The sequence below is a fragment of the Mangrovitalea sediminis genome (assembly GCF_002514725.1).
GTDB lineage: Bacteria > Pseudomonadota > Gammaproteobacteria > Pseudomonadales > Oleiphilaceae > Mangrovitalea > Mangrovitalea sediminis.
Map to the genome: position 1 here is coordinate 403,700 of NZ_NTLB01000005.1, position 115,343 is coordinate 519,042.

85 protein-coding genes (1 of these 85 cut by a window edge) are annotated in these 115,343 nt (G+C 56.9%); 30 read left to right on the forward strand and 55 right to left on the reverse strand.

The window, feature by feature from the left end; translation table 11 throughout:
• Positions 1-233 precede the first annotated feature (233 nt).
• From CLR77_RS14390 to CLR77_RS14400, 3 genes are all read right to left on the reverse strand, one after another.
• The gene (locus CLR77_RS14390) at positions 234-848 is read right to left on the reverse strand and encodes a LysE family translocator (protein ID WP_097461353.1); all 615 of its coding nucleotides are present in this window, start codon (positions 846-848) and stop codon (positions 234-236) included.
• A gap of 44 nt (positions 849-892) precedes the next feature.
• Positions 893-1,393, reverse strand: a complete 501-nt coding sequence (locus tag CLR77_RS14395) for a DUF1579 family protein (RefSeq protein ID WP_198962774.1) — start codon at positions 1,391-1,393, stop codon at positions 893-895.
• 341 nt (positions 1,394-1,734) lie between these two features.
• Positions 1,735-2,052: a PepSY domain-containing protein gene (locus CLR77_RS14400; RefSeq protein WP_097461354.1), complete on the reverse strand. Its 318-nt coding sequence runs from the start codon at positions 2,050-2,052 to the stop codon at positions 1,735-1,737.
• Positions 2,053-2,375: 323 nt separating this feature from the next.
• Between CLR77_RS14400 and CLR77_RS14405 the strand changes: the two genes are divergently transcribed.
• From CLR77_RS14405 to CLR77_RS14415, 3 genes are all read left to right on the forward strand, one after another.
• Entirely contained in the window at positions 2,376-3,362 is a 987-nt protein-coding gene (locus CLR77_RS14405; RefSeq protein WP_097461355.1) for a YncE family protein, read from the forward strand.
• A 250-nt stretch (positions 3,363-3,612) separates the two neighbouring features.
• Positions 3,613-4,404: an enoyl-CoA hydratase/isomerase family protein gene (locus CLR77_RS14410; protein ID WP_097461356.1), complete on the forward strand. Its 792-nt coding sequence runs from the start codon at positions 3,613-3,615 to the stop codon at positions 4,402-4,404.
• Positions 4,405-4,462: 58 nt separating this feature from the next.
• The gene (locus CLR77_RS14415) at positions 4,463-5,437 is read left to right on the forward strand and encodes an alpha/beta hydrolase family protein (RefSeq protein WP_097461357.1); all 975 of its coding nucleotides are present in this window, start codon (positions 4,463-4,465) and stop codon (positions 5,435-5,437) included.
• Positions 5,438-5,458: 21 nt separating this feature from the next.
• Here CLR77_RS14415 and CLR77_RS14420 read toward each other — a convergent pair whose 3' ends face one another.
• Positions 5,459-6,094: a LysE family translocator gene (locus CLR77_RS14420; protein ID WP_097461358.1), complete on the reverse strand. Its 636-nt coding sequence runs from the start codon at positions 6,092-6,094 to the stop codon at positions 5,459-5,461.
• A 174-nt stretch (positions 6,095-6,268) separates the two neighbouring features.
• Positions 6,269-7,186: a LysR family transcriptional regulator gene (locus CLR77_RS14425; protein WP_097461359.1), complete on the reverse strand. Its 918-nt coding sequence runs from the start codon at positions 7,184-7,186 to the stop codon at positions 6,269-6,271.
• A gap of 183 nt (positions 7,187-7,369) precedes the next feature.
• Here CLR77_RS14425 and CLR77_RS14430 point away from each other — a divergent pair, with 183 nt between their 5' ends.
• Positions 7,370-8,074: an SDR family NAD(P)-dependent oxidoreductase gene (locus CLR77_RS14430; protein ID WP_097461360.1), complete on the forward strand. Its 705-nt coding sequence runs from the start codon at positions 7,370-7,372 to the stop codon at positions 8,072-8,074.
• Positions 8,075-8,199: 125 nt separating this feature from the next.
• On the opposite strand, the gene CLR77_RS14435 is transcribed toward CLR77_RS14430, so the two are convergent.
• The 5 genes from CLR77_RS14435 to CLR77_RS14455 form a co-directional block, all read right to left on the reverse strand.
• Positions 8,200-8,772: an acyl carrier protein phosphodiesterase gene (locus CLR77_RS14435; RefSeq protein WP_097461361.1), complete on the reverse strand. Its 573-nt coding sequence runs from the start codon at positions 8,770-8,772 to the stop codon at positions 8,200-8,202.
• 154 nt (positions 8,773-8,926) lie between these two features.
• On the reverse strand, positions 8,927-9,628 hold the full coding sequence (locus tag CLR77_RS14440; RefSeq protein WP_097461362.1) for a dienelactone hydrolase family protein: 702 nt from the start codon (positions 9,626-9,628) through the stop codon (positions 8,927-8,929).
• Positions 9,629-9,911: 283 nt separating this feature from the next.
• On the reverse strand, positions 9,912-10,910 hold the full coding sequence (locus CLR77_RS14445; RefSeq protein WP_097461363.1) for a dihydroorotate dehydrogenase-like protein: 999 nt from the start codon (positions 10,908-10,910) through the stop codon (positions 9,912-9,914).
• Between the two features lie 16 nt (positions 10,911-10,926).
• Entirely contained in the window at positions 10,927-14,520 is a 3,594-nt protein-coding gene (gene nifJ, locus CLR77_RS14450; RefSeq protein ID WP_198962775.1) for a pyruvate:ferredoxin (flavodoxin) oxidoreductase, read from the reverse strand.
• Positions 14,521-14,572: 52 nt separating this feature from the next.
• Entirely contained in the window at positions 14,573-16,204 is a 1,632-nt protein-coding gene (locus tag CLR77_RS14455; protein WP_097461364.1) for an NAD(P)-binding protein, read from the reverse strand.
• Positions 16,205-16,660: 456 nt separating this feature from the next.
• Here CLR77_RS14455 and CLR77_RS14460 point away from each other — a divergent pair, with 456 nt between their 5' ends.
• The 5 genes from CLR77_RS14460 to CLR77_RS14480 all read left to right on the forward strand — a co-directional run bounded on the left by CLR77_RS14460 (position 16,661) and on the right by CLR77_RS14480 (position 25,696).
• The gene (locus CLR77_RS14460; protein WP_097461365.1) at positions 16,661-19,159 is read left to right on the forward strand and encodes a plasma-membrane proton-efflux P-type ATPase; all 2,499 of its coding nucleotides are present in this window, start codon (positions 16,661-16,663) and stop codon (positions 19,157-19,159) included.
• Positions 19,160-19,231: 72 nt separating this feature from the next.
• Positions 19,232-21,634, forward strand: a complete 2,403-nt coding sequence (gene ppsA / locus CLR77_RS14465; protein WP_097461513.1) for a phosphoenolpyruvate synthase — start codon at positions 19,232-19,234, stop codon at positions 21,632-21,634.
• Positions 21,635-21,922: 288 nt separating this feature from the next.
• Positions 21,923-22,819 carry a hypothetical protein gene (locus tag CLR77_RS14470; protein WP_143269421.1) on the forward strand — a complete coding sequence of 299 codons (897 nt, stop codon included), beginning with the start codon at positions 21,923-21,925 and terminating at the stop codon, positions 22,817-22,819.
• 69 nt (positions 22,820-22,888) lie between these two features.
• Complete coding sequence (locus CLR77_RS14475) at positions 22,889-24,307, forward strand: APC family permease (RefSeq protein WP_198962776.1); 1,419 nt, start codon at positions 22,889-22,891, stop codon at positions 24,305-24,307.
• A 15-nt stretch (positions 24,308-24,322) separates the two neighbouring features.
• Positions 24,323-25,696: a glutamate decarboxylase gene (locus CLR77_RS14480; RefSeq protein WP_097461368.1), complete on the forward strand. Its 1,374-nt coding sequence runs from the start codon at positions 24,323-24,325 to the stop codon at positions 25,694-25,696.
• A gap of 3 nt (positions 25,697-25,699) precedes the next feature.
• Here CLR77_RS14480 and CLR77_RS14485 read toward each other — a convergent pair whose 3' ends face one another.
• On the reverse strand, positions 25,700-26,689 hold the full coding sequence (locus tag CLR77_RS14485; RefSeq protein ID WP_158227210.1) for an AraC family transcriptional regulator: 990 nt from the start codon (positions 26,687-26,689) through the stop codon (positions 25,700-25,702).
• A 238-nt stretch (positions 26,690-26,927) separates the two neighbouring features.
• Here CLR77_RS14485 and CLR77_RS14490 point away from each other — a divergent pair, with 238 nt between their 5' ends.
• Both CLR77_RS14490 and CLR77_RS14495 read left to right on the forward strand, forming a co-directional pair.
• A complete protein-coding gene (locus CLR77_RS14490; protein WP_097461370.1) occupies positions 26,928-28,418 on the forward strand; it encodes a flavin-containing monooxygenase in 1,491 nt (496 codons plus the stop codon).
• Between the two features lie 24 nt (positions 28,419-28,442).
• Positions 28,443-29,357, forward strand: a complete 915-nt coding sequence (locus CLR77_RS14495; protein WP_097461371.1) for an alpha/beta hydrolase — start codon at positions 28,443-28,445, stop codon at positions 29,355-29,357.
• Positions 29,358-29,622: 265 nt separating this feature from the next.
• Here the strand turns inward: CLR77_RS14495 and CLR77_RS14500 are convergent, their stop codons facing one another.
• From CLR77_RS14500 to CLR77_RS14510, 3 genes are all read right to left on the reverse strand, one after another.
• On the reverse strand, positions 29,623-30,732 hold the full coding sequence (locus CLR77_RS14500) for a TIGR01620 family protein (RefSeq protein WP_097461372.1): 1,110 nt from the start codon (positions 30,730-30,732) through the stop codon (positions 29,623-29,625).
• Positions 30,729-32,144, reverse strand: a complete 1,416-nt coding sequence (locus CLR77_RS14505) for a YcjX family GTP-binding protein (RefSeq protein ID WP_158227211.1) — start codon at positions 32,142-32,144, stop codon at positions 30,729-30,731. Before CLR77_RS14505 ends, CLR77_RS14500 begins: the two co-directional genes overlap by 4 nt.
• 218 nt (positions 32,145-32,362) lie before the next feature.
• Positions 32,363-32,716, reverse strand: coding sequence for a PilZ domain-containing protein (locus tag CLR77_RS14510; protein WP_097461374.1), 354 nt, complete (start codon positions 32,714-32,716; stop codon positions 32,363-32,365).
• Between the two features lie 412 nt (positions 32,717-33,128).
• Between CLR77_RS14510 and CLR77_RS14515 the strand changes: the two genes are divergently transcribed.
• Entirely contained in the window at positions 33,129-34,295 is a 1,167-nt protein-coding gene (locus tag CLR77_RS14515) for a phosphoglycerate dehydrogenase (RefSeq protein ID WP_097461375.1), read from the forward strand.
• Between the two features lie 30 nt (positions 34,296-34,325).
• Here the strand turns inward: CLR77_RS14515 and CLR77_RS14520 are convergent, their stop codons facing one another.
• Positions 34,326-37,580: a diguanylate cyclase domain-containing protein gene (locus tag CLR77_RS14520; protein ID WP_158227212.1), complete on the reverse strand. Its 3,255-nt coding sequence runs from the start codon at positions 37,578-37,580 to the stop codon at positions 34,326-34,328.
• A 164-nt stretch (positions 37,581-37,744) separates the two neighbouring features.
• Between CLR77_RS14520 and CLR77_RS14525 the strand changes: the two genes are divergently transcribed.
• Complete coding sequence (locus CLR77_RS14525) at positions 37,745-39,046, forward strand: HD-GYP domain-containing protein (RefSeq protein ID WP_097461377.1); 1,302 nt, start codon at positions 37,745-37,747, stop codon at positions 39,044-39,046.
• Between the two features lie 18 nt (positions 39,047-39,064).
• Here CLR77_RS14525 and CLR77_RS14530 read toward each other — a convergent pair whose 3' ends face one another.
• The 14 genes from CLR77_RS14530 to CLR77_RS14595 form a co-directional block, all read right to left on the reverse strand.
• On the reverse strand, positions 39,065-40,129 hold the full coding sequence (locus tag CLR77_RS14530; RefSeq protein WP_198962777.1) for a protein-glutamate methylesterase/protein-glutamine glutaminase: 1,065 nt from the start codon (positions 40,127-40,129) through the stop codon (positions 39,065-39,067).
• 27 nt (positions 40,130-40,156) lie between these two features.
• Positions 40,157-40,768: a chemoreceptor glutamine deamidase CheD gene (cheD, locus tag CLR77_RS14535; protein ID WP_097461379.1), complete on the reverse strand. Its 612-nt coding sequence runs from the start codon at positions 40,766-40,768 to the stop codon at positions 40,157-40,159.
• Complete coding sequence (locus CLR77_RS14540; protein WP_097461380.1) at positions 40,765-41,652, reverse strand: CheR family methyltransferase; 888 nt, start codon at positions 41,650-41,652, stop codon at positions 40,765-40,767. The genes cheD and CLR77_RS14540 overlap by 4 nt, the downstream gene beginning before the upstream one ends.
• A gap of 100 nt (positions 41,653-41,752) precedes the next feature.
• The gene (locus CLR77_RS20515) at positions 41,753-44,509 is read right to left on the reverse strand and encodes a methyl-accepting chemotaxis protein (protein WP_097461381.1); all 2,757 of its coding nucleotides are present in this window, start codon (positions 44,507-44,509) and stop codon (positions 41,753-41,755) included.
• Between the two features lie 145 nt (positions 44,510-44,654).
• Positions 44,655-45,167, reverse strand: a complete 513-nt coding sequence (locus CLR77_RS14550; RefSeq protein ID WP_097461382.1) for a chemotaxis protein CheW — start codon at positions 45,165-45,167, stop codon at positions 44,655-44,657.
• A complete protein-coding gene (locus CLR77_RS14555) occupies positions 45,164-47,197 on the reverse strand; it encodes a chemotaxis protein CheA (RefSeq protein WP_097461383.1) in 2,034 nt (677 codons plus the stop codon). The genes CLR77_RS14550 and CLR77_RS14555 overlap by 4 nt, the downstream gene beginning before the upstream one ends.
• Positions 47,198-47,260: 63 nt before the next feature.
• Positions 47,261-47,626 carry a response regulator gene (locus tag CLR77_RS14560; protein ID WP_097461384.1) on the reverse strand — a complete coding sequence of 122 codons (366 nt, stop codon included), beginning with the start codon at positions 47,624-47,626 and terminating at the stop codon, positions 47,261-47,263.
• Between the two features lie 63 nt (positions 47,627-47,689).
• The gene (locus CLR77_RS14565) at positions 47,690-49,438 is read right to left on the reverse strand and encodes a fused response regulator/phosphatase (RefSeq protein ID WP_143269422.1); all 1,749 of its coding nucleotides are present in this window, start codon (positions 49,436-49,438) and stop codon (positions 47,690-47,692) included.
• Between the two features lie 12 nt (positions 49,439-49,450).
• Positions 49,451-49,735 (reverse strand): STAS domain-containing protein, encoded by a 285-nt coding sequence (locus CLR77_RS14570; RefSeq protein WP_097461386.1) that lies wholly within the window; start codon positions 49,733-49,735, stop codon positions 49,451-49,453.
• A gap of 35 nt (positions 49,736-49,770) precedes the next feature.
• Complete coding sequence (locus CLR77_RS14575) at positions 49,771-50,937, reverse strand: methyl-accepting chemotaxis protein (protein WP_097461387.1); 1,167 nt, start codon at positions 50,935-50,937, stop codon at positions 49,771-49,773.
• Positions 50,938-51,253: 316 nt separating this feature from the next.
• A complete protein-coding gene (locus CLR77_RS14580) occupies positions 51,254-53,716 on the reverse strand; it encodes an EAL domain-containing protein (protein ID WP_097461388.1) in 2,463 nt (820 codons plus the stop codon).
• 28 nt (positions 53,717-53,744) lie between these two features.
• Positions 53,745-54,182 (reverse strand): response regulator, encoded by a 438-nt coding sequence (locus tag CLR77_RS14585; RefSeq protein ID WP_097461389.1) that lies wholly within the window; start codon positions 54,180-54,182, stop codon positions 53,745-53,747.
• Positions 54,179-56,380 (reverse strand): PAS domain S-box protein, encoded by a 2,202-nt coding sequence (locus CLR77_RS14590; protein WP_097461390.1) that lies wholly within the window; start codon positions 56,378-56,380, stop codon positions 54,179-54,181. The genes CLR77_RS14585 and CLR77_RS14590 overlap by 4 nt, the downstream gene beginning before the upstream one ends.
• Positions 56,381-56,647: 267 nt before the next feature.
• Positions 56,648-57,472 carry an amino acid ABC transporter substrate-binding protein gene (locus tag CLR77_RS14595; RefSeq protein WP_143269423.1) on the reverse strand — a complete coding sequence of 275 codons (825 nt, stop codon included), beginning with the start codon at positions 57,470-57,472 and terminating at the stop codon, positions 56,648-56,650.
• 389 nt (positions 57,473-57,861) lie between these two features.
• On the opposite strand from CLR77_RS14595, the gene CLR77_RS14600 reads away from it, so the two are divergent.
• Positions 57,862-58,737 (forward strand): MBL fold metallo-hydrolase, encoded by an 876-nt coding sequence (locus tag CLR77_RS14600; protein WP_097461392.1) that lies wholly within the window; start codon positions 57,862-57,864, stop codon positions 58,735-58,737.
• A gap of 14 nt (positions 58,738-58,751) precedes the next feature.
• On the opposite strand, the gene CLR77_RS14605 is transcribed toward CLR77_RS14600, so the two are convergent.
• The 3 genes from CLR77_RS14605 to CLR77_RS14615 are packed head-to-tail and all read right to left on the reverse strand — an operon-like array spanning position 58,752 to position 61,235.
• The gene (locus tag CLR77_RS14605) at positions 58,752-59,564 is read right to left on the reverse strand and encodes a metal ABC transporter permease (RefSeq protein ID WP_097461393.1); all 813 of its coding nucleotides are present in this window, start codon (positions 59,562-59,564) and stop codon (positions 58,752-58,754) included.
• The gene (locus CLR77_RS14610; protein WP_097461394.1) at positions 59,551-60,375 is read right to left on the reverse strand and encodes a metal ABC transporter ATP-binding protein; all 825 of its coding nucleotides are present in this window, start codon (positions 60,373-60,375) and stop codon (positions 59,551-59,553) included. Before CLR77_RS14610 ends, CLR77_RS14605 begins: the two co-directional genes overlap by 14 nt.
• A complete protein-coding gene (locus CLR77_RS14615) occupies positions 60,372-61,235 on the reverse strand; it encodes a metal ABC transporter solute-binding protein, Zn/Mn family (protein ID WP_097461395.1) in 864 nt (287 codons plus the stop codon). The genes CLR77_RS14610 and CLR77_RS14615 overlap by 4 nt, the downstream gene beginning before the upstream one ends.
• Positions 61,236-61,733: 498 nt before the next feature.
• On the opposite strand from CLR77_RS14615, the gene CLR77_RS14620 reads away from it, so the two are divergent.
• Entirely contained in the window at positions 61,734-62,915 is a 1,182-nt protein-coding gene (locus CLR77_RS14620) for an efflux RND transporter periplasmic adaptor subunit (RefSeq protein ID WP_097461396.1), read from the forward strand.
• Positions 62,916-62,925: 10 nt separating this feature from the next.
• Entirely contained in the window at positions 62,926-66,084 is a 3,159-nt protein-coding gene (locus tag CLR77_RS14625; RefSeq protein ID WP_097461397.1) for an efflux RND transporter permease subunit, read from the forward strand.
• Positions 66,085-66,156: 72 nt separating this feature from the next.
• Here the strand turns inward: CLR77_RS14625 and CLR77_RS14630 are convergent, their stop codons facing one another.
• The 10 genes from CLR77_RS14630 to CLR77_RS14670 all read right to left on the reverse strand — a co-directional run bounded on the left by CLR77_RS14630 (position 66,157) and on the right by CLR77_RS14670 (position 77,655).
• Positions 66,157-66,591, reverse strand: a complete 435-nt coding sequence (locus tag CLR77_RS14630; RefSeq protein ID WP_097461398.1) for a PGDYG domain-containing protein — start codon at positions 66,589-66,591, stop codon at positions 66,157-66,159.
• Positions 66,592-66,599: 8 nt separating this feature from the next.
• Positions 66,600-67,427, reverse strand: coding sequence for a class II glutamine amidotransferase (locus tag CLR77_RS14635; RefSeq protein ID WP_097461399.1), 828 nt, complete (start codon positions 67,425-67,427; stop codon positions 66,600-66,602).
• Between the two features lie 98 nt (positions 67,428-67,525).
• Positions 67,526-69,982 carry a plasma-membrane proton-efflux P-type ATPase gene (locus CLR77_RS14640; protein WP_097461400.1) on the reverse strand — a complete coding sequence of 819 codons (2,457 nt, stop codon included), beginning with the start codon at positions 69,980-69,982 and terminating at the stop codon, positions 67,526-67,528.
• A gap of 93 nt (positions 69,983-70,075) precedes the next feature.
• Complete coding sequence (gene pgm, locus CLR77_RS14645) at positions 70,076-71,758, reverse strand: phosphoglucomutase (alpha-D-glucose-1,6-bisphosphate-dependent) (RefSeq protein ID WP_097461401.1); 1,683 nt, start codon at positions 71,756-71,758, stop codon at positions 70,076-70,078.
• Positions 71,759-72,040: 282 nt separating this feature from the next.
• The gene (locus tag CLR77_RS14650) at positions 72,041-72,820 is read right to left on the reverse strand and encodes an amino acid ABC transporter ATP-binding protein (protein ID WP_097461402.1); all 780 of its coding nucleotides are present in this window, start codon (positions 72,818-72,820) and stop codon (positions 72,041-72,043) included.
• A gap of 39 nt (positions 72,821-72,859) precedes the next feature.
• On the reverse strand, positions 72,860-73,957 hold the full coding sequence (locus CLR77_RS14655; protein WP_097461403.1) for an amino acid ABC transporter permease: 1,098 nt from the start codon (positions 73,955-73,957) through the stop codon (positions 72,860-72,862).
• Positions 73,958-73,974: 17 nt separating this feature from the next.
• Complete coding sequence (locus CLR77_RS14660) at positions 73,975-75,165, reverse strand: amino acid ABC transporter permease (protein ID WP_097461404.1); 1,191 nt, start codon at positions 75,163-75,165, stop codon at positions 73,975-73,977.
• A 121-nt stretch (positions 75,166-75,286) separates the two neighbouring features.
• Complete coding sequence (locus CLR77_RS14665; RefSeq protein ID WP_097461405.1) at positions 75,287-76,312, reverse strand: amino acid ABC transporter substrate-binding protein; 1,026 nt, start codon at positions 76,310-76,312, stop codon at positions 75,287-75,289.
• 12 nt (positions 76,313-76,324) lie between these two features.
• Positions 76,325-76,471 (reverse strand): hypothetical protein, encoded by a 147-nt coding sequence (locus CLR77_RS20140; protein ID WP_158227214.1) that lies wholly within the window; start codon positions 76,469-76,471, stop codon positions 76,325-76,327.
• Between the two features lie 611 nt (positions 76,472-77,082).
• Positions 77,083-77,655, reverse strand: a complete 573-nt coding sequence (locus tag CLR77_RS14670) for a cytochrome b/b6 domain-containing protein (protein WP_097461406.1) — start codon at positions 77,653-77,655, stop codon at positions 77,083-77,085.
• 301 nt (positions 77,656-77,956) lie between these two features.
• Here CLR77_RS14670 and CLR77_RS14675 point away from each other — a divergent pair, with 301 nt between their 5' ends.
• Positions 77,957-79,048, forward strand: coding sequence for a calcium:proton antiporter (locus CLR77_RS14675; protein WP_097461407.1), 1,092 nt, complete (start codon positions 77,957-77,959; stop codon positions 79,046-79,048).
• A 47-nt stretch (positions 79,049-79,095) separates the two neighbouring features.
• On the forward strand, positions 79,096-80,901 hold the full coding sequence (gene recQ, locus CLR77_RS14680; protein ID WP_097461408.1) for a DNA helicase RecQ: 1,806 nt from the start codon (positions 79,096-79,098) through the stop codon (positions 80,899-80,901).
• 43 nt (positions 80,902-80,944) lie between these two features.
• Here the strand turns inward: recQ and CLR77_RS14685 are convergent, their stop codons facing one another.
• The 5 genes from CLR77_RS14685 to CLR77_RS14705 form a co-directional block, all read right to left on the reverse strand.
• On the reverse strand, positions 80,945-81,493 hold the full coding sequence (locus CLR77_RS14685; RefSeq protein ID WP_097461409.1) for a YiiD C-terminal domain-containing protein: 549 nt from the start codon (positions 81,491-81,493) through the stop codon (positions 80,945-80,947).
• Positions 81,494-81,515: 22 nt separating this feature from the next.
• Positions 81,516-82,151 carry an SCO family protein gene (locus tag CLR77_RS14690; RefSeq protein ID WP_097461410.1) on the reverse strand — a complete coding sequence of 212 codons (636 nt, stop codon included), beginning with the start codon at positions 82,149-82,151 and terminating at the stop codon, positions 81,516-81,518.
• A gap of 7 nt (positions 82,152-82,158) precedes the next feature.
• Entirely contained in the window at positions 82,159-82,623 is a 465-nt protein-coding gene (locus CLR77_RS14695; protein ID WP_097461411.1) for a copper chaperone PCu(A)C, read from the reverse strand.
• A gap of 134 nt (positions 82,624-82,757) precedes the next feature.
• Positions 82,758-83,231, reverse strand: a complete 474-nt coding sequence (locus CLR77_RS14700; protein ID WP_097461412.1) for a hypothetical protein — start codon at positions 83,229-83,231, stop codon at positions 82,758-82,760.
• A gap of 27 nt (positions 83,232-83,258) precedes the next feature.
• Positions 83,259-84,101, reverse strand: coding sequence for a DUF2914 domain-containing protein (locus CLR77_RS14705; RefSeq protein WP_097461413.1), 843 nt, complete (start codon positions 84,099-84,101; stop codon positions 83,259-83,261).
• Positions 84,102-84,315: 214 nt separating this feature from the next.
• Between CLR77_RS14705 and CLR77_RS14710 the strand changes: the two genes are divergently transcribed.
• From CLR77_RS14710 to CLR77_RS14740, 7 genes are all read left to right on the forward strand, one after another.
• A complete protein-coding gene (locus tag CLR77_RS14710; RefSeq protein WP_227519933.1) occupies positions 84,316-84,831 on the forward strand; it encodes a shikimate kinase in 516 nt (171 codons plus the stop codon).
• A 200-nt stretch (positions 84,832-85,031) separates the two neighbouring features.
• Positions 85,032-86,498, forward strand: coding sequence for a sensor domain-containing diguanylate cyclase (locus tag CLR77_RS14715; protein WP_158227215.1), 1,467 nt, complete (start codon positions 85,032-85,034; stop codon positions 86,496-86,498).
• Positions 86,499-86,683: 185 nt separating this feature from the next.
• Positions 86,684-87,874 carry a lysozyme family protein gene (locus CLR77_RS14720; protein ID WP_198962779.1) on the forward strand — a complete coding sequence of 397 codons (1,191 nt, stop codon included), beginning with the start codon at positions 86,684-86,686 and terminating at the stop codon, positions 87,872-87,874.
• A gap of 177 nt (positions 87,875-88,051) precedes the next feature.
• Entirely contained in the window at positions 88,052-89,974 is a 1,923-nt protein-coding gene (locus CLR77_RS14725) for a potassium transporter Kup (protein ID WP_097461415.1), read from the forward strand.
• Between the two features lie 143 nt (positions 89,975-90,117).
• Entirely contained in the window at positions 90,118-91,119 is a 1,002-nt protein-coding gene (locus CLR77_RS14730; protein ID WP_097461416.1) for an LOG family protein, read from the forward strand.
• 67 nt (positions 91,120-91,186) lie between these two features.
• Positions 91,187-92,584, forward strand: coding sequence for an MBL fold metallo-hydrolase RNA specificity domain-containing protein (locus CLR77_RS14735; protein WP_097461417.1), 1,398 nt, complete (start codon positions 91,187-91,189; stop codon positions 92,582-92,584).
• A 272-nt stretch (positions 92,585-92,856) separates the two neighbouring features.
• Positions 92,857-93,489: a MarC family protein gene (locus CLR77_RS14740; RefSeq protein ID WP_198962780.1), complete on the forward strand. Its 633-nt coding sequence runs from the start codon at positions 92,857-92,859 to the stop codon at positions 93,487-93,489.
• 18 nt (positions 93,490-93,507) lie between these two features.
• On the opposite strand, the gene glgP (CLR77_RS14745) is transcribed toward CLR77_RS14740, so the two are convergent.
• The 6 genes from glgP (CLR77_RS14745) to glgC all read right to left on the reverse strand — a co-directional run bounded on the left by glgP (CLR77_RS14745) (position 93,508) and on the right by glgC (position 103,501).
• Positions 93,508-96,012, reverse strand: coding sequence for an alpha-glucan family phosphorylase (gene glgP, locus CLR77_RS14745; RefSeq protein ID WP_097461418.1), 2,505 nt, complete (start codon positions 96,010-96,012; stop codon positions 93,508-93,510).
• A gap of 18 nt (positions 96,013-96,030) precedes the next feature.
• Entirely contained in the window at positions 96,031-98,433 is a 2,403-nt protein-coding gene (locus tag CLR77_RS14750) for a phosphoketolase family protein (protein WP_097461419.1), read from the reverse strand.
• 95 nt (positions 98,434-98,528) lie between these two features.
• Positions 98,529-98,870 carry a PilZ domain-containing protein gene (locus tag CLR77_RS14755; protein WP_097461420.1) on the reverse strand — a complete coding sequence of 114 codons (342 nt, stop codon included), beginning with the start codon at positions 98,868-98,870 and terminating at the stop codon, positions 98,529-98,531.
• 116 nt (positions 98,871-98,986) lie between these two features.
• Positions 98,987-100,510 (reverse strand): 4-alpha-glucanotransferase, encoded by a 1,524-nt coding sequence (malQ, locus tag CLR77_RS14760; RefSeq protein ID WP_227519934.1) that lies wholly within the window; start codon positions 100,508-100,510, stop codon positions 98,987-98,989.
• A complete protein-coding gene (locus CLR77_RS14765; RefSeq protein ID WP_097461421.1) occupies positions 100,507-102,243 on the reverse strand; it encodes a glycoside hydrolase family 57 protein in 1,737 nt (578 codons plus the stop codon). The genes malQ and CLR77_RS14765 overlap by 4 nt, the downstream gene beginning before the upstream one ends.
• Complete coding sequence (gene glgC, locus CLR77_RS14770; RefSeq protein WP_097461422.1) at positions 102,233-103,501, reverse strand: glucose-1-phosphate adenylyltransferase; 1,269 nt, start codon at positions 103,499-103,501, stop codon at positions 102,233-102,235. Before glgC ends, CLR77_RS14765 begins: the two co-directional genes overlap by 11 nt.
• 180 nt (positions 103,502-103,681) lie before the next feature.
• On the opposite strand from glgC, the gene glgB reads away from it, so the two are divergent.
• The 3 genes from glgB (at position 103,682) to glgP (CLR77_RS14785) (ending at position 109,994) form a co-directional block, all read left to right on the forward strand.
• The gene (gene glgB, locus CLR77_RS14775) at positions 103,682-105,877 is read left to right on the forward strand and encodes a 1,4-alpha-glucan branching protein GlgB (protein ID WP_097461423.1); all 2,196 of its coding nucleotides are present in this window, start codon (positions 103,682-103,684) and stop codon (positions 105,875-105,877) included.
• A gap of 8 nt (positions 105,878-105,885) precedes the next feature.
• Positions 105,886-107,364: a glycogen synthase GlgA gene (gene glgA, locus CLR77_RS14780; protein WP_097461424.1), complete on the forward strand. Its 1,479-nt coding sequence runs from the start codon at positions 105,886-105,888 to the stop codon at positions 107,362-107,364.
• A 62-nt stretch (positions 107,365-107,426) separates the two neighbouring features.
• The gene (glgP, locus tag CLR77_RS14785; protein WP_097461425.1) at positions 107,427-109,994 is read left to right on the forward strand and encodes an alpha-glucan family phosphorylase; all 2,568 of its coding nucleotides are present in this window, start codon (positions 107,427-107,429) and stop codon (positions 109,992-109,994) included.
• Here glgP (CLR77_RS14785) and CLR77_RS14790 read toward each other — a convergent pair.
• A complete protein-coding gene (locus tag CLR77_RS14790) occupies positions 109,942-110,820 on the reverse strand; it encodes a substrate-binding periplasmic protein (RefSeq protein WP_143269424.1) in 879 nt (292 codons plus the stop codon). The genes glgP (CLR77_RS14785) and CLR77_RS14790 overlap by 53 nt on opposite strands.
• A complete protein-coding gene (locus CLR77_RS14795) occupies positions 110,821-112,977 on the reverse strand; it encodes a sensor domain-containing protein (protein WP_158227216.1) in 2,157 nt (718 codons plus the stop codon).
• A gap of 378 nt (positions 112,978-113,355) precedes the next feature.
• Between CLR77_RS14795 and arcD the strand changes: the two genes are divergently transcribed.
• Together arcD and arcA are read left to right on the forward strand one after the other, a co-directional pair.
• Positions 113,356-114,807, forward strand: coding sequence for an arginine-ornithine antiporter (gene arcD, locus CLR77_RS14800; RefSeq protein WP_097461428.1), 1,452 nt, complete (start codon positions 113,356-113,358; stop codon positions 114,805-114,807).
• Between the two features lie 149 nt (positions 114,808-114,956).
• Positions 114,957-115,343 carry the 5' end (the start) of an arginine deiminase gene (gene arcA / locus CLR77_RS14805; RefSeq protein ID WP_097461429.1) on the forward strand. The gene runs 864 nt beyond the window's last position, so the window shows 387 of its 1,251 coding nt (coding positions 1-387); its start codon is at positions 114,957-114,959; the stop codon falls past the right edge of the window.

A 115,343-nucleotide genomic window follows, 5' to 3' on the forward strand; every position in this document is an offset into this window, starting at 1 on the left:
GACTAGTCAACATTCTGGCAAGCTCGAATGCCGAGGTCTCGCTGGAATCGGACCTATAATTCACTTCGTACTGAGGATCGTCAGCTGAAGCCATTTAACTGCCCTGCACAACTTCATTGCAATCTTCCACAACCGGACACGTCGCCACCGTCACTTGGATGGTGTCAGTCCGGAAACCTTCGAAAGGCCTCGTCGTGAGGACAGAATCTGTCTACCGAGCTAGGGGCACTCCATCAAGCCTTTGTGACGAGGAAAACGCCGCAACCGATCAAGATACTTCCGGAGGTTACATTTAATGCTTTAGTGCTGCCGGAACTGTTGAACAGGCGACCCGCTTTACTGGCAGCGTATGCGTAAGCAGCCATTACGGACCCCACCGCTATTGTCGCTATAATTAATATCTGAATAACCTGAGTGTGCGTTACAGATTGAATGTTAATGAATGCGGGGAAGAAACTTACATAAAAAAGAATGGCCTTCGGATTGCTTAGTGTAGTGACGAGGCCGGCTGTAAAGTTCGCAAAAAAAGAAAGCTCTGCAACAGGCTCAACTTCATTGATATGCGCTTTTTTAAAAAACAGCCTGACACCTAAATAGGCCAAGTAAGTAGCACCTAATATTTTTATGACCACAAAAAATTCACCCATTGTGCTCGCCAACGCCGACAAGCCATAAATTGACAGTGCGATAAATATGTAGTCGCCAAAAACAATACCGAACACTGTCGCCAACCCATGCCTGAAACCAGATGTCATCGATCTTGCAACTACCGAAAAAACTCCGGGCCCTGGAATCACTGCTAATATAACCAAGGCTATAAATAGCGAAAAAAAACTATCGGCTGTCATGTTGCTTTCCTTCGTGACAAAGACTGAAATCAAAGCCCTTAAAATCAGGAAGTCCTGGTGTAACTTCCATGCATGACCCGGCTCCAGGTTTTGCCGTCGTCAAAGGAGCTTTCCAATATCAATCGGTAGCTTTCATCTCCAAATTGATCGTAGGTATGTCGCGTTTTCCCTCGAGGTGACGTTCTGATAAACATCAATTTCTCACCGTCCCACTGCCCCAATGCTGGAATTTCTGGCACAAATCCAAGACTGTCAAACCAGAACAAACGATAAGTGGCATTTTGTTCATCGAACGTAAAGACCGCATGTACTTCCAGCCAGGGCTTTCCATCTCGCACCGCACGATAATCTTGGGTCAGCACATAGTGGTTGAGTCCTTTTCGGGCGGAAATACGAGAAGATGCCACGCCACCTGCCCCCCACTTCGACGGAGCAATGATTTCCTCTCCAGCCCACTCGCCAACAAAGAGACTCAGACAATCTATGGATGAGGCTGTAATCATTCCCTGCTCCTCAATATCTTTATTAAAGGATTCTGCAACCATCGACAAGATTACCAATTGTCAGAAGCCACCGGAAACCCGCAAGGCAGCTCCTGTGATACAGGACGCGTCATTCGATAGTGGCCATAAAAGGCACTTTGCTATTCCATTGGTTCGGCTAATCGATGCATGGGCATTGGCAGCGTAAAACCACCGGGCTTTGTTATCTAGAACCTTTGTGACGCCATCACTGCGTTTTAAGCAAGTGCAGGGTTAATCGTTATTAACTATCCAGGAAGACGCGGCATTTCCAGGTGCGCCCAAAGACTGGGCGTGCGATCTCTCCTCTCGAAACATCACTGTGAATACAGGCCCCACTTTCCCTCCATCTATCTTCCGAAACCTCAATCGTTGTCGACGGCTTCAGAAGCGTTTTCCAGCACCTTGCCGGTCTTTGCGTCGACGCCGACTTCGTGAGTGATGTTTCCCTGACGAATATCGAAGGAATATCTCAATCCGCTACCGCCCTCCTCCTTCTCCAGTTCTTCCTTGAGGATTTTTCCGCTATAGGCGTGCGTCGCTATCGCTCTTGCCTGGGTTAACGATACGGTTGCGCTATGGCTGTAACGAGCACTGCCGGTCAAGGCCGCGAATGCGCTGGGTGAAAGACTCCCAAACAGCAGGATGGCGAGCGCCGCGTGTCGAAGTTGCGTCTTGGTCATATCTCATCTCCTCACAAAGAACAGCCCAACACGAGCGTGTTTGCTGCGGGGCTGTATGTTAGCCGCGAGACCATTGTGGGCAACAAGCGTTAGTGGAGGATTAGACATCGGAGCACCGCAAAGGCGGCAACGATCCTAATTGTCGACTAATCAACGCTGGCCAGACTGTGCCTGCCAACTTCAACGGATGAGGCAAATTTTTTCAGGGCCTGCGACGACACTCATGCCGTCATCTCGGCGGGGAATAATTGGGTGCTGTTTTCAATCAACGATAGAGAAGTCTGGTGACACTAGGAGTTGCCGGCGTTTCAGGGAGAATGTGAATGATAGCGAAACAGGTAACGGCATTGATCCTCGCCCTCGCGGCCGTATCCTCCGCCCGGGCCAGTGCGGCTGCGGCAAAGGTGCTGACCCCGGAGGCACCGATAGAAGTCTCAGCCAAAGCCGCAAGGTTCGATCTTATGACTGTGGACGCGTCACAACGTCGATTGCTGGCGGCCCACAGCCACGCCCACACATTGACGGTTGTTGATCTAAGAAAGGACGCACTGATTGGCGAGATCCCGGTTGGCAAATCGTCCGGCGTCGCGGTTGATACGATCGACAACAAATATTTCGTTGGTACTGAACACGGTGTGGCGGTTGTCGACCGGCGCACGCTGAAAAAAGTGGGCCTCATTAAAACGCCCGGGCCTGCCGACGCGATGATTTTTGACCCCGCAAACGACGAGCTGTACGTCGGTCACGATGATGGCAAGGCGTTGTGGATCATAGACGCGCATAGCAATAAGAGGGTTGGCCATATCGCCATACCCGGCGCGCCGGAATTAATGGCCTTGGATGCAAATGCGCACCACCTTTACCTGAACATCAAACCCCGCAATGAAGTTCTCGAGATCGACACGACGACGCATAAAATCCTTCACCACTGGTCAACGCAGCCGGCGAATTCGCCCCATGGCTTGGCGCTTGATGAGGACGCGCAGCGACTGTTTGTCGGTGGTCGCTCGGAAAAAATCGCGGTACTTTCGGCCGCTACGGGGGCCCCCGAGCAATCCATCACAATTGGCCGGGGTAATCACATTGATCAGATGGCCTACGATCCCCAATATCACCGCCTGTATTGTCCCGATCACGGGCGTCTGATTGTTATCGATACCCAGCCAACCTCGAAACCGGTTTTAGCGACGCTGGAAATCCCTAAAGGAACGCACTCCGCCACGTTTGACCCAGTCACGCACAAGGTGTGGATCGCTTATGTCCGCCATGGACATAGCTATGTTCAATCCTTTAAGCCCGCGATGCCTTAGGACGCGAAGAAAGGTTGCAAGGTTTCACCTCCCCGGTGAAACCTTCGCGTCAAGGCGAGACGCGACCTTTTCTTTTGCACCGAGGACCAGATGCCTAAATCCGCCCAGACGCCACATTCATAAAAATAGGCTATGGATATCAATCTATATTATCCATTATTAGTATTCTTCGTATCACGTTAGAGTGGTCTCCAGTTCACGGGAAAAGATGATCGGAAGAACAGCCCGGTGATGTGACTGGAGGTGCTTTATGACTAAGCTGGTACTCTACGAAACCCGTCAGCGTATCGCTTACATCACGTTAAATCGACCGGATGCCCGTAATGCACTGGATGATGGCTTGAACCACGCCTTGGCGGAAGCCTGGGTGCGGTTTTCAGAAGACAGTGACGCCGATGTCGCCATCCTCTCGGCTAATGGCAAGGCGTTTTCCGCCGGTGCCGATCTCCAGTCTTTTATTCCCCGTTGGGAAAGGGCCAGCAGCGCGGATCTTCGCAACAATGCCAGGGAAGGTTTGGGCGGCGGAATCACGCGGGGCAGGCACCGCCTTTACAAGCCGATTATCGCCGCCCTGCATGGCTATGCCGTAGGCGCCGGTTTTGAGTTGGCACTGGCCTGTGATATCCGGATTGCTTCCGATGACGCCGTGCTGGGAGTCTTTGAAGTGAAAGTCGGTCTGCATCAGGGTGACGGCGGCATTGTGCGACTCGTGAATATCGCAGGTGTCGGCGTTGCGCTCGATCTCACCCTGACGGGGCGCCCCGTTCCGGCCGAAGAGGCGTTAAGGCTCGGTCTGGTGAGCAGGATTGTTCCCCGCGCCGAACTACTGGAGGTGGCTGAGGACGTGGCAAAATCCATCATCGGCAACAGCCAGTTTGCCGTTCGTTCTGCCAAGGAAACGATTATGGACGTTGTTGGCCGGCAACTGGACGACGCCCTGCATCTGGAAGCATTGCACGGCTATAGCAGTTATGGCGACTTCAACGTGGTGAAAAGCCGCATCGCTCAATTGAAGGCGTCTTCGACGCGATCGCGTGACTGACGCAGGTACCTGTGCGGGTCAACGTAGAGGTTCAACACGGCTCCATCTTGAGAATTCTATGCCCCAGGATCCACAGCAGCAGAGAGTCCATAGACCCTTCACAGTAGTCACCGACGATGGTATTTCCTTAAAAGGGCGCTATTGGCGGCAGCCAGAGCGGGCCGTCGAGCGCCCCGTCGTTATCATCAATCCCGCCACATCGGTTATCTGCCGGTATTATTTCCGGTTCGCGGATTACCTCTTTCAAAACGGCTTTGATGTCGTTACCTACGACTACCGAGGCATCGGCGAGTCAAAACCCAGCTCCCTCAGAGGCTTCAGTGCAGGTTGGATCGATTGGGGACATTTTGATTTCCAGGCCGTCATGGATTTCGTGGCGCGGGCGTTCCCGGGTCAGCCCATCCATGTTGTCGCTCACAGTGTCGGCGGATTCGTTCTCGGACTGGCTCGCTCCAACCACCGCATCCGGCGCGTTATGACCGTGGGCGCGCAGTACGCCTACTGGCGCGACTATGCGCCCGCTCACCGGTTAAAGATGCTGGTGAAATGGCATCTGATGATGCCCCTGATGAGCTTGCCGTTAGGATATTTCCCCGGGAAAAGACTGGGATGGCTCGAAGATACTCCCGGAGGGGTCGTTCGGGACTGGGTTTTCAGTCGGCCGCGTTTTGAAGACACTTGGCGCGGTTTTTCCGGCCGCCGCTATCCCGGCAAGCAGGATCTTGTGCGGCGTTTTTCCCAAATGAGCGGGTCCACGTTGGCCTTGAGTTTCACGGACGACGAATTCGGCACCGTGCCGGCTATCCATCGCCTGTTAGCCTATTACCATGGGAGTAAGCGGACCCATCTCAGAATTGAGCCGAACGCCATCGGCGAGCGTTCCATTGGCCACTTCGGCTATTTCAACAGTCGGTTTTCCGGAAAACTCTGGGACATTGCGCTTAAATGGCTGCGCGACGGAACTGTTGTCGACCATTCCCCTGGCATTGTGGCGGCCTTTGATCCGGGGGCGGATGTCCCGAAGGCCGTTTGATGTCTCCTCGGGGCCGCACCCTCAGGCGCCTTCAAGGCCGACCAACGTCACCACAACGCTGTAAACCAGTATCCCCGCAAACAGCAGATTGACGATTCTCCATAGCCTGGGTTTTTGCAGCACACTCGACAGAGAGGCTCCCAGGACCAGCCAGGCGGTTTGGGTGGTCAATATCACCGCCGCGAGGACGGCCAACTTGACCGCGGTGTCGTGCCCTGCTGCTCCGAGTCTCAGCGTCGTTCCGGTATAGACGGCACCAATGGCAAAATAGGCTTTCGGGTTGACGACGGCAAACAGGAGCGCGCCCATGAAACTGGGGGCTCTCGCATTGTCGCCGGTTCCTGTTAACGGGGAGGCGCGCGCAATTTTATAGGCCAGGTGCAACAGGTATGTCATCGCCAGCCCAACCAGAAAAGGCGCCGCCCCAGGATAGGAAAACAGGAGGGCCACCAACCCGCCCGCAACGGCGAAAAGCACCAACATCGTTCCAACGATCATTCCTGCGACATAACGCAGCGATTGCCGAAAACCGAAAGTCGCCCCCACGGCGGTAATGCCCATCGTCGCCGGACCAGGGCTTCCCATCACCACAACACCGGACAGAAACAGGGACAGAAGCGATGGCCATAGCCCATCAGCGAATAGGGATTGATGCATGAACAGATTCCGAAGGACTGATAAGTAGAGGTCCTCAGTGTCCCTCAGCCCTCAGTTTTCGTATTGAAGGGTTGTGTCACGCGCCCCAGTCTGCAACACCGTCGGCAATCGCAGGATGTCTAGACCGTTTCCAGTCCTGCCCCAGAGAGCGCCAACGAGTGGTTTTGTCCGCTATCAGAGCGACGGCTGTTGCCGGCACACCGCCAGGAATAGCTGACGTAACCATCGATGAGCGGGGTCTGCGTCCATGCGAGGATGCCACATCTGCGACACCGTAATCCTCTCGGTCGTGACAGGAAGTTCAAATGCATACATCGTGGCTGTCGAAGATTCCGACTGAGATTGAAGGAGCGACGCCGGCACCAGCGCAATCAGGTCGGAAGCGCGAGCCACCGCTAGTGCCGCCGAGAAGCCAGGGACGATGGCCGTTATCGTTCGTTTCAATCCCAAGGCCGCCAGGGCGACATCAACCGGTCCGGTCGCCGTCCCCCTGCGCGAAGCAACAATATGTTCGAACGCAACATAACGCTTGGCGGTCACAGTCTTTTCGGCTTCCAATGGATGCCCTTTCCTCACAACGCCCAGGAAGCGGTCTCGAAACAGCGCCTGCAAGCGGACTTCGGGTCCCATTTGTCCGAGCACGCCAACCTCCAGATCGACCAGACCTTCCCGTAAGGGCTCCGGTGTCTTTTCCGGCTTTGGCACAAAACGCAATCTTACCCGCGGTGCAACCGCCGCTACTGCGGCGATCAGCGAGGCGCCGAAGGCTTCCACAAAGCCTTCGTTGGTGCGAATCGTAAAGGTTCGCTCCAATGTCGGGAAATCCAATGCTGTCGTTCGGGGTTGCAGCACCGCTTGTGCAGCCTGAGCCGCAGTTCTGGCACGCTCTCGCAGTTCTTCTGCATGCGGCGTCAGCACCATGCCTCTCCCCGCCCTTACCAGCAGCGGATCATGCGTTGTCGCACGAAGACGCGCCAGCGTTCGGCTCATCGCCGAGGCACTCAAGCCCAATCGACGAGCAGCCCCTGCCACGCTGCCCTCGGCCAGCAAGGCATCCAGCGCAATGAGTAAATTTAAGTCCGGTTCAGGCATGCCGACATCGTAGCACGTCGCTCCGCTCGCCTCACATGGCGTCTGGTGCATGTATTAAGTGCTTTTGCTGCGCCTACCGCCATGACTTTGGCCTCGATATAGTCGAAGAACCATCACGTTCATTGGTCGTCTCGGTCCGCCTGTTGGTGGTTAAGGATGACCGAGAGGCCGCAGGAGATTTACATGCAAAGTACAACTTCGACGAAAACGGCGCTGATCATTGGCGCATCCCGCGGACTTGGCTTCGCCATGGTCGACGAGTACCTCAAGAGAGGCTGGCAGGTGATTGCAACGGCCCGGAGCACCTCGCTGGAGAATCTACGTCGCCTCTCGGGATGCGCTGGCGAAAGGCTTGAGATTGAAACCGTCGACATTACTCTGCCCGGGGAAGTCGCAGCACTACGCGATCGTCTCAACGACCGTAAATTCGATCTGCTCTTTGTGAACGCAGGGGTCAAAAACGATGACCGGGAAACCATTGCCGATGTTTCAACTGACGAGTTTATCCGCGTAATGGTCACCAACGCGCTGAGTCCGATGAGAGTCATCGAAGCGTTCGAGGACCTTGTCCAGCCGACCGGAACCATTGGGGTCATGTCGTCAGGTCAAGGCAGCCTCACCAACAATACCAACGGGAATTATGAGGTGTACCGCGGTAGCAAGGCTGCACTGAATATGTTTATGCGCAGCTTTGCAGCACGCCACGCTGAAGATTCGCGCCCTCTTTTGCTGATGGCTCCTGGCTGGGTTCGCACGGACATGGGCGGTCCCCAGGCACGCTTGAGCATTGAGGAAAGCATTCCCAACCTGGTCACTACCATCGAATCCCAGGCCGAGAACCCTGGATTGCATTATCTGGATTATGCCGGTCGAGCGGTGCCGTGGTGAAGGGGGTCCCAGGTCCATAAGCCGCTGGTGAAGTGGTTGCCTGGCGAGGTATCCCCTGGCTTACAGCAATGTGTGGGTCTCGAAACACTGCGCACGAACTGTCCGGAGGGTATCGAAGGTGTCAGTCAAAAACCGCGGGCGTGTTGCTGTAAATCTGCGAAAAAAGCGATGAAGCGATCTTCGAGTTCGGCATTGTGACTCTGGATTTCAATGATGATGCCCTCAAACCGGTTCGGGAACCGAATACGCTGCGCCACCCGATCAAGGGCGTAACCGATGTTTTCGAGGCGCTGGTACTGGCCGAACCAGTCTTGAGCCGCCATCCGCCGCGTGACCCTGGCCATCGGGTCCGGCATCAGGTGCTCGTATTCTGCGAACTCCGCATACACCCGTTGGATAAAGGCTTCGCGATCGAGCTCGCTGAATCTGTCCCAATGCTTCAAGAGGTAATGGTCGTAGAGAATATCCAGCGCAACGCCCGCGAAGCGGCGGCGATCCTGAGAGAAAAGCCGTTTGCTGGCTCTGACCTGCGGGTGCCGATCGGTATAGCTGTCGACCGCACGGTGGTGCTGCACACCCCTTTGGAGTTCCGGTGTCAGCTCCTCAAGCGTCAGGCCCCTGGAAAAATCGCCAAGAATACTCCCGATCCTTGCTTCCGGGGTGTCGGGGGCCAGAAATACGTGTGCCAGGTGGTTCAAACGTTCTTCACCCTGTCGTTGGCCGGAAGCATTTCAGCAACGCGGTAATTGGATCGTTAACGAGCCTTCCCTGGCCATAGGGCTCAGTGCCGTATCCGGCACTGAAGCGCGGTGTCAGCTGACATAGCGCGGTTATACCATCACCGGCAAGCCATCAACTCAGGTGCTGACCGAAGAACCGGAGGGTTCTATCCCAGGCGAGCTGTGCCCAGACCGGATCGTACTGCGTAAACGCAACTCGGCCGGGCCCGACAGCAGTTTCATTGGCAAAGGCGTGCTGTGCGAGATAGCGGTAACCTTCGTAGTCGACACCCGCCTCTTTCAGTTTCGCTTCGAACGCGTCCACACTGGCGATGGGGAATGCCTGATCCTGCTCAGCCCAGTGCCCCATCAGCGGCCGGCCGGCGCCAATCTTGGCTGCATCGACATAGTCCAGCGGCGGGACGCCATACCAGATGACTCCGGCATCTGCCTCCGGTACCATCATCATCGAAAGCACGGTCAAAGCACCGCCCATGCAGTACCCGGTGATGCCGACCTTGCCGCTACCGATGTTGCGGGATTTGAGGTAGGTCGCCGCGCCGCGGATATCGTTGCTGGCTGCATCGCCGAAATCAAGGTTATCCATGAGGTGGTGAGCCTCTTCCTGCTCGACCGTACTCTTGCCACGGTAAAGATCCGGCACCAGTGCCGTAAGACCGGCACGGGCGAAGCGGTCGGCAACACCACGAATCTGATCGTTGAGCCCCCACCACTCCTGAATCACGACGACGGAACCGATAGGATTTTCAGCTTCTGCGAGATAGCCATTGAGGCTGTTTCCGTCAGGGCGTTCGAATTGAATGACATTACCCATTCTGTTGGTCTCCTATCATTATTGTGAGCGCGATTCGCAATTATTGAATCGATTGGCCAGGTACATACGTTAGTCATTGTGGTATCAGATTGTTACCGATGACAATTTCATTGTCTCCCCTTGAAGGGGACCCGCGTCAAATCACGCCGACGATGATTCGGGACCGAGCGCCCGCTACTCAGCCGCAAATGAACCCTGACGGTCGACCAGCCGCGGGAATCCAGAATCTCCTTGGCGTTAATGGCTTCGATAATGTCGGACTTCCATGTCTCTCCTTGAGGTCTTAGCAGGTTGGACCGGGCCAGGACTCCATAATCTGTAAGTAATTGGCACGCTCATACAGGTCTGGGCTGCGCAATTTGCACTGACTCATGCTGCCCCGCATTTGGTCGAGCAACAGTCCCCGTCCCTGCAGCCAGTTCTCGAGATGCTTTCTCAGCTCTCCGATGTACGCCGGGCCATGCCGGAGTAGAGCCGAAGTGGTCATCACCACATCTGCACCGGACAGCAGGTATTTGACCACTTCATCGCCGGTCTCCACCCCTGTGCTGGCGGCCAGCGAGCAGTCGATGCGTCCTGCCAGAAGCCCAAGCCAAAGCAGGGGAAGCCGGATTTCGTCGTTGTGGCTGAGCGCAAGATCCCGGCGTAACGACAACTGCGTTAGGTCGATATCCGGTTGATAGAAGCGGTTAAACAGGATCAACCCGTCTGCCTTTTCTCCCACAAGTCGCTGGGCCATGTGGCCTGGAGCGCTGAAATAGGGATTCAGCTTGACCGCCACCGGCAGCCGGGTTGCCCGCTTGACGGCCTGAAGGATGTCCAGATACCGCTGCTCCACCGCCTGTCCGTCCAGCGACAGGTCCGCCGGGATGAAATAGATGTTCAGCTCGATAGCGCTGGCACCGGCTTCTTCCAGCAATTGGGCGTAGCGTGTCCAGGCGTGATCGGTGATGCCGTTTAGGCTGGCGATGACGGGAATATCGAGCGCCGCCCTGGCCTTTCGTACCAGCTCGAGATAAGGATCCACACCAGCGGGAAACGCTGCCGAGGACGGAAAATAACTCAGCGCCTCCGCGAAGGCGTCCGAAGGCTGGTGCACCAGCCGATCCATCATCTCCACTTCCTGCTCGATCTGTTCCTCGAACATCGAAGGCAGCACCACCGCGGCGGCGCCTGCATCTTCAAGCGTTCGGAGGTTGCCCAGATCACGGTTGAGGGGCGAGGCCGAGGCAACCAGAGGGTTTTTAAGGTCGAGGCCCAGATATCGTGTCGAAAGATCCACTGTCCCGCTCTCCCGCTTAAGGTCCATTGTTGCCGATCTGGCCAGCGGCATCAGGGTGGAAGCGCTCGGGATGCCAGTTGGCCATTTCTTCGTAGGTCCGGTATTTCTCTTCGATCACCGATTGTGCCATCGTCAGCAGCTCTGCTGCCTCTTCCGGCCGGTTGGCCGCCAGTGCCTTATAGCGAATTTCGTTGTAGGCGTAGTCCTGGAAGGGAATCGTCGGACGGGGCGAATCCAGCCTGAAAGGGCTTTCTCCGATGGCGCGCATGGCCGGGCTGTAGCGAAACAGCGGCCAGTAGCCGCTCGCGACGGCGAGATCCTGCTGACGCATGCCATATTGCATGTCGATGCCATGGGCGATGCAGTGACTGTAGGCCAGGATCAGCGAGGGACCGGGATACGCCTCCGCCTCGCGGAAAGCCTGTAACGTCTGTTGCGGATTGGCGCCCATGGCCACCTGCGCAACATAGACGTTGCCATAGGCAATGGCCTGTAACGCAAGATCCTTTCGCGCCGTACGTTTCCCGGCCGCCGCGAATTTGGCGATGGCGCCGAGCGGCGTGGCTTTTGAGGCTTGCCCTCCGGTGTTGGAGTACACCTCGGTATCCAGCACCAGCACATTGACGTCCCGCGCGCTGGCCAGCACATGATCCAGGCCGCCATAACCGATATCGTAGGCCCAGCCGTCGCCGCCCACGAGCCAGATACTGCGCCGCACCAAATGATCGACAACGGACAGCAGATCTTTCGCCGCCGGATCCTCCAGGGCTTTCAAGTGTTGTTTGAGCTTATCAACTCGCGCGCGCTGGGCTCGGATCTCCGATTCCTGGATTTGCGGCGCATGCAGAACCGCCGCCATAAGCTCTTCGCCAATTCGGGACCCCAGCTTTCGGGTCAGTTGCTCGGCAAGCTCCCGATGTTTGTCCGCGGCAAGGCGGAACCCCAGGCCGAACTCGGCATTGTCTTCGAAGAGGGAGTTAGACCATGCCGGCCCCCGCCCCTCCGCATTTTTACCCCAGGGGGTGACGGGCAGATTGCCCCCATAAATCGAGGAACATCCCGTGGCGTTGGCAATCTGCAGACGGTCGCCGAACAACTGCGAAAGCAGCTTCAGGTAGGGTGTCTCGCCACAGCCCGCACAGGCACCGGAGAACTCGAAAAGCGGCTCCAGGAACTGCACGCCGCGGACATTCGCGAAATCGACCTGAGAGCGATCATTGACCGGCAGCCCTTCGAAGAACCCGATATGCTCGCGCGCCTCTTCGACCAGAGGCAGCTTCGACTGCAGATTGATGGCTTTCGTTTGCGGATGAACGGGACTGTGCGCCGGGCAGGCTTCGACGCAGAGACCGCAACCGGTGCAGTCCTCCACATAGAACTGCAGAGAAAAGCGCACGTCCGGATATCCCCGCACGTTGATCGGTGCCGATTTGAATGTCTCTGGTGCCTGCGCGAGCTGGTCCTGATGAAAATACTTGGCACGGATCACGCTATGGGGACAGACGAAACTGCACTGCCCGCACTGGACGCAAAGATCCTCCTCCCAGACCGGCACGAAATCCGCCACATTGCGCTTTTCCCACATCGCTGTACCGGATGGAAAGGTCCCGTCGGCAGGCATCGCACTGACGGGGATTTCATCGCCACGCCCTTCGAACATCATTGCCGTCACGTCGCGAACGAAATCCGGCGCCGTAGCCGGCACTACAGGTGGACGTTCGAGAGTTCCCCTGACCTCACTGGGCACAGACACCGCATAAAGATGGGCGAGCGTCGCATCGACCGCCTCGAAGTTACGCTGGACCACCTCCTCGCCCTTGCGGGTATAGGTCTTGCGGATGGCGGCCTTGATGCGATCCAGTGCCTCCGCCTTTGGCAAAACCCCGGAAATGGCAAAGAAACAGGTTTGCAGAACCGTATTGGTCCTGTTGCGAAGACCGACTTCCTGCGCCACACGGGAAGCATCGATCACGTAAAAGTGGAGCTGCTTGTCGATGATCTGCTGTTGGACGGGACGGGGCAGTTTCTCCCAGACTTCTTTGGGCCCATAGGGGCTGTTCAGCAGGAAGGTTCCACCCGGCGCCGCCAGTTTCAGCACGTCCTGGCGCATCAGGAAGTGGAACTGGTGGCAGCCCACGAAACTGGCTTGGGATATCAGGTAAGGCGCCTGGATCGGCCTGGGTCCAAAGCGCAGATGAGACACCGTCTGCGCGCCGGATTTATGGGAATCGTAGACGAAATAGCCCTGGGCATAGCGATCGGCATCTTCCGCGATGATTTTGACGCTGTTCTTGTTGGCCCCGACGGTGCCATCCGAGCCAAGGCCGTAAAACACCGCCCGCACGACATCGTCCGGCTCGATGGAGAAACTCGGGTCGAAGGTCAGGCTGGTGTGGGTCACATCATCCACTATGCCGATGGTAAAGCCATTTTTAGGCGCTTCGGCGGCCAGTTCGTCGAACACCGCCTTGACCATTGCCGGCGTAAACTCCTTGGACGACAGGCCATAACGGCCGCCGATGACGCGAGGCATAGTGCTGCGCAGGCCACGGGCAACCGCGTCGGCGAGCGTCGCCGTCACGTCCAGGTAGAGTGGCTCGCCGCTTGCGCCCGGCTCTTTGGTCCGATCCAGTACCGCGACGGACCGGCAACTGGCGGGAAGAGCCCCCAGAAAATGGACGGCAGAGAAAGGCCGGTAGAGCCGCACCTGTAACACGCCGACCTTCTCACCCTGTTCCGCCAGTACCGCGACTGTCGTTCGCGCCGTTTCGGCGCCCGACCCCATGAGGATAATGACCCGTTCTGCGTCCGGCGCGCCTTCGTACTCGAAAAGACCATAATGGCGCCCCGTCAGCTCGCCAAAACGCGCCATGGCCTTTTCGACGATCGCTGGCGTCGCCTGATAGAAGGCATTTACGGTTTCGCGTCCCTGAAAAAAGGTATCGGGGTTTTGCGCCGTGCCGCGAACGAACGGGTTTTCGGGACTCAGGGCCCGGGAGCGGTGGGCACGGACGCATTCGTCGTCGATCATCGCCCTCACCTGTTCATCACTGACCAGCTCCAGGGTGTTGACCTCATGAGAGGTACGGAAGCCGTCAAAGAAATGCAGGAACGGAATGCGGGATTCCAAGGTAGCGGCCTGTGCGATCAACGCGCTGTCGTGCGCTTCCTGAATCGAAGCGGAGGCCATCAGCGCAAAGCCGGTTCCCCGCACGGCCATGACATCCGAATGATCGCCAAAGATGGACAGCGCCTGTGCCGCCAGGGAGCGGGCCGCCACATGGAATACCGTCGGCGTCAGTTCACCGGCGATCTTGAACATGTTGGGCAGCATGAGCATCAGGCCCTGTGAAGCGGTAAAGGTCGTGGTCAGGGCACCGGACTGCAAGGCACCGTGGATGGCCCCGGCAGCGCCCCCCTCGCTTTGCATTTCCTGGATAACCGGCACGTTGCCCCAGATGTTGCCCTGTCCTGCCGCCGACCACTGGTCTGCCAGTTCCGCCATGGGGGACGACGGCGTAATCGGGTAAATAGCGCATACCTCATTGACGCGATAGGCGATATGGGCAACAGCGGTATTGCCGTCCATGGTCGCTTTGCTGGATGCCATTCGGGGCTCCTCGATATTCGGTCAGATTGCGGGGCTGGAAGCCTCGGCGATGTCAGTCAGGCTCCGGAACCATGTCGATGGCATGGCAGGGGCACTGCTCGAAGCAGGTTCCGCAACCGGTACACTTCGCATAGTCATAACGATACCGATTGCCGGGGCCCAGCTTGATAATCGCGTCTTCGGGACAGGCTGCAAAACAGTTGTCGCACTCGAAGCAGTTGCCGCAGGACAGGCAGCGCTGCGATTCGTAGCGGGCCTGCGTTTCCGACAGCCCCGTAACGACTTCTTCAAACCCCGTCACACGCTCGGTGGCAGCCAACGCTTTTTCGGTCAGGGGACTGGCGTCGCTGAACACCGGTAAATGAAGCATCGGATAATCCACAACCCTGGCGGGTTCCGGCTCGGCATAAGGCTGCTGTCTTAACCAGGCGTCGATATGTTTCGCGGCCTTTTTGCCGTGTCCTACGGCAACGGTCACAGACCGTTCGCCCGGCACCATATCGCCACCGGCAAAGAGGCCGGGGCAACCCGTCATCAAGTCAGGCCCAACGTCGACAGTCCCATCGGGTTTACAGGAAACCCCGGGAACCTGCCGCAGAAAGCCGGTATCGGTCTGTTGACCCAGCGCGAGGACCACCGCGTCGGCTTCCAGGGTTTCCAACTGCCCTGTCGGCTGCGGGCGCCCCTGCTCGTCCAGCGCCATCACTTCCACCGTGAGCGTCGAGCCGTCGATGTCCTTGATACTGGTAAGCCATTTGATCTTTACGCCTTCGGCCGCTGCTTCGTCTGCTTCAAAGGCATGGGCAGCCATATGGCCACGATCACGGTGGTAGACGATCAGCGCCTCGTCTGCGCCCAGCCGGCGGGCTGTCCGCGCGGCATCCATAGCGGTATTACCACCACCATACACGACGACACGGCGCCCCAGACGTGGCGTGTCCCCCGTACCGACCTGATGCAACAGGGAGACGGCATCCAATACGCGGGCGGCATCGCGAGCGGGAATATCCACGTGTTTACCGATGTGGGCGCCGACGGCCACGAAGACGGCATCAAAGGCACCGGCCTCACGTTCGGCATCCAGATCCTCTACCCGGTGGTTGAACACGAACTTGACGCCCATGGCCTCGATACGCGCGACTTCCTTCTGCAAATCCGCGCGCGGTAGCCGATAGGCCGGGATACCGAACTGCATCATGCCACCTGCAACGGGCCCGGCTTCATGGATCTCGACGGCGTGGCCGAGACGGGTCAGATGATAAGCCGCAGACAGGCCACTGGGACCTGCGCCGACGATCAACACCCGCTTCCCGCTGGCCGCTGCATCGATGGGGAACGGCCAGCCTTCGGACGCCGCCAGATCCCCCAAAAAGCGTTCCACCGCATGGATGCTGACCGGCGCATCCAGCGACTGCCGATTGCAGTGACTTTCACAGGGGTGATAACAGACACGGCCATGCACGGCGGGCAACGGGTTGTCTCGCACCAGGGTTTCCCAGGCTTTTCGATAGTCGCCCGCCTGCGCCAGCGCCAGCCAGGCCTGAATGTTCTCACCGGCCGGACAGGCTTGATTGCAGGGCGGAAGCAGGTCGACATAAACGGGGCGTTGCTGGCGTATCGGTCCAGTCCCCTTTTCGCGGGTCAGGTCTACCACTGGGGTCATATCCCGGCGGTTAATCGGCATGATCGTCCTCTCCCATAATTCCCTTGCTGTCACCATACGCTCTGATGGCCAAAGCTCCCTGACCTGCGTCAAATCGCACAGGAATGGCCAACTTTTACCAAGACGGCATTCAAGGCGACCGGCATACGGCCACGGAAGTTCCACAGTCCGGGAATCTTTAAAGGGCCTATTGACCCATATCAAAGGGGACACAGAGAGGATCGACGCAGACTGTAGTGCGCTGCACTAATCCTGTAGAAATACAGACTTATTCCCGGCAGTCCGATGGTCACTGCGTGATCCGCTGCATCAGTCCCCGGTCGGCGGATCTGAAACCATCTTTCGTTTTGTAGCCCCAAGTACCGGCTCGTGGCGAATGACTCTCTTCCCGATTTTCGTGGCACCTCGACACGACGTTAACCAGCCTCAGAGTCAGTCAAACACGAAGCCGGGACAACCTCACCTAAGGAGTACGAGATGGTCGACAGCATCGAAGCTCAAGATGCGGAAAAAAGGGATCTGGAAGACCTTCTTGAAAAGCTGGACAGTTCCCAAGACGGACTCACATCCGCAGAAGCCTCGAACCGCTTATCGCAGTTTGGTCCCAACGCCCTGGTGGAAAAACATGTCAGTCCCCTGAGCCGGTTTCTCGGTTACTTCTGGGGGCCCATACCCTGGATGATCGAAGTGGCCGCCGTACTGTCGGCGCTGGTGAGGCATTGGGACGATTTCGTCATTATCCTGGCGCTTCTGGTTTTCAATGCCGGCGTCGGCTTTTGGCAGGAATTCAAGGCCGCCAATGCCCTGGACGCGCTAAAAAGCCAGCTCGCACTGAAGGCGCGCGCCCTCCGCGATGGCGCCTGGGGCGAAGTCAACGCCAGTGACCTGGTGCCCGGAGACATCATCCGTTTACGGCTGGGGGATATCATCCCGGCGGACGCCAAGTTATTCGGCGGCGACTATCTCGCCATCGACCAGTCAGCCCTCACCGGTGAATCGCTGCCAGTCAATAAAAAGGCCGGAGATGTCGCCTACTCCGGGTCTGTCGCCAAGCAGGGTGAGATGCTGGCGCTCGTCACAGCGACCGGAAGCGAGACCTTTTTTGGTCGTACCGCCAAGCTGGTGGAAGGCGCCGGCGCCGTTTCTCACTTCCAAAAGGCGGTCCTCGCCATCGGCGACTACCTCATCTATCTCAGCCTTGCCCTGGTAGCAGCATTGATCATTGTGCAGTTGTTCCGTCATGCGCCGTTACTGGATCTTGTGCAGTTCGCGCTGATCCTGACCGTCGCCTCGATACCGGTTGCCATGCCGGCCGTACTGTCGGTCACCATGGCCGTTGGCGCGCTGGCCCTATCGAAGAAAAAAGCCATCGTTTCGCGGTTGCAGTCGATAGAGGAAATGGCCGGTATCGATATCCTTTGTTCGGACAAGACCGGAACCCTCACCCAGAACAAGCTCACCCTTGGCGAGCCTGCGGTATTTGGCGCGAAGGATGCCCAGGACCTGATACTCGCCGGGGCGCTGGCGTCCAAGGCAGAGAACAAGGATGCCATCGATCTGGCGGTCATCGGCGGCCTTGGGGACAACACTGCGTTGCAGGCCTACACACAAATTAACTTTGTTCCCTTCGATCCGGTGAGCAAGCGCACTGTAGGCGAAATCCGCAGCAGTGATGCCACCACGTTCAAGGTCAGTAAAGGCGCTCCCCAAGTCATTCTGGAGTTGGCCGGTGTTGCCGGCGAAGAGTCTGAGCGGGCAAATACACTGATCGGCGAACTTGCCGCCAAAGGCTTCCGCACCCTGGGCGTTGCACGTACCGATGACGCGGGAACATGGCATTTCCTCGGTATTCTGCCGTTGTTCGATCCACCCCGGGAGGACTCCCGCGAGACCATTCGCCAAGCCGAGGAGCACGGTATCGAGGTTAAGATGGTGACGGGCGACGATACCGCCATCGCCAAGGAAATCGCCGGTCAGCTGAATCTCGGCACGGCCATTCAACCTGCTGGAAACCTGTTGACACAGGCAGCGGCTCAGGGGCACCTGTCTTCAGATGTGGGTGAACGTATCGAGGCTGCAGACGGCTTCGCACAGGTTTTCCCCGAGCATAAGTACGCCATCGTCAAAGCCCTACAGGAGCGCAACCATCTGGTCGCGATGACGGGCGATGGCGTCAACGATGCCCCGGCGTTAAAACAGGCTGATGTCGGTATTGCCGTCAGCGGTGCCACCGACGCGGCCCGCGCCGCAGCCGACCTGGTGCTGACCGCGCCGGGGTTGTCTACCATCGTCAGCGCCGTGGAAGAGGCGCGCCGCATCTTCGAACGAATGAATTCGTATGCGATTTACCGCATCGTCGAAACCATTCGCATCATGTTTTTCGTGGTACTGGCCATGATCGCGTTCAACTTTTACCCGATCAGCGCGATCATGATCATCCTGCTGGCCTTCTTCAACGACGTACCGATCATGGCGATCGCGTACGACAACACCTGGCTCGACCCCAAGCCGGTTCGCTGGAATATGCCGCGGGTCCTGACCGTTTCCACCGTACTGGGTCTGATCGGTGTGGTGGAAACCTTTGGTCTGCTGTGGATCGCCAGGGAATGGATGCACCTGTCCATCGCGCAGATCCAGACTTTCATATTCCTGAAACTGGCCGTCGCCGGCCATCTCACCCTGTTTGTCGCGCGCACTCACCGGCCCTTCTGGAGCCGGCCATTCCCGTCGCCGCTGCTGTTATGGTCAGCCATCCTGACCAAGATACTCGCAACGTTGTTCGTGGTTTTCCCGTTTGGGCTGATCACGCCGATCGGCTGGACTGACGTGGGCCTGATTTGGGCCTATTGCATCGTTTGGATCTTTATCGAGGACCTGGCCAAGCTGGCCGTCTATAACCGCTTCCGCCGCTCTTCGCCGCGCCATCGCAGTTTCTTGTCAACACTGAGTTCGCCGCTGCATGGGCATGGACGCTGAAATGTCGCTCAGTCCCCCGTTTTGCCGGGTTGGAGGTTTGAGCACAAACCTATCGAGCACGTGCAGATCATCATGACCAATTTCAAATACATTCGCTTTTTCAATGAGCTGGGCATCGACGATGTGCCCCTGGTTGGCGGCAAGAATGCGTCACTCGGGGAAATGTATCGAACCCTGACGGAACGCGGCGTAACAGTCCCCAATGGCTTCGCCATTACCGCCGACGCCTATCGATATGTCCTCGACAAGGCGGGCGCCTGGGATGCGTTGCACGCGGCGCTGGATGGTCTGGACCCTGCCAATGTCGCGGATCTCGCCAGGCGGGGCAAACGCGCACGGGAAATCGTCTACGGTGCAGGCCTGCCGGACGACCTTGCACAGGAGATCGTCGCGGCCTATCGGGTATTGCAGGAAGAGTACGGCGAAGACCTGAGCCTCGCAGTACGCAGCTCAGCCACTGCGGAAGACCTGCCAACGGCAAGTTTTGCCGGCCAGCAGGATACCTTCCTGAATATCCATGGAGACGAGAGCCTGCTCGACGCCTGCCGACGCGATTTCGCCAGCCTGTTCACGGATCGCGCCATTCATTACCGCCTCGATCAGGGCTTTGACCATTTCAAGGTTTTCCTTTCGATTGGCGTCATGAAGATGGTGCGTTCCGATATCTCGTCATCCGGTGTCATGTTTACCCTGGATACCGAATCCGGATTTCGCGACTTGGTCTTCGTGACCGGCAGTTACGGATTGGGCGAGAACGTGGTTCAAGGCGCCGTCGACCCTGACGAATTCTATGTTCACAAGCCCACCTACGCCGGGGGCCACCGGGCGGTCCTGCGCCGGAGCCTGGGCGACAAGGCCGTCAAGATGATCTATCTGGAGGGCGATACGCGCCAGACCACGCGCAATATTCCCACACCGAAGGCGGACCGCGAACGTTACTGCATCGACGATAGCGATGTGCTGGAACTCGCCGGTTATGCCATGACCATCGAGCAGCATTATCAGCGCCCAATGGATATCGAGTGGGCCAAGGACGGTACCGACGGCAAGCTCTATATCGTGCAGGCGCGCCCGGAGACCGTCGCCTCCCAACGGGTACTGACAGTGCTGGAGACCGATGTCCTCGACGGCAAAGGCGAGATTATTGCCACCGGGCGTGCCGTCGGCGAACGTATTGCCAGCGGCCGTACCCGGGTGATTACCTCCGTCGCGAAGCTGGACGAATTCCAGCCCGGCGAAATTCTTGTGGCCGATACCACCACGCCGGACTGGGAGCCGGTGATGAAGACGGCTGCCGCCATCGTTACCAACCGGGGTGGTCGCACCTGCCATGCAGCCATCATTGCCCGGGAACTGGGTATTCCTGCCGTCGTCGGCGCAGGAACCGCAACCAGCGACATCCCGGATGGCGAGATTGCTACGGTTTCCTGTGCCGAGGGCGATAGCGGACATATCTATCGGGGTGAAGTGCCGTTCCACCGCGAACAGACCGAGATTGGCGACCTGCCCCGTCCGGCTACTCACATCATGATCAACCTGGGCAATCCGGAGATTGCCTTCAAGACGTCCTTTCTGCCCAATGACGGCGTTGGCCTGGCCCGGATGGAATTCATCATCAATGAATACATCAAGATCCACCCTATGGCACTCCTGCATCCGGAAAGGGTGACCGATGCCACTGTCCGCGACACTATCGACCTCCTGACACGCGGCGCGCCGGATAAGGCGACCTTCTTTGTTCAAAGGCTCTCGGAAGGCATCGGTACCATAGCGGCTGCCTTCTGGCCAAAGCCGGTCGTGGTCCGGCTGTCGGACTTCAAATCCAACGAGTACGCCAGCCTGCTTGGGGGCAGCGCCTTCGAACCGGACGAAGCCAATCCCATGATTGGATTCCGCGGTGCTTCCCGCTATGCCCATCCAGCGTATGTCGAAGGCTTCCACCTGGAGTGCCGGGCCATGAAACGTGTCCGCGATACGATGGGGCTGACCAACGTCATCGTTATGCTGCCCTTTGTGCGCCGTGTTCAGGAGGCCGATGCGGTATTGGCCAAAATGGCGGAGTTCGGGCTGACCCGGGGTGAAAACGGCCTGCAGGTCTATGCAATGTGCGAGATACCCAACAACGTTATCCTGATCGACCAGTTCGCTAAACGGTTCGACGGTTTTTCCATCGGCTCGAACGATCTCACCCAATTAACCCTCGGTGTTGACCGGGACAGCGAAATCGTCGCCTTCGACTATGACGAGCGGGATGATGGTGTCAAAGAGATGATCCGCCTTGCCGTAGAAGGCTGCCGCCGGAACGGCATCCATTCAGGACTTTGCGGCCAGGCACCTTCCGATTATCCGGAAATGGCCGAATACCTGGTGCAGCTCGGTATCGATTCGATGAGTCTCAATCCCGATACCGTCGTTGCCACAACCCGACGGGTTCTCCAGGTGGAGGCGAATCTTAAACGCACTTCCGGCGAGTGAATTCGGCGATCCCGCGTCATCAGGGGCGGAGATACAGGCCCCCGATGACCGTCTTCGTATCAAGTTGCCTGTGCCGGGCACACAGAACTGGCCATAAATTGTTCTATTTAAACGTCATTATGTGATTCCAGATCAAGTTTTGGTGATGTCACGGGCCGGACCTCCCCCGCAAGTTGACGCGGGTCAAATGGGGCCGCGAGGCCCCCTCCTAGACTAAGAACCGACACCAATCAGATATCCATTCCAATATTGGTGGGAGGATGAATAATGGCGCTCTCAGGTCAACGTATGAGTTCCCGATCAGACCGTAATTGCCACCTCGCCGATATCGATAGCCTTGGGCTTTGGCGGTGTGTCACGCGTAAGCATTCATTACTTTCGTCGCTCCAGGATCAAACCCGGCATAGCAGCGAAACCCCGGCACGCAATACGCTGCTCGAAGCCAATCCCCACCAGGGTACCGTGGCGTTAGCCCTCGAATTTCCGTTCAAGACCATGCCGGTCTGCACAGAAACGAACAGCGAAGCGGCCGGTAACGCAATCCGCCGGTATCTGGACAACCTCCTGGACGAGGCCCGCCGGGTTGGTGAGCTATTGCAGGACGGCCCAGCTGTATCACATCTCTATCTGTTGGGAAACGTGGCCGGCTGGCTCGATGCCGCTGAACTCACCGAAGTCATGTTTCGGCTTGGCCGATATTTTCATGTGCGTCAGAGTCAGGGGCATTGCGCCGTTTTGGCGGTGGATGACTGGAACCAGGACAAGGGCGCCTATAACCTGATCAGGGGCCTGGGTTTCACCCATTTGCTGATCAATAGCACTCTGCCCTTACAAGGAAGTGCCGATTCAGAGCGGTTCGCTGCGCTTCGACAACATTGGGATAAGCTCGGTTTAACCCCCATTGTGCCCGTCGTTGACGACACCGGCGTTCATGCATTTCAACGGATTGGAGAACGCGATACGGCGATGGCCGGTATCGGCGAAAACATCGAAGCCGTCGTTGACGCCGCGCCGGACCGGCTTATCGGCTTGGGGTTGGGAGCTTGGTCCGTATTAGGTCATCAGCTCCTGCGGAACCCTACGCAACTGAACCATTATTACGGGAGCCTGTCAGAAAGACGCCTGGATGGACAGGCAGCGAATCGGAATAGGGTTTTGAAGACGCGGGAGGGGTCATCGCTCTGACGAACAAGTTTCCGCTTCCCCGGAGTTGCCGCTTTCGCGCTTAATTTTCGATATAAAGGACGCATTTCATTGAGCACGGCAACTCCGGATACGTCGGGTGGCATGCCCCATTTAGGCATAACCACCCTGACCTTCATGACAACGGCACTTTTCCTCACCCTTCGCAACATGCCGATGATGGCCGAGACCGGCCTGCAGATGGTGTTCTTTAACCTGATCACCATGTTCGCCTTCTTGATTCCCCTGGCACTGGTCTCCGCAGAATTGGCAACCACCTGGCCAAAGAATGGTGTTTTTCACTGGGTCGAGGAAGCCTTCGGGTCCCGATGGGGGCTGGTCGCCGTTTGGCTGCAGTGGATACAAAGCCTGTTTGGCATCACCTCCATCCTGTCCTATGTGGCCGCCAGTCTCGCCTATGCCATCGACCCCAGCCTATCCAGCCATAGAACCTTTATCGTGGGTGTGATTCTGGTGGTGTACTGGGTCGCGACACTGGGTAATCTCCGGGGCACCCGTGCTTCGGGATATATATCCAGCATCTGCCTGGGTGCGGGTGTGATCTTTCCGAGCCTGGTGCTGATCGTGCTGGCCGGCGTCTATGTGGCCTCCGGGCAGCCATTGCACCTGAACCTGGCGCTAACCGTCGACAACTGGCTGCCCGTGCACCATGCACAGCATTCGTTTGTCCTGTTTCTCGGTTTTATCTTTGGGGTCGTCGGTATCGAAGTGTCTGCCAACCATGCAAATGAAGTTCGTAACGTCCGGCGCACCTATCCCATCGCCGTGTTCTCTGCCGCAGCGTTGGGATTTGTGCTGACCTTATTGGGCGGCCTGGCGGTTGCCGTGGTCGTTCCCTCACAGCAGTTGGACTTGGTTTCCGGCAGCGTCCAGGCACTGCAACGATTGCTGGCGCTCGATCACCTGAGCGGGTTGATGTCTTTAACCGCCCTGCTCGTTGCCGTCGGCGCCGCAGGTCAGGTCAGCACCTGGGTCCTGGGTCCCCTCAAAGGACTCTGGGCCGCGGGAAAATCCGGTTACCTGCCGCCCCGCCTGCAGGCTGTCAATCGTCATGGCGTACCGCACCACTTACTCCTGGTACAGGCGTTGGCCATGAGCGTCGTGGCGCTGGTGTTCCTCTTCACCCGGGACATCGACGCGGCGTTTCTCCTGCTGACCTCAGCCGCCGTAGTGCTATACAGTGCCATGTATCTATTGCTGTTCGCGGCGGCGATCCGCTTGCGCTATTCCGAGCCAGCCCGAATACGTCCCTATCGGGTCCCGGGCGGCAAAAACTGGGGGCTTTGGCTCGTTGCCGGCCTTGGATTCATGACCACGGTCTTATGTCTCGCCATCGGTTTGTTCATTCCCGGGAATGACATAGTTCCAAGCCATTACATCGGCGCCATGATGGGCATATTGGTTGCGATGATACTGGTCCCCCTCATGCTCTATCGCTGGCGCCGGCCAGCCTGGACAAACGCGACGTAAAGGAGCTACATCCCCATGGTCAAGAAACTCAAGCCCGATACCAATCTCGCTCCCACCTACGGCTGCCGGGCAATGGCCCATCCGATTCCCAAATACGCATTACCCCATGAAGAACTGGACTCCCGTACCGCTTACCAACTCGTGCATGACGAACTCATGCTGGACGGCAACGCACGCCTGAACCTGGCGACCTTCGTCACGACCTGGATGGAACCCGAAGCCGAACAGTTGATGGCCGAAACCTTCAACAAGAATATGATCGACAAGGACGAGTATCCCCAAACCGCCGAGCTCGAAACCCGTTGCGTGAACATGATCGCCCGGCTGTTCAATGCACCGGAAGAACAAAGTGCCATCGGGGTTTCCGCGATCGGCTCCAGCGAAGCCATTATGCTCGCCGGCATGGCCTTAAAGTGGCGCTGGAAAGCACGGCGGCTCGTCGCCAACCAGCCCACCAATAAGCCCAATCTCATATTGGGTACCAACGTTCAGGTCGTTTGGGAAAAATTCTGCCGTTATTGGGAAGTGGAACCACGCTATGTTCCCATGACCGAAAACCGTTTTGTCATCTCTCCGGAGGAAGTCACAAGCCGCATTGACGAAAATACCATCGGGGTCGTGGCTATTCTTGGCACGACTTTTACAGGGGAATACGAACCCATTGAGGCTATCCATGATGCCGTCGTAAAGCATGCCCAGGCACATAACCTTACGGTTCCCATCCATGTCGATGCCGCCAGCGGTGGGTTTGTGGCCCCCTTCATTCAACCCCACCTGCGCTGGGACTTCCGGTTGCCGAACGTGGTGTCGATCAACGTCTCCGGCCACAAATATGGATTGGTATATCCCGGTGTGGGTTGGGCCATCTGGCGCAGCCAGGAACACCTGCCTGACGACCTGATATTCCATGTCGATTACTTGGGCGGCAATATGCCCACCTTTACGCTGAATTTTTCCCGACCGGGAAACCAGATCGTCGGCCAGTACTACAACTTTCTACGTCTAGGCCGGGCCGGTTATACCCGCATCATGACGACCCTGAGAGACACCGCGACGGGTTTATCAAAACGTATCGCACAGTTGGGTCCGTTTGCGCTGCTGAGCGATGGGAGCGACATTCCGGTCTTTGCCTTTCGCCTGAAAGATAGCCGACGCTATTCCGTCTACGATGTTTCTGATCGATTGCGCATTTACGGCTGGCAGGTCCCGGCTTATGCGATGCCGGCGAACGCCGAAGATATTCACGCGCTCAGGATCGTTGTTCGGGAGGGTTTCTCTCGCGACATGGCGGATATGTTGCTCCAGGACCTCAACCGCGTGGTGGACGAACTCGAGCAGGCGCCCCCCAATCAACCCAAGCAACCGGCGAGCGCCTTTCGCCACCTTTGAACGTTACTCCCGAGTGAGTCGTTCCGCGTGGGGCGTACGCCCAAACCAGCGTTTGTAGGCATTGATGAAGCTGGTCGGCTCGGCGTAACCCAGCCGTTCAGCGATACGTTCCACCGTCAAACGGGGCACAGAGAGGTATTCTCGCGCCAGGGCCTGCCGAACCTCCTCACGCAGCTCGATAAAGGTCGTGTCGGCAGCCTTCAGGTGGCGGCGCAGGGTGCGCGGTGTCATGTGCAACTGACCGGCGACCTTCTCCAGCGTTGGCATCTCCGCGGCGCTATCGGCGAGACGCTGGCGTACCTGGGCTGCCAGTCCCGTGCGCCGGCGGCGTTGGTCCAATAACGCCTCGCATTGCTGGCGCGCCGCCTCCCGGGCCAACTCATTGGCCTGCGGCAGCGGCAGGTCCATCAGGTCCCGTCTCAAGGCAATCCGATGCCGGGAGGCGCCAAACAGGGGTTTTTGCCCCAGAAGCGCCTCATAGACTGACGTGTTTTCTGGTTCGGGAAAGGCCAACCAGAGTTCATCCAGCAAGGGCTGACCGGCCAGAATATCGTGTTGAAGGATCAGTAATGCGCTGATGTCCCGCTCGACGATAAATCGACGCATGTTCTCGGGCATAATCGGGCGGAGTTCGTCATCGATGACATTGATACAGGTTTGGGATGCGTCAAGAGTGACAGCGAAGCGGACAAAGGCGTAGGTCAGGTTGAGATAATGAAACCCGATGTCCAGTGCTTCCTGCAGGCTACGGCTGCTGGCCAGCGCAAAACCGAGGGCACCAAAAGCCGTGAAGTGATACCGCTGCCCACATGCGATCCCGAGCCCCGGCAAGTTTGGAAGCGCCGTCATGAGGTTCCGAATCAGCCGCAACTCCTGCTGGCCGCTCACCTCAGCGGAGGGATCACAGAGCACCTCGGCAGCAACGCCCGTGCCCGCCAGAATCGTCTCGTCGTCGATCCCCTGCTCCCGGCCGACTTCCGTCATCAGGCGCATGCTGACGATGCTTCGACGGAAATCCCAGGATGCGGTTGACGGGTTCGGATACGGCGAGGACCTTGGTGGCGATGGTGGATTCTGCATAGAGCCATTCACCCATTATTGTTGTCTGTGCAGTCTAATACAGACACCCCCGAATGTCCCCAAACAACGATTTTATGTCCTTTCAGGGCATCGCCCACCATAAGTCGCCCACCTACTCTATCTCTCTGAACACCCCCCTTTTGGAGAAGATATGAGTGCCATCGACACCCCAAACTCCCAGCATATCGTGATCATCGGGTCCGGTTTTGGCGGTCTCGGCATGGCTATCCAGCTTAAAAAGGCCGGTATCGAGGCGTTCTCCATTCTGGAAAAGGCTGACAGCGTCGGCGGAACCTGGCGAGACAACACCTATCCCGGCGCTGCCTGCGACGTGCAGTCACACCTGTATTCGTTTTCGTTCGAGCCCAAGAGCGATTGGTCACGCAAGTTCGGTTTACAGCCGGAAATTCGCGCTTACATGGAGCACTGTGTCGATAAATATGGACTGCGCAATCACATCCGGTTCAATACCGAGGTTCGTTCGGCCAGCTTCGACAGGGACACCGGACTCTGGACGATTCAGACAACGCATCGCGATCCTATAGAGGCCCGGGTGTTGATTCCAGCCTGCGGACAGCTCAACCAGCCCGCAATACCTGATATCAAGGGGATTGAAAGCTTCAAGGGTAAGATATTCCATTCGGCGCGATGGGATCATAGCTACGACCTGACCGGCAAGCGAGTGGCCGTTATCGGTACCGGTGCCAGTGCAATACAGTTCGTGCCGGAGATTGTGCATCAGGTGAAGGCACTTAAACTGTTCCAACGCTCCGGCGCCTGGGTCATACCCAAGCCCGACCGCCCCTTCACCCGCTTCGAGCAACGGGTATTCGAAAACGTCCCGGTACTCGACCGGCTCTATCGGGCACAAATCTACTGGCGCAATGAAAGCCGGGCCCTGGCGTTTACCCGCTACGGTTTTCTGCTGAACATCTTCAAATGGCAGGTCAAGCATCTCGTCCGTAAGCAGGTGCGCGACCCGGTGAAACGCGCAAAACTGATTCCCGACTACCCCGTGGGCTGTAAACGTATCCTGATGTCCAACAACTGGTTTCAGGCCATGGACCAGGACAATCTCGACCTCATTACCGAAGCAGTGGATCGTATTGAGGGAAATACGATCGTCACGCGGGACGGCCAACGTCACGATGTCGACGCCATCATTTACGCCACGGGCTTCAAGGCCACGGAATTCCTGTCCCCCATGAAATTCACCGGCCTCGACGGCATCGATCTGACCCGGGCATGGAAAGACGGCGCCGAAGCCTATAAAGGGATCTCCGTTTCGGGCTTCCCCAACCTGTTCATTCTGTATGGCCCTAACACCAACCTGGCGCACAGCTCCATACTCTTTATGCTGGAATCGCAGATCCGTTACGTGATGCAATGCGTGCGAACATTGCAGGCCCCCGGGCTGCGGTACATGGACGTCAAACCCGACCGCCAGCAAGCATACGATGACAATATACAGGCGCGACTGAAAAACAGTGTCTGGGAGGCTGGATGTACGTCCTGGTACAAGACGGCATCTGGCAGGAATACCAATAACTGGCCCGGCTTCACCTTCAGCTACCGGCTCATGACCGGCAAGCTGGAGTTGCAGGACTACGAATTAGAGCCCGCAACCGCAACCCAGGCCTGAACCGTCACAAGGATCACCCTTTCAATGGAACGCTTGCTTCGTGCCCTGACCCGTTTTGGCGTCAAGCCCATGCTCTCGCCCAGGATACCCGTCTGGCTCCAGCGTCAGACAGGCACACTCAGCGCCTTGATCCTGCGCACGCCACGCCATGTCACAATGGCGCTCCGACACTTGGGCGGCAACAAGGCACTGGCGATCACGCCCACACGTCATGCGCCCGGAATCGGCATGCTGTTTCTGCATGGCGGTGCCTATGTGATGGGCGGCTTCGGCAGTCATCGCAAACTGGCCGGTTGGCTGGCCCAAACCACCCAGGCACGCACATGGTTGCTGGATTACCGGCTTGCGCCGGAGCACCCGTGCCCTGCGGCACTCGATGACGCACTCGCCGCCTATCGCGAGCTGCTGGATGAGGGCCAGGACCCCGCCCGCCTCATCATCGCCGGAGATTCCGCAGGGGGCGGGCTGACCCTGGCCACCGCCGTTGCAATCCGGGAAGCCGGGCTTCCCCTCCCCGCAGCCCTGGTACTGCTTTCGCCCTGGGTCGATTTGAGCCAGTCAGGAGCCACCATCACGACTCACGTCGCACGGGACGCAATGCTATCACCGGCCTGGTTGAACTTCGGTGCAGCGGCCTATGCCGGAAACCGTTCTCCGAAAGACGCGATCTGCTCTCCACTGAATGCCGATCTTACCGGCTTGCCGCCAATGTTGATCCAGGTTGGCAGCGAGGAAATCCTGCTGGACGATGCCCGCCGGTTAAATGCAGGTGCCATTGCCGCCGGTGTCGATGCGGACTTGCAGGAATACGTTGGCGGCGGGCATGTTTTCCAGTTTCACGCGGGGCAACTACCCGTCGCAGACCGCGCACTGGGGGACATTGCGCGCTTCGTACAGCGGCGGATCGACACGCCAACAGAGAGGGATACCAGCCACTGATCGCTATCGCCGAGTGCCGGTCTCCCGATGTTTTGCGGCCATCAACATACTGTTGAGTTGCTTGTTGGAGCGCGCGAGTTCTGCATCGGCGATTTTCAGCTCCTCGGCCAGACGCGGAGAAGGAAAACGAGTTGTTGCGACTTGAGAGGGCTAACCCTGGCATTACCCGCGTAAAAAGGGACGCCGACGGGTCCATCGTTATCGACGATACGGGTAAGTATTAACTGTAACCCGGGAAATAACGCCGGCACGCAACAGCAAAGCGTCAGTCAGGACTCTCTTCGGCCACATGCGGTTGTGAGACGCTCGTCTTCGCTTTCAGTGCTTTCAGGATATTGACGCGTAACTTCCGGAAGCCGTGCCGGTCTTCCTCGGTAAACGGTAAAGGACGGCACTCCGCGGCAATGATCAGGCCAAGCCGCGCCGTCATCAAGCCATTGGATAGGCCGTCCCCCAGCCGGGCCGATAAGGCTCCGACCAAATGATTGCCCAGGTTTTCCGCCACCATGTCGCTGACCACTTCGCTGGCGCCGGATACCGCCAAGGCCTCCAGCGCGTGACGCGCCAGGCTGACGGAGCGTACAAAACCCGGCCGCACGCCATAGACAGTGGCAACGTCATGTAGCATGCGCATATTCCGCCACAAGGTCAGCAGCATATCCAAGGCCACGAAGGAACTTATGGCCGATAGGGTCGCCGACTGGATGCCGTAGCGGGTAATCCGGCGATAGGCTTCTTCGTCCAGCGGACGTAGCACATCCCGTGAAAACAGCGCCAGTATTTCTGGCTGCGTGTGGGTATCCGAATAGCCTTCGAGAAACGCCTTGAATCGGCGCTGGACCCCACCGTCATTCCGGTAAAGGTGGGCTACCCGGTGTACCAGCGTCAGTGCATCTCGATCCTTGCGTTTGCCATCAAGAGGCTCCCCCGCATCGTCACGCAAGCGCTCTGCACTGTGACGCAAGCTGTCCACGCTACGCAGGCTGGCATAGCCGCGGATCTCCCGTCCACAGAGCCAGAGCAAACAGAACACGACGGCCAACATGGGAATCGTCGCGATCAGGCCTGGGATCCATCCACGCCCATAGTAATCCATCAGAGTGAAGTAACCGCTCAGTCCCAGCAGCGTCACCGTCAGTACAGCGATGGCGCCCAGCAGTACCTTGAACGGTGCCCCACCCTGACGGCGTGTGGGCTTTGTTGGTGTCTCCGTAACCGGCGCTTCCCGGAAACGGTTGTTGCGAACGTAGTCATCGAAGCGATTATCGCCCTGCGACGCCAGGACCCCCGGGTGAGGTGCCTCCATGGACGCTGTTTTGCCGACCTCTGCGGCGCCCTTATCGAAAGGCTTAACCCGTTCGTTACTGTCACTCATTGGAACTTATCTCCAATCAAGGACCGAAGGATGAGATCCAGACCGATATGAGGTAACGGCTCGCGGCTCGAACCGAGTCCCACTGGTGGCAGGAAGACTTTGAAATCAAAACGATCCCGCCCCCATTCATCGGACGATGGCGGCGTCGCAGGTACTTCGCCGGGATACAGTATTCGCTGCTCGTGACACCCCTCCGGGACGCCCTTCAGACAACTGAGCCTGTGTCCTTCATGCTCAACCTCAATCGTTTCCGTACAGCGAAGGGATGACAGCACCTGGATTTCCGGCCGCAAAGCGGACTTGAATCCAATCGTTGCCCTGGCGTTCTCCACCATGGTGTCCAGCAAAGCCCGCAGGTTTGCGTGCTGGGGCGTGGGGACATGGTCCGCCTTGGTGGCCGCGAACACCAGCTTGTCGATACGGTTTCGGCTGAAAAAGCGGCTCAATAGCCCATTACGACCGTACCGGAAACTCTCGAGAACCACTTCCAGCGCCTTTTGCATGTCCCTAAACGTTTCGGGGCCACTGTTCAGTGCCGTGATGACATCGACCAGGACTATCTGGCGGTCAAAGGCTGCAAAATGATCCCGGTAGAAGGCTCCCACCACCTGCTTTTTGAAGGCTTCAAAACGACGTTCGAGTTCCGCATAAACAGAGCCTTTCGTCGCCTCGTCCTGCGCAGGTACGGGAAAAAAGTTAAGGGGCAATGTTCCTTCGTGTCGACCGGGCATCAGGAAAAACCCCGGTTGCAGATAACTCAGATGATACGGTTCGGCTTTACAGCGCTGCAGGAACTGGGTGTAAAGGCGCTGAATCCGCTGGACGGCATGGTCCTGCTCAACCGAAAACGGTGCCATGACATTCATCCCCCTGGCCGCCAGCAGCCACTCTTGCGCCAACGACTGCCGCGGCTCATGCCGACACTGCTCAAGCACCGTCTCGGACCATGCCTGGAATGTGAGCCCGGTAATCGGAAGATCCAACAACCATTCGCCGGGGTAATCCAGTAAATCGACGTAAAGGATGCGATCAGAGCCCTTGCTCAGCAGTCCTCCAAGGGTACGATAGCGGATGCCGACCCTGACTCCGCGCAAACGATCCGTAGGCAGAGGCCAGGCCGGCGAGGCATGCTGCAGGCTTTCCAGCAATTCCAGATAGGGGAACGGTGGTATCTGATCTGGCAGCTGAAAAAGACGTGTGCCCAGTATCTCGATCTTCTCGCCGGTCTCGGGACGTACGAAGCGCGGCAACCGGGTTGGGTGTAGCAGTTGGTTGACCGTCGAAATGATGAAGTTGGTTTTTCCGCTTTGGCTGAGACCTGTAACCGCAATTCGAACCGTGCGGTCCTGAAGCCGGTTCCAGCGTTCGCGGAGGTGACTGCTCCGGCCGGACTTTTCAGGTACAACACTCACAGGCACATACTCCGAGAAACAAGGACCCAGACGGGGATAGACGCGACGTGCTCAGTCGCCGATACCGGTAAGGGAACCTAACCTGATTGACCCGTTTGGTCTATAGCCTGTTACCGAGATCGAACCTGAGTCAGATGACGCACCCTGCCTTGCTCGAAGGTGTGGCTCATCAACCGGCGAAATAACGGCACGCCAGCCAATTGCCTGAATTCGCTGACTTACAAGCCAACCACCGAAACTTCCCGGAAGCGTTCACGCATGACGAATCCATCGACCAGGGCACAGAGCGCCTCGTAGCCTTTGTCGTCATTTTCGGCCAGCTCCAACCCAACGCCATCCTCCGCTAGCCGGGCGACAACGGTTTTAACGCGAACACGGCTCGAACGTCCGCCAGCCTGCAACCGAAATTCGATCTCGATGGGCTGGTTAACCCTGATCTCATCAATATTCATTTCGATGAACAGGCCGCCGTGACTGGCGTTGCGGATAACACCCAGCGTTATCGGTATCCCCCGCCTGAATACCAGTGCCTTGATCCCGATGTGCACACGCCGGCTATAACGATGTTCCACTTGAAGAGCCCTCCCTGTTGAGCCTGGTGCCTAATGATCAATTGTTGAACACCCACCCTCTGCTCGCCATGACACATATCAAAGGTTCGTCGCAGTTTACAAAGTGTCACCGGCTTCCGGACGCGGGAAGGAAGGATTTGCCCAACGCCACAAAATGATCAAAAATCGATCTAATCCCTGCGGTATCAGTCAAGCAGCCAAGGCACGACTCATGCCGCCCCGGGCCAGCCCTGTCTAACCGCAGCGAGAAACACGATTGCCGGAACGCTTAACCAATCCCCGTCAGCGCTTTCATGCTTTTTCGCTTGCTCTCAGCGCTGGGATTCAGCCTTGCCACGTTTCACTATGAGGATGGAAATAGCACTACTGAGCGAATGATCGACCGGTAAAAAGCCAAATCAGGAGAGGCGACATGTTACGTATCCGCACTTACAACAATATTTCGATAAAAGGATTGGATCGTTTCGGTCGGGAGCAGTATGAAGTTGCCAGCGATATCAATCGTCCCGATGCCATCCTGTTGCGCAGTTACAGGTTACATGACGACCCTATACCCGACAGTGTTCAGGCGATCGCCCGGGCGGGGGCTGGCGTCAACAATATTCCCGTCGATGCGTGCACCGATAAGGGGATCGTCGTCTTCAATACCCCCGGCGCCAACGCCAATGCGGTGAAAGAGCTGGTGCTGGCCGGACTGTTACTCAGCTCACGGGGCATTCTTCCTGGGATCGCCTATGCCGAATCCCTCACCGCAACAGACCACACCGAACTGAATAGGCAATTGGAAGCGGAAAAGAAGCGCTTTGCGGGGCGGGAAATCGCGGGTCAGACCCTTGGTGTTGTCGGCCTTGGGGCTATCGGGTCCCTGGTCGCCAACATGGCACTGGGATTGGGTATGAAGGTGATCGGCTATGATCCGGCGCTTTCTGTGGATGCCGCCTGGCGGCTTTCGAGCCAAGTCCAGAAAGCGGAAAATTTGCAGAGCCTACTCGCGCGCTCCGACTTTATCAGCCTGCATGTCCCTGCTTTGCCTGAAACCCAACATCTGATTGGGACCGAAACGCTCTCATCCGTACGTGAGGGGGCGGTGATCCTGAACTTTGCCCGTGAGGAAATCGTCGATACCGATGCGATGCTCACCGCATTGCAGGCAGGCCGTATCAAGAGCTATGTCAGCGACTTCCCTTCAGCACTGTTACGCGGACGTCCTGAGGTCATTGCCATGCCCCACCTGGGAGCCAGCACGGCCGAATCGGAGCAAAACTGCGCGGTAATGGCGGCGGAGCAACTCAAGGATTTTCTCGAAAACGGCAACATCCGTAACGCTGTCAATTTTCCTGCCACCAGCATGGAACGCATCAGTGGGAACCGCCTGACGCTTTCAAATCATAACGTTCCCAAGGTGCTCGGCCATGTGTTGTCGATTCTCGCCAATCGCAATATCAACGTGATCGACATGGTCAATCGCAGCCGCAATAACGTGGCCTATAACATCCTTGACGTGGACAACGAGATCGATGCTCCCCTGCTCGCGGAAATAGCAGAAGTCGAGCATGTTATTCGCGTGAGAGCTGTCTAGGAAGCCAGGAAGCACACCGTTTACATAACGTCAGCGGGAGCAATCAATGTAGCGCTGGATTTCCCGTGAAAAGGATTTCATCTGCAGGGTTTCAAATTGATTGGGATAGGCGCCACCCAATAAGACCATGCCCGTCGTTTGTTGAGTACTGTCGCCGAATGGAATCATCAACAGGGAGCGCGTCTGTCCGAGCCCATTGAATTTCCTCAATGAGACGATATTGGAGCGCTCAAGTTGGCTTTCATACACCTGAACATCCGGGTGTAGAGAGCGCTCTCCCTCAGCAGTCTCCCCAAGCCGGGACAGTAATTCGTCGAGACGAAAGGGATGCTGCGGGTTTGACGTGGACAGGATATTCTGACCAGCAACACCTTGGCTGTCACAGCAGATGAAGGAGCCGCTCTCGTCCCTTTGCAGCAACAAGGAAAAGCGGATTCCCGGTAATGCAGCCAGACGCTCGAGCAACGGCGTCGCGTCGTCCTTTGTTTCCAGGACCGAATAGTAATGTTGCTGGACCTGTTTGGTGACATAAAGCTGCGTGGTGATATCGTCCTGGAGCCGTACGTCGGAAATCAACAGCATGAGATAACGGTCTTTTGCCGTCAGCATAGATTCGCTCAGGCTCTTTATGATTAACCGCCTATATATTCCATATGCCTCTGATAATAGAAAGGAATCTACGCCACACAGTTCATGAATCTCCCCCAGGACACGGGCCCTTGCCAAAATCGCCGCCTGAGTAGTCTCCGGGTCCAGCACCGTTCCGATATGCTTCACCTGCTGATTTTTCAGTGACTCCATTTCGCTTGGAGAGAGCGTTTCGAGAATGGCGGCGGCACGGTCATTTTTGGCAAGCTCTTCATAGAAACGTTCTCGGAACAGCGGACCAACCTGATCGAACAAGCGTCTTGCACCCGTGAGCAGTTTCCGCGCATCGGAACCATAGACATCGAAGTGTTTTTCCTGGGAAGGCACCTCCGGCCGCAGGTGCCCCTCGCCTGCCATCCGCCACCACCGTGATCGCGATGTCTTCTCCTGCTTGACCTGATACATGGCGGCATCAGCCATGCGCATAAGGTTCGCGGGGTCTTCCGCATCGGACGGGAACACCGATAATCCCATCGTCATACCAACCTCTGCATCCCTGCCGGGAGCCAGGTTGATAGGTGACTCGACGGACAGGTGAAGTCGGCGTAGCGCGTTATCGATGTGCGCCTCCAATGCGTTACTATCGACGTCTTCGAGCACAAGGATGAACTCATCCCCGCCGATTCGCCCAATAAAGTCAGTCTCCCGCATATAAGACTTCAAACGTAAGGCGATGGTCTTGAGCAGTTCATCGCCGGCATCGTGGCCATAAAGGTCATTGACCGGTTTGAAATCATCCAAATCCAGTACGCCAACCGCTATAGAACAGCCACGGCGGCGGGCTCGCGCAATCGACTGGGGCAAATATTCTTCGACAGCCAGGCGGTTGGGAAGGCCTGTGAGCACATCGGTACGTGCGCGCAGGGACTCCTGCTGCTGAAGGAAGTGCAGGTGCTTGCGCGTATCCAGTGCACTCAGGCTGTGTTCCAGCATATCGGCCACCCTGCTACAGAGGGCGATATTCTTCTCTTCAAACGCATCCGATTGCGATGAGGTAAACGTCATGACGGCCCAGATCTGTCCACCGCGCTGGACCGGCGCCGCAAGTACGGTACGCCAGTCAGGATCCTTCTTCGCGGCGTCAGCACCTGAGGTCCGGGTTGTCTTGACCTCCAGCTTTTTCGATTCCCAGCAGGCCCGCGTCTGGGATATCAGCACACTGCGCCACTCGGGTGAAACGCGACCATCTGCAGAGCAAAACCCGTCTTCCCGGGCACTGGCAATAATATCAATACGGCTTTCGGCATCGACGCGACTGAGCCAGACCGACTGGAAGGGGGTATCCCTGACCAATTGTTGACAGGTCTTTTCCAGCAGGGTCAGTTCATCCGATGTTTTCAGCATGACATCAGCGGCTTGCGCTAACGCATGGTACAGATGTTGTGACGTTTCGCGCGTCGTCACATCTTCGATGGTCCATACCGACAACCCAGTGCCGATATCCTTTATCTGCGTACCCGACAGGTCTGCAATAAGCAGGCTACCGTCAGCGCGTCCCAAGTGCATAGAATCGATCCTGACAGACCCTTCGGTCGCCAGTCTCTCATATGCCTTACCGACACGGTCGTATTCGGATTCATGGAGGTATAGGGTCCGCGTGGATTTGCCGTTCAGTTCACCGGGCTTGAGTCCCAGCAACTCCGTGACTCGCGCATTCGCTTCCAGGATGATGCGATCCTTTACCAGAATGACGCCTACTACAGAATTGTCCAACAGCGCTTTTCGCCAACTCTTTAGTGCAAGATTATCGATACCCCGGCCGATATCCAGCGCCAGCTTTTCCAGCATCGCCTCCAGCCCGTTATCGAAGGGCCCGGCATGCGACGAGTAAAGGCAGAGCGTGACCCACACCTTCCCACGGCGCCGGATGGGTATGGTCGAAAGTAGTTGCAGGCGACTCGACACGCTCTCCGCGGCGTCGATAACGGGAGCGTTGAAAAAGGCTCGTCCTTCGCGGAACGACCGGCGGATAAGCTCCCGACCCGGTACCGATGAAACACTCCAGTCTGCCGGTAGATCGGGCTTGGCTTTATAGGACACAACCTGAATGCCACTGTCACGTTGCTCCCCTATCAACACCAGCTCAAGCATCGAGTAACGCATAAGCAGATGACAGATATCCCGGAGAAGTTCGGCTTCATTTTCCGCTTGAGCCGCAAACAGGTTGATTTCTGCGATGAGCAGGTTGAGTTGAGTGAGGCGCTCCAAATAATCGGTGCGGGAACTCAGATCGGCTTCCAATCGTTTTCTACCGGTAATATCGAACCCCTCGAGCAGAAGATAATGCTTGGCTTTGTCCTTACTTTCGACACGCGAACTTTTCCAGGCCAAAAATCGTTGCTCGCCGGAACGGGTGGCGCATTGCGCGTCAAAATGGTGCCTGAGACCAGGGGATGTCGATAATTGATCCAGCAGCGCCTTGATTGCGGCCGCATCCTCCGCCTCAAGGAACTCCTCCCAGAAAAACCGCGTAGCTCTCACCTCATCGACGGAGTAACCGGTAAGCTGCTGTGCTGCTCGGTTGAATACGAGAATATCGCCATTCTGATCCAGAATAACGACCAATGCCTCGCACGCATCAAAGGCGGCGTTGCCAGGCATTCCGAACTCGAGCGACAGAGACTTGTCGATCAGCATGCCGAACCGGCTCTCCTCATGGTCCCTTGCATCCGCGGCAGACTCCTTTACATTGAAAAGATGGGCTTCGTTTTTAATGACGGGAGAAGCACTGAGACGCAGCCCACATAATTGCATCTATAGTTATAGGTCATGGAGTTGAAATACGACCAGCATTCGACGAAATGATTGTTCGAAGCACGGAAAGGACTCTAACCATGTCGACAAAAAAAGAACTCACCATCCAGGTGCCTGTCGATCAGCTAAAAGTCGGTTTGTACGTCGATGTTGGGCTTTCATGGATGCAAAATCCCTTTCTCTTTCGCCGATTCCGCATCAAATCCACTCAAGAAATCAAGGTAATACAAGATATTGTTAAGGGAAACATTTCGGTTTATCCCGGAAGAAGTATTGTCGGCGTTGCGCCCGACGCGGCAGAAGACGCCGCCGCCAAAGACGATATGAAGCCGGGCTCCTACGAGCAGGCCCTGAGGGTGCAAAAAGAAAAACATTTGAACGAAGCTCGACGTTATCGGGATCAACGGCAGGCCCTGATGCGCCTCTATAGGGAAACCTCTCAAAAGATTAAAGCCTTTACCGGCGGCCTTACCCGCGAACCGGCCAATGCCATACGTGATGCCGATGGCATCGTCGGCGACATGCTCGATAACTTCGAGCAAAAAGGCCATGTACTCATGAATCTGATCAACCTGCCGGAGTCGGTCTACACCCCGTACGCCCATTCGCTCAATGTCATGGTGCTGTCGCTTTCGCTGGCCAGGACGCATGGGCTCACAGGAGGCAGTCTTCGGCAGGTTGCACTGGGTGCCCTATTGCACGACGTCGGACTGATCCAGGTTCCACCGAAAATCACCAAATCCACAACCGCACTGAGTCCGGCTGAACAGAAGGTGTACGAAACCCACCCGACCATAGGCGGTAAACTGGTCCGGCAAATCGGGGTTATCGACGAAAGGGTCATCGATATCATTGAAATGCACCATGAAATGCTGGATGGCAGCGGTTATCCAGGCGGGATAGACGAAAAGAAAATTTCTCTCGCCGTTCGTATCGTCAGCATAGCCAACAGCTATGACAACCTTTGCAATCCCCGGGAGTCGGAGAAATCCCTGACCCCCAAACAGGCTATGGCGATCCTTTACAGCCGCTATCCCGGACGATTGGACCAGGTTCTATTGGAGAATTTTGTCAAAACCATGGGAATTTATCCGCCAGGTACCGTCGTACAGCTATCCGATGATAGCGTCGCACTTGTGGTCTCTGTCGATACCGAGAACCTGCTCAAACCCGTCGTACTGATCTATAACCCGGATATTCCCAAGGATGAAGCGTTCTTGATGGATCTTGCAGACCGCAACGATTTAACCATCGAGGACGCGCTGAAGCCCTCACAATACCCACCGGAAATGTACGAGTACCTGGGAATGACTCACCATGTCGGCTATTTTTACAGCGTCGACGAATAGCCCCGACCCGGAAGCACGTTATATCCGGTGGCCGCTTCCCATCCGCCGCATCAGCTCCACCAGATAGGCGGCAATGTTTTCCAGGGGGAGCACTTCGGTGGCCGCCCCTAGCTCAACCGCCGCACGCGGCATCCCGTAGACCAGGCAACTCTGCTCGTTTTGCGCGACCGTCACTGCCCCTTGCTCCTTTAGATGCAGCATTCCGGCAGCGCCGTCCTTACCCATCCCGGTCAGCAAGACCCCAACGCTATTCCCTGCTGCCAATTCCGCCAAGCTATCAAACATCACATCGACGGCTGGTTTATGCCGATTGACCGGTTCGCCATCCGAAAGACACACCTCATAGTTCGCCCCGGAGCGCGTCAGCTTAAGATGACGGTCTCCGGGAGCCAGATAGGCATGGCCAGGTAAAATCCGCTCGCCATGTTCAGCCTCTTTGACTGTCATCGCACTGAGACTGTTAAGCCTGCCGGCGAAAGAGCGTGTAAATCCGGCAGGCATGTGCTGCGTTATCAAGACGGCCGGCATATTGGCCGGCAAATCCTGCAGTACCTGCTTGATCGCTTCAGTTCCTCCGGTCGAGGCTCCAATCCCTATCAGTTTTTCCGTACCCGTAATCCCGGTGATCTGTTGGACGCTCCCGGATTTCTGCCTGGGCATTGCCGGCCGCCGCAATAGTGCCGTATGAGACGCCGCTGCGGCCCGAATCTTGTCGAGTATGGTTTCCGCATAGGCCGCCATACCTTCAGTAATCCCCAGGCGCGGCTTGGGTATAAAATCCACCGCGCCCAACTCAAGGGCCTTCATCGTGGCTTCGGACCCTTTCTCCGTCAGCGTGGAGATCATGACAACCGGCGTCGGCCTTGCTCGCATCAGCTTGTTCAGAAAGGTCAGTCCATCCATCCTGGGCATTTCGATATCCAGGGTAATGACGTCAGGCGAGAACTGATTCACCATGTCGCGCGCCACGTACGCATCCTTGGCCGCGCCGACAAAAACCATATCCGGAGCGCTGCGGACGATTTGCTCAAGCAGTTGCCTGATCAGCGCAGAATCATCGACAACCAGTACTTTGATCGACATACCCAGCCTCCGGAGACGTTTTGAGGATTACTCAAACAGGTCGACACTGCCGCTTCCAGCCGTTTGACGAACCTTGAGCCGGTATTCGCTTTCGCGATCCAGAATCGTCGCGTTGTGCAAGGTGCGGATTTTCCTGACGAGGACCTTTCCCGTGTCCGGGAAGTAGTAGATCTTACGGGGATATTCTCCAGCAACGTCGCTGGCCAGCAGGGGGATGGATTCATTTTTCAGATACTCCAGTACAAATTCTGCATTTCTGTGGCCCACCCGATTTACAGAGAATCCTTTGAGCACATTGCCCCCACCGAACACCTTCGCTTCGAGCCGGTCTCTAGACGCTCCCAGTTTCAAGAGATGATTAATGAGAATTTCCATCGCATATGCACCATAACGGGCTGATTCTCCAACCAATGAGTTGGAAAGATCGTCACTACCAGGCAACATGAAATGGTTCATGCCACCGATCCTGGTAGCCGGATCACGGATACAGGCAGACACGCAGGAACCCAGCACTGTCACAATCAAGGTCGGCGCTTTGGTGACATAGTATTCCCCAGGCAATATCTTGACGGCCTCCCGCTCGAAGTGCCGGTCGTAGTATCGGTTCGGAGCCATAAAGGGATTGTTGTCGAAGTTCATGCGCTTCCCTTGGTCGTTTGTATGGAAGCTGAGGTGACCGGCCGATAGACACTGTGGCCCACAAGGCGCACCAGATTCCCAGCATTGACGAAGCTTTCGGAGTGCCCCGCAAAGTACAACCCATCCGGCGTCAACAGCGGAATCATCCGCTCCAACAAGCGTCGCTGTGTCTTCTTGTCAAAATAAATCATCACGTTGCGACAAAAGATAGCGTCGATGGGCGTATCCAGATCCCAGTGCGGGTCCAGCAGATTGATTTGCCTGAACGTCACCATGGCCCGAATATCCGGTACGACCCTGGCAAACCCCGTGTTTTGCCCCTTGCCCTTTAGAAAGAAACGGTGCTTGCGTTCAGCGCTTATTGCATCGATCCGGGAAAGTTCATAAACCCCTCTTTCGGCATGACGCAGAACCTGACTGTCGATATCAGATGCGAGGATCTTGACCGGTGGCCGGTATGAGGCAAAAGCCTCGGCAACGACCATCGCTATGGAATAAGGCTCCTCTCCGGTACTGGCGGCAGCGCACCATATACTAAGGGGACGTGCCAGCGACCGCCTTTCCTGCAGGAACTCCGTCAACGTGATGAAGTGATGCGGCTCGCGGAAGAAGGCCGTAAGGTTTGTCGTCAGGGCATTGATGAAATGCTCGAACTCCGCCTCATCACTCAACAGGTATGTGATATAAGCAGAGAAATGCCTAAGCCCCAGGGATCGCAGCCTCCGCGTGAGGCGACTATAGACCAATTGACGCTTACCATCGGCCAACCGAATACCGGCACGTTGATAGAGCAGCCCGCGAATCGTTTCGAAGTCAGACTGGCTGAATGAAAACTCACGATCATCCGACACTGGTTCCCTGCCCCGCTCGCCAACTGAATCCATTCCTGCTCGAAACCGACATGCCAACGAGGCATTGCGGGAGCTCCGCTGGGTCGACCCGTCATGACCTACGGAGCTTGCCACCGCTCAACCTTTCCGGCCTCTAGAACTGCTCCCAATCGTCCTCATCTTCCGGCAATTGCGGCGTATCCATTGGCGATGGTTTTACACCATGTGTCTGAAGGCGACTGACGGTCCCTTTGGCCGGTTTGGCCGCCGTCTTCTGAAGCGCGGGCGGCGTTGCCATCGAGATAACATGTGCCTCCTGTAACCGGAACCGGCTGACCAACCGCTGCAGCGACTCGACTTGCGATTGCTGGCTTTCAGCGGCGGCGGCAGCTTCTTCGACCAGGGCTGCATTCTGTTGCGTCATCTCGTCCATCTGGTTGACGGCCGTGGAGACGTTTTCAATACCTTTGGACTGTTCGACTGACGCGGCAGAGATTTCGGCGTTGATATCGCTGACACGTTTCACGGCCGTCACGATATCGTGCATCGTTTCGCCGGCCTGAGTCGCCAGCTGATTGCCGTTCTCGATTTTTTCCACCGAGGCCGATATCAACGCCTTGATATCTTTTGCCGCATTTGCGGAACGTTGCGCAAGATTACGGACCTCTGATGCAACGACCGCAAATCCCCGGCCTTGATCGCCTGCCCGGGCCGCCTCGACAGCGGCGTTGAGCGCCAGGATATTGGTCTGGAACGCGATGCTATCGATGACGCCAATGATTTCGGCGATTTTCTGCGCCGAGGTGTTGATATCATTCATCGTCGACACAACCTGTTCCACCAGCTGGCCACCATCCTGGGCAACCTGCGTGGCCTGCGACGAAAGGGTGTTGGCCTGACGGGCATTATCCGAATTCTGTTTAACCGTGGACGTCAACTGCTCCATGCTGGAGGCGGTTTCCTCCAGGCTGGAAGCCTGCTCCTCCGTGCGCGAGGACAGATCGCTGTTGCCCTGCGCAATTTCCCGGGCGGCCGTTGCAATGGTGTCGGAGGATGAGCGGATTTCACCCAACATTTCCGATAACCGGGCGGCCGTATCGTTGCAATAACGCTTCAGCTCGCCAAAGGTTCCCTGATAATCGTCCTCGATCAGTTCCGTCAGGTTGCCCTTGGAAATCTCGCTCAGTACACGCGCCACATCGTTGAGACCTTTGTCCGCTGTCGAGACCAGTTGGTTGAGGCCTTTGGCGATCTCCAGGAAGAAACCTTCCTTGTTCTCCATGTCAATGCGGGTGGCGAAGTTCCCGCCGGCAGCCGCAGAAACCAGCGCCGACACCTCCTCCCCAGCCCGCACTTCAGCAGTACGATCGACCCACTCTACGACAGCCCCCAGGCGCTCACCGTCAGCATTGATCACCGGACTCGCTGCCAGACCAAAGTGACAGTCGCCTACGCGGATTTGCGTCCGATACGTCGTTGTGAAGGTGGAAAGCAGTTTTCGCTGATGCTCGGGATTCTGATGGAAATTGTCGATATTCGTGCCCAGGAGATCTTTGGCATTGAAACTCGGAATCTCCTTCTTGAAGACCGACTCCCGGTGTTTCAGCATTTCCTCGACGGACTTGTTCAGGTAAATGATGTTCCGCTCGTTATCGGCGATCATCAGGTTCGTGGAAACGTTGTCCAGCGCGATGCGAATTCGCAGGTTTTCCGCCGAGATCGCCCGTTCTCGAGTGATATTTTCGGACAGTTTGGCCCGCATATCGTCCAGTCCCTGTAAAAGGACGGACATTTCATTCGAGCCGACAGGTCTCGGTGCATGCTGTTCGAAGTCGCCGTCCGCGATACGTTTGGCTGACGCCACTGCCGCGCTGAGCGGACGCGTGACGCTCCTGGTAATTAACAAGATACAGCCGACAAGGACGATAACAATCACGATCAGCGTGATGCTCAGGTGCAAATGATCGGTTTCCATGCGGGCGATCTGCTGATTGGCCGCATCGATATAGAACTGCCAGAGCTGGTCCTGAACACGGGTGAGCGTGCCAATGGCTTGCGTGGTGGCCTGCCAGAAAGCACCCGCGTCTTCTTTCCGGTTCTTCTGGAGCAAAGCCTTACTGTCCTGTATTGCGCCCATATCGGTGCGAGCCGACAACGAGAGCGCCTTCAGCCGATCGCCGTTTTCGGTATTGCCTTTTTCCTCCTGAGCCTGAGCAGCCAACGACAGGGAATTCGACACCATCTTTCCCTGGGCGTCAGCCCGGGAAGCGAGGCTGTCAATCCGGGCCATGTTTGGCGCATTTTCGTTGTTGGTAGACAGGACCATCATGCCTCGGGCGCGGTACTGCCCAAGGGTTTCGATAAGGGGTTCCAGCTTATTGAAGGTGGCATCGTAGAGATAATGCGTTGCAGCGGAGGGATCCAGGAGGATGCCGCTATCCTTCGCCATCCGGTCCCCCAGCACGAACACATCGCGAACCAAATCCGTTTGCCGGGCAAAACTGTCCGTATCGCTTATCGCTTTGTTTTGCACACTGGAACTCAAGGTTTCGAAGTTCTGGCGGATCCGGTCGATCTCCCGCTGCAGGTTCGGATGCTGTTTGATAAAAGCGGTATCCGACAGCCGGCTGAACGCAGACAGGACATCATTTCGAGGCCCATCGATCGTCTTTGGGTCATCGGTACCTGAAAGAATGCCGACAGATCGCCCCCGGTGGGCCCTCATTGCGGACGCCAGCTGAACGTCGGCTCGTAGGGCCGGGACACCCAAGAGCACGTTCTTTTCGAATTCAATTTTGGCGCTTTCCCCCCGCCACAGTTGTGTCATGGGGTAAGACAATGCCAACAGGGCCAGAATCCCGATCGAGAAAAGCTTTGTTCGAATGCCAATACTGTTCAGGAACGCTTTCATGCCAGACCTCACATGCAAGGTAGTCAGGAAAGGGCGTCAACCTCGTTCAGAACCGCGCAGAGGGGTTGGCGTCCATGTCTTACTCCTGTCCATCACGGGTGTGTCAAAACCGGTACCGCCTTCGTCCGGTCGGGGTTTACAAAAATCAATGGGGCTCTGTCAGGGATGATTCGCTGACCTGATCCATGAGCCCTATCTCATCGCTGCTAATCAGGCGTTCGATATCGATGACGACAACCATGCTCTCCCCGACCGATGCCAATCCCAGTAGGTAGCGACTGTCGAAGGAGACACCAAACTCAGGAGCAGGACGCACATCCTCCTTCCCCAGCGTTATTACATCCGATACAGCGTCCACGACAACGCCCACATACCGGCTGTTGATCTGCAACACGATAACTATGGTGAATTCGTTATAGGTCACGTCACCGATATCGAATTTCATGCGCAGGTCGATGATAGGAACGATATCCCCCCTGAGATTGATAACGCCTTTGATAAAAGCGGGCGCGTTGGCAATCTTGGTCACCGCGTCGTAACCCCGGATTTCCTTGACCTTGAGGATGTCGAGCGCATAGTGCTCGGTACCCAGCGTGAAGGTCAGAAACTCCTGGCCGTTCTCGCTCGATACGGCTGCTGTAAGCTGATCTTCGTTCATACTGTGCTAGCCTCCATCGTCTCCGATGAAATCGCGTGTTCCGCCAATGCCTCGATATCCAGAATCAGCGCAACGCCCCCGTCTCCCAGAATTGTCGCGCCTGCCACCCCTGACACCCGCCGGTAGTGCTGCTCAAGACTTTTGATAACGACCTGCTGCTGCCCGACCAACTCGTCGACTTGCAGCGCAAAACGACGTCGCCCCGCTTCGACCAAAACCATGATGCTATGCTCCGCATCCAGGGTTCCTTTCTCGACCTGCATGACGGCCCCAAGGGCGACGACGGGCCAATAGTGATTGCGTACGGAAAGGAGTTTGTCCTGGCCCGCCAATGTCTTGATTGAGCCCGCGTCCGGCGCCATCGACTCAATGATATTGACCAGCGGAATAATGAACGTCTGATCCCCGGCCAGCACGCAGAGTCCGTCCACGATGGCCAGTGTCAGCGGCAGGTGAATCGAGAAGGTCGTTCCCTGCCCCTTAGCCGATAAGATATCCAGGCGCCCCCCAAGCGCCTCGATATTGCGCTTGACGACATCCATGCCCACACCCCGCCCGGATACCTCGGTGACAACGGTAGCCGTGGAAAAGCCAGGAGCCATGATCAACTGCCAGACATCTCTGTCCGAGGGATTGTCGGGTAGCGGCAGGCCCCGCTGTATCGCTTTGTCGATGATTTTTTCGCGGTCCAGGCCGCCGCCATCGTCAGCGACTTCGATGACCACATTCCCGCCTTGTTGCAGCGCCCTCAAGACGACATTTCCCTTTTCAGGTTTTCCGGCGGCCTTACGGGCTTCGCGGGTTTCTATACCGTGGTCGACGCTGTTGCGCACGAGATGGGTCAACGGATCGACAAGCTTTTCGATCAACCCCTTATCCAACTCTGTTTCACTGCCTTCAACGATGAGGTCTATCGATTTGCCCAGCTTTCCCGCCAGATCCCGGACCACCCGCGGGAAACGACTGAACGCAAAGGAAATGGGCAACATCCGCACCGACATCACCGATTCCTGCAGCTCTCGTGTATTCCGTACCAACTCGCCCAACACCCTTTCAAGGCGTTCGCCATTGTGCCCCTCCACGTCCTTGCAGATATCCAGTAGCATCGATTGGGTAATCACCAGTTCGCCAACCAGATTGATCAATTGGTCGACCTTCAACGTGTCCACCCGAATCGATGTAGATTCGTGAGACGATCGCTTTTCCCTCCCCAGGGATTTCTCAGCCGACGTTTTAGAAGGCCCACCAGAGGTTTTTGGCACCGGTGGCGATACACTTTTTTGATGGCCAACCGCACTCTCGGCCTCGCCGTCTCCCGCATTACCTGGCGCCTCCCGATCGGCTTTCGGGGGAATGCCTTTCGTGGGATGCGCTATTGAGTCGGAGCCTGCCGCAGCAGCCCCACCTTCCTCGCCAAAGAAGCCAAATCCGGGGCCCGATTCGGGCGCAACGGGAGACGCCCCTGAGGGCAACTCGTCAAAAAAACCGAAACCTTCATCTATAGGCGCCGCGGCGGTGTCAGGTTCGAAAAATCCAAAACCGTCGTCTTCAGTGGGCTGGGGTTTCGCCGGGAAGAAACCATACCCGACGGTTTCCGGCGGTGTGGAACCGACATCTGGCTCTTCAACGGGCGCGCCGTCATGAGATTTAAGTACCTTTTCCAGGGCTTCCGTTGCCTGGTTCACCTCCGTCCAGGGTATCGATTCGCCGCCCCGATAAGCCCCCAGGATGGTTCTTAAGGTGTCGCCGGTCCTGAGCAGGATTTCGACAAGGTCGCTCTCAAGCGCCATTTCCCGCGCCCGCACCTTATCCAGCAGGTTCTCCATGACATGGGTGACTACCCCCAAGGCATCGAAACCGAAGATTCCACTGCCCCCTTTTATGGAGTGGGCCGCCCTGAAAATGCTGTCCAAATCATCGGCGGAGGGCGACTCAAGATCGACCTGCATAAGAATCCGTTCCATTTCGTCGAGGTGCTCTGCACTCTCTTCGAAAAAGCTGTCATGGAACTGGCGCATGTCTATGCTCATGTCGTCCCTCCTTGGGAGCCGGTTAACCGCGAAACCGGAAGGGCCTGTTAAACCATCGCTGTTCTATTTGAGAACCTTGGCGGCAACTTCCAGCAACTTTGCCGGATCGAATGGCTTAACCATCCACCCCGTCGCACCTACAGCCCGGCCCTGAGCTTTCATTGCATCGCTGGCTTCTGTCGTGAGAACGACAATAGGTGTCCGTCCGAATGCAGCCATTCCCCTCAGGCTTTTTATCAACGTCAGACCGTCCATATTGGGCATGTTCTGGTCAGTAAGAACGAAATCAAAACGATTGGATTGGCAGGCTGCGAGCGCCTTTTGCCCATCGCTCGCCGTCGTCACCTGATACCCGGCGGACTTCAGGGTCACCTCGACCATCTGCCGTACGGATGCAGAATCGTCGACTACTAGGATGTGCTTACTCATAATGCTGACCTTCCCTTCGTTACAGACCTTAAAGGCTGTTTTCAACGGCACAGGCGTGCCGCCTCACAGCGACACGCACGCAATGATGTTGTTACCGGGCGATCGAATTTCCAACGATGCACAGAGCCTTCGGAGCAACTGCAGACCTCGCCCGGAAACTCGGGTAAGTGCATCGTCGCCCTCTTCTCCCATATCAAAACCGGTTCCTGAATCGATAACCTGAATAAGCAAAAGCCCCGGCGCTTCGGGTGAATTCCATGCCATCTTTAGCGACACCCGGTCCTTTTCAGTCAGTTCTCTGACTCTGGATTCCCGTTCCTCGGCATAAGCAAGAAAACCCGATTCCTGTTCCTTAAGACTGGAGTCAAGTCTCAGCACACCATGGTCTATCGCGTTTGAAACCAGCTCTGTCACAACGGTCATGACTTTTGCCATGGGCTCGTTTGGTAAATCCAGTTGCTGCATCACCCCGCTACATAAAGCCGGCATGCTGACTTTGGCTAATTGTGGCCCCGACAAAACCACGTTATAGACAAAGGGAGACCGGGGAATCTCGGGTGACCATTCACCGGTAGGAGACCTTTCGACAGTCTGTTGGGATGCCTCCCAAAACACCTTGGGTGCCAGCGAGCAACAGGATATGTCGTCGTGAAACTTCTCCTTCCCGGCAAACGCGAAAAGTGCATTAAACACATTGTTGACGGCGTCTTCAGGATCCGGCATCAGCGCGGACTCAAGCCTGTCTCGGGAAAAGGGTTCGCCATCGGCATTTGGCTGCTCGGTAAGACCATCGCTGTAGAAGAACCAATACCCCTCGTCCGTCAAAGCGTGTGTTTCGACCGATACATCGAAATGACGGTCGTCCAGAATACCCAACGCCATATGGCGCGAAGGAAATTGGTGCTCTATGACGCCTGTCTTACTGACCTTCATCAAGGGCGGCATGCCGCCGTTCCAAAGCCGGACCTCCGATCGATTGACATCCATTTCAATGGCAATGGCACCGACAAAACGGTCTGGAGGTGTATCTCGTAGTAGACGCTTGTTCAGTTCGAAGAGAATCTGCTGTAGCGAAAATCCCTTCGCAGCCATCGTTGTGAAGGTGGTCGCCACCGGAAGTAAGGTGATAGCCGCAGATAACCCGTGCCCGGTAGCATCGACCAACATCACGTAGGCTTGCCCAACAGGGCCTTTGGCCCGCAGTATCAAGTCTCCGCTAAATGCCCGAGAAGAAGACGAAGCGGCATAAACACCCGGCAACTCTTTGTACACCCGGCTCACGAGAAAGTCGTAGGTGAATCTTGCCAGTTGCTCTTCACGCGAAGATTCGGCGATCAGCAGCTGCAGGCGTTGGTTCTGAGCATCGATTTTTCGGGTCAACCAGCGCTCGCGCAGGAGCGCTTTCGCCTTTTGTACCAGCAAACCGATACTGAAAGGCTTTATGAGATAGTCCGCAGCGCCTTCCGAAAAGCAGCGATTGATAAAGGACTGATCGTCATTGGAGCTGATAATCACGACTGAGGGCTCATAGGCTTTTTTCATAGCCCCCTTGCCGCGGAACATACCCAGGAAGGTTAAGGCTCCCCCGCCACCGAACTGGTCATTGAGGAGGACAAGGTCGAGCTCTTCCCTATTCGCGACCCAATGCCCGATATCGCGCTTCGAAGAGGCAATCGCAATGTTAAGCGGCAAATCACCTCCGCGATCGTCCTGAACAACGTCCGATTCCAATGCCCCCTTTACCAACAGGCACATCAGCTCGTCATCATCTACGACTAAAACGGAAACTCCACTCCGTAATACGTCTCCCACAGCGCTACCCGACTATGCCAGAGGTATCAGTTTTTGAATGTTGGCTATCTCCAGCGTCTCGCGAACCTGCCCTGTCGCGTTAACGATGGCGACGCCCTTTCCGGCCTCGTCGCATTTCTTTTTCAGCTGGACAAGCATGCCAAGCGCCGAGCTGTCCATATAACGCGTTTTAGCGAGATCCAATGTGATTTTTTTGACGCTGGGTCTTTCCAGGAGCACCTTGCAGGATTCGTGGAACGTGCGGTGATAGCTAAAGTCGAACCGTTCATCTAACCGAATAGTCTCATCAGTACTCACGGTGGTGCTCCTTCACGCAACAGATCAACGGATGGTCAGAACAACTCAATCTCTCCACTACCAATAGACTCGGCACTCACCGGGTTATTTCGCCGGGCAGCCGCCTTCTCCTCAAACCTGGATAACGCCTGTTCCAATGTCGACACGGGGGAGTTCCCCTTTCCCATTCCTTTAAGGGACTGCGTCAGAGGAACCAGTTGTTGCAGGCCTTCAGCACTGTATTGAATGTTTTGCAAAGACATGTCTTCGAACTGAAGCGCCCGAATGGCGTCATTGACACTATTCTCCAGCGTCTCAGCCGATGACTCGATTTCGTGAGCGATTTGACGATCTCTTTCGGCCTTATCCACCAACGCCCTGATCGTCGACTCGACCTCCTTCTTTGCTCCAAGGACGTATGACATATCCTGAGAAGCCACGTCTCCAACCTGAACTTTCAGGCGCTCGAATGCGTCGGCGATATGATGTAACTTCTTTTGAATGGCATCGCTGAATTCAGCAGAGCGTTTGGAAAGGGAGCGGACTTCTTCGGCGACGACGGCAAATCCGCGGCCACTCTCCCCAGCCCGAGCGGCTTCTATGGCAGCATTTAATGCAAGGAGATTGGTTTGAGCCGCAATACCATCTATATCCTTGAGCGCCTTAATGACATCCGGCATGGCGGATGATATCTCTTCGACATATTCAACGAGCCCCATTGCTTCTGAGCTCATTTTTACGGTTGTTTCAACAAACTGGGTCAAAACCCTCGAGGTATTATTGGCGAACCTGGCCATACGCTTTTGCATTTGGTCATCGTCGTGCTCCTCGCTATTTACCTCGTATAATAATGTTTCTATGCTGCTTTTTTGTGTTGAAAGAATACCGTGCAACACATGAAAGGCCGTCGTTAGGGTCGACGACGCATCCTTTTGAATATGTTCGAGATTGTCCAGATTTGCCAGGGTTTCCTGGAGGCGTTCATAAAAGTGGCTACCAATGCCTTCCAGCACACTGGCGAAAGTTCCGGCGCTATCGTCAGCCACCTCATCCGAAGCAGCACTATCATTCTGTTGATATAAAAAATCCTTTTTATAATAGCCATAAATTATAATTACGGCCGCACACAACAGGCTCCCCAGCCATGGAGATACCTCTGTACCGATTACGCCACCTACGACGATCGACACCATTATAATAAACGTCAGATGTAATCGATTCACAGGCGATGGCCTCCCTTCGCATCAGAGACGTTTAAAGGCTCAGCGGCATTTTCTTCCTAAAAATCCCTTAAAAGGCCAAGTGAGCGCATAAGTGCAATTATTCATTTTAGAAATAGTTCAATAGCTACAGCCTAACAAGTAAACACGCGCAGAATCCATAACATCATTGACCGGAATCAGGCCATTGAAAGCCAATAAGCGTCCAAGGATATAATTTTAAATCAAGGTTTATGATTTAGTTCCTTGATTTCAATAAATTCTAAAATTTAAAATTAATCGAAAACCTGTCATTAATTCCAATACAATCGCCACCGGCTCACCGAGAAGGCGTCACACTCAACCCTACCATTTGGCGAAGACGCTCTACGGGCTCGGGGCGGCTGATGTAATATCCCTGGATCAGGTTGCAACCGTTACGTTCAAGAAAACGCAACTGCTCTTCCGTTTCGACTCCTTCTGCCACCACTTCCAGACCCAGCTTGTGCGCAAGGACGATAATAGCCTCAGAAATGGCCGCGTCATTGGCATCATCCGGGAGATCCTTGACGAAGGTCCGATCAATCTTGAGCATGTTCAACGGCAATATCTTGAGATAAGCCATCGAGCTGTAACCGGTGCCGAAATCATCAATCGCTACGCGAACACCCAGTTCATGCAATTCGCGAAGAATCTCTCCGGAGGCTTTAAGGTCCTCCATCAACATCTGCTCGGTGATTTCAAGTTCAAGGGCCTCGGCCGGGAAATCCTCCTCGGCCAAGATCATTCTGACCTGCTCAAGTAATGTCCCACCGGAAAACTGCCGGGCAGACAGGTTAACGGATACCCGGGGGCGGGAATCGATTGTCTTCCACAAGGCCCGGAAATCGATACAGGCCTGACGGAGAACCCAAAGGCCCACCGGTACAATCAGCCCGGTCTCCTCCAATAAGGGAACGAAATCGGCAGGTGACACCAAGCCTCGCTGGGGATGTTGCCAGCGCAACAATGCCTCCATACCAACGACTGTTCCGGTGCAAAGGTCGATCTGAGGTTGATAGTGCAGGACGAATTCCTGCCGGGCGAGCGCCCAATGCAGCTCCGACTCCAGAGACAGAAGCTCGTGGCGCCGTTCATTCATTGCCGGCGCATAAAACCGGTATTCTCTCCCCCCCTTCGACTTCGCCTGGTACATCGCAGAGTCGGCATTCTGCAACAGCGCTTCCACGGAGGTGCCGTCGTCTGGACAAAACGCAATCCCGGTCGTAAAGGACACGAACAGATCCGTATCGGCGATTCGAAAGGGCCGGTCGAACGCCTGGTGCAAGGTTTCGAGAATGATCAGCACATGATCCGGTTTGACCAGATCGGTAATCACCACGACAAATTCATCCCCACCATACCGGGCCAGAATATCCGAGGGCCGCAAGTGTTGGCGGAGCCTTTCGCCCGCCAACTGCAGCAGCTGATCGCCCGTCGTATGCCCCAGGCTGTCGTTGACCCTTTTAAAGTTGTTCAGGTCAAGAAAAAGGACAGCGGTATAGCCACCCCGGCGCTGGTTTCTATAGATTTCCGTTTCCAGTTTCTCCACGAGCAGCACGCGATTCGCGAGCCCTGTCAGCGTGTCATGAGTGGCTTGATGGTGCAGCTCGGCTTCGAAGCGTTTTCGTTCCGTGATATTGCGCGCAATGGTCGACATATAGGCGACGGACCCGTCGTCCGTGCGGTGCGCCAGGACCAGTTGGGATAGCGATACCCCCAGGCCATCACGGGTTTCAAGGTATGCCTCCCGCTCCCAGACGTCGCTTCTTGCCGCCGCCTGCAGGGCGTCTTTCAACAGTTTTTGCGCCAGCGCTATCGCCTGCTCTTTGCTCGAGGGATAATCACCAACAGCCAGGTTTGACGACCCAAGCAGCTCAACTCCGGCGCGGTTCAGGTACAGGATCTCGCCCCGCTCGTCGCTGATGGCGACGATGTCCGTTGTCGCTTCGATAATGGCCTGCAGGCGCGCCTGGGTTTCCTCCGCGATAACCTTTTCTGTGACATCCCGACTGGTGGAGACAAAGTGGGTGATTTCACCCTGGTCATTGATGAGCGGCGCGATAAGCGTCTCTTCGAAATAGATTTCGCCGTTTTTGCGACGGTTCGTGATCGTGTCGCGAAAAATATTTTCTTTCAGGATGGTGTTCCAAAGGCGCGAGTAATACTCCGGCCCATGTTGTCCCGATTTCAGGAATGAGGGGCTTTGTCCGAGAACCTCTTCCGAGCTATAGCCGGTCAGGACTTCGAATGCGGGATTGACGTATTCGATCAATCCCTGCTTATCGGTGATAAAAACACTTTCGGCGGCCTGCTCAACCACCTGCGACAATTTGCGAAGAAGTTCTTCCGCCAAGCGGTGCTTGCGACGGGTTTGAGCGTCCGCCAATGCCTTTTCAATGGCCGGAGGCAGCCTGGACAGGTCCCCCTTGATCACGTAGTCCTGCGCACCGGCCTGCATCGCGGTGACAGCAGCCTTTTCCCCTATCGTGCCTGAAACAAAGATGAAGGGGACTTCCTTGTTCAGCGAACGAACGATTTTCAATGCCTCAGGTCCACTAAACTGGGGCATCGTGTAGTCCGACAGGATCAGGTCCCATTGACGCTCTGCCAGCGCACGCTTTAAACCGGATTCCGTGTCAGTCCGAATCCATTGAAGCTTGTAACCTTTACCCGTCAGATAGGCCACAACCAGCAATGCGTCGTCTTCGGAGTCTTCCAGGATAAGAACATTGAGCTCAGCTCGTTCAGCTGCCATTTCCATCTAGCACTCTCCAAGCGTCCGTAACTCGCTAACCTTGTGCCGGCTCATTCAGTAATAGCCAGTACATTCCCAGTTGCTGGGTGGCTCTAACGAACTCGTCGAAATCGACGGGCTTCCTGACATAGCTGTTGGCGCCAAGCGAATAGGCTTTCAGCCGATCCTCCTGTTCCCGTGATGAGGTCAGCACCACAACAGGGATATACGCTGTCGACGCGTTCGCGCGAAGCTGGCGCAGGACTTCCAGACCATCCACCTTGGGAAGCTTCAGGTCCAGGAGGACCAGTGTTGGCACCTCTTGCTCCGCCCTTTTTTCATGCGGCCCCCGGGCCAGAAGGTAATCCAGGGCTTCCGCTCCATCTCGCAGTACGACAACCCGATTGCCGATCTTATTCGCCGCCAAGGCATGTAGCGTCAACGCCTCATCGTCGGGATTGTCCTCCACCAGCAGAATCACCTTGTCGTTCATGAATTCACCTCCGCTTCCCTCAGGGTGAAGTAAAAGGTGGCCCCTTGCCCTATTGCAGCAACAGCCCATATGCGACCACCCAATTTGTGGATAATACGTTGTACAGTAGCAAGTCCGATTCCTGTTCCTGGAAAATCGGATGAACTGTGTAGACGCTGGAAAGCGCCAAACAGCTTGTCGGCGTAGGTCATATCAAAGCCTGCGCCGTTGTCTTTAACGAAATAGACCCGCTCTCCGTCCTTGATTTCTGTGCCGACAGACACGATCGGCTCGTCAGTCTTGGACGAAAACTTGAAGGCATTTCCCAACAGGTTTTCCAATGCAACACGCAGCAACCGCCCATCGCTGTTCACCCGCATTTCGGGTTCGACCTTGAAGGTCACCGCTCTTTCAGGGTACTGCTCAGCAATTCCGGCAAAAACACTCCCAGCCAACGCCGTAAGGTCCACATTTTCGTTATGGATTTCCGCGCGAGTAATTCGTGAGAGGTTCAACAAATCGTCGATCAACTCGCCCATGCGCTGGGCTCCGCGACGCACACGGTCCAGATAGTCCTTATGCTGAGGCGAAAGCGAGTCTCCGAGTTCGGATACCAGGATATTACTGAACCCGTCGATAGCCCGAAGCGGCGTCCTGAGATCGTGCGACACGGAATAGCTAAAGGCTTCCAACTCCCGGTTGACGACCATCAGCTCGCCGTTCTGCAGCGCCAGAGACTCGTTGAGATGCTTGATCTGACGGTCGATCAGCCGTTGTTCGGTGACATCTCTAATGGCGCTGAACACAAGGACATCCTCTCCCATGGGAACCGGACTCAGACTGATTTCGACGGGAAACAGACTGCCGTCCTTTCTCCGGGCATGCAGATCCAGCCCCGCGCCCATGGGGCGTGTTCTGGGCATGGAGAGGTATTCCGAGCGGTGGGAGACGTGTTGCGACGCGATTTCCTTCGGCACCAGAACCTCAATCGGTTTGCCGAGCAATTCGTCCTTGTCGTAACCAAAAGCCTGCTGGGCTCGGGCATTTGCCAACACGATATGCCCGGACTTGTCGATAATGACAATGGCGTCCGGAGCCGCCTCAAGTAGGGACCTAAAGGTGGACTCGCTGGCGCGCAGCTTTTCCTCGGCCAGATGCCTTCGGACCACGGCCCGGGAAAACATGGCGGCGGCTATGCCAAGGACCAGCGCCATGCCCGAAAAGGATACAAGAAACTTATGCCGAAGCCGGTGCTCCCCGACAGCGACATAGGTCGAAGGCAACATGGACACCACATACCAGTGGGCCAGCCGTTTGCCCTGGGTATTGGTGCTGGCAGGCACATCGTTTCCGATATGGTTGATTGGGAAAATCTTTGATGCCGTGTAGATATTCCGGTGATCGACATACTGACCTATACCCGGACCGTTGGCGATCTCGCGCCATACCTCAGGGAACCTGGCCGCCAGGGTCCTGGATTGGCCATTGTCATACATAAATGCCCAATCATCCCCCGGAGCGCCACCGTATAGCCAATAACCGTTGGCATTCAAAAGCCATACTTTGCCCGGCTCATTGACTGAAATCCGATCAAGATTCTGAAGGATTTCCTTACCCATGAAATTCAGGACAATCACGCCTTTGACCTGCCCATTATCATCAGTGACCGGCGTGACGAAACGGATCATCGGTTTGATAGGCTGCTCGATCTTGCCGTGCTCAATGTTAAGGTCGAAAGGCGAGACATAAACCTGACCGCGGGACAGCGCCAGGCCATTTTTGACGTAATACCGAGAAAGTTTGTTTTGCAGATGGGCGTGATCGACGATAACGGGATGCCCCTGATCCCAGTTAACGCGTATTTTTTCCTGGCCATCAACGCCAATCAAACGCAGTTGGTCATAACGCTGCTTGTTTTTGACGAAGGCCAGGAAGGTATTCGCAAGCGGCTGCTGTGATGAGGGCTTTTCGTTTTCCGGCCAGCCCTGCAGCTCGGCTTGGGCGGCAAGAAACAACAGGTCTGACCGAACAGACGCGAGGGTGCTGGACAACGACGTACTAACAAGCTGAACTGCCTTCCGCTGCTCCGACAGGAGAACGGATCGACTCGCGCTATCCTGGGCCTGAAAGAGCAGCCATGTGATTGCCGCAGCCAAGAGTAAAAGCGGAGTCCACGCTACCCAAAAATAGAACCACCTTGTTCGATATTCCCTGCGCATACCCAGCAAGCTCCATTCCTTGCTACTGAGTGTAAAAACCTTACGCTTCCAAGCGCTCAAGTATTTTCGTAGACATATACCTTCTATCGACAGTAATTATAGTTCAGATTTTGATCGCGCCATGCCCATCCGACAATTTCTTCACAAGAATTCACAACCTCTTGAAAAGAATAAAACATTATTTATCAATAAAATATAAATTCGCTACTGACGCCGACCTGGCACGCACATTGGCCGATTCTGACGTGGATCCTGTACCCCTGGGGCTTACTGCAAAGGAGAATTATAGGTGCAGTACTGCCTCTGCGAGCTCACACTGATCGACTGAGTCGCGGTTCCCAAGCTGGCCAGCATTCTCGAGTCAACCTGCGGATCGAACCAGAGTTTCTTGTCGGAGAAAGGTGTCTGAGCTGACAGGTCGGGATTGGGAATAAAGAAGATTCTCCGCTGACGCAAACGAGCTCTCTCGATATCCTTGCCGAAGTAGGCGTAGAACAGGCGATCGAAGGAACCATCCTTCTGCATGGCACGCAAACCGGCTTCGATCTGGCTCGCCAGCTTGGGTCGCTTGGGCGTCACAAAAAAATAGGTCGGCAACGGGATATACAGCATTACTGACGGATCTACCATCAGATCGGGGAAAACACCCTGATGGGCTTTCAGCTCACTGTAGGCCTCATTGATGCCGCGTCCAAACGTTGTGAAACGCCCTTGCTCCAGCATCCGGAAAAGCCCTTCGTAGTTCGAGCCGGTGATCACGTTAAAACCCGCACGGGCCATAATCGATGCGGTGGACCACTGACCACCCGACCCAGTGGGCATTGCCATGAGGTCGTCGAGCGTTCTTACCTCGCGCATGCGGCTCTCGTTCTCCCTTTTTATCAGGAAAACACGGTACCCCTGTATGCCCTTGCGGATAGGAATCCGTATGGGAATCAACTTCTGCTCCCAATGCGGTTTGGGCGCTTCAGCCACAACCTGTACCAGATCCCCCTTCAGGAGCTCCTGGAAAAGCCGGTCTCTGGACATGGTATATCGCGAGCAACGAACTTCCTTGATGCCATAGGTCCCCGAGACCTCCGCGAGTGCCATACGTAGGAGCTCCTGCGGATACTCATAACGCGTATCGTGCACTGAATAAGGGCGATTGATAAGAACAATAGGAGCGTTATCGGTTTCCGCGCTGGCCGGGAGAACAGTGGAGTAAAGAAGAATCCCAAATAATAGGAGAGCAATAGCCGGTTTCATGCCCATTTCCTTTTCCATAGACCGCACGATGGCCGTCAATCATTCCTTTCTTCGACGATTAGGGGCACAGGCAAGACGTCGTCGAAGTATCCTTAAGCACGATAAACCTTAAACTACCCTAGTCCCCAGGCCCTACCGGAATCAATCTATTCTTTGAGGATATTGTCGTGAAATCGTCACCTTTTTCACAGCCGACATCCACTAACATGACGAAAACCTCTAGAGAACGCCCCATGCTCAAACAGCTGATCGGTATCAGACGGCCACACGCAGCCTGGTTCGAGAAAAGCTCCGACGAACCGGGAGATGGGCTATCGCTACGCTATTTAGGGACAGCAGGATTCGTACTGAGTTCACCCGAGCGCACCCTGGTACTGGATCCCTTTCTTACAAGGCCGGACCTGACCACAACCTTGCTGCGTCCATTAAGGGTCAACGCCGAACTGCTCCGTCGGCATATCCCTCATGCCGATGATGTCGTTGTCGGGCACGCTCATTACGATCACGTATTGGACGCACCGGAGCTTTGTCGGCAAACCGGCGCGCGGTTGGTGGGATCGAGCGCTGTATGCATGGTGGGTCGAGCCGCCGGACTGCCGGAATCGCAGCTGTTGGAAACCAGAGGCAACGAGGATATTGAGTCGGGCCCCTGGACGTTACGGGGATTACCTTCTCGGCACGGAAAAGTCTTTATGGGACGGGTAGCGCTGGCAGGTGACATAACCCGACCACCCCCCTGGCCACCGCGAGTAAGTCACCTGCGGCATGGTCAGGTATTGAACTGGTGGGTCGACACAGGTGGACTCAGGATTCTTCACGTCGATTCAGCGGACTTCATCAATGAAGAACTCGATCAATGCCAAGCAGACATCGTTTGTCTTTGCGCCATCGGACGCCACGCCCGCCCCAACTATGTACGGGACATCGTCGATAGGGTGCGTCCTAAATGGATAGTGCCCTGTCACTGGGACACCATGATGACCCCCTACGAGCAGGAACCGGAATGCCTGCCCGGAGTGGACCTCCCCGGTTTTATAGACGAAATCCGACAGGCGGGTGTCACGCCCATCGTACTTCCCATGCGCGGACAATACCGATTCCCCGCCTAACCCGCCATCGAGCCTCAGGCCGCTTTCCGAGCCCCATCCAACAGGAACGACGGCAGCAAACGGCTGATCAGGTACAGCAGTGCCGCTAAGGCGCTAATCCAGAAGCTGACAGGCCAGTCCGTCAGATAGGCGGCAGTAATGCCTCCCCACGTGACCAGCAATGCCAGCGGTATCGACAACAGGACGGCGAACCAGATCCGGCAGGTCAGACGGGCCGCGGCTGCCGGAGGTGCGATCAGCAACGAGAGTAAAAGTAGTATGCCCACGACCTGCACCGCTTCGGCGACGGCGACTGCCACGATCGCCAGAAACAACATCGCCATCAGCGCAGGCGAGACACCTTTTGACTCCGCCATATCCGGGTCCAGAGACACCGCCAGCAAAGGGCGGGCAATCACGCCCAACGCGATCAGGCTCAACGCACCCAGCACGGCCAGGATCACCAGAGCCTCAGGCGTAATCCCCAGGACATTACCAAATAGCAGTGCCGTCCCCTGCCGGGCATACGATGTGTAGAAGTGCAGGAAGAGTGTCCCTAAACCCAGGGAAAGCGCCAGGACAATACCGATCGCAACATCGCGCTGACGCACACGATCTCCCAGTCGCCCCATGACCACGCCACCGGTAACCGTCAGGGTCAACAGACCCCAGATAGGATTCAACCCGAAAAGGATCGCGCCTGTGGCGCCGGCAAAACCAATATGGGAAAGTGCATGACCCGCAAAGATTTCACGCCTGAGCACCATAAAATAGCCGATGGGACCGACGACGATGGAAACGATCAATCCCGCCAGAAACGCCGTGCGCATGAAATCATAGGCAAACATGATGCGCTCCCGATTCTGCCGCCACGCCCGATTCAGCAGAAACGACAAAATAATGGCCGGCGGTATGTACTACTTCTATTGGCATTCCATACAGGCGCGACAGCACCGGGCCGGTAACGATATCGTTCACCGCCCCGATCGCCGCCTGCCCCCCGCCGAGATAAAGCACGCGGTCAAGCGCGCCCAATAATGGATTGATTTCGTGTGACGTAAACAGCACCGTGACCGAACGTCGCTTTTGGATACCCTTGATCAGGGCAACCACATTGGCCTGATGACGCGGGTCGAGGCTGACGAGAGGTTCATCGAGTAGCAAGAGCCTTGGATTGCCTAACAGTGCCTGTGCAAGCAAAAGACGTTGTCGCTCGCCGCCGGACAGCGCCGAAAGCGGACGCTGAGCCAGGTGCTCACCTTCGACCAAGCAAATGGCCTCATCGATCTCGCGCTTGTCGGCCCCGCGATAGATGGGCAGCCCCCAGCGCGACGGATGTTGGGCACTGGCAACGAAGTCCCAGGCACGAATGTCGGCATCCAACAGGTCTGCCCGCATTTGGGGAAGATAGCCTATCAGGCGATCCGCTTTTCTGGGCCGGGCGCCGAACACCTGAATGTTGCCGGTGACCTCGGGTAGCAACCCCAGTATGGCGCGGAATAAGGTGGACTTGCCCGCGCCGTTCGGTCCGAGGACACCAATAAACTCGCCCTGACGAATACTGAAATCAACCCTATCGAGCACAACATGCCCATTACGACGCAGCGTAACACCTTCCAGCATGATCGCAGGTACGGTGCTCCCGGCTTCACTGTTCAACGAAATTGCTCCAATGCCTTCTCCAGGCGGTCAAGTTGCGACTGCATCCAATGCACGTAATCCTGATCCGTCGGCTCTGTTTCCGTTACACCAACAACCGGTACGCCCGACTTCTTCGCCAAGGCGAGAAAATGGGCCGTCGTGGAGTCCGTCACCTGACGGTTGTAGATAAGAGCCGCCACCTTGCGCTGACGAAGATCACCTTCGAGCGCCGCAACCTCTGAGGCGCCCGGTTCGACATTATTCATTACAGCCAACTGAAAGCCTGTATTGCGCATCGATAATCCCAGGCTGTCAGCCATATAGCCGAATACCGGTTCCGTCGCTGTCACTGGCGTACCGTGAAAACGCTGGCGCATGGTATGGATCTGATTTTCCAGGGGGCGCATTTTAGCGCGGAATTGCTCCAGGTTATGAGCAAATTCCTTCCGGTGAACAGGGTCGACCTGGGAAAGCCGCTCAGCCACGTCCTGAGCTACAGCCTGAATGTTCTTTGGATCGTACCAAAGGTGAGGATTTGCCCCACTTTTCGCGCCAACCAAGGCTGACACCAGCAGCAGTTGGCGTCTTTTCGACGGACTTCCGCCGATCAACTTATTAGCCCAGGGGTCGTAATCAGCGCCATTGACAATCACCAGATCGGCCTTGGCCAAAGCAACGGCAATGGATGGACTCGCCTCAAACATGTGTGGGTCCTGATTCGGGTCCTTGAGAATACTGGTGACCACAACCTCATCGCCGCCGATCTGCTGGGCGATGTTACCGTACACATTTTCGGCAGCCACTATCCGCACAGCCGCATGGCCATAACCGGCCACGAGAATCAGAATGAAGCCAACCAGCCTTGTCAGACGTTTCATGAATGGGCATATCCTAATCACGAGGGATGGTGTTGCGAGACTGCGCTCAGAGAACAAATGTTATGTTATAACATAATTACCTTTCAACCCATTTCCCCAAAAGTGCTTTCTCGACGAAAAGGAATCCCGACGGGTAAGAAAGAATAGGTGTCGCACAGGATGCGCCTTTGGCGCAAAATAACGAAAAGCTCTCATCTGCCTGCGCCAACAGGCTCCAAGAAAACCTAATTCGCTGTGCAATGGAGATTTCACAAAGAGACTCTCGCTCCATCATGCTGTATCCGTGTTGCCCACCTGCTTTAGATCGAGCCCGATGCCAACCCGGCATGGCGAGGATTCAAACGACGATAGTAACCCCGAAATGCCTCTACCAATGATATAGTTGCTTTTCCAACTATAATGCACCTTACGATTAACGTAAGGTACTGCTTTTATTGTCGATGTGCCGTCGTCACTGTCCTTCCTGATCAGAAGTGTTTACAAGGGAGTTATTCATTTATGAGTCTGCTCAACAAGCGATTGATCTTACCCTTGGCGACGCTCCTTCTCGTCACGGCATGCAGCAAGGAACAAAGTTCCCAGAATTCACAGGCCTCCCGGCCGCCGCCCCAGGTCAATGTCGTCGTCGTACATCAGCAATCGGTTCCGGTAACACGGGACCTCGTCGGCCGTCTCGCGGCGACCCGCGTTGCTGAAGTTCGCGCGCGCGTCACCGGCATTGTCCTCAAGCGCACCTACACCGAAGGCACCTACGTTAAGCAGGGGCAGCAGCTTTTCCAGATTGATCCTGCGCCGCTGCAGGCATCGCTGCACGTTCAGGAAGCGGCCCTGGCCCAGGCGCAGGCGTCAGCCGCCAACGCTGCTCGTATTGCAAAACGATATGAAGGCCTGAATAAGAAGGGACTGATCTCCCCTCAGGACCTGGACAATGCGTTGTCGACTGAGCGGACGACCGCAGCCGCAGTCAAACAGGCTGAAGCCAATGTCGAACTGGCGCGACTCAACCTGAGTTATGCCTCCGTCACGGCACCCATCTCAGGACAGGTCGAAACCGCAATGGTTACTGAAGGTGCCCTGGTCAGCCAAAGCAGTGCCACCCAGATGACGACGATCGAACAGATCGATCCGATTTACGTCAATTTCAGCCTCCCCTCGGCCGATCTGCGTATCCTGGATCAGTCCCGAAAACTGACCGGCAATACCCAGACCGATATCGGCAAGGTTTCACTCGCCTTCCCGGACGGCACAGCCTATCCGAAACAGGGCGTCGTCAATTACCTCGATCTGGCGGTCAATCCGGATACCGGAACCGTATCCCTGCGTGGCACGGTGCCCAACCCGGACCGGCAACTTCTGCCCGGAATGTTTATGAAAGTGCATTTCACGGTCGGCGCCGTACAGGATGCCTTCCTGCTACCGCAGGCGTCCGTGTTACGCGATGGCCAAGGCGCTTACGTCCTGACCGTCGGGACTGACGGAAAAGTCGCCCAGGTGCGGGTCGATACCCACACGCTGAAGGGCGCTACCTGGGTGGTCACCAGCAAGACGCTTCACAATGGCGACAAGGTCATCGTGTCGGGTCTGCAGAAAGTCCAGCCCGGCGAGAAAGCCAACGCCACAGTAGTAAAAGACAATCAGGACGGGGCCTCAGCATCCGCGTCGACAGAATCACGGTCCTGAGGAGTTCCTGATGCCAAGTTTCTTTATCGACAGGCCAATATTTGCCTGGGTGGTCGCCCTGCTGATAACGCTGGGAGGGACGATATCCATTTTCAAGCTGCCGATCTCCGCGTATCCCCAGATCGCGCCACCGCAGGTGTCTATCAGCGCCTCCTATCCAGGCGCCAGTGCAGCCGTTGTTGAGAAGACGGTTACGTCCGTCATCGAACAACAGCTGACGGGTATCGATAACCTCCTGTATTTCGACTCGACGTCGCGATCGAACGGCAGCGTACAAATCACGTTAACCTTCGAGAACGGCACGGACCCGGATATCGCTGCCGTACAGGTGCAGAACCGGGTTAGCGTTGCTCAGCCGCGCCTACCCTCTGAGGTGGTGCAGAGCGGCATAAAAGTCGCCAAATCGAACAGCGACTTTTTGATGGTTATCGCATTGAAATCGGATAACCCCGCCTACGACAGCCATGCACTGGATAACCTCATCGCCGGCCAGGTACTGGATCCGATCCAGCGACTGCCGGGTGTCGGCAGCGCTACGCAGTTCGGCTCGGAATACGCCATGCGGATCTGGCTCGACCCGAACAAGTTGCATGGCTACGGCATCAGTGCCTCCGAGGTATTGAGTGCGGTTAAAGCCCAGAACGTTCAGTTTGCAGCGGGCTCTATCGGTGCTGACCCTGCGCCGACCGGCCAGGGTATTACGGCGTCTGTTACTGCCTCCAGTCGCTTCACTACGCCAGAGCAGTTCGCCAATATCATCCTGCGCACCAACTCCGACGGCAGCACCGTGCGCCTGAAGGACGTCGCTCGGATTGAACTGGGCGCGGCTTCCTATGGGAAACAGGCCTACCTGGACGGAAAACCCATTGCCGGATTTGCCGTACAACTGTCGCCCGGTGCCAATGCGCTGAAAGTGGCGCAATCCGTGCGGGACAAGATGAAGCAGTTGCAGGAATACTTACCCAAAGGTGTGACCTGGCTATCGCCTTATGACACGACCACCTTCATCAGTACGTCGATAAAGGAAGTGGCGGAAACCCTGGTGATCGCTGTCGTACTCGTGTTCATCGTCATCCTGCTGTTTCTGGAAAACCTCCGGGCAACCTTAATACCGACACTGGTCGTCCCCGTTGCCATTACCGGTGCTTTCGCCGGCATGTATATGGTCGGTTTTTCGATCAATGTCCTGACCCTCTTCGCCCTGGTGCTGGCGATCGGCCTGGTGGTGGATGATGCTATCGTCGTGGTGGAGAACGTCGAACGGATCATGACTGAAGAAGGGCTGCCGCCCAAGGAAGCGGCCCGGAAGGCCATGGGACAGATTACCGGCGCTATCGTGGCCATTACAGTGGTTCTGGCGGCGGTGTTCGTGCCAATCGCACTGGTCGGCGGCAGCGTCGGCGTCATCTATCGCCAGTTCGCACTGACCATCGCCATTTCCATGGGCCTCTCCGCCATCATGGCACTGAGTTTCACACCCGCTTTGTGCGCTTCGCTACTCAAGCCCGTTCATGGTAAAGGCAACTGGTTCTCCCGTGGTTTCAACCGCAGTTACGACAGTGTCAGCCGTGGCTACATGGGCACCGTCAAGCGCCTTATTCGACGCCTTCCCATCATGATGGTGATATGGCTGCTGCTCGGCGGCTACTGCTACTACCAGTTTACCCGCCTGCCAACCAGCTTTGTGCCGTCGGAAGATCAGGGGTACGCGCTGGCCATCGTGCAGTTACCGCCCGGGGCCACCATCAGTCGCACGACCAAGGTCCTCGGCCAGATGGAGACGGTCCTGCAAAAGAATTCGGCAGTCTACCAGGTGCTGGACGTGGCGGGCTTCAGTTTCATTGGTCAGGGCGAAAACGTCGGCCTCGGTTTTATCCGCCTGAAACCCTGGGGTGAGCGCAAAAAACCGAGCGAGCAGATAGGTCCCTTTATCCAATGGGCCAATGGTGCGCTTCAGAGTATCAAAGGCGCCCGAATCTTTGTGGTCAATCTGCCGGCGATACGTGGCCTGGGTCGATTTGGCGGCTTCGACTTCCAACTGGAAGACCGTGCTGGCCTCGGCCACGATGCGCTCATCAATGCCCGCAACAAACTACTTGCGGCTGCGGCCAAGAACCCCAATCTTTATGGCGTTCGCCCGAACCAAATGGAAGACGCGCCGGAAGTCACGATGCATGTGGACCGGGTTCAGGCCGAGTCCATGGGACTGTCGCTCACCGATATCTATGACGCGATCCACCTGATGCTTGCACCTGTTTATGCGAACGATTTCAGCTACAAGGGACGGGTACTCAAAGTGTTGCTGGAAGCGGAAGCGAAGGATCGTCGGAGCCCGGAGGACCTTTCCCACTACTATGTGCCCAGCTCTTCCGGCGGGATCGACAAGATGGTTCCATTGAGCAGTGTCGTATCGTCCCACTGGGCCCTGGCGCCGCCGGCATTGTCCCGCTACAACGGCTATGGAGCCATTCAGATCAACGGCGCCCCCTCACCGGGTCATAGCTCGGGCCAAGCCATGCAGGCGATGGAAAATATCGTGACCAAGGATCTGCCCTCTGGAATCGGATTCGAATGGTCGGGACAGTCGTTGCAGGAAATCATCTCCGGCCAGCAGGCTCCCATCCTCTTCGGCCTATCGATCCTGGTCGTGTTCCTCTGCCTGTCGGCACTGTACGAGAGCTGGTCGATTCCGGTCGCAGTGCTGATGGTTGTACCGCTAGGGGTGCTTGGTGCCGTGATGTTTACCAGCCTTCGTGGGCTGGATAACGACATCTACTTCAAGGTGGGTCTGATTACCGTCATCGGCCTGTCTGCCAAAAACGCCATCCTGATCATCGAGTTTGCGAATACCATGCGTAAACAGGGGGTCGGGTTACTGGAAGCGACTATTCAAGCCTGCCGTATGCGGTTTCGGCCGATCCTGATGACCTCGATTGCCTTTGTGTTCGGTGTATTGCCCCTGGCCATATCCAGCGGTGCTGGCGCCAATAGCCGCCATGCCATTGGAACCGGGGTCATGGGTGGGATGATCGGCGCGACGGTTCTTGGCGTTTTCTTCATCCCCGCCTTCTATGTATTTGTCCGCCGCATCCTCGGCGACAAATCCGACGGCACGGACGACGATGCGGGAACACCGGAACCCCCCGTCGTTAAAGAAGAACCACACTAAACCAAAGCCCATCGAAAAAGGCCGGCACCGAATATCGGTGCCGGCCTTTTTGATGCCGAACTACCCCCTGGATCAATCGACCAACAATCGATAGACCGCTTCGAAGCGCTCATGGTCGACCACGCCGAAATCCCCGGGCGCGTATTGCAGGAACCAATCACCGGCTTTGCCCCGCAAGACATCGCCACCCTCACTCCGGGCAACGGTAAAGGGCTCGCTGATCTGCTTGGCTAAAACCGGGATCGGACGATTACGGTAATGACCCGGCTGCCCCGGTTCCAGCGGTGGAACGGGCTCATATTTGGCATCAAAGCGGTCTCGTGATACCGTCCAGCGCACTCCGGTCGATCCCGTGATCAGTGCGTCACCGGGCAAGTAGCGATTAGGGCCTTCCTGACTGACCAGTTCCCCCTCTTCGGTGGCAAAAACCACGCTGACCGTTTCTCGCTTGATGTATTCACGGCTTTCCGGATCGCGGCGTAGATCCGACGGAAAAAGCTGGCTCATAAGGCTCCTTAATGCGTTTTGGATGATGAGTCGGTGGATACGGAATCTTCGTTACGAGGCAAATCGATCCGTCCGCTGGCAACGGTTTCGCCCGCCCGCCATAAACGCCATTCGCCGCGATGGTATGGCGTCCAGATTTCATCAGTGGTCAACGGCTCGGTGGCGATCACACTGACCACATCTCGGGAAGTGGTTTCCTGCTGGAAATCGACAACAACGTCAGCATCTTTCAGGCGGGCCGGGCCAAAGGGCGCACGGCGAGTGATACAAAACAATTTGCTGGAACAGAACGTCAACAGCCAGTCACCGTTGCTGAGCAGGATATTGCAAACGCCTTGGCGGGCATACTCCCCACAGAGTGTGACAACGGTGTCCACCAATGCCGTTTCACCTGTGTCCGGATGATGCTCTGCCCGGATCCGATTCAAAAGATCGCAGAAAAGCGCCTCGCTATCCGTGTTGCCCACCGGCTGATAAAGGTCCTCCCGTCCCAAAAATCCGGGCACCTGCCCGTTATGGGCGAAGGTCCAGTAACGTCCCCAGAGCTCACGGATAAATGGATGGGTATTGACCAGGCAGACCGATCCGACATTAGCCTGCCGGATATGGGATATCACGATCTCGCTCTTGATGGGAAGACGTTGAACGACACCAGCGATCTCAGAGTTGGCGCTCGCGGCGGGCTCATGAAAGACACGAACCCCTCGCCCCTCATAAAAGGCCACACCCCAACCATCGCGATGGGGCCCCGTCGCGCCACCGCGCTGCATCAATCCGGTAAAACTGAAACGGATGTCGGTAGGCGTATTGGCACTCATTCCGAGCAATTCGCACATGTCGGCAAAATCTCCGGTAATGACCTAGGTTCCGACGTCAGGAATCTGTATCAATGATATCCCCTCAATGCCCTCGTAACAGCCAACATCGCGTTCCCTCAGGAATAATGCATCTTGCCCAGCAGCGGTGGCTGATCCTTTGCGAACATACGGTAGGCCAGGAGCTTGATGGCATCTTCCAGCAGGAAGCCCAGGAGCGCGTACCCCCAGACGAAACCGGCCCAGCCCCAGCCTAGCGGTGTCATAAAGACCCCGTAAACCGCAATCAACGTCGCCAGGATCTGGGTGCCAACGACGGCAGCCAGTAATGCCTTAGCCGGACGGATGGACCAGAAGGGGCCACGCGTACGAGTCACGAAAACCGTCAGGTGACCCGCCACAGAGAGCTTCAGGTATATCAGAGACTGGATCATGTCCTGGTTCAGATTGAAGACCCGCTCTGCCAGATAGAAGAGGCCGAAGGACTCGATAACCCCGGCAACACCCAACACCGTTGCCACGCCCAGAACCAACTGCATACGCCATGTTTCCGGCGCTTTCGCGTAACGCACCCGGTCATAGGCGATCGAAAGGATCGCGCCATCGTTCAACAGTGCCAGCAGTACGATCATGACGGCCGTCACCGGGTAAAAATTGAAAACCAGGATCGACAGCGTCATGAACAGCAGCACACGAATCGTTTCAGCGATGCGGTAGATTGCATAGCTATTCATGCGCTGGAAGATTTTCCGGCTTTCCTTGATGGCATCGATAATGACCGAAAGACCGGGTGTCATCAGAACGATATCAGCGGCATCCCGGGCTGCATCAGTCGCGCCGGAAACCGCGATACCACAGTCCGCCTTCTTCAGCGCAGGCGCATCGTTAACGCCGTCGCCCGTCATCCCGACAATGTGATTACGCTTCTGGAGTACGTCGACAATGTGGAACTTATGCTCAGGGAACACCTGGGCAAAGCCGTCAGCCTGCTCTATCGAATCCTCCAGTCGCCCCGCCTCATGCTCCCTTACCTTTTCGAAAATCCCGGCCGACAACAGGTTTCCGCCCAAGCCCAACTGGCCACCAATCTCTTTGGCTATCGCCAACTGGTCTCCAGTCACCATCTTGACGGTGACACCCATGTCCCGCGCTGTGGAAATCGTGGACTTGGAATCCTCGCGAGGCGGATCGAACAGCGGCAGGACGCCGACGAACTGCCATTGGCCGGAACTGTCGGTCCTTGCCACTCCCAGCGAACGAAAGCCGCGTTGAGCGAATTCGTTGACGGCGGAATCCACCTGTTGCCTTACCTGCTCGGCATTTGCGGCCAATGCCATAATGACCTGGGGCGCCCCTTTCGTGACCTTGAACGCATTACCGTCAGCCCCGGTTACGTCCGCTTCTGTGCGCTTATGCACGGGGTCGAACGGCTGAAAATGTGTAACCTTATAGGTCTTCAGTACATCCTTGTCCTTGAGGGCCGCAAAGATGGCATGATCGATCGTGTCATCATCCTCCTGGCGGGACGCCAGTGCGGCATTCAGGATCACGGCATCGGCAGTCATCCCTTTCAGGGTCAACGGCTCGCCCAAAGAGAGTTTATTCTGCGTCAGCGTGCCGGTTTTGTCGGAACACAGGATATCCATGCCGGCCAACTCTTCAATGGCAGCCAGCCGGCTGACAATGGCTTCCTTACGCGCCAGAAGACGGGCACCAACGGCCATCGTGACTGAAAGCACTGTCGGCATGGCAACAGGTATCGCGGCCACGGTCAACACCAGGGCAAATTGCAGCGTGGTGACGATGGAGTCGCCACGGAACAGCGCCGCAGCGAGGATCACCAGCACCAAAGCAATCGCAAGCAGAATAAGATAATTGCCGATTTTGAGGACCGCGCGCTGGAAATGGCTGACGACATGCGTCTGTTCGACCAACTGGGCGGTCTTGCCGAAATAGGTTCGGTCACCAGTGGCGTAGACCAGCGCGTCGATCTCGCCCCGACGGACAATGGAGCCCGAGAAGACCGCAGCCCCTTCTCCGGCCGTGACAGGCAGGGATTCACCGGTCAACGCCGATTGATCGACTTCAATCGTATCTCCCTCGAGCAAACGTGCGTCAGCAGGTACGATATCCCCCAGGCGAAGCCGAATACGGTCACCGGGCACCAGATCCCGCGCAGCCACAGAGCCCCACTGCCCGTTACGACAGGCACGCGCCCTGACCGCCAGGCGGGCCTTCAGTGCCGCGATGGCGTTACCGGCCTGATATTCCTCCCAGAATCCCACCACCGCATTGGCCAGCAACAACACAAGGATGATCGCGAAATCCGCCCAGTGACGCAGTAACGCCGATAAAATCATTGCCACTTCGATCATCCAGGGGATAGGCCCCCAGAAATACCCAAGCAGCTTGCGCAAGACGCCCTGCTCTTTCGCCTCGATTTCGTTGTGCCCATATTGTTGCAGGCGCTCTTCGACCTGGGCGTCGTTGAGGCCATCCGGGGAAAACCCGAGCTTGGCCTTCAGGTCTTCCAGGGGCATTTTCTGTTGGTCTTCCTGAGGCTGACCGGGTTGCATGAACGAAATCTCCTGACTGAGTCCCGAAAACCGGGCCATCTGATTGGGGTCCGCCCCATTCAGCTCATTCGCTGCATGAGTTCACGATGGATACTAGGATCTCGAAGACGGTTCGCCGACCGCCGTTCCGACTACCGCTCGCGCTTCATCGAGGATCACCCTCAGGTGTTCAGCGCCTTCGAAGCTCTCCGCATAGATCTTGTAGATATCCTCGGTTCCGGATGGACGTGCCGCAAACCACCCGTTTGCCGTCATAACCTTGAGACCACCAATCGGTGCGCCATTCCCCGGTGCATGTGTCAAAACCTGTTCAACAGGAAATCCGGCCAGTGTCTCAAGATGGACCTGATCCGGCGACAGGCTTCCCAGCCGTTTTTTCTGCTCGGGCGACGCCGGTGCATCCACGCGTTCGTAGACCGGTGCGCCCAACTCCTGAGTCAGAGCCTCGTAACACTGCCCGGGATCCTGCCCTGTTCGCGCCGTCATTTCAGCGGACAAGAGGCAAGGCACCAGTCCGTCCTTGTCAGTGGTCCAGACCCGGCCGTCCCGGCGCAGGAAGGTTGCGCCGGCACTCTCCTCGCCGACAAAACCAAGCGAACCATCCATCAGCCCGTCCACGAACCATTTGAAACCGACCGGTGTTTCATAGAGTTTACGCCCCAGACGGGCAGTCACTCGATCAATCAGCGCGCTACTCACCACGGTCTTGCCCACCGCGGCATCGCTCGGCCACTGGGGGCGGTGCCTGAACAGGTAGTCAATCGAGGTTGCCAGGTAGTGATTCGGCGCCATAAGACCGCCGCTTCGAGTCACGACGCCATGGCGGTCATGGTCGGTGTCACAACCAAAGGCGACATCGAAACGATCTCTGGCACTCACCAAACCCTGCATGACATAAGGCGAGGAGGGATCCATGCGAATCTGACCGTCCCAGTCCACCCGCATAAAGCGAAACGTGGGGTCGACCACATCGTTGAGCACCGTCAGGTCCAGGCCATAGCGCTCGCCGATCTCACCCCAATAATGGACGGCAGCCCCCCCCAGAGGGTCCACAGCCATACGAACGCCTGCCGCAGAAATGCAGGCCATGTCGATCACCTGATCCAGTTCTGACACATAGTGGTCGAGATAGTCGAAGATATGGGTCGTATCCGCCTTCAGGGCTCGCTCGTAGGGCATCCGGCGAACACCCTTCAGCCCGTCCTGCAGCAGCGCGTTTGCGCAATTTTCTATCCAGCCGGTGATATCGCCCCCGGCAGGGCCGCCGTGTGGTGGGTTGTATTTGAAACCGCCATCCTGTGGCGGGTTGTGGGATGGCGTAATGACGATACCGTCCGCCCTGGCACGGCTCTTGTCCTGGTTATGCGTCAAAATGGCATGGGAGATGACGGGGGTCGGCGTGTAGACCTCTTTACCGGCGATCATCGCAGTTACGCCGTTGGCAGCCAGCACTTCCAGCGTGGTCACAAAAGCGGGCGTTGACAGCGCATGGGTATCGCGGCCGAGAAACAAGGGCCCGCTAATCCCGTTTTCCTGGCGATATTGGCAAATAGCCTGGGTGACGGCCAGGATGTGATCCTCGTTGAACGCATTGTTCTGTGATGATCCACGATGACCGGAAGTCCCGAAAGCAACCCGCTGGCTCGGTACCGCGGGATCGGGATGACGACTGTAGTAGGCGGTAATCAGGTCCGGGACATCCACCAGCAGGTGGACAGGCATCGGTTTTCCGGCAAGCGGACTGACGCGGGGGGTAGCATTATCATCATGAGGCATCTTCGATCTCCCTGGATATCCCGAAAACGAACGCGGTCCCGTCGCGCTAACGACGACACTGTCAAATGTCGGGATAATATCCTGTCCCCCGCATTTTCCATAACGGAATAGGAAAATCCCATTGCAATTCATGTGTGTAAAAAGGATACGACATTGCCGGGGCGGGAGGTTGACCTGAAACAAGGGAACGCGTGAAAAGGCTCCCGGAAGGGCTGGCAGGACGCCGCCACTGGGGTGCGTCCCGCCATTCCCAGCCTGGCAACCTGCCAGGCTGGGTGCTTATCAGTGTTGCAGGATCTGGCTGAGGAACAGTTTGGTCCGCTCGTTCTGAGGATTGAGGAAGAACTCCTCCGGTGCATTTTCCTCGACGATCTGACCGGCATCCATAAAGATCACGCGATCCGCCACTTTCCTGGCAAAACCCATTTCGTGGGTAACGCAGATCATGGTCATGCCCTCTTCCGCCAGATCGGTCATGACGTCCAGGACTTCCTTGATCATTTCCGGATCGAGTGCCGAGGTCGGCTCATCGAACAGCATGACCTTCGGGCTCATGCAGAGACTGCGAGCGATCGCCACACGCTGCTGCTGGCCACCGGAAAGCTGCCCCGGAAACTTGGTTGCCTGGTTGGCGATTTTCACGCGCTCCAGGTACGTCATCGCTGCCGCTTCGGCTTCCTTGCGCGGCACCTTGTTGACCCAGATCGGCGCGAGACAGCAGTTGTCCAACACCGTCAGATGGGGAAACAGATTAAAGTGCTGGAAGACCATGCCCACATCCCGGCGGATGCGTTCGATATTCTTGACCTCTTCCGTCACCTCAACACCTTCGACCAGAATCTTGCCTCTCTGGTGTTCCTCAAGGTGATTGATACACCGGATCATTGTGGATTTACCCGATCCGGAGGGCCCGCAGACCACGATACGCTCTCCACGCCGTACCGTAAGATTGATATCCTTCAGGACGTGAAAGGCGCCATACCACTTGTGCATGTCGATGATTTCAATCATCGGTTCGCCAGCCGGCTTTTCAGCCGGAGTGTTCACATTGGCTTCAGACATGAACGATTCCTCGTAAACAGTTCTCGCGAGCCGCTTCTATCAGCGCTTGTGGCCGGTTTCGAAGCGTCTCTCCAAATGCAGGCTGTAGCGGGAAATCCCGAAACAGAAGGCCCAGTAAAAGAGGCCCGCGAAGACATAACCTTCCACCGTCATACCCAGCCATTTGGGATCGGTGAGGCCCGCTTGAACAATACCCAACAAGTCCAGCAGACTGATGATCGACACCAGCGTCGTGTCCTTGAACAGCTCGATAAAGGTTACGACCAGACCCGGAATCACCATTTTCAGCGCCTGAGGCAAAACAATCAGGACCATCGATTTGGCGTAACTCAGGCCCAGCGACGACGCGGCCTCGAATTGCCCCTTGGGAATCGCCTGCAAACCACCCCGGACGACCTCGGCAACGTAGGCCCCCTGGAACAGGGCGATACCGACCAATGCCCGCAGCAGCTTATTGAAGTCGACGCCCTGAGGCAGAAACAGCGGCAGCATGACCGACGCCATGAACAGCACCGTAATCAGCGGAACGCCGCGCCACAGTTCGATGTAGGACACGCAGACCGATTTCAATATCGGCATCTTCGAGCGGCGCCCAAGCGCCAACAGGATCCCCAACGGCAAAGCGCAGACGATGCCAACAGTCGACAGGATCAGGGTCAGCATCAACCCGCCCCACTGCGACGTGGTGACCACCGGTAACCCAAACACGCCTCCATGGAAGAGATTGTAGGCAATGAACGGGAAAACGAAGAGCGTGAAAGAGCCAATCCAGATTTTGCCGGGAATACGGGGTGCAATCAGCAGTCCGATCAAACCGGCGAAAATCCCCCAGGTCAACAGGACCCGCCAATGCTCCGCTTGCGGATAGAAACCGAACATGAACTGCTCAAAACGCGCGCCGACGAAGACCCAACAGGCGCCACCGCTGGTACAGGCTGCGCGGGTGTTACCCACCCAGTCTGCGTCGATGAAAGCCCACTTGATCACCGGCGGGATCGCCAGGTACAGCAGGTAAAGCGCAGCAATCGTCATCACCGAATTACTCGGCGAGGAAAACAGATTCTTACGCAACCACCCGATAACACCAACTTCGGAAACGGGTGGCGGTAGATCGGGATGTTTTTCGAACGTATCCATGATAGCCAGCCTCTCCCCTAGCGCTCAATCAGGCGCTTACGATGGTTATACCAATTCATAAACAGCGAGATCAGCAAACTGATCGACAGATAAACCCCCATCGTCATGGCGATAATCACCACCGCCTGTCCGGTCTGGTTAAGTGTCGTACCGGCGAAGACGTTGACCAGATCGGGATAACCGATGGCTGTCGCCAGCGAGGAGTTCTTCGTCAGGTTCAGATACTGGCTGGTCAATGGCGGTATGATCACTCGCAGGGCCTGAGGCAGAACAACAAGGCGCATGACGTGACCGCGTTTCAAGCCCAGTGAGCTTGCCGCTTCCGTCTGGCCATGGCTGACTGACAATATTCCGGAACGGACAATTTCAGCGATCGACGACGCGGTGTAGATCGTCAATGCGATCACCAATGCTGTCAGCTCTGGGATCACCGCCAATCCACCCGTGAAGTTGAACCCTTGAAGCTTGGGCAGACTCCACGTCAACGGCGCCCCTACCGCGAAGAACGTCAGCAGCGGAAGCAGGATCAGGATACCGAGGGACACCCATACCGTATGGAACTGCTGCCCGGTACGCATCTGCCTGTTGTGCGCCCATCGTTTGATGAAGATCACCGCGATGATCGCCAGGATCAACGCCCCCAGTATGAAACCGGACCCAGGGCCGAACACCGGCTCGGGCAGGTACACACCACGGATATTCAGGAAGATGACGTCGCCAATGTGCAGGCTTTGCCGTGGAGACGGCATGGTTTCAACCACCGCGAAATACCAGAAGAACACCTGAAGCAGTAACGGGATGTTCCGAAAGGTTTCGATATAGATGGCAGCCAGCTTCGCGATAAGCCAGTTATGGCTGAGTCGGGCCAGACCGATAATCAGGCCGACAATGGTTGCGAAGAAAATACCCAGTACGGAGATCATCACCGTATTCAGCAGGCCGACCAGGAAGGTGCGACCGTAAGTCGATGCTGGCGTATACGGAATCAAACTCTGGATGATCCCAAAACCGGCAGGCTGGCTCAGAAAGCTGAAGCCGGTCGAGATCCCATGCGCCTGCATGTTGACCTGGGTATTGTGAAAGATATAAGCAAAAAACAGGACTACCCCAAGCAACAGGGTAATCTGGGCAACCCAACCATGCACTCGCGGATTTTTCCACGGGCGAGGCTTGGAGGGAGCCAGGGACTGGTTTGTCTGGTCAGACATAGGCACCTTCAAACAAGGTCTCTATCGCACCCTGAGTGCGGACATCATTTAACACAGCCTTATTCAGGCAGATGTACAAAAGGCGCAGCCACATTGGGCTGCGCCTTCGGGCTCCTAACCCTTACTGCCAGGGCGGAGCGTACATGATGCCGCCGTCTTTCCACAGCGCGTTCAGGCCGCGGCGGATTTTCAGCGGAGAGTCCTTACCGACGTTACGGTCGAAGGATTGAGCGTAGTTACCGACTTGCTTCACGATGTTGTAAGCCCAGTCGTTGGATACACCCAGCATTTTACCAAAATCGCCTTCCTTACCCAGGAAGCGGACGATTGCCGGGTTCTTGCTGTGAGCACGCAGGTCATCGACGTTGTTGGACGTGATACCCAGCCCCTCAGCGTCCTGCATCGCGAACAGGCTCCACTTGACGATATTGAACCACTGTACGTCGCCTTGACGAACAGACGGCCCCAGAGGCTCTTTTGAGATAACGTCAGGCAGTACTTCAGCACTGCTCGGATCTTTCAGCACGGCTTTCCAGGCATACAGCTGGGACTGGTCGGACGTGAGTGCGTCGCAACGGCCGCTCTCGAACGCCTTCTCAGTGGCATCGCCGGTGTCGAAGGTTACCGGGGTGAACTTCATGTTGTGGCTGCGGAAGTAGTCAGCCAGGTTCAGCTCGGTGGTGGTACCGGACTGAACACAAACGGTAGCGCCGCTGAGCTCGCTCGCTTTCTTCACACCCAGGCTCTTCTTGACCAGGAAGCCCTGACCGTCGTAGTAGTTAACGCCGGTGAAGGTAATGCCCAGAGAGGCATCGCGAGTAAGAGTCCAGGTGGTGTTGCGGGACAGCATGTCGATTTCGCCCGACTGCAGAGCGGTGAAGCGCTCCTTGGCGTTCAGCGGAGTGTACTTGACCTTGCTGGCATCACCGAACATGGCGGCGGCCACGGCACGGCAAACATCGACATCAAGACCTTTCCAGTGGCCCTTGTCGTCAATGTTGGAGAAACCGGGCAAACCGGTGTTCACGCCACATTGAACAAAACCTTTCTTTTTGACAGCGTCAAAGGTCGCACCAGCGCTTGCCGTTCCTGCGACCATGGCGAGCGTCAGGGCGGTGCCTGCGGCTACGAGACGTAACGTTTTCATTATTGTTCCTCACTATTCCTGGACTGTTGTTATTGTCAGTACCACAGAGTTGGCGCTTGTGGCGCCGTCCTGCAATACCCGCTTCCCCTGTAACCAGACACGATCGCGCGCCGGATGCAGGTGGTTGAAGGCACAATGGTCAGTGCCGTCGAAGCGCATACAATCGCTCCCAGTCAACACCGAAGCGCTAAGCTGGTCAAGCGCCTTGCCTGGCAGGGTCGCGGTGACAATGAACCCTTCCCGACTGCGTGAACAATCGGACCAAACGGGGCGAAGCGATTGCACAATGCGGGCCAGATTTAAAAACGTCCGACTTTCGTCTAACGCCAAATCCCGCCTGCATATCTTTACCGGAAAACCGCGAAGTCAGATAACACCGGGCCTCACAGCACTTCCGGAAATTCCCCAAAATTCTTTTCTGAACAAAGCGTGCTCAGCCAGCATTGACAGGCCTTGCACAGCATTGAGCCGATCCTTTCTTGACGTGCACCGATGACGTGCCTCGTGCTCATTTCTGCCCGCTTTCATGGCAGGGGAAAGGTCCGCTATCTGTCTCGTTTCGTACGGGAGTTGCAACAACCAATGTGTGGGCCGGAAAGATTTGCAAACGCCCTACCGGAAGATAGTCCGGCAGGGCGCTGTGAGCAATTAGATATTTGGATGTATTGGCATTTCCGTAACCTGGCAGGCCAACGGAAAGCGCCGGAAACCGGGGCCCGGGGCACCATCAGCGCCACCGGGTCCGTACACCGGCCAGGTTGGCTCGCAGTTTACGATGCGCGGAAGATATTGAGAACAGAACGATGCCCCGCCAGCAAATGGATCATCACCGCCCCGACGTGCAGCCCCAGATATCCCCACATGACCGGGCCCCAGAAGCTATGGAACTCCGCGATGGCATGAACGGTAGCGCCCATGGCGCCATCCGCTGCCATCCCCAGAAACAGCACTAACCCACTTGCCGCCAGGAGGGTTCCGACCAAAAGCCCCAATCCCTGAATGCCCCCGGCCAGACTATCCTGCTGCTCCGGATTTTCGATGCGTAAGCGTAACAGGCCCTTGATATCGTCAAACACCGCCGTACGCCGCGCCCGGGAGAACCAGGGAAAGAAATGCCCCCACCCTTTGTGGGCATTGCCACTGATAAAGAGCAGCCAATGCAGCACCACGATGGCCAGCACCGCAACACCCACGTAACGGTGCGCGTCATACGTCAAATTTTCAAAAGCAGTGTGTACCCGGCCTGGGTGCGGCGGTCTCATCACCAGACTGAGAAGCATTTGTAGCGAGATTGCTGCTGCCAACAGCCAATGCAACACACGGGTATAAAGGCCATACTTCATTCGACAGATCCTTCTTCCAAGGTAACAGTTTAGTGCCGGGCCTTATCCGGCAATACAGCAAAGCGAGAGTCTGGAGTAATGAAGACAGTCCTCCCAGTGCGCCTCAGGGAACATTTCCTCATGAGGTGACTCTGCAAAACATCATAAAACGCTTAAAAGAAGCTTATGCTCCCCAACCGGTCACTGCCTGGCTCTGGCTTGTACCTCGATGCGCCCTCCCTTACTATCCCCGCATCGAACCGACAGCATTGTCATTATCGGCCGGCAAACATTGCCGCTCTCTTTACACCTCTGGAAGATCATGTTGACAACCCTGAGGCAGGAAAAATTCCTTTGGCTGGCCATGAGTGTCGGCATCGCCATGCGCCTGTCGAGTCACTTTTTCGCAGGGGCGGGCCGGTCAGCCTCGTTAATGCTGGCACTTGTCATCATCGCCGTTATCGTTGGAGCTGCCTTACGGGTTGCCCACCACGCCGAACAGTTGGCGGAGCGGTTTGGAGAACCCTATGGCACGATGATCCTGACCATCAGTGCCGTCCTGGTCGAGGTTCTGGTATTAGCCATACTCCTGACCCACGACCAGGCGCCAACGCTGGTCCGGGATACGATCTATTCGGCACTGATGCTGGACATCAATGGCGTACTCGGTATCGCGGCGCTTATTGGCGGGCTCAAGCATGGCGAGCAGAAATACAACTGCGACTCCGGCAACAGCTACGTCGTCATGATCCTCATTGCCGTGGCGATCGCCATGGTCGTTCCGGAATTTGTCCCACCGGCAAGCGCACGGGCTTATTCGATATTTACCATACTGATCATGCTGGTGCTATACGGCCTTTTCCTGCGTCTGCAAACCGGTCAGCATTCCTATTTCTTCTCCTATGCCTATAAGCGCAAGATATCTGCGGAGTCGCATGATGCCGGGCCGGCGTCCACGATTCCAGTCGCACGTCACGTCATCTACCTGGTCGTCGGCCTCGCGATCATCGGCTGGTTGTCCGAGATCATGTCCCCCTATCTCACCAGGGGTCTGGACGGTTCCGGCCTGCCCGCAATCGTTCCCGGACTGCTCGTCGCCTTCATTTCGGCCAGCCCGGAAATCCTGACAGCACTGCGTTCGGCGCTCGCCAACCGTATCCAGTCCACGCTTAACATTGCTCTGGGGGCGTCACTGTCCACGGTACTGCTGACCGTTCCCGTCATCGAGGCGATTGGTCTTTTCACGCACCATACCATCACCATAGCGATGACACCGGTACAGACCCTTATGGTGTTCGTTACACTGATTGCCGCCACGATCAATTTAACCGACGGGTCGACGAACGCGATCGAGGGCAAAGCGCACTTTGCCCTGTTTCTGACGTTCGTTATGTTGTCGGCCATCGGTCTTTAACAACCGCCAGGGAAGGCGGCCAGTCGCGACTTTAGGAGTCAGGATTCGTGTCAACGGACCCGCAGCAGATCCTCAACACCGTTTTTGGATATTCGGCCTTTCGGGGCTCCCAGCAAGAGATCATCAATGAACTGATATCCGGTCGTGACGCGCTCGTCCTCATGCCGACCGGAGGCGGTAAATCCCTCTGTTACCAGATCCCCGCGTTGGCACGCCCCGGCGTGGGCATCGTCGTCTCCCCCTTGATCGCGTTGATGCAGGACCAAGTCAATGCACTACGGCAACTTGGCGTGCGAGCGGACTTCCTGAACTCCACCCTCGCCTGGGACGACGTCTCCGCTATCGAACAGCGCCTGCTGAAAGGCGACCTGGACCTGCTGTACATTGCTCCTGAGCGGCTGATTCAGGAACGCACGCTGGATTTGCTCGATCGTGCGCCTATCGGGCTTTTCGCGATCGACGAAGCGCACTGCGTTTCCCAGTGGGGACACGACTTCCGTGCCGACTATCTCGCCCTGAGCATTCTTCATGAGCGCTACCCCCAGATTCCCCGCGTTGCGTTGACCGCCACTGCGGACGCCCGAACTCGCCAGGAAATCGTCCAACGCCTCGATCTGACCAATGCACGGCAGTTCGTTACCAGCTTCGACCGTCCCAATATCCAGTACCGCATCACCCAGAAAAGGAACGCTCGCCAGCAGTTGCTGCACTTCCTACGCCGCGAACACCCGACCGATGCGGGTATCGTTTACTGCCTTTCCCGAAACAAGGTGGAAACCGTCGCCAAGTGGCTGTCAGCCGAGGGCTTTAACGCCGTGCCCTACCATGCCGGATTAACCCCCCGACAGCGGCAGGAACACCAGGAACGGTTCCTGCGCGAAGACGGCGTCATTGTCGTCGCGACCATCGCTTTCGGCATGGGTATCGACAAGCCCGACGTGCGTTTTGTCGCCCATCTCGACCTCCCCAAGAGTCTCGAAGCCTATTATCAGGAAACCGGCCGGGCCGGACGTGACGCGCTGCCCTCCACCGCCTGGATGGCCTACGGCTTGCAGGACGTCATCAAACTGCGTCAAATGATGGACGGCTCCGAAGCCAGCGATGCCCACAAACGGGCAGAGCGGCAAAAGCTCGATGCCATGCTGGCACTCTGCGAAACAACCGCCTGCCGGCGCCACACCCTGCTGGCCTACTTCGGAGAAGCCTCGCCGGAACATTGCGGCAACTGCGACACCTGCCTTACGCCGGTCCCCACCTGGGATGCTACGGTTCCCGTGCAGATGGCGTTGTCCTGCGTTTACCGCACCGGCCAACGCTTCGGCGTCAACCATGTCATCGATGTCCTTAGAGGTGACGCGACCGACAAGGTCTCACAAAACGGGCACCAGGCCCTGTCGACGTTCGGTATCGGAAAAGACCGATCCGCGACCGAGTGGCGCTCTATCTTTCGTCAGTTGGTTGCCGGGGGCTATCTTAGCGCCGATATCGACGGTTTCGGTGCACTCAAGCTGACCGAGCTCTGTCGGCCGCTCCTGCGCGGCGATGCCACGCTCGCCTTACGGAAGGATATCGCTGAACCGCAGGACAAGAGTGCGCGTCAGCGTAAGAAGAAAGGCTCCCCAGCGGTGCCTGAGCACCTGCTCGAGGCTTGGGAAGCCTTGCGCGCCTGCCGCAAGCGCCTCGCGGACGAACAGGGCGTACCGCCCTATGTTATCTTCCACGACGCCACGCTCCTGTCCCTACTTGAGCACAAACCGTCGAGCCTCAACGATATGCGCGACATCAGCGGCATCGGCGAAGCGAAACTGGAGCGTTACGGCGACGCCTTTCTGGAAGTGTTGGGCTCGCTGTAGCGGTTTTTCGACGCCTTTACGGGATATCCATATCGGGAGGCGGCTACTTGCGGCGGACCTGATACAGCGCCTTCGAGAAGGCAACGATCTCGCCTTCCGTGTCCCGCAACTCCCCTTCCAGCGCGAATTCGGCCTTACCCTCCGCTTCGACCTCCCGCCGGATACGTTCAACTTCTTCCGGCGAGATCGCGAATTCGACCGTAACGTCACTCTTGGCCGTTTTCACATAAGTCATGGTCAGCGACTTGAGGATGGGAACGAAACCGGCACCGAACTCGAACAGAACCAACACCCCACCCGGAATCTCCGCCAGCACGAACATCGCGCCGGCATAGAGGGTACCGATGTGGTTACGATTGCCCTTCAGCGGGATGCGGGCCCGTACATGACCAGGCCGCAACTCCTGTACCTGGAAGTGGTTCCGCCGTGCAAAGGGCACCGCTACCCCCACCAGTCGGTTTAACGCTGCATAGGCTCCCAGCCGTTTGCCTGCCTGAAGGAAGTCACCTACCCCCTGCCGCCCGGCAGGCTCGCCCTCCAGTCGCTGAAACCATTGCCCCAGAAACGTGGCCACGCGATCCGTCAAATCCATCCGATTCCCCTTACTGGCTTTATTAACTGCCTTTCTGTAGATCCCGTGGTGCAGGATTGTTACCGTCGGCCATCTGCTTAAGATCATGAGCGATGGCATCAGCCCCATTTTTGTAATTCATCACCAGACTGACTTTCCCCTCGGAATCGAACACGAAAATAGCCGCGCTGTGATTAACCCCGTATTCGCGGTGCGCGTCCGGTTTGTCATAGCTGTAGGAAACGCGATAGCGCTTCGCCAACGCCTGCAATTGGTCCTGGGTGCCGGTCAGCCCCACCAACTCCGGCGAACCGAAGGCCTCAACGTAGGCCTTGAGTACTGCCGGGGTGTCCCTCTCCGGGTCCACACTCACGAACAGGAAGCGGACGGCACTCGCCTGCCCCTTGAGTTCATGCAGCGCACGAATGACCGTGGCGACCGTCGTCGGGCAAACATCGGGACAGTGGGTGTAGCCGAAATACAGCAAGGTGGTATAGCCCTTGTAGGCGCGCTGGGTTACCGCCTTTCCGTCGGTGTTGGTCAGCTTGAAGGCAAGGTCCGGCATCAGACCACGGATGTCATGGGTCTTCCAGGTCGGATCTGAGCGGCTACAACCCGCCAACAGGGGTATCGCTAAAACCAGGGCGTATAGCAGCCCGGCGTTGAGAGGCATCTTCATGCAAACCCTACTCCGTGGCCGGGCCGCCAATACGGAAGGCCGCCGTCTTGGTCTTGCCATCGGCGAACTTGAGCGTGACTGGCGTTGTCTGGTCAACCTTCAGCGGCTCCAGCCGCCACATCATCAGATGATATCCGCCTGGCGCGAAGACCACCTTCTCGCCGGGCTTAACGGTGATCGCCTTGACCATCACCATCTTTTCCATCCCATTCACGGATTTGCTTTGGTGTAGCATGATGCGCCGAAACGCCGGGCCATAGGCGCCTACCAGCCGGACATCGCGATCTCCGGTATTGGTCAGGGTGAAATAACCCGCCAGCGGCAGGCCTCCGGCCAACAATCGCAGCCGCGCATTGTCGATTTTAACGGGAGCGATATCCGCATAAACCTGCGTGGACATCCAACACATCGCGAGGAACAGTCCGAGCGACACCAGTCCCTTGTTCAAATGGAACACCCTTGCCTTGGCCATAGCGTCTCTCCGAATGGATGCAAAGGAATAAAGCCACCACTAGAACAGAAGACTAGCATGCTCAGAGGCAAGTCATAAGCGACGGGCTTGTTCCAGGCAGGCCAAGGGTGCTTTTACGGGAAGCGGCGTGCGGATCAGGACGCCCAGAAGTGGAACCTCAGACCAGTAGCCCGGCCAGAAGGGTCCCTTATGACGACCTCAGCCAGCCACTGCATCCTGCCCGTCACGCAGGCCACGAGTTCCGCGGCACCGGTGTAGGCACCATCCGGCTGTTGCTCAAGCGTAATCCGGTTGTACCCCATGTACATATCCACACCCTGAAATTCGACAGTGACCTGCCTGGCATGAATCCCTTTGAGCTGAACCCGGACGGGAAAGGTCTGCAGCGATTTCAGTTCCGCCCCCGGCAGATCCACCTGAATCATGCGGGTCGCGTCTTCCCAATGGCAGCGACCGTTAAACGGCTCGCACGCGGCTGGCAGAAACCGAATAACGTCTTCCTGATGGCGGGAAAGCACATTGAAGCCCTGGATCAACGCAATCAACGCCAATATTGACGCTACCAGCGCAATATCTTTCCCTAACCGACGACCAACCCGCCTTCGCATCGGTTCATGCTCCCGGATTACCCGACATCATCGTACCTCGAACGCCGCATCGGCCAGGGACCGGCCCTGATCATCGACAACGACAACACGCCAACGACCGGTCATTCGCGCCGAGATGTATTTGCTCGATGAAGCGTTCATATCATCCCGATAGGGGCGTATCGCCACGCGAGCTACGCCTTTGCCGTCATGATACCAACGATGATAGACACGGCGCCCCTTTAACCCCTTTAACTCGGTATAGAAATATACCTTGATCAGTGAGCGCCCCCGCAAGTGGACAACCGAGGCCAGCCTGTCTGTCGGCAATTTATCTTTCAGGTGGCTCGTCAGTTGAGCCCGCGCAATTTGGGGGGAATGTATCCGTACTGGAGCCGGTACCGCCACAGGCGCTGCCTTGTCCACGTTCGCTGGGGCATTTGGGCTCGAACCAACATTGTCGGCTTTCAGTTCCGGTTTCGAAGGAACATCCGGGACAGGATTACTGCGTGGCGCCGGCGCTGGCTCAGCGTCAGAAGACGGTACCTGGCGGGGTATCACTTCGGCAGGCGTTGTAGGCAATTTGGACAACTCGCTGTCGCCAGTTTCCGCACCCCCTTGAACCTCAGGCGGTTTTGGCACCTCCAACGGAATGGCAACCGGCGGCGTCTGTGCGATGGGGAGGACAACCGAGGATCGGTTTTCGACTACAAACCAGAGTCCGAGGCCAACCAGCAATAACGCCACCCCCAACGCCAAAAAGATGCGCCCCCAGTGATAAACGACCACTTCCTTGGGTCCGGCACCAAGGGAACCCTCGCCTCGCCGGTGTGCCGGTTTACGGCCTCCCGCCGTGGAATCGCCGATTCTGATAATGATTTTTTCGGTCATGGTCCTAACCCGGGCATTATCAACATACAGGGGTCTTGCTCGCCCCCAGCAAGGCCCTGAAGAGGCTGGCGCATTCTATGCTGCAGGCTCCCAAAATACACGGCCGCCCGTCGGACATATTGGCCCCAGCGCACAGATCCGGTAAAACACCCATGATGAACCCCAACTAGCGGCACCTGCACGGATTACCGTGAAACGCAAAAAGGAGAACGTCGTGCCTCAGCAGCAACCCAATGACAACCTGATCCTGATCGGAATGCCCGGCGCCGGCAAGAGTACGATCGGCGTATTGTTGGCAAAACGTCTTGGGCTGGGTTTCGTCGACACGGATGTACTGATCCAGACGCGGGAAGGACGCACACTGCAGGATATTGTGAATAGCGACGGGCCGGCCGCATTGCGGCAGATCGAAGAGCAGGTTCTTGCCGACCTCAAGGTAACGCGCACAGTCATCGCCACTGGCGGCAGCGCGGTTTACAGCGCCAAAGCCATGTCGGCGCTCGCAGAGAGCGGAATTATCGTCAATCTGCACGTTCCCCTGCCGGTCCTTGAGCAGCGGATCAGCAATCACGACACTCGCGGACTGGTACGACAGCCTGGGCAATCGATAGCCGACCTTTACCAGGAGCGCGTGCCCCTTTATGCCCGCTATGCGGACATTAGCATTGAGGTGGACAACGAGCGTCCGGATCAGGTCGTCGAGCAAATAGTAGGAGCCATTAGTCGATGAAAGTTCCAGAATGAACGTTATCCTTGGGTCAACTTCTGCTCTTAATTGCTTCGAGATCAAAACCGCCACACCCCATCGCTTTAAACCTCCCCCGTGCTATTTGGCACGCGAGCACATCCTCGGAAATGGCGGAAAGTCCCCTCACTCACTAATATTTACGTATATCCCTCGCAGCGGTCACAAATAATGAGATGCTCAGTTTGAAGAAGAATGAGCCAGCTCCCTCTGTCAACCTGTGGTTACAGGAGTTACACAGTCTTATTGTTCACTATTTCGATGACGTGGAAGGCTTCGCAGCAGCCTGCATAGAATCAGGGTTACGTATGCTCCGTCTATCGACAGGCATTGTCAGTCGAATAAAAACTGATGCATATCACGTTGTCGAAGTGATCTCGCCCCTTGAGGGCCTTTCGCGGGGCAGTACATTTGAGTTGTCGAATACCTACTGCGCGGCGATTGTCGATGCAGGGCAAATGATCGCCTACCATGACGTTGGACAGTTACCGGAACTTGGCGATCACCCCGTCTACGTGAATATGGGACTCAGCGCCTATATTGGTGCGCCTATCCCGGTTGGAGGTTCTATCTACGGAACGCTGAACTTCAGCGACAAGAAACCCCGAGAACAGCCTTTCAGCGATGAAGAAAAGTATATTGTTGAATCGATGGCCGCATTGATAGGGCGTTTCATTGAGCGCCAAAAGAAGGACATCGCGCTAAAGGATGCTAAGCAGCTGGCAGAAAGCATCTTCCAAAACAGCATCGTGGGTAATGGCCTGGCCACGGCAGAAGGCACGATCATCGATGCCAACGACGCCCTAATCAGAACCCTCGAGTGCTCTAGGGAAGACATCATCGGGAAAACCGCCAGAGATTTCACTCACCCCGAAGACCAAAGCCTCACAGATGACGCTTATGCCCGACTTTTCGCTGGCGAAATTGATCACTTTTTCATCAACAAGCGCTATGTCAGCGGCCGGGGCCGGATCATCGAGGGTGAGATTGGTGTTTCACTGATCAAGGATCAGCAACAGAAACCCGCCTACCTGATTCTGCAGTTGATCGACCGCAGCAATGAACGTGCTGCCTACCGTGATCTTTTAGCGGCGAACGCCAGGCTCAACCAGCTGTCTCTACAAGATGGATTAACAGGCTTGCCAAATCGAAGAGCATTCGACGAGGAATTCGACAGGTCTCTCGCCGGTATCGCAGACACCAGTGGTGAAGTAACCCTCGTGCTGTTTGACATTGACCACTTCAAGAAGATTAACGATCTGCATGGCCATCAGTCAGGTGATGACGTACTGATCAAATTGGCAGGCCTTGTTAAGGGCAGTCTGCGCTCATTCGATATGGCAGCGAGGGTTGGAGGTGAGGAATTTGCACTTATCTTGCCCGATACACCATTACAGAAGGCAAGACTCGTCGTTGAGAGACTACGTACCCGGATCGCCAACGCACGTTGGTCCGAACAAAAAGTAACCTGCAGCTTCGGCATCGCCAGTTTCAGCCAAAGGCTTTTTACCCCCAATGCGCTCTATAGCGCTGCGGACCAAGCCTTATACGACGCCAAAGCGGCTGGACGAAACCGCGTTCATTGCTACGAACAGCCCACACCTGACACTGAAAATACCAGCACTGCTCCCCCAAAACCCGATATTGACTGATAAGCACTGGTTTCACTCATCATCTGGATATGACACCCCTCATTGATCTTCACCTCGCCGTCATAGACTGTTTCCCCGCCCACCGTGCATAGTAGACTCCTGTTAACGCGCCTGGGCCTTCTGATCCACGGTGCTCCCTCGGATACTCGTCGGCACCAGCGCCTGCGAAAGGATGTCACACCTTCATGGGCATGACGCTCAAAACCCGCATGCTATCCCTCTTACTGGCTGGCGTCCTTTGGCTACCGCTGTATGCCTGGTCGGAAGCGATACCGCCGCAGGCAACGCCTGCACCCAGCCCGACGGACGACCAGGCGGCCGATGGCTGGACCACCGTTATTCGGAACACCCCCTATTGGCAAAGTCAGGGAATCTACAAAAACCTTCGGGTTATCCGCGCCTGGGTATTGCTCGGTAACGGTTACTGCAGTCAGCCTGATCGGCAGATCCTTTTCGACCGGCGTGGCCGCTTTCTCGGTTACATCGTCAATCAAGCCACCCCCGCCGAAACCCAGCAGCGGCTCAACCAGCTTCGTAAACAACTTGTCGACGAGAACAGGATTAAAACCTGGATTCCCGGTACGCTCGACAAGGTCGGTTACCCCTTTGCACTGGCCTGCGAACAACCCCACGTGGATATCGGCGCCTCCATCGACCGAATGACCGGCAACGACAAAAGCGATTTGCTCTGGGGCAGTTGGGACGGTCTGACCATCGGCGCACCGGACGACGAAGTACCGCTTTACCAAGTCATCCAGCGCGTTTACCGCTACCGGGACGAAAACCTCGCCTACGCCTTCCCAGACAGTGTCCTTCACGATTTGCTCGGCCAGATAATGATCGAGAGCGGCGCTCGCAAACACGCCTTTTCCGCCGCCAATGCCAAGGGACTGATGCAATTACGCCCGGAAGTACTCAATGACTGCCAGATTCCCCAAGCCTTTCGCCTGCACCGTATGGCCCAGATCGACTGTGCGCTGAAGCTCGTCGATCAAAACCATCGCAATCTGGCGCCGGTGTTCGATAAGCGATTTGGCACATTACCCAAAGCCAAGCGGGAAGACCTCTACAGCCTCCTATTGGTGATGGCTTATAACGTCGGCGTAGGCCGTATGGAGGAATTGCTCGACGATCCGGAGCTGGGCAAGCCCGCACGCTATTTCGCCGCGCACCCGGATCATTTCAGTGCCAACGATATTGCCCTGGGCATGCTTTACCATAACCTCGGCCGCAAAGACATCGGCTTCGCTGCCCTTTTCTACATGATCGATGTGCGCATTGCGGCCCACGAACTCTGTCGCCAACTACCGGCGGCAGGCACACCCTGGTGTCCCGAAAACCGACAGGCAACGCCATCAAGCAGCAAAGTGCCATAATGACCTATCAGAGAGGGTAAACGGCGTTGCTCAACAGCCCAATTGACCGATAGAGCAGATGAATTCACGAAAACTCGAGCGTATACTTGGCCGCCAGCAAATCCGCCTGGACGCGGCACGGCGGCAGATGCCTGAAATTATCTCTATAAAGACGACCGCGAAAGGGCTCCTGTCAGCATGACCAGCGAATCAACCACGTTGGAAGCCGGTACTGGAAACACCCCTGAATACGGGCGTCTCGCCCGACTTACCCTGGCAGCGCTGGGAGTGGTGTACGGCGATATCGGGACCAGTCCCCTTTATGCCGTCCGCGAATGTTTCTTCGGCTCTATCCCTCTCGACGTCAACCCCGACAATGTCCTGGGCGTACTGTCCCTGATCTGTTGGGCGTTGATTCTCGTCATTTCGGTGAAATACCTCCTCGTCGTCATGCGTGCCGACAACAACGGCGAAGGCGGGATTCTGGCGCTTCTGGCGCTGCTCGATCCCTGGCGGGGCAAACGCTCTAAACGTTTGAAAGCCACACTGATCATTCTGGGGGTTTTCGGTGCCGCCCTGCTGCTCGGTGATGGCATGATTACCCCCGCAATATCGGTGCTTAGCGCCGTCGAAGGGCTCAAGGTTGCGGCCCCAGCCACAGCAGATATGGTGATACCTGGCACCATCGGGATACTGGTCCTGCTTTTCTGGTTTCAGAAACACGGAACCGGTACCATCGGCACCCTGTTCGGTCCGATCATGATCGTATGGTTCCTGATCCTGGCGGCCCTGGGCATCGTCAGCATCAGCGCGGACCCCGGCGTCCTGCTCGCGATCAACCCCTGGGAAGCGGTTCGCTTCTTTCAGGACCATCCGAGCGCGGGCTTCTTCGTGCTCGGCGGTGTGTTCCTCGCCGTCACCGGCGGCGAGGCGCTTTATGCCGATATGGGGCATTTCGGCGGAAAGCCGATTCGACTCGCCTGGTTTGGCCTGGTGCTACCCGCCCTGCTGCTGAATTATTTCGGACAGGGAGCCTTTATCCTCCAGCACCCTGACGATGTCGTCCATCCGTTTTATAACCTGGTACCCCATTGGGGCGTCTATCCCATGATCGGGCTGGCCACGGTGGTCACCGTTATCGCGTCCCAAGCGGTGATTTCCGGCACCTTTTCACTGGTCCGTCAGGCCATCCAGTTGCACCAGAGCCCGCCGCTCACCGTTATCCAAACCTCCTCGGAAGAAATTGGGCAGATTTATGTGCCGATTATGAATTGGTTGCTGCTGCTCGGCTCCGTATCCCTGGTCATCGGTTTTGGCTCATCCAGCAACTTGGCGGCCGCCTACGGGGTGGCCGTCAGTGCGACCATGGTCATTACCACGGTACTGGCCTATTTCGTCATGCGGGACAAATGGAAATGGCGGGCCTCTGTGGCCTATCTGGTCACTGGGCTATTCCTGATTGCCGATATCTCCTTCTTTTCGGCAAACTTGTTCAAGATTGCCGACGGCGGCTGGTTCCCCATCGCCGTCAGCAGTGCCGCCATGCTGATGATGACCACTTGGTATAGCGGCCGCCGCCTTTACCACATGAAAGCCATCGCGCGTTCCATCCCCATCGACCTGTTCATCAATAGCATTCAACGTGACGGCCCGCCGCGAATCTCCGGCACAGGGGTCTTTCTCACCAGCCCCGGCAATAACGTATCGGGTGGTTTACTCCATCACCTCAAGCTCAATAAGGTGTTGCACGAGAAGGTTATCCTGTTGACAGCCATCACGGAGGATATCCCCCGGGTGACGGCCGCAAACCGTCTGGAAATCGAGGAAATGCCCTGCGGCTTCTACCGCGTGTTCGTTCGTTATGGCTTTATGCAGAGCCCCAATATCCCGGTGGCCCTGAAATTCTGTGCCGATCAGGCCCTGATTCCGGACCTCGACCCGGAAACTGTCGCCTATTACGCCGATCGCGCGACGTTGGTCGCCACGACGGACAACAGTCGCATGTCCCTCTGGCGGAAGCGCCTGTACGGGTTCATGTCTCGCAACTCCCAGCGCGCCGTCGAGTATTACAAGCTGCCTCCAGGCAAATCGGTTGAACTGGGGATTCAGGTCGAATTCTAGAATTTCGTAAGTCCTTAATCCAAATCAAATACAGGCGGATACGAATCGGTTTAAATAAAGGGCAACGTAGAGGCGTCGATCGACGCCTCTTTGCAAGGATGCCGGCGCAGACCGGTACTGGATAGTTGCCTGGAGATGTCTTCATGTCGACCCGTTCGCCCGGCTCGGACAGCCCGCCCACGGAAGAGCGCAAGGCGCGCCACGAGCCGTCGCCGCCCCACCCGCATCACCGGCACGAGCCGCTACCCTGGCAAACCCCCAAATCGCTTGAAGAGGACCCGGACGCTCCGGCCCGCATCCAGAGCATCCTGCAAAGCAACACCTACCTGCAGGGCGATGAAGACGTCGCCTTCCTGAACCGTTACGACACTCGTGGCGTCCGTCTTCAGATCGACTACCTGAAACCCGAGCTTCTCCTGCGCGAACGCGGGATATCGCATACGATTGTGGTATTTGGTAGTACTCGTATCCCGGAGCCGCAGGCAGCCAGGCATAAGGTCGAGAGCTTGCGTCAGGCCCTTTCGGCCACACCTGACGATGTCAACTTGCACCGGCACCTGGCTGTCGCCGAACGCATTCTGGCTAAAAGTCGCTACTATGATGTCGCCCGCGACTTTGCCCGAATGGTATCCGAAAGCGATCACTGCAAGGGTGCACAACATGCCGTAGTCATGACTGGCGGCGGCCCCGGCATCATGGAAGCCGCCAATCGGGGAGCTTTTGACGCAGACGCCCAAACCATCGGCCTGAACATCACGTTGCCGCACGAGCAATACCCCAACCCTTACATCACTCCGGATCTGTGTTTCCGTTTTCATTATTTTGCGGTGCGCAAGCTGCACTTCCTGCTGCGCGCCAGGGCATTGGTCGCTTTTCCTGGCGGCTATGGTACGTTCGACGAGTTATTCGAAACCCTCACACTGGTACAAACACGCAAGATCAAACCCCTGCCCATTGTCCTGGTTGGGCGGGAATTTTGGGAACGCGCCGTCGATATCGATTTCCTGATCGAGGAAGGCGTTATCGATCCGGAAGACGGCGACCTGTTCTGGTACGCGGAAACAGCCGAAGACATCTGGAGCGGGATTCAACGCTGGTACGAGGCCTGCGGGGACCCGCTGTTTACCCCAGGTTCCACCCAGTAACCATACCCAGACGATACCCAATAACAACGGCGGCTCCGGCCGACGACTCGGTAATCAAGGAGTTACGATGAAAATTTCCTTTCATGGTGCGGATCGCGGCGTCACAGGATCTTGCCACCTTGTCGAATGTGGCGGCGTGCGCATCCTCATCGACTGCGGCATGTATCAGGGTGGCCGCGAACTCGATGAAGAAAACGCCGAACCCTTTGGTTTTGATCCCAAGGATATCGACTACCTGCTACTCACCCATGCTCACCTGGACCATTGCGGACGTATTCCGCTGCTGGCCAGCCGGGGGTTTCGGGGTGAGATCATCACCACATCAGCATCCCGCGAACTCGCGCGGCTGGTCATGCTCGACGCCGCTCACCTGCAGGAGGAAGAGGCCGATTGGCGTAAGCGTAAATCCGCCCGTCACGGCCATTCCCGCGCACACGACGGCGACGAACCGCTCTACACCGTGCTGGACGCGCTGAATAGCCTCGAGTACTTTGGCCGCACCGCAAGCTACAACAAAACGATCGAACTCAGCTCGGGAATTCGCGCCACCTTTCTCGATGCGGGACATATCCTGGGGTCGGCAAGTATCCTGTTAGAGCTGCGCGAAGGAGAAAAACAGCGGCGAGTCCTGTTTTCCGGCGATATCGGCAATGCGGGCCGCCCTATCCTCCGCGATCCGGTCGTACCTGGCGACATCGATGTCGTGGTGATGGAAACCACCTACGGCGACCGCTCGCACAAGGAAATGGCGCCGACGGTCGATGAGTTCTACAGCGCCATCCGCGACACCTTCCAGCGCGGCGGCAACGTCATCATTCCGACCTTTGCCCTCGAACGTGCCCAGGAGCTGCTGTACTACCTCCGGGAAGGCGTCGAAAACGGGCAATTGGCCGGTGCGACACAGGTCTTCCTGGATTCGCCGATGGCCATTTCCGCCACCCGTATCTTCCAGCACCATCCGGAGTGTTATGACGAAGAAGCCTGCGCCATGTTCCAGGAAGGAAAGGATCCCTTCCAACTGCCGGGCCTGCATTTCACTCAGGAAACCGCCCAATCGATGGCTCTCAACCGTATCGGCGGCGGTGCAATCATCATGGCGGGTTCCGGCATGTGTACCGGTGGACGCGTTCGACACCACCTCAAACACAACCTCTGGCGCAAGGATTCCAGTGTAATCTTCGTCGGGTTCGCCGCTCATCACACGCTGGCTCGTCGCATCATCGATGGCGCCAACGAGGTCCGGATTTTCGGCGAAACCATCCCTGTCCGCGCCAGCATCTATACCATCAACGGCTTCTCGGCGCATGCGGATCAAAAGGAGCTGCTGGCCTGGCACCGTCGCACCGGAAAGCCCGAGCGGACCATACTGGTCCATGGCGACGAGGAGGCCATGCAACACTTCGGTAGCCTGCTGAGTAATACGATCGTGGATATGCCCGAGCGAGGACGCGTTATAGAGCTCTAAGCGCTGGTGGAGTGCGATAATCACACAGGTGCCGCTGCAGAAAGCGGCACCTGTGTGATTGGGTGGATCGCGATCCAGTCTCAAGTTTTACGGGCATAGGACTAGACCTGTCTTCGGTGGCACAATGGGCACCATGGCATCGAACATCCCGCGCTTGCCATGACTGGCAACCCGCCAATCTCTACGAGTATGCCACCTATGATCCGGACGAACCGTCGCCAACCCCAGAAACAGCCGTCCGGCCCAAAAAAACGAGAAGGAACTACTCTGCCATGACCGGCTTGAGCGAGTATGTGCACATCCTCACCGCGCTGTTCGTTATCGTAAACCCTATCGGCGCCATCCCACTCTTCATCACCTTCACGCGAGAGCAGAGTCCATCGGAAAGATTGGTCACGGCCAAGCAGACAGCTATTGCCGTCGCCGTCGTCTTGGTGGTGACACTCTTCATCGGTGAGCCGTTACTGCATTTCTTTGGTATCGGGCTCCCCTCATTCCGGGTCGGCGGCGGGATATTGATACTGCTGATGGCGATTTCAATGCTGCACGCCCGCCAGGGCGGCGCCCGCAACACCCTGCAGGAAGTCGTGGAAGCCGAGGACAAGGAAAACGTTGCGGTGGTGCCCTTGGCCATCCCCATGCTGGCTGGGCCGGGTGCGATCAGCACGACCATCATCTACGCACATCGGGTGAACACCGTCTGGGGCTATGTCGTGCTTCTGGGCATCGTGCTGGTGGTGGCATTCGGCGTCATGGCGGCACTACGCCTGGCAGACCCGATTTCCAAGCGTCTGGGTCGGACCGGGATCAACATCGCAACACGCATTATGGGCTTGATCCTTGCCGCCATCTCCATCGAGTTCATTGCTGGTGGCCTGCTACAACTGTTTCCACACCTTGCCTGACCAGGGCTCACCCGTTCGTTAGCGGTACCAAAGGATCAGGGGCGTTTCCAAAGGGATATTGACCCCGGCATGCGCGGGCACCACTCGCGGTGTATAGACGTTTGCCGCCCTGACCGCCGGTATGAGGGCATGGTAGTTGTAAGCGTTGGTCGCGCCCGTCAGCGCTTCCCCCCGAGCCATGGATATGATCTCGACGCCATCGCCATCCGCGTAGAGTTGAACGTCTACCAGCTCAGGAGAGATGCCGTCCAGGTATACCTGGACATCGAAACGATGATGATCGTCCGTCGATTGTGTTGCGACATTGCCGAAATGCAGCCGGGGCCAATGATTCGCCAATGAGCGATGCCAATCATTGATCGCTTTCGCGGTATCGATGGAACGATCCTTTCCGGCCAGAGCCAGCGGCAGGTAATAGGACTGCACGTATTCCTGCAACATCCTGTTGCTGGAATAGCGCGGAGTCAGATGAGCCATGCTCTCACGCATCATCGCAATCCAATCCCGCGGCAAACCCTGCTCATCACGCCGGTAGAAACTCGGTACTACCGCATGCTCCAGAATCCGATACAGGGCCTCTGCATCGGCCAGATCGCCCGATGCCTCACTGAAGTGTTCGGTATCATCGCCAACCGCCCAACCCAGTTCGTTACTAAAGGCTTCAGCCCACCACCCATCGAGCACCGAGAGGTTGAGACCACCATTAACGAGAACCTTCATTCCGCTGGTACCACATGCCTCCCAGGGACGGCGCGGCGTATTGATCCAGACATCGACACCCTGTACCAGTTGCTCGGCAACGCCAAGATCGTAATCCTGAATAAAAACAACCTTTCCCTCAATATCGGGACGCTGCATAAAGTCATGCCACTCCCGCACCATAGCCTTGCCGTTGCCGTCGTGCGGGTGCGCCTTACCGGCGATGACCAATTGCACCGGATGATTGCGGTTCGTCAGCAGCCGTGCCAGCCTCTCTACATCCCGTAAAAGCAGATTCGTCCGTTTATAGTCCGTGAAACGGCGGGCAAACCCGAGCGTCAGGACATCCCGGTCCAACAGCAGGCCGCAATGTTTCCCCGACTCTTCACCGGACCCCAGGGCGCAATGCTGTCGAACCAGTCGCTTTCGCAGATACCCGACCAGGCGCCCACGCTGGGCCTGCCGCAAACGCCAGAAAACCTCATCGCTGACCGCGCGTAATGCCGGTTCGATCTCTTCCAGGCCGCCAAGCCAACGGGATTTCCCGCAGCTTTCAGTCCACAATATGTCCGCATCCGGAGAGTCCCAGGTCGGCATATGGACACCGTTGGTCACATGCCCCACTGGAACCTCTTCGCAGGGCCAACGGGGAAACAGAGGCTGGAAGATACCCTGACTCACTTCACCGTGTCGTCGGCTGACGCCGTTGATGGCACCGGCGCCGTGGGCGGCAAGATAGGCCATATTGAAAGGCTCCGAGGCGCCCTTCATGGCAGACCGGCCGAGATCCAGGAACTGCTCGAACGTCAGCCCCATCCCCACGGCATAAGGTTCGAGGTAAAGGCGCATCAGGTTCGGAGAAAAACAATCAAACCCGGCAGCGACCGGTGTATGCGTCGTAAACAGGTTGCTCGCCCGAGTAACACGCCAGGCAACCTCGAACGACTCCCCGGTTTTCCGCATAAAGTGGCGAATACGCTCCAGCATCGCGAAAGCCGCATGCCCCTCATTCAAGTGACAGACACCGCACTCGATACCCATGTTTTCCAGCAGGCGCCAACCGCCGATACCCAGTACGATTTCCTGCTGGAGGCGCATTTCTTCCCCGCCGCCATACAGTTCGCTGGTAATGCCCCGATCGCCAGGATCGTTACGCGGATCGTTGCTATCGAGCAGCAGCAGTGAACGGCGCCCCACTTGAGCCAGCCAGGTACGTAATCGGAGTTCTCGCCCAGGCAGTGACAGGGTCACACTGGTCCACTGCCCCTCGGCATCCCGAAGAGGGATTACCGGTAACATCGTCGGATCGTTATAGGGGTAGAATTCGATCTGATTGCCATGGGCATCCACGGACTGCCGGAAATAGCCTTGCTGATAAAGCAAACCCACCCCAATAACCGGCACACCAAGATCACTGGCAGTTTTAAGGAAGTCCCCAGCCAACACGCCCAGTCCACCCGAGTAGATAGGCAATGATTCGGTCAACCCGAATTCCATGCTGAAATAGGCGATCTGCCCCGGGAAACGCCCATCCCATTCGCGTGAAAACCAGGTCTCATCGGCCACATAGGCCTCACGGGCCGCCAATTGATCCTGCAACTGGCCAATGAAGGCATCATCGGCTGCCAGCTCATTCAGGCGCTGGTTGGATATCGTCGCAATGATGAGCCAGGGGTTGGCTGTCGAATCCCAGAGATCCGGGTCCATCATGCGCCAGAGTCGGTCGCTGGCATGGTGCCAGCTCCATCGCAAATCCAATGCCAGGGTTACAAGCCCGTTCAAGGGCACTGGCATCTGCCGGGGCAGATAGGGACTCATTGGCATACGAAAAACTCCGCGGCGTCAGTTGCCAGACATTGGTGATTGCCAACGCCAGCGACGGATTTCGGGCATATCCTCTCCGTGCAAAGCGATGTAGCGTTTGTGTTCTGACAGCTTGTCCCGCATCCGTTGACGGAGATAGGCCGCACGTGACCCAAGTTGAGGGACACGGTCAATAACGTCCATCACCAGATGAAAACGGTCCAGGTCGTTCAGCACTGTCATATCGAACGGCGTGGTGGTGGTGCCTTCCTCCTTGTAGCCCCGCACATGCAGATTACCGTGATTGGTTCTCCTATAGGTCAGGCGATGGATCAGCCAGGGATAACCGTGGAAGGCAAAAATCACGGGGCGATCCTGTGTGAACAAGACATCGAAATGGGTATCCGACAAGCCATCCGGATGCTCCTCACGAGGCTGTAATGCCATGAGATTGACAACGTTAATGACGCGAATACGCAGGTCAGGCTCGCTTTCCCGGAGGATTTGCACCGCAGCCAGCGTCTCCAGTGTGGGAACATCGCCGGCACAGGCCATCACCACATCCGGATCGCCGCCTTCGTCGGTGCTGGCCCAGGGCCAGATCCCCAGCCCGGCATCGCAATGGCTCGCAGCCTGCTCCGCATCCATCCACTGTAGGGAGGGTTGCTTGCCGGCCACGATCACATTTACCCGGTCACGGCTGCGCAGGCAACGTTCTGCGATATACAGCAGGCTATTGCTGTCCGGCGGCAGATAGACCCGAACGATATCCGCCTTCTTGTTGACGACATGGTCGATGAACCCAGGGTCCTGGTGCGAAAAGCCGTTGTGGTCCTGGCGCCAGACATGGGACGTCAACAGGATATTCAGTGAGGCTATCGGTCGCCGCCAACCAATCTTGCGACTGACTTTCAGCCACTTCGCGTGCTGGTTGAACATCGAGTCGACGATATGAATAAACGCTTCGTAGCAAGAGAAAAAACCATGGCGGCCAGTTAACAGATACCCTTCCAACCACCCCTGGCAGGTGTGCTCCGAGAGGATTTCCATCACCCGTCCATCCGGTGCCAAGTGATCGTCCTCAGGTAATATCGCGGCGTCCCAGGCGCGATCCGTGGCTTCGAGCACCGCTCCCAAGCGATTGGAGACCGTCTCATCCGGCCCCATCAGGCGGAAATTACGAGTGTTGGCGCTCAGTCGCATCAGTTCGCGCAGGTACTGCCCGAGCATGCGGGTGGCTTCACCAATCACTTGACCCGGTTTTGGTACATCCAAGGCAAAGTCGGCCAACGGCGGAAGCTTCAGGTCCCGCAGCAACAAGCCACCATTAGCGTGGGGATTGGCGCCGAGGCGGCGAGTTCCCTTTGGAGCCAGTGCCGCCAGTTCCGGCAGCAGACATCCTTCACTGTCAAACAACGCTTCCGGCTGGTAACTCCGCAGCCACTGCTCAAGGACTTTGACGTGTTCGGGATTTTCCGCCAACTGAGCGATGGGAACCTGATGGGCCCGCCAATACCCTTCCAGTTTCAGGCCGTCGAGTGTCGCAGGACAGGTCCACCCCTTGGGCGTCCGCAACACGATCATGGGCCACATGGGGCGCGTTTTGGCACCCTCCGTCCTAGCCTGGGACTGGATATGCCGGATCTCCGCCACAGCGCTTTCCAGCGCCGCGGCCATGGCCTGATGGACAACGCCGGGTTCGCTCCCCTCCACAAACAGTGGCCGATAGCCATAGCCGGACATCAGGTCCTTGAGCTCCTGATGGCTTATCCTGGCCAGTACGGTGGGGTTGGCGATTTTGTAGCCGTTAAGATGCAGGATAGGCAGCACGGCACCATCGAGAATCGGGTTAAGGAACTTGTTGCTGTGCCAGGCGGTCGCCAACGGACCGGTTTCCGCCTCGCCGTCACCAATGACGCAGGTCGCAATCAGCTCCGGGTTGTCGAACACCGCACCAAAGGCATGGCTAAGGGAATACCCCAGCTCACCGCCTTCGTGGATCGACCCCGGCGTTTCAGGTGCCGTGTGGCTCGGGATGCCCCCAGGAAAGGAAAATTGTCGGAACAGCTTTCGTAAACCGTCCCTGTCGGGAGTGATATCCGGATAAAGTTCGGAGTAAGTGCCTTCGAGATAGGTGTTGGCGACGATACCCGGAGCCCCATGACCCGGCCCTGTCACCAGGATCATATCAAGATCCTGGTGACGGATAATCCTGTTCAGGTGTGCATAAATCAGGTTGAGCCCCGGCGTCGTACCCCAGTGCCCCAGCAAGCGGGGTTTGATGTGCGACAGCGTCAGCGGTTCCTGTAACAGCGGATTGTCCAGCAGGTAGATCTGTCCCACCGACAGGTAATTGGCCGCACGCCAATAGGCATCGATTTCAACCAACTCTGTCTCGCCGAGCGGCCCATTGGCAACACCATCTTCCTCTACCCTGACCATCGCGGATCCTTGCTGAAATTGTTCCCTTAGTACGCGTGGTCAGCCACGTTTCAGCCGAACCCCATCACGCTCCGGACACTGTTTCCCAAAGGAAATCAAGCAACTGAGTAATGCGACTGTTGCTCACTTAATGCATCCATCAGTGCGCAAAGTGCGTCATAACCATCGTCACTGGTCTCTTCAAGCTCCAGTCCGAAACCACGACCGGTGGTGCGGGCCACAACAGCCTTTACGCGCATCCGTTTGGGTCGCTGGTACCCTTTTAGGTGGAATTCCACTTCCAGTATCTGGTGTGCCTTGATGTCTTCATAGTCGGTTTCGATGAAGAGCCCACCGCGACTGACGTCCCGGATAGTACCGGTAGCCACGGGAATACCGCGTTTGAAAACGAGGGATTTAAGGCCGGCTTCGAGGCGTTTGCTGTACCGGTGTTCCATGTCGTTTCCTCCTGTGCTTGCTTGTCATCAGCCCTACCTTTTTATGCCTTGTCTGATCCAGCAGCCATGATTTGAATCAAGGGTCGGGTCAGCATTACAGGAAATTCACGGGATTCTCAGAGCCGAAGCGGTTCCTCGCCCTTGCGGTCATATTGGAAAATCAGATGACGGAGCCTTTCGGACAGGTCTGGAGGCACCTGATCCCAATGGAACTGCCAGCTCCAGTTGCCCGAAGCGGTGCCGGGAATATTCATGCGGTGTGCCGAATCCAGTGCCAGCAAATCCTGCATCGGAACAATCGCCAACCTGGACACTGACATCATGGCGGCACGAATCAGCGGCCAGGGCATGGTCTCAGCCGGATACCCCAAATAGTCTTCGAGACGACGCCTGACCTCTTCCGGGAGACCGTTATACCAACCGACTGTCGTGTCGTTGTCATGCGTTCCGGTGTAAACGACGGAGTCAGGGGTATGAGCGTGTTGAAGATACGGATTATGAGGATTACCGTCGAAGGCAAACTGAAGGATACGCATCCCTGGGAGCGCGAACGCTTCACGAAGGGCCTCCACTTCTGGCGTTATGACCCCCAGGTTTTCCGCGACAAACGGCAACGACGGATGCAGATGCGGATAATGCCGGGCCAGGGCCCCAAGCAGCGCTTCGCCGGGAACCTGAATCCAATGGCCAGCCGACGCATGTTCCGCTTCAGCCGGGATTTCCCAACAGGCCTCGAAGCCCCGAAAATGGTCGATACGGATCAGGTCGAAGTGGGCCAAGGCCGAATCCACTCGCTGCAACCACCAACGAAAGCCGTCAGACGCCATGGCATCCCAGTCGTAGAGGGGATTCCCCCAGCGCTGACCATCTTCGGAGAAATAGTCTGGGGGGACACCTGCAACCACCGAAGGCCGGCCCTCTTCGTCCAGCCGGAACAGACGCTGGTTCGCCCAAACATCCGCACTGTCCGGAGATACGAAAATGGGCATATCGCCAAACAGGTAGACGCCTTGTGAGCGAGCGAAATCGCGTAACTCACGCCATTGGCATTCAAAGACGAACTGTTCGAAATACAGCACGTTCAGCCGATCTGTTTCTTCCTGCTCGAAGCGATCCCGCCAGGCAGGCGTCGGCCGACGCGCCTCGAGCGGCCATTCGTACCAGGGTTGCCTGCCAAAATGCTCGCGTAGGACGCGAAAGCAGGCATAGTCTTTAAGCCAGAACGACTGCGATCGGCAAAAACGCTCATAGTCCTCCCGTGCTGTCGTATCACCACCGGTCAGGAAGCAATTCGTCGCTTCAGCCCATAGTTCGGCCCTTTCAGCCTGACCCTGCCAGCGTGCCAGCGATGCGTCGTCTATCAGCTGCCGAAGAGCCAGCCAGAGAGGGTCGATAAGGTCTGGATTGCCGGCATGGGCGGAGAGAGACTGATAGGGTGACAAGTCCGCCTGGGTCGGGCCGGTAGGCAACATCTGCCAAACCGTAAAACCGCTGTTCGCCAGAAAGCTGACAAAATGGAAGGCCTCCTCGCCCAGGCAGCCCATTGCACCATGGCGAGAGGGCAATGAGGTGGGATGCAGCAAAACGCCTGCCCTGCGACGATCCATCATGACCGCAACAGACCCCACCGTATCGTTCATGGGCCCCCGCCTCCGTCCGATTGTCCGTGGCGCATGGTGCCCCCTCTCGCTGGAGTGCCCCGGCCCTGACTAATGACATGGGTCAGGCTCTCCGGCGCTGGACGTCCGATCAATTCATAGAGTCGCGTCAGGTGACGCCGATAAAGACGCTCGAAGTCGCTAACAGCATCTGCCGCGTTGTAGTCCCCAAACCACCAGAACCAGTCAGAACCTTCACAAACCGCCAGTTGACGGGTTGCTGCTTCAACAACCTCGGGAGCCAGCGTGCCAGAGGCCAATACCTCGTCATACGCCTTTTTCGCCTCGATTAACAGATCCCAACCGCGGTTCTTGTCCGCACTGCCGATCCAGGTTGAAAAGGTGCCGTAAACCCAGCTTCCGGCGACCAGGCGGGGATACGCAACGGGCTCGATATCGCCATCCGCCAGAATGTCGCTGTAGGTGCTCAGCGTCAGTTTGGGATGGCGGACCAGGGCTTCATAAAGGTGCGACAGGAAGTAGTACCCGTTTTCCGGATAATGCTCCCAGGCATTTTCGCCGTCCATGATAATCGACACGACCCGATGCCCGGGATCCGTGCAATTCGCCGCTATCTGCTCGAGGTGCCGGACGAGATCGGCAACGGCATCTTCGGCATGCCAGTCGGCATACGTAAAACCGATCAGGTCGGACAGTCCGTCGTCGCGGAAGAAACAGCGAACCGTCGCATCGTCAAAACGATAGGCGCGAAAATGATTGACGGCATTCGCGGCCCCCTCCTGCCCTTTGGCGGCGGCATTCATGCTGTTGCGCAACACGGATTCGCCGCTGGCGGTCCAGGCCACATGATGTTGGTCGAGCAGCCTCAGGGATGCCTGGCTTACTCCTCCTTCGGATAACCAGCATCCCCGGGGATGGATACCGAAGAAACGTTCGAAGCTCCGCGCACCTTCCCGCATATGCCAATGGGCTCGCTCCTCGCCACCGGGATAGCCGCCCCCCGCCGGCAAACTAGCGCCGGGAATCGCTTCCTGGGCTGCATGCACATCCAGCAACAGGGGAATGATCGGGTGGGAATGCGGAGAAAACGACAGCTCTACCCTCCCCGAGTCGGCCAATCGCCGATAACGTGGCGCAATGGACTTCAACAACTCATCGATCAGGCGCAGTAATGTCAGCCGGTCATCCCGATCGAAATCACGCCCTTTACTCTGAAGACGCTTGATACGGTCATCGTCGCGACGCACGGTTTCCGCCATCCACCCCAGGTGATACCACACCGACAGGTCGATCAGGAACTGCGGCGCCAGATAAATCAGGGCACCGTCGTTTTTCAGTAACCAGTGAGCGTAATCCGCCAACTGGGCGTATTCGGGGAACCGCTTGATAATGCGATCGTTATTGGCCCTCAGGCACTGGCTCATCAACTGCCGGAAGTCGTCACTATTCGCCTCGGGCCATTGATCGTTTGCCAGCAGGTTCAGAACAGGGTCATTGATCGGCACGCCTTGCTTCAGGCAGATATCGATCTGCCGGACATAGTCCTCGATCTGCTCCAGCAGGATGGGCGCAAAATTGACCACGGCACGCGCCTGTGGATGGGCTTCCAGATGCGCCACCATATCCACGTAATCCTTGATACCGTGGAGATAGGTCCACGGGAACTGATAGGTTCCCGTGCCTGGATCCCGGTACTCCGGTTGATGCATGTGCCAACACAACACGACACGCAGCGGTTTGGCGCTAGCTGACATGAGGATAATCCTGTCCGAGCATTTCCGGCGTCACCAGCACGACGCCCTTTTCCGATACGTGAAAGCGGGCACGATCCTCCTCGGGATTAATACCGATTCGGGTACCGGGCGGAATGATGCAGCCCCGGTCTATGAGCGCCTTACGAATGGTGCAGTTGCGGCCCACCTCGACATCGGGATGAATCACCGAATCCTGGATGTCGCTGTAGGAGTGGATCCGCACACGCGAGAACAGCATGGAGCGGGTCAATTGGGCGCCGGAAACGATACAGCCGCCCGCCACCATGGAATTGACGGCCGCGCCGCGCCGATTGGGATCGTCAAAGACGAACTTTGCCGGAGGGACCTGCTCCTGGTAGGTCCAGATTGGCCACTCCTTGTCATAGAGATTGAGCACCGGACTGACACCGATCAGTTCCAGGTTGGCCTCCCACAGGGAGTCCACCGTCCCGACATCCCGCCAGTAGGCCTGTCCGTCCGTTACCGGGTTGCGGAACGGGAAACCGATGATCCGGCGCCGACTCAGCATACCGGGGATGATGTCCTTACCAAAATCATGGCTGGACGAGGTTTCAGCCTGATCCCGGAGTAATTCTTCGAACAGCACCTCGGTGCGAAACACATAGATCCCCATGGATGCCAAGGCATGTCCCGGTTTGCCCGGCATGGGACTCGGGTCCGAGGGCTTTTCCTCGAATTTAACGATGCGCCGGTCTTCGTTCATCGTCATTACCCCGAACGCCGAGGCATCTTCTATCGGCACCTCGATACAGCCCACAGTAATGTCGGCATCCTGTTCCACATGCTCGGCCAGCATGGTGCCGTAATCCATCTTGTACACATGATCGCCGGCCAGGATCAGCACGTAGGTCGGGTTGTGGCTGCGTATGATGTCCAGATTCTGGAGTACCGCGTCTGCCGTGCCCGCGTACCAGGAAGTTTCAATACGCTGCTGCGCCGGCAGCAACTCGACGAATTCACCCGACTCACCTCGCAGGAACCCCCACCCCAACTGGATATGTCGGATCAATGAGTGAGCCTTGTATTGGGTGACGACGCCAACCCGGCGAATGCCGGAATTGAGACAGTTGGACAAGGGAAAATCGATGATGCGGAACTTGCCGCCGAAAGGTACTGCAGGTTTGGCTCGCCATGCGGTGAGCTGTTTTAAACGGGTTCCACGTCCGCCCGCCAGCACCAAAGCCAGGGTTTCACGCGTCAACCGGCTAACAAAACGGCCGGAGTTTTGGGGTAACATCAGCAAATGCCCTCCTGGTTACAGCTTGATGTCCGAGCCGCCAACGCGGCGAAACAGCCTCCTACTCATTGCAAGCTAGCACAGCCCAATTGGTGGATTATTGCCTTGGATCAATACCCTGAATGATCCGCTACGCTTGAATAAAACAAGGACATCCAGCGCAATAGAGTATTTCTGATCATGGATAATGGATTCGATAATCGGCTCACGGAAGCAATGGAAAGACTGCGCAGTGCGCGCCTCCACGATCCCTTCGAGGTGTTGGGAGCGCACCCCACCACCACGGGTACCACCGTACGCGTCTATATCCCTGGTGCAGAAAAAATTTCACTCGAGGGATACAAGGAACGCCTGAGCATGATGCCCCTATCCCAGGATGGGCTTTTTGAGTGGCAGGGCAAGGCAGAGCAACTCCCGGATCATTACCACGTCCGCTGGACCGACGGTTACGGACAGGAACACCGCGAACAGGACCCCTACAGCTTTCCCTCTCAGATTCCGGCGTTCGATCTCCATCTGTTTGCAGAGGGACGTCACTGGCACGTTTACCGTTTACTCGGCGCCAATGTCCGCGTTGTCGATGGCACAGAAGGTATCCTCTTCGCGACCTGGGCTCCCAATGCAGAGCGTGTCAGTGTCGTCGGCGATTTCAATCATTGGGACGGACGACGCCACCCGTTGCGGGCCTGTGGCGAAAGTGGTGTGTGGGAACTGTTCATTCCCGGTCTGGCGGTCGGCAGCCTGTATAAGTTCGAAATCCGCAGCAGCGCCTCCGAAGAGGTTCTCCTGAAGGCGGACCCCTATGCCCGGCAGAGCGAGTACCGCCCTGGCACGGCATCCGTCATATCGGCGCCAGTCAATGCCGACGGCTGGCAGGACCGGCTCTGGATGGATCGCCGGGCAGCGCAGGACTGGCAGCATCAACCCATCTCGATCTACGAGGTGCACCTGGGGTCCTGGCAGCGCACCGATGACGGCAGTTTCCTGAATTACCGGGATATCGCGCACCGCCTCGTGGAATATGTCAAACGTCTCGGGTTCACACACATCGAGCTGATGCCGATCACCGAGCACCCCCTGGACGACTCCTGGGGCTACCAAAGTACCGGTTATTTTGCCCCCACCAGCCGCTTCGGCACGCCCGACGACTTTCGGTATTTTGTCGATTACTGCCACCGGCACGACATCGGTGTCATTCTCGACTGGGTCCCAGCCCACTTCCCCAAGGACAGACATGCCCTCGCCCATTTCGATGGCACGCCACTCTACGAGCACGCCGATCCCCGGCGGGGCGAACACCGGGACTGGGGCACACTTATCTACAACTATGGCCGCAACGAAGTCCGAAACTTCCTGCTGGCCAGCGCCAATTTCTGGCTCGAGGAATTCCACCTCGACGGCCTTCGCGTGGACGCTGTTGCATCGATGCTGTACCTGGATTATTCCCGTGAGGATGGTGACTGGCTGCCCAATGTCTATGGCGGAAACGAAAACCTCGAAGCCATCGATTTCCTGCGCACCCTGAGCATTCTCACGCACGGTCAGCATCCCGGTACCTTGCTGTTTGCCGAGGAATCGACCGCCTGGCCCCAGGTGACCCGGCCGACCTGGGTCGGTGGGCTGGGGTTTTCCCTCAAATGGAACATGGGCTGGATGCACGATACCCTCGAATACCTTAAAGAGGACCCCGTCTTCCGGCACTATCATCACGACCGGCTGACGTTCGGCATGCTCTATGCCTTTACGGAGAATTTCGTGTTGCCGTTCTCCCACGATGAAGTGGTTCACGGCAAGGGCAGCCTGTTCCACCAGATGGCTGGCGACGACTGGCAACGGTTTGCCAACCTCCGCCTTCTTTACACCTATCAGTTCACCTATCCGGGCGCCAAGTTATTGTTCATGGGGAACGAGTTCGGACAACGTAACGAGTGGTATCACGCCAGGGGACTCGACTGGTATCTCCTCGAGCAAGCCCCCCATCAGGGGGTACAGAATCTTGTGGCCGATCTCAACCACCTTTACCGGCAGGAACCGGCCCTTTACCAGTATCCCTTTACCGACCAGGGATTCCACTGGATCGACTGTCACGATGCTGCACAATCGGTTGTGACCTACCAGCGAAACAGCGATCAGGGCTTCGTCATCGTTGTGTTGAATTTCACCCCGGTCCCGCGGGAAAACTACCGTATCGGCGTCAGTAAACCTGGCTTCTATCGAGAACTGTTCAACTCCGACTCGGGACATTATGGGGGCGGAAACATCGGCAACGGCGGCGGGCGGCACAGCGAGCCAACCCCCTGGATGGGACAACCGCACTCGGTCTCCTTGACGCTACCACCGTTGGCCGGACTGATCCTCATCTGTGAGGGAGGTTAGCGACGCGAATGTTCAAAGTCCTTTTTGTGACCAGCGAAGCCGCTCCCCTGATGAAAACGGGCGGGCTCGGCGACGTTTCCGCCAGCCTGCCGCGTGCCCTTCAGAGCCTCGGCTGCAAGATGCGACTGCTCATGCCAGCCTATCCGGAGACCCTTGAGCGCGCAAAGGCCGGCGGTATTACCCCTGTTGCCGAAACCACCGTTCGTGGCCAAGTGGTGCGGATCCTGCAGACCCGCCTACCCGGAACCCGGCTCGCCGTGTGGCTGGTGGAATGCCCGGCGCTGTTCGGCAGGGCCGGTAACCCCTATCACGACGATCAGGGAAACGACTGGCCCGACAACGCCGAGCGCTTTGACCTGCTATGTCGCGTGGCCTGTGAAGTGGCGCTTGATCGTATTGGCCTCAATTGGCAGCCGGATGTCGTGCACTGCAACGACTGGCAGACCGGTCTGGTGCCGGTGCTACTCGCCGACGAGCCGAAGCGGCCGGCGACCCTGTTCACCGTGCATAACCTCGCCTATCACGGCCGCTTCCCGTACGAAACCCTGATTAAGCTCGGGTTGCCCGAACGTCTCTGGGATTACCGGGCGCTCGAGTTTCATGGCTACCTGTCGCTACTGAAAGGCGGCCTGGTCTTCGCTGACAGACTCACCACCGTCAGCCCCCACTACGCTGAGGAAATCCAGGGCCCCGATCAGGGCCAGGGTCTCGACGGCCTCTTGCGACTCCGCCGAAATGACCTGGATGGCATTCTCAACGGCATAGACGATCAACTCTGGGATCCGGCGCATGATCACCATTTACCGGCGACCTACAACCTGCGCACATTGCCCCGCAAGGCCGTGAACAAGGCTCAGCTGCAGCAGGAGATGGGCTTGGAGGAAAGCGCCGAGCGTCCCTTAATCGGGTTTATCGGGCGATTGGTGGAGCAGAAAGGGATAGACCTGATGCTGGAAAGCCTGGACGCCATCATGGGAATGGGCGCACAGTTTGTCATGCTCGGCAGCGGTCAACCCGAGTATGAAAAGGCCCTGAAAGCAGCCGCTGGACGCTACCCCGGCAGAATGGCCTTGCGCCTGGGATACGATGAAACGCTGGCCCACCGGATCGAGGCGGGCGCGGACATGTTTCTGATGCCGTCTCGCTTCGAGCCCTGCGGCCTGAATCAGCTCTATAGCTTGCGCTACGGCACGGTGCCGATAGTCCACGATGTCGGTGGTCTCCATGATACGGTCGTCAATACCGATCCCATTAGCCTGGAAAGTGGCGCGGCCACCGGTTTCATCTTCTCTCCGGCCACGCCAGCGGCCTTGACCGAGGCCGTATCCCGGGCGCTGGATTTGTATCGGGCACCGGCTGACTGGCAGCGCCTGCAAGCCATCGGAATGACCCGGGACTTCTCCTGGCAGCGCAGCGGCAGAGCCTATATGGCCCTCTATGCCGACGCCTGCAAGGCTCGCACACAGGCCGAGACCAACGGAACATAGTCGCCGGCGGCAGCACCGGCTTTCGGGGGGTTCCTCCATGAACGGAAAAGGGATGTATCGCCATGTCCGGTAAGCGCTTCACGCTGGAAGTTCAACCTCAGTTGCCGGAGTCACTGAGCCGGCTCGACGAATTGGCGAACGATTTGCTGTACAGCTGGGATCACCGGGTTCGCAGCATCTTCTATCGGCTGGATCGCGCACTCTGGCAACGCTGCGGCCATAATCCCAAACTCTTTCTGCGCCGCGTCGCGCAGGAAAAGCTGGAGTCCGCTGTCACCAATCGCGCCTATATGGAAGAGTACCGGCGAGTCGTCAACGGCTACGATGCCTATCGTGAAGCCCGTACACGCCCGGAACTGAGTGAACTGATCGATCCCAATCAGGATCTGGTGACCTATTTCTGCGCCGAATACGGTTTCCACGAGAGCTTTCCGATCTATTCGGGTGGCCTGGGAATACTGGCGGGCGATTACTGTAAGGCCGCCAGCGACCTGGGCCTGCCGCTGGTCGCTGTCGGCCTATTGTATCGCCAGGGCTATTTCACCCAAGTCATAGACGGACAGGGCCGACAACAGGCCCTCTACCACCTCAACGATACCGAACACCTGCCGATTCGGCGTGCCGAAAAGGATGGGCAACCCGCTGCATTGGTTCTGGAGTTTCCTGGTCGCCAGGTTCATGTCAGGATATGGGAAGCGTTGGCGGGCCACGTCCGACTCCTGCTGCTCGACACCGACACGCCGGAAAACAGCGACGGCGACCGCAGCATCACCTACCAGTTGTACGGCGGCGATTCCGAGCGGCGTATTCAGCAGGAAATCGTGCTCGGCGTGGCGGGTACCCGGGCACTGCGACTGCTCGGCTACAAGCCCAGCGCCTGGCATATCAACGAAGGCCACGCGGCGTTCCAGATCCTCGAACGCTGCCGGGAAGCGGTCGCCGACGGCATGGATTTCGACAGCGCCCTCGAGCTGGTGGCTTCGGGGACCCTGTTCACCACCCATACGCCGGTGCCGGCCGGTCACGACATCTTCAGCTATTCGCTGATCGAAACCTATCTGAGCCATTTCACCCAGTCGCTCGGTATCGACCTCTCACGACTCTATGCGCTGGGTCAATCCGCCGGCGCAGCCGACGGTTTCAATATGACAACCCTCGCCCTGCACGGCTCCCGCTTTCACAACGGTGTCAGCCGCATTCACGGTGGCGTCGCCTCGGAAATGGAACACGCCATCTGGCCCCAGATACCGCCCGACGAAAACCCGATTGGCTACGTTACCAATGGCGTACACGTGCCCACCTTCCTGGCCCGCGAATGGGGCAGCCTCTTCGACATGCGCTTCGACACCTGGCAGAGCGCACTGCTCGACCCGGAGTTCTGGGAACAGATCGACGACATTCCCGATTACCAATACTGGAGTGTCCACAAGGCGCTGAAGCAACAGCTTATCGACGCCGTCAAACGGCGGGTCACTTTCCAGCACCGGCGCAATGGCACCAGCCATTCCGTCACAGCACGAACTCTGTCGCTCCTGAACGATGACGACCAGGATTTCCTGATACTGGGCTTTGCCCGCCGCTTTGCCACCTACAAGCGTGCGACGCTGCTGTTCTCGGATACAGATAGGCTTGCTGCCCTGCTCAACAACCCGGAAAAGCCCTGCATCATCATCTACGCGGGTAAGGCGCACCCTAACGATCACCCGGGGCAGCAACTTATCCGCGTCATTCACGAGTTGTCGTTGCAGCCGGAATTCATCGGCAAGATTATTCTGCTTGAAGGCTACGATTTAGCCGTGGCCCGCCAACTGGTCAGCGGTGTCGATGTCTGGCTGAACACGCCGGAGGCACCTCTCGAAGCCAGCGGAACCTCCGGCCAGAAGGCGGCCGTCAACGGCGCCCTGAACCTGAGTGTCCTGGATGGATGGTGGGCTGAGGGTTTCGATGGGGACAATGGCTGGGGAATCGCACCCAGGGACCTCCGGTTCGACAAGGACTACCGCAACCGCGAGGAAGCCGGCGACCTGCTCGACATTCTCGAACATGAGGTCATCCCGCTCTTTTATGCCAGGGACGGTCGTGGCTATTCGGAGCAGTGGGTACAGCTGTCAAAAGCGTCCATGAAATCGATCATGCCGCGTTTCAACGCCCAACGGATGGTCATGGATTACGTTCGCAACTACTACGACCCGGCGCAAAAGCAAATGCAACGGATGTCGGCGGACAACAATCGCCAGGCAAAGATGCTGGCGCAGTGGAAAGCCCATATTCGCCACGCCTGGCCTGAAGTCAGGGCGACCCTGGCCAAACCGCTACCCTGCACCATCCGTTACGGCGAAGTCCTGCCGTTGAGGGTGAATGTCAGTCTTGGTGCACTGAAACCGGAAGACATCATCGTCGAAGCCGTGGTCGAGCCCATGCTGGACCCTGAGACGGCCTCAGAGGTACGGCACTACGCCCTCAAACCGGAACCCAGCGCCACACCACAGGACCCAGTGACCTTTGCCCTTGATCTGGAGCCACCCTATGCGGGAGTGCAGTCATTGCGGTTACGCCTGTTCCCCTGGCATGAACTACTTAGCCACCGCTTTGAGGTGGGGCTGATGATATGGATCGAAGAGAATCGGTAAGGCTGAGGGGGGCTGATGCTTCTTTCAGCCACTGCTGAACCACGCCTTCGCGGCGCAATTGTGCCAAGCCCCGATTCAACTTCTGCAGCAGCATGCGGCTTCGACTCGAGGTTCTGGTCAGCAGGACGTGGTAACCGACGACTTCCAGCGGTTGTGGCGACCAAGTGATTTGCGCGGCTTCTTCCGGGGGGACCTTGGTATTCAGCAGCCAGAGTCCAACCGTAAGATCGCATGGAAACAGGTCGATCCGGCCATGCGCCAACTTCAGAAAGTTCAACCGATCGGTGGGCGCCCTCTCGGTGTGGATTAGGCCCCGTTGCTCGGCGGCCGCCAAGTGGTTATAGATATAGCCCAATGTTTCCCCGACCCGTAGTCCTTTCAAGTCGTCCAGCGTAGACCACGGATAGCGATGTTGCCGGGTGTGGAAAAACACCGTTTTTCCCATGAAGACGGGATCGCTCATCCTGAACAGTTTTTCACGGGACGGCGAGTCACGCCACGCCAGCGTGCCGTCGAATTCGCCTTTTCCTGCCATGTAAAAAGCACGCTTCCAGGGCAGGAATACGTACTTAACCCGCACGCCCTGGGTGGCAAACGCGGCGGAAACAATACGTGAGGCCACCCCATAATAAGGCAGGTTCTTAGACAGGTAGGGCGACCATTCGCCGTTGGCCAGAACGACCGTTTGCGGCACGGTCTTGTCATCCTGCGCCTGCGTATAGCCGCTGCCCCACATCAAACCAAATAACGCGCAGAGCAACGCCCACCGGAACGCTCTTATCGTCATCGTCCTATACACCACCGCCACCGACAACAACGTCGCCAATTACTCGGTGACGGGAACGGCGTCATGAACCTCATCGAGCTCTGCGGCAACGCACCTATCTCGTCCCAACGCTTTGGCACGGTATAGCGCCTGGTCCGCGAGACGAAGCAGTTCCTGAGGGTCCACCTCTGACGATGACGGCATAAAGGCAATTCCAATACTGCTGGTAATGTGGAAACTCATCTCCTGAGCCCGGATGGGGCGTCGGACGCTTCGAAGAATCTTTCCGGCCACTTCATAGGCCGTATCGAGGCTTTGAACCGGCCTTAACAGAATCACGAACTCATCCCCACCAAGCCGGCTGACCACATCATGTTCTCGCACCGACTTACGCAGGCGGGCGCCAAATGCCTTGAGCAATTCGTCGCCGATCTCGTGACCATGCTGATCGTTTATCGGTTTGAAAAAGTCGATATCGAGATAAAGCAGCGCTAGCCTGTCCTCGGACCGGCTAAACCCCCCAGAAGACATCAGACGGCGCAACTCGGTCATCAGGAAATGCCGGTTTCTAAGACCGGTTAACGGATCGTGTTCAGCAAAATAGCGCATCCTTTCTTCGGTGCGCTTACGCTCGGAAATATCTTCCTGGATCGATACAAAGTGAGAAATGTGACCGTTGCTGTCCGTCACCGGAGTTATCGACTGCAGCACGGTATATTCCGACCCGTCCTTGCGCCGTTCGACGGTTTCACCCGACCACACCCTTCCGGATCGCAGCTTACGCCAGCGGTCATCGGATTCCGACGAACCGTCGCCGGACTGGCTCAACATCGGCAGTCGACAACCTACCCACTCGCTTTCCGAATAGCCGCTGCTATCCACCAGAGCCCTGTTCGTCCAGACCACGCGTCCTTCGCGATCGGCGATAAACATGGCATTGCGAGCCACTTCGAGCGCTTTGCGCAACAGCATCAACTGCTGCTGCTCGCTCACCATTTCCAGCGCCACACTCAACCGGTTATGCACCTGATCGAGAATCCTGAGGATTTCCTGTCGGTGGAAGAGTTCGGGATGCTGGCTGGCCAACACCAAAACACCAGGCCGGCTGTCTGCCGTTTGCAGAGGAATCAGGCACAACAACTTCAGGCTGGAGTCCCCCAGCGACTCAAAGAGCGACTTAAACCGCTGATCGTCTCGCGAGGCAATCTGCAGGGTCTCAATCTCGTTCAGGGAGCTGTCGTAAGCGGAAATATGCCCGGTGGATAACGATTCCCTCAATGGCCCGACAAAATAGTGCGTACCAGATGTCATCAGCGATGAGGAGGGAGCGAACCAGACCAGCGGACACCTGAACACGGTTTGCAGGCGGGCGCAGCAATCGGCAATCAACTGATGGAGGCTGTCGCCCGCCAGGATATGGCGGTCCACGCTGTTGAGAATGGCGTCGACATTGCGCCGAATATAGCCGACGGTAATATCCTCGGAATAGATGGCAAAACGTGTCACCTTGCTATCGTCATCCAGCACCGGATTGACAGTGTGGTGCAGATACATCCCCGAACGGAAATCCTCGAAAACGACGGATTCGTGATTCTCGACAACGCGCCGGGCGATATCCCGACGGTTATCGCGTATCGACTCAGGGCTGAGATCGATGATGCGCTTGCCGATGAGTTCGTCGGCGCTCGCTGCGCCAAACCGTTCAGCCCCCACCCGGTTAATCTGCAGAATACGCGTGTCCGGCGTAACAAGGGCTGCCATCTGTTCGCTGGCGTTGAGCAACGCCGACAGTTCGCGCTGACGATCACGCAGTATGCGCTCGCTGATCATGCGCTCGGAGAGATCCCTGGCAATGGCAATGCCGAATCGCTCCCCCTCCACCCAAAACAGGCGACAATTGATTTCCACGGGAATCTGCCGACCGTCATAGGATCTGAGGACACGCTCAAAGCGGGCAACACCATGTTCCTCCAGGTCCCGGTGCATGGATTGCCAGAGATCGGTCGGCAACGGCACATGGTGCAGATCCTGGGGTGCCAATTTCAGCAACTCTTCCCGGGAATACCCCAGAAGATCGCAGGTGGCCTTGTTCACCTCGACAAAGGGCCCGGGCAAACGCCCTTCAGGCATAGGAACGACAAAGGCCGCATCCGAGGTACTTTCGAAAAAGAGACGATAGGCTGTCTCTAAATCTGGAGAAGCAGCTTTGGCCGACATGTCTTTGGCTCTAATAGTGTGTTTCATCGCGTATCGGTTGAGACTATCCGCTACTGCCGGAAAATACAGAGCCCCACCCTACCCCTAGTTTTGAACCGGGGTTCAGTCCTGTCAACTTAACCCCCTGACATTTCGCGAGAATCTTGCGAGATATGACAATCTACCCATTGTTTGTTTCGTGCCCAGAGGCATCAGCGCATCCCTCTACGCGTAAGGACCTGTCCGCCGGACGTCAGTTCCGGTCGTTCGAATAAAACCTTGAGAAAAGTACGGGCATCCGTAATTTGATTTGTCTCAACGAAGTATCAGATCACGATATCTAAGTGGGTAGGTCCTTGATATAACACTGGCTACGATAATCAGCCACAAGGACAGATCATGGCAACGAATGCTCCCTCAGACAGGAATGCAATCCCTCCAAAATTACACCTAGGTGCTCTGACAGCCCTCGTCATTGGCTCCATGATCGGCGGGGGGATTTTTTCCCTGCCACAGAATATGGCCGCCAGCGCCGGCGCAGGCGCCACCTTGATCGGTTGGCTGATTACCGCCGTAGGCATGCTGACACTCGCATTTGTATTTCAGTCACTTGCGGTGCGAAAGCCGGAGCTCGATTCCGGTGTCTATGCCTATGCCAAAGCCGGGTTCGGCGATTACATGGGCTTCAGCTCCGCCTGGGGATACTGGATCAGTGCCTGGATCGGCAACGTCAGTTATTTCGTCCTGCTCTTTAGCTCTCTCGGCTTTTTCTTCCCCATATTCGGCGAAGGTAACACGTTGCCGGCGATCATCGGCGCCTCCGTCTTGCTCTGGGTCGTGCATTTCCTGATTCTGAGCGGCATCCGGGAGGCGGCGTTCGTCAACCTCATCACCACGGTTGCCAAGGTGGTGCCGTTGATTCTGTTCATCGTACTGGCGGTTGTGGGCTTCAAACTGGATCTGTTCAAGACCGATTTCTGGGGATTGGGTAATCCCAAGCTCGGCAGCGTTCTCGATCAGGTGCGTGGCGTTATGCTGGTGACAGTCTGGGTGTTCATCGGCATTGAAGGCGCCAGCGTATACTCGGCCAGGGCCAGTAATCGCAAGGACGTCGGCAAGGCGACTCTGATCGGTTTCATCAGCGTTCTCGCTCTGCTGGTACTCGTCAACGTCATCTCCCAGGGCATCATGAGCCAGGCCGAACTGGCTGGCCTGAAAAACCCCTCCATGGCGGGCGTACTGGCCAAAGTCGTCGGCCCCGTCGGCAGCAACCTGATCAACATCGGCCTGATCATTTCTCTCTGCGGGGCCCTGCTTAGTTGGACCATGCTGTGCGCCGAAATCATGTATGCCTCAGCAAGCGACGGCACCATGCCGGCCTTCCTCGCGAAAACGACCCGCAAACATGTCCCGGTATCCGCTCTCTGGGTCAGCAACGGCCTGATTCAGTTGTTCCTGATCATCACCCTGTTTTCCGCCGGGACCTACCTCCAGTTACTGTACCTGGCGACGTCGATGATCCTGATCCCCTATTTCTGGTCTGCGTTCTACGCACTGCTCCTGGCCTGGAAAGGCGACACCTACGGCGCCAATGACAGTCAACGGGGACGAGACCTGTTTATTGCGCTACTCGCCGTAGTCTATAGCGTTTGGCTGGTCTATGCCGGCGGCATCAAGTACCTCCTGCTGAGCGCAGTCCTTTATGCGCCTGGCGCCATTTTCTTTGCCATCGCCAAGCGGGAAAAGGGCGAGCGCATTTTCAAACCGATTGAAGCGATCATCTTCGCTGTTGTGCTCGTCGTCGGCATCTACGGGGTTTATGCCCTGGCGACAGGAAAGCTCAGTCTCTAACACAGGTCACTCATTGGATTGAGAGCGTCAGCGGATCGGGGCGATGACATCGCCAGAGGCCAGGGAAGGCCCCATCGTCCTTGGGGTCATGCCCCCGATGCCCACCTTTCCCGCTGGCACCATTCAGGAACGATTCAGAGGTAACCGTCATGCCCCAACCTTCATCCCTCGGCGCCTATTCGGAAATCGGCAAACTGCGCAAGGTCATGGTCTGCCGTCCCGGGCTTGCCCACCAGCGACTCACGCCCGGTAACTGCGATGAACTGCTATTCGACGACGTCATGTGGGTTCACCAGGCCAAGCGTGATCACTACGACTTTGTCGACAAGATGGAAGAACGCGGCGTAGAGGTCATGGACATGCATGACCTGCTGGCCGACGTCGTGGCCATCGATGACGCCCGTCGCTGGCTGATGGATCGTCGCATTACCAACGAAAGCGTCGGCATTGGCCTCGCCCAGGATATCCGCGCCTGGCTGGACGAACTGTCGCCCCAACAGGTGGCGGAATTCCTCATCGGCGGTATTAGCGGCGCA

Coding starts and splice junctions, on each gene's coding strand:
- CLR77_RS14605 (WP_097461393.1), bottom strand. CDS start 59,564: ATGTTTGCCTATGATTTCATGCGCACGGCGTTTCTGGCGGGATTGATC.
- ppsA (WP_097461513.1), top strand. CDS start 19,232: ATGACCAATTTCAAATACATTCGCTTTTTCAATGAGCTGGGCATCGAC.
- CLR77_RS14500 (WP_097461372.1), bottom strand. CDS start 30,732: ATGAGTGACAGTAACGAACGGGTTAAGCCTTTCGATAAGGGCGCCGCA.
- CLR77_RS14555 (WP_097461383.1), bottom strand. CDS start 47,197: ATGAGCATAGACATGCGCCAGTTCCATGACAGCTTTTTCGAAGAGAGT.
- CLR77_RS14400 (WP_097461354.1), bottom strand. CDS start 2,052: ATGACCAAGACGCAACTTCGACACGCGGCGCTCGCCATCCTGCTGTTT.
- CLR77_RS14405 (WP_097461355.1), top strand. CDS start 2,376: ATGATAGCGAAACAGGTAACGGCATTGATCCTCGCCCTCGCGGCCGTA.
- CLR77_RS14660 (WP_097461404.1), bottom strand. CDS start 75,165: ATGTCTGACCAGACAAACCAGTCCCTGGCTCCCTCCAAGCCTCGCCCG.
- CLR77_RS14390 (WP_097461353.1), bottom strand. CDS start 848: ATGACAGCCGATAGTTTTTTTTCGCTATTTATAGCCTTGGTTATATTA.
- malQ (WP_227519934.1), bottom strand. CDS start 100,510: ATGAACGATACGGTGGGGTCTGTTGCGGTCATGATGGATCGTCGCAGG.
- CLR77_RS14485 (WP_158227210.1), bottom strand. CDS start 26,689: ATGCGCCTGATGACGGAAGTCGGCCGGGAGCAGGGGATCGACGACGAG.
- CLR77_RS14540 (WP_097461380.1), bottom strand. CDS start 41,652: ATGGATTCAGTTGGCGAGCGGGGCAGGGAACCAGTGTCGGATGATCGT.
- CLR77_RS14440 (WP_097461362.1), bottom strand. CDS start 9,628: ATGGGTAATGTCATTCAATTCGAACGCCCTGACGGAAACAGCCTCAAT.
- CLR77_RS14655 (WP_097461403.1), bottom strand. CDS start 73,957: ATGGATACGTTCGAAAAACATCCCGATCTACCGCCACCCGTTTCCGAA.
- CLR77_RS14515 (WP_097461375.1), top strand. CDS start 33,129: ATGTTACGTATCCGCACTTACAACAATATTTCGATAAAAGGATTGGAT.
- CLR77_RS14455 (WP_097461364.1), bottom strand. CDS start 16,204: ATGCCGATTAACCGCCGGGATATGACCCCAGTGGTAGACCTGACCCGC.
- CLR77_RS14470 (WP_143269421.1), top strand. CDS start 21,923: ATGAGTTCCCGATCAGACCGTAATTGCCACCTCGCCGATATCGATAGC.
- CLR77_RS14395 (WP_198962774.1), bottom strand. CDS start 1,393: ATGGTTGCAGAATCCTTTAATAAAGATATTGAGGAGCAGGGAATGATT.
- CLR77_RS14560 (WP_097461384.1), bottom strand. CDS start 47,626: ATGAGTAAGCACATCCTAGTAGTCGACGATTCTGCATCCGTACGGCAG.
- CLR77_RS14630 (WP_097461398.1), bottom strand. CDS start 66,591: ATGAGCCAGCTTTTTCCGTCGGATCTACGCCGCGATCCGGAAAGCCGT.
- CLR77_RS14425 (WP_097461359.1), bottom strand. CDS start 7,186: ATGCCTGAACCGGACTTAAATTTACTCATTGCGCTGGATGCCTTGCTG.
- CLR77_RS14415 (WP_097461357.1), top strand. CDS start 4,463: ATGCCCCAGGATCCACAGCAGCAGAGAGTCCATAGACCCTTCACAGTA.
- CLR77_RS14530 (WP_198962777.1), bottom strand. CDS start 40,129: ATGTCGATCAAAGTACTGGTTGTCGATGATTCTGCGCTGATCAGGCAA.
- CLR77_RS14595 (WP_143269423.1), bottom strand. CDS start 57,472: ATGGCACTCGCGGAGGTCTCGGGGACCTATGGCATCAAGGAAGTTCGT.
- CLR77_RS14670 (WP_097461406.1), bottom strand. CDS start 77,655: ATGAAGTATGGCCTTTATACCCGTGTGTTGCATTGGCTGTTGGCAGCA.
- CLR77_RS14755 (WP_097461420.1), bottom strand. CDS start 98,870: ATGGAACACCGGTACAGCAAACGCCTCGAAGCCGGCCTTAAATCCCTC.
- CLR77_RS14410 (WP_097461356.1), top strand. CDS start 3,613: ATGACTAAGCTGGTACTCTACGAAACCCGTCAGCGTATCGCTTACATC.
- CLR77_RS14600 (WP_097461392.1), top strand. CDS start 57,862: ATGCTCAAACAGCTGATCGGTATCAGACGGCCACACGCAGCCTGGTTC.
- CLR77_RS14460 (WP_097461365.1), top strand. CDS start 16,661: ATGGTCGACAGCATCGAAGCTCAAGATGCGGAAAAAAGGGATCTGGAA.
- CLR77_RS14665 (WP_097461405.1), bottom strand. CDS start 76,312: ATGAAAACGTTACGTCTCGTAGCCGCAGGCACCGCCCTGACGCTCGCC.
- CLR77_RS14430 (WP_097461360.1), top strand. CDS start 7,370: ATGCAAAGTACAACTTCGACGAAAACGGCGCTGATCATTGGCGCATCC.
- CLR77_RS14490 (WP_097461370.1), top strand. CDS start 26,928: ATGAGTGCCATCGACACCCCAAACTCCCAGCATATCGTGATCATCGGG.
- CLR77_RS20140 (WP_158227214.1), bottom strand. CDS start 76,471: ATGCGCTTCGACGGCACTGACCATTGTGCCTTCAACCACCTGCATCCG.
- glgP (WP_097461418.1), bottom strand. CDS start 96,012: ATGCCAATGAGTCCCTATCTGCCCCGGCAGATGCCAGTGCCCTTGAAC.
- CLR77_RS14690 (WP_097461410.1), bottom strand. CDS start 82,151: ATGAAGATGCCTCTCAACGCCGGGCTGCTATACGCCCTGGTTTTAGCG.
- nifJ (WP_198962775.1), bottom strand. CDS start 14,520: ATGGCATCCAGCAAAGCGACCATGGACGGCAATACCGCTGTTGCCCAT.
- CLR77_RS14720 (WP_198962779.1), top strand. CDS start 86,684: ATGGGCATGACGCTCAAAACCCGCATGCTATCCCTCTTACTGGCTGGC.
- CLR77_RS14640 (WP_097461400.1), bottom strand. CDS start 69,982: ATGCAACCCGGTCAGCCTCAGGAAGACCAACAGAAAATGCCCCTGGAA.
- CLR77_RS14550 (WP_097461382.1), bottom strand. CDS start 45,167: ATGAACGAAGATCAGCTTACAGCAGCCGTATCGAGCGAGAACGGCCAG.
- CLR77_RS14725 (WP_097461415.1), top strand. CDS start 88,052: ATGACCAGCGAATCAACCACGTTGGAAGCCGGTACTGGAAACACCCCT.
- CLR77_RS14765 (WP_097461421.1), bottom strand. CDS start 102,243: ATGTCAGCTAGCGCCAAACCGCTGCGTGTCGTGTTGTGTTGGCACATG.
- CLR77_RS14735 (WP_097461417.1), top strand. CDS start 91,187: ATGAAAATTTCCTTTCATGGTGCGGATCGCGGCGTCACAGGATCTTGC.
- CLR77_RS14520 (WP_158227212.1), bottom strand. CDS start 37,580: ATGCTGATCGACAAGTCTCTGTCGCTCGAGTTCGGAATGCCTGGCAAC.
- CLR77_RS14700 (WP_097461412.1), bottom strand. CDS start 83,231: ATGCGAAGGCGGGTTGGTCGTCGGTTAGGGAAAGATATTGCGCTGGTA.
- CLR77_RS14625 (WP_097461397.1), top strand. CDS start 62,926: ATGCCAAGTTTCTTTATCGACAGGCCAATATTTGCCTGGGTGGTCGCC.
- CLR77_RS14750 (WP_097461419.1), bottom strand. CDS start 98,433: ATGGTCAGGGTAGAGGAAGATGGTGTTGCCAATGGGCCGCTCGGCGAG.
- glgB (WP_097461423.1), top strand. CDS start 103,682: ATGGATAATGGATTCGATAATCGGCTCACGGAAGCAATGGAAAGACTG.
- CLR77_RS14705 (WP_097461413.1), bottom strand. CDS start 84,101: ATGACCGAAAAAATCATTATCAGAATCGGCGATTCCACGGCGGGAGGC.
- CLR77_RS14740 (WP_198962780.1), top strand. CDS start 92,857: ATGACCGGCTTGAGCGAGTATGTGCACATCCTCACCGCGCTGTTCGTT.
- glgP (WP_097461425.1), top strand. CDS start 107,427: ATGTCCGGTAAGCGCTTCACGCTGGAAGTTCAACCTCAGTTGCCGGAG.
- CLR77_RS20515 (WP_097461381.1), bottom strand. CDS start 44,509: ATGAAAGCGTTCCTGAACAGTATTGGCATTCGAACAAAGCTTTTCTCG.
- CLR77_RS14590 (WP_097461390.1), bottom strand. CDS start 56,380: ATGCGCAGGGAATATCGAACAAGGTGGTTCTATTTTTGGGTAGCGTGG.
- CLR77_RS14730 (WP_097461416.1), top strand. CDS start 90,118: ATGTCGACCCGTTCGCCCGGCTCGGACAGCCCGCCCACGGAAGAGCGC.
- CLR77_RS14675 (WP_097461407.1), top strand. CDS start 77,957: ATGTTGACAACCCTGAGGCAGGAAAAATTCCTTTGGCTGGCCATGAGT.
- pgm (WP_097461401.1), bottom strand. CDS start 71,758: ATGCCTCATGATGATAATGCTACCCCCCGCGTCAGTCCGCTTGCCGGA.
- glgA (WP_097461424.1), top strand. CDS start 105,886: ATGTTCAAAGTCCTTTTTGTGACCAGCGAAGCCGCTCCCCTGATGAAA.
- CLR77_RS14685 (WP_097461409.1), bottom strand. CDS start 81,493: ATGGATTTGACGGATCGCGTGGCCACGTTTCTGGGGCAATGGTTTCAG.
- CLR77_RS14635 (WP_097461399.1), bottom strand. CDS start 67,427: ATGTGCGAATTGCTCGGAATGAGTGCCAATACGCCTACCGACATCCGT.
- CLR77_RS14795 (WP_158227216.1), bottom strand. CDS start 112,977: ATGTCGGCCAAAGCTGCTTCTCCAGATTTAGAGACAGCCTATCGTCTC.
- CLR77_RS14585 (WP_097461389.1), bottom strand. CDS start 54,182: ATGAACGACAAGGTGATTCTGCTGGTGGAGGACAATCCCGACGATGAG.
- CLR77_RS14420 (WP_097461358.1), bottom strand. CDS start 6,094: ATGCATCAATCCCTATTCGCTGATGGGCTATGGCCATCGCTTCTGTCC.
- glgC (WP_097461422.1), bottom strand. CDS start 103,501: ATGTTACCCCAAAACTCCGGCCGTTTTGTTAGCCGGTTGACGCGTGAA.
- CLR77_RS14525 (WP_097461377.1), top strand. CDS start 37,745: ATGATTGTTCGAAGCACGGAAAGGACTCTAACCATGTCGACAAAAAAA.
- CLR77_RS14480 (WP_097461368.1), top strand. CDS start 24,323: ATGGTCAAGAAACTCAAGCCCGATACCAATCTCGCTCCCACCTACGGC.
- CLR77_RS14580 (WP_097461388.1), bottom strand. CDS start 53,716: ATGGAAATGGCAGCTGAACGAGCTGAGCTCAATGTTCTTATCCTGGAA.
- CLR77_RS14695 (WP_097461411.1), bottom strand. CDS start 82,623: ATGGCCAAGGCAAGGGTGTTCCATTTGAACAAGGGACTGGTGTCGCTC.
- CLR77_RS14615 (WP_097461395.1), bottom strand. CDS start 61,235: ATGAAACGTCTGACAAGGCTGGTTGGCTTCATTCTGATTCTCGTGGCC.
- CLR77_RS14495 (WP_097461371.1), top strand. CDS start 28,443: ATGGAACGCTTGCTTCGTGCCCTGACCCGTTTTGGCGTCAAGCCCATG.
- arcD (WP_097461428.1), top strand. CDS start 113,356: ATGGCAACGAATGCTCCCTCAGACAGGAATGCAATCCCTCCAAAATTA.
- cheD (WP_097461379.1), bottom strand. CDS start 40,768: ATGAACTTCGACAACAATCCCTTTATGGCTCCGAACCGATACTACGAC.
- CLR77_RS14620 (WP_097461396.1), top strand. CDS start 61,734: ATGAGTCTGCTCAACAAGCGATTGATCTTACCCTTGGCGACGCTCCTT.
- CLR77_RS14650 (WP_097461402.1), bottom strand. CDS start 72,820: ATGTCTGAAGCCAATGTGAACACTCCGGCTGAAAAGCCGGCTGGCGAA.